The organism is Limnobaculum zhutongyuii (assembly GCF_004295645.1).
Lineage (GTDB): Bacteria > Pseudomonadota > Gammaproteobacteria > Enterobacterales > Enterobacteriaceae > Limnobaculum > Limnobaculum zhutongyuii.
Genome location: NZ_CP034752.1, coordinates 749728 through 865070, shown reverse-complemented (window position 1 = coordinate 865070; position 115343 = coordinate 749728). Strand labels below are relative to the sequence as shown.

At 46.8% G+C, this 115343-nt stretch carries 120 protein-coding genes, 1 tRNA gene and 3 pseudogenes (2 of these 124 only partly in view); 81 read left to right on the top strand and 43 right to left on the bottom strand.

Features of this window, described 5'->3' with window-relative positions; translation table 11 throughout:
- Positions 1-1186, top strand: the 3' portion of a protein-coding gene (dcuC, locus tag EKN56_RS03480; RefSeq protein ID WP_130590535.1) for a C4-dicarboxylate transporter DcuC. It extends 185 nt beyond the left edge of the window; the window shows 1186 of its 1371 coding nt (coding positions 186-1371); its start codon lies beyond the left edge, outside the window; its stop codon occupies positions 1184-1186.
- Between the two features lie 205 nt (positions 1187-1391).
- A complete protein-coding gene (locus tag EKN56_RS03475) occupies positions 1392-1751 on the top strand; it encodes a hypothetical protein (RefSeq protein WP_130590534.1) in 360 nt (119 codons plus the stop codon).
- A gap of 45 nt (positions 1752-1796) precedes the next feature.
- Here the strand turns inward: EKN56_RS03475 and EKN56_RS03470 are convergent.
- Positions 1797-2021 (bottom strand): annotated as a pseudogene (locus tag EKN56_RS03470) (IS200/IS605 family transposase); the annotation flags it as partial.
- A gap of 236 nt (positions 2022-2257) precedes the next feature.
- On the opposite strand from EKN56_RS03470, the gene EKN56_RS03465 reads away from it, so the two are divergent.
- Positions 2258-2617 carry an MmcQ/YjbR family DNA-binding protein gene (locus tag EKN56_RS03465; RefSeq protein ID WP_130590533.1) on the top strand — a complete coding sequence of 120 codons (360 nt, stop codon included), beginning with the start codon at positions 2258-2260 and terminating at the stop codon, positions 2615-2617.
- 43 nt (positions 2618-2660) lie between these two features.
- Here EKN56_RS03465 and EKN56_RS03460 read toward each other — a convergent pair whose 3' ends face one another.
- On the bottom strand, positions 2661-3266 hold the full coding sequence (locus EKN56_RS03460) for a YdcF family protein (protein ID WP_246019956.1): 606 nt from the start codon (positions 3264-3266) through the stop codon (positions 2661-2663).
- A 93-nt stretch (positions 3267-3359) separates the two neighbouring features.
- Entirely contained in the window at positions 3360-3677 is a 318-nt protein-coding gene (locus EKN56_RS03455) for a DUF3024 domain-containing protein (protein WP_130590532.1), read from the bottom strand.
- Between the two features lie 101 nt (positions 3678-3778).
- Here EKN56_RS03455 and EKN56_RS03450 point away from each other — a divergent pair, with 101 nt between their 5' ends.
- The 4 genes from EKN56_RS03450 to mgtU all read left to right on the top strand — a co-directional run bounded on the left by EKN56_RS03450 (position 3779) and on the right by mgtU (position 8171).
- Positions 3779-4039 (top strand): hypothetical protein, encoded by a 261-nt coding sequence (locus EKN56_RS03450; RefSeq protein WP_210405328.1) that lies wholly within the window; start codon positions 3779-3781, stop codon positions 4037-4039.
- 342 nt (positions 4040-4381) lie between these two features.
- Positions 4382-5077, top strand: a complete 696-nt coding sequence (locus tag EKN56_RS03445; protein ID WP_130590530.1) for an MgtC family protein — start codon at positions 4382-4384, stop codon at positions 5075-5077.
- 160 nt (positions 5078-5237) lie between these two features.
- On the top strand, positions 5238-7970 hold the full coding sequence (mgtA, locus tag EKN56_RS03440) for a magnesium-translocating P-type ATPase (protein WP_130590529.1): 2733 nt from the start codon (positions 5238-5240) through the stop codon (positions 7968-7970).
- Between the two features lie 114 nt (positions 7971-8084).
- Complete coding sequence (mgtU, locus tag EKN56_RS21595) at positions 8085-8171, top strand: magnesium transporter protection protein MgtU (RefSeq protein ID WP_407656546.1); 87 nt, start codon at positions 8085-8087, stop codon at positions 8169-8171.
- A gap of 100 nt (positions 8172-8271) precedes the next feature.
- Here the strand turns inward: mgtU and EKN56_RS03435 are convergent, their stop codons facing one another.
- The 4 genes from EKN56_RS03435 to EKN56_RS03420 form a co-directional block, all read right to left on the bottom strand.
- Entirely contained in the window at positions 8272-8883 is a 612-nt protein-coding gene (locus EKN56_RS03435; protein WP_130590528.1) for a TetR/AcrR family transcriptional regulator, read from the bottom strand.
- On the bottom strand, positions 8884-12012 hold the full coding sequence (locus EKN56_RS03430) for an efflux RND transporter permease subunit (protein ID WP_130590527.1): 3129 nt from the start codon (positions 12010-12012) through the stop codon (positions 8884-8886). It abuts the gene before it with no gap.
- A gap of 380 nt (positions 12013-12392) precedes the next feature.
- A tRNA-Gly gene (locus EKN56_RS03425) sits at positions 12393-12466 on the bottom strand.
- Positions 12467-12627: 161 nt separating this feature from the next.
- A complete protein-coding gene (locus EKN56_RS03420; protein WP_130590526.1) occupies positions 12628-13362 on the bottom strand; it encodes a class I SAM-dependent methyltransferase in 735 nt (244 codons plus the stop codon).
- A 1140-nt stretch (positions 13363-14502) separates the two neighbouring features.
- On the opposite strand from EKN56_RS03420, the gene EKN56_RS03415 reads away from it, so the two are divergent.
- From EKN56_RS03415 to EKN56_RS03395, 6 genes are all read left to right on the top strand, one after another.
- Positions 14503-15894 carry a GntP family permease gene (locus EKN56_RS03415; RefSeq protein WP_130590525.1) on the top strand — a complete coding sequence of 464 codons (1392 nt, stop codon included), beginning with the start codon at positions 14503-14505 and terminating at the stop codon, positions 15892-15894.
- Positions 15895-15924: 30 nt separating this feature from the next.
- Complete coding sequence (locus EKN56_RS03410; RefSeq protein ID WP_130590524.1) at positions 15925-17481, top strand: acyl CoA:acetate/3-ketoacid CoA transferase; 1557 nt, start codon at positions 15925-15927, stop codon at positions 17479-17481.
- Positions 17482-17562: 81 nt separating this feature from the next.
- Entirely contained in the window at positions 17563-18294 is a 732-nt protein-coding gene (gene fabG / locus EKN56_RS03405) for a 3-oxoacyl-ACP reductase FabG (RefSeq protein ID WP_210405327.1), read from the top strand.
- 19 nt (positions 18295-18313) lie between these two features.
- The gene (locus EKN56_RS03400) at positions 18314-19363 is read left to right on the top strand and encodes an acetyl-CoA C-acyltransferase (protein ID WP_322091100.1); all 1050 of its coding nucleotides are present in this window, start codon (positions 18314-18316) and stop codon (positions 19361-19363) included.
- The gene (locus EKN56_RS21695; protein ID WP_322091099.1) at positions 19333-19524 is read left to right on the top strand and encodes a hypothetical protein; all 192 of its coding nucleotides are present in this window, start codon (positions 19333-19335) and stop codon (positions 19522-19524) included. Before EKN56_RS03400 ends, EKN56_RS21695 begins: the two co-directional genes overlap by 31 nt.
- A 417-nt stretch (positions 19525-19941) precedes the next feature.
- Entirely contained in the window at positions 19942-20856 is a 915-nt protein-coding gene (locus EKN56_RS03395) for a LysR family transcriptional regulator (RefSeq protein ID WP_130590522.1), read from the top strand.
- Between the two features lie 237 nt (positions 20857-21093).
- Here the strand turns inward: EKN56_RS03395 and dps are convergent, their stop codons facing one another.
- Positions 21094-21597: a DNA starvation/stationary phase protection protein Dps gene (gene dps / locus EKN56_RS03390; protein WP_130590521.1), complete on the bottom strand. Its 504-nt coding sequence runs from the start codon at positions 21595-21597 to the stop codon at positions 21094-21096.
- Positions 21598-22163: 566 nt separating this feature from the next.
- Between dps and focA the strand changes: the two are divergent.
- Positions 22164-23006, top strand: a pseudogene (focA, locus tag EKN56_RS03385) (formate transporter FocA); the annotation flags it as partial.
- A 166-nt stretch (positions 23007-23172) separates the two neighbouring features.
- Here the strand turns inward: focA and EKN56_RS03380 are convergent.
- The 5 genes from EKN56_RS03380 to prfB form a co-directional block, all read right to left on the bottom strand.
- Positions 23173-23829, bottom strand: coding sequence for a DUF799 domain-containing protein (locus EKN56_RS03380; protein WP_130590519.1), 657 nt, complete (start codon positions 23827-23829; stop codon positions 23173-23175).
- Complete coding sequence (locus tag EKN56_RS03375) at positions 23826-24182, bottom strand: DUF4810 domain-containing protein (protein WP_130590518.1); 357 nt, start codon at positions 24180-24182, stop codon at positions 23826-23828. The genes EKN56_RS03380 and EKN56_RS03375 overlap by 4 nt, the downstream gene beginning before the upstream one ends.
- Positions 24183-24200: 18 nt before the next feature.
- Positions 24201-24872, bottom strand: a complete 672-nt coding sequence (locus EKN56_RS03370) for a CsgG/HfaB family protein (protein ID WP_130590517.1) — start codon at positions 24870-24872, stop codon at positions 24201-24203.
- Positions 24873-25138: 266 nt separating this feature from the next.
- Positions 25139-26662, bottom strand: a complete 1524-nt coding sequence (lysS, locus tag EKN56_RS03365; RefSeq protein WP_130590516.1) for a lysine--tRNA ligase — start codon at positions 26660-26662, stop codon at positions 25139-25141.
- Between the two features lie 17 nt (positions 26663-26679).
- Positions 26680-27784 (bottom strand): peptide chain release factor 2 gene (gene prfB, locus EKN56_RS03360; protein ID WP_130590515.1). Its coding sequence is split into 2 segments (ribosomal slippage): positions 26680-27708 and positions 27710-27784, totalling 1104 coding nucleotides; the frame shifts between segments, so codons are not numbered across the junction.
- A 295-nt stretch (positions 27785-28079) separates the two neighbouring features.
- Between prfB and EKN56_RS03355 the strand changes: the two genes are divergently transcribed.
- The 3 genes from EKN56_RS03355 to EKN56_RS03345 all read left to right on the top strand — a co-directional run bounded on the left by EKN56_RS03355 (position 28080) and on the right by EKN56_RS03345 (position 31995).
- Entirely contained in the window at positions 28080-30095 is a 2016-nt protein-coding gene (locus tag EKN56_RS03355; RefSeq protein WP_130590514.1) for an LTA synthase family protein, read from the top strand.
- 166 nt (positions 30096-30261) lie between these two features.
- Entirely contained in the window at positions 30262-30681 is a 420-nt protein-coding gene (locus EKN56_RS03350; RefSeq protein WP_130590513.1) for a MarR family winged helix-turn-helix transcriptional regulator, read from the top strand.
- Positions 30682-31017: 336 nt separating this feature from the next.
- Positions 31018-31995: an MFS transporter gene (locus EKN56_RS03345; RefSeq protein WP_210405326.1), complete on the top strand. Its 978-nt coding sequence runs from the start codon at positions 31018-31020 to the stop codon at positions 31993-31995.
- A gap of 237 nt (positions 31996-32232) precedes the next feature.
- On the opposite strand, the gene hpaR is transcribed toward EKN56_RS03345, so the two are convergent.
- Entirely contained in the window at positions 32233-32685 is a 453-nt protein-coding gene (hpaR, locus tag EKN56_RS03340; RefSeq protein WP_130590512.1) for a homoprotocatechuate degradation operon regulator HpaR, read from the bottom strand.
- Between the two features lie 405 nt (positions 32686-33090).
- On the opposite strand from hpaR, the pseudogene EKN56_RS03335 reads away from it, so the two are divergent.
- The 12 genes and pseudogenes from EKN56_RS03335 to EKN56_RS03280 all read left to right on the top strand — a co-directional run.
- A pseudogene (locus EKN56_RS03335) lies at positions 33091-33703 on the top strand (fumarylacetoacetate hydrolase family protein); the annotation flags it as partial.
- A 19-nt stretch (positions 33704-33722) separates the two neighbouring features.
- Entirely contained in the window at positions 33723-34493 is a 771-nt protein-coding gene (locus tag EKN56_RS03330) for a fumarylacetoacetate hydrolase family protein (RefSeq protein WP_130590510.1), read from the top strand.
- Positions 34484-35950 (top strand): 5-carboxymethyl-2-hydroxymuconate semialdehyde dehydrogenase, encoded by a 1467-nt coding sequence (gene hpaE / locus EKN56_RS03325; protein WP_130590509.1) that lies wholly within the window; start codon positions 34484-34486, stop codon positions 35948-35950. Before EKN56_RS03330 ends, hpaE begins: the two co-directional genes overlap by 10 nt.
- A gap of 114 nt (positions 35951-36064) precedes the next feature.
- Positions 36065-36940 carry a 3,4-dihydroxyphenylacetate 2,3-dioxygenase gene (hpaD, locus tag EKN56_RS03320; RefSeq protein ID WP_130593583.1) on the top strand — a complete coding sequence of 292 codons (876 nt, stop codon included), beginning with the start codon at positions 36065-36067 and terminating at the stop codon, positions 36938-36940.
- A gap of 30 nt (positions 36941-36970) precedes the next feature.
- Complete coding sequence (locus tag EKN56_RS03315; protein WP_130590508.1) at positions 36971-37363, top strand: 5-carboxymethyl-2-hydroxymuconate Delta-isomerase; 393 nt, start codon at positions 36971-36973, stop codon at positions 37361-37363.
- Positions 37360-38811 carry an NAD-dependent succinate-semialdehyde dehydrogenase gene (locus EKN56_RS03310; protein ID WP_130590507.1) on the top strand — a complete coding sequence of 484 codons (1452 nt, stop codon included), beginning with the start codon at positions 37360-37362 and terminating at the stop codon, positions 38809-38811. The genes EKN56_RS03315 and EKN56_RS03310 overlap by 4 nt, the downstream gene beginning before the upstream one ends.
- A 14-nt stretch (positions 38812-38825) precedes the next feature.
- A complete protein-coding gene (gene hpaH, locus EKN56_RS03305; protein WP_130590506.1) occupies positions 38826-39629 on the top strand; it encodes a 2-oxo-hept-4-ene-1,7-dioate hydratase in 804 nt (267 codons plus the stop codon).
- Between the two features lie 16 nt (positions 39630-39645).
- Positions 39646-40458 carry a 4-hydroxy-2-oxoheptanedioate aldolase gene (gene hpaI, locus EKN56_RS03300; RefSeq protein ID WP_130593582.1) on the top strand — a complete coding sequence of 271 codons (813 nt, stop codon included), beginning with the start codon at positions 39646-39648 and terminating at the stop codon, positions 40456-40458.
- Positions 40459-40752: 294 nt separating this feature from the next.
- Complete coding sequence (gene hpaX / locus EKN56_RS03295) at positions 40753-42141, top strand: 4-hydroxyphenylacetate permease (RefSeq protein WP_407656520.1); 1389 nt, start codon at positions 40753-40755, stop codon at positions 42139-42141.
- A 502-nt stretch (positions 42142-42643) separates the two neighbouring features.
- Positions 42644-43576, top strand: coding sequence for a 4-hydroxyphenylacetate catabolism regulatory protein HpaA (gene hpaA, locus EKN56_RS03290; RefSeq protein WP_130593580.1), 933 nt, complete (start codon positions 42644-42646; stop codon positions 43574-43576).
- A 206-nt stretch (positions 43577-43782) separates the two neighbouring features.
- On the top strand, positions 43783-44952 hold the full coding sequence (locus tag EKN56_RS03285; RefSeq protein WP_130590505.1) for a p-hydroxyphenylacetate 3-hydroxylase oxygenase component: 1170 nt from the start codon (positions 43783-43785) through the stop codon (positions 44950-44952).
- 23 nt (positions 44953-44975) lie between these two features.
- The gene (locus EKN56_RS03280; RefSeq protein WP_130590504.1) at positions 44976-45917 is read left to right on the top strand and encodes a p-hydroxyphenylacetate 3-hydroxylase reductase component; all 942 of its coding nucleotides are present in this window, start codon (positions 44976-44978) and stop codon (positions 45915-45917) included.
- 55 nt (positions 45918-45972) lie between these two features.
- Here EKN56_RS03280 and EKN56_RS03275 read toward each other — a convergent pair whose 3' ends face one another.
- The 4 genes from EKN56_RS03275 to xerD form a co-directional block, all read right to left on the bottom strand.
- Entirely contained in the window at positions 45973-47196 is a 1224-nt protein-coding gene (locus EKN56_RS03275) for an OmpA family protein (protein WP_130590503.1), read from the bottom strand.
- 474 nt (positions 47197-47670) lie between these two features.
- Positions 47671-49401: a single-stranded-DNA-specific exonuclease RecJ gene (gene recJ, locus EKN56_RS03270; protein WP_130590502.1), complete on the bottom strand. Its 1731-nt coding sequence runs from the start codon at positions 49399-49401 to the stop codon at positions 47671-47673.
- 95 nt (positions 49402-49496) lie between these two features.
- A complete protein-coding gene (gene dsbC, locus EKN56_RS03265; protein WP_130593579.1) occupies positions 49497-50234 on the bottom strand; it encodes a bifunctional protein-disulfide isomerase/oxidoreductase DsbC in 738 nt (245 codons plus the stop codon).
- 38 nt (positions 50235-50272) lie between these two features.
- Entirely contained in the window at positions 50273-51172 is a 900-nt protein-coding gene (gene xerD / locus EKN56_RS03260) for a site-specific tyrosine recombinase XerD (protein WP_130590501.1), read from the bottom strand.
- A 104-nt stretch (positions 51173-51276) separates the two neighbouring features.
- Between xerD and fldB the strand changes: the two genes are divergently transcribed.
- Positions 51277-51795, top strand: coding sequence for a flavodoxin FldB (gene fldB / locus EKN56_RS03255; RefSeq protein WP_130590500.1), 519 nt, complete (start codon positions 51277-51279; stop codon positions 51793-51795).
- A 6-nt stretch (positions 51796-51801) separates the two neighbouring features.
- Here fldB and EKN56_RS03250 read toward each other — a convergent pair whose 3' ends face one another.
- A complete protein-coding gene (locus tag EKN56_RS03250; protein WP_130590499.1) occupies positions 51802-52053 on the bottom strand; it encodes a hypothetical protein in 252 nt (83 codons plus the stop codon).
- 125 nt (positions 52054-52178) lie between these two features.
- Between EKN56_RS03250 and EKN56_RS03245 the strand changes: the two genes are divergently transcribed.
- A complete protein-coding gene (locus EKN56_RS03245) occupies positions 52179-52436 on the top strand; it encodes a helix-turn-helix domain-containing protein (RefSeq protein WP_130590498.1) in 258 nt (85 codons plus the stop codon).
- A gap of 26 nt (positions 52437-52462) precedes the next feature.
- Entirely contained in the window at positions 52463-53002 is a 540-nt protein-coding gene (gene kptA / locus EKN56_RS03240; protein WP_130590497.1) for an RNA 2'-phosphotransferase, read from the top strand.
- A gap of 138 nt (positions 53003-53140) precedes the next feature.
- Here the strand turns inward: kptA and EKN56_RS03235 are convergent, their stop codons facing one another.
- From EKN56_RS03235 to EKN56_RS03175, 14 genes are all read right to left on the bottom strand, one after another.
- Positions 53141-53719 carry a YcxB family protein gene (locus tag EKN56_RS03235; RefSeq protein ID WP_130590496.1) on the bottom strand — a complete coding sequence of 193 codons (579 nt, stop codon included), beginning with the start codon at positions 53717-53719 and terminating at the stop codon, positions 53141-53143.
- A 142-nt stretch (positions 53720-53861) separates the two neighbouring features.
- A complete protein-coding gene (locus EKN56_RS03230; protein WP_210405325.1) occupies positions 53862-54242 on the bottom strand; it encodes an SCO4402 family protein in 381 nt (126 codons plus the stop codon).
- A gap of 73 nt (positions 54243-54315) precedes the next feature.
- Complete coding sequence (locus EKN56_RS03225) at positions 54316-54735, bottom strand: hypothetical protein (protein WP_130590495.1); 420 nt, start codon at positions 54733-54735, stop codon at positions 54316-54318.
- An 84-nt stretch (positions 54736-54819) separates the two neighbouring features.
- A complete protein-coding gene (locus EKN56_RS03220; RefSeq protein ID WP_130590494.1) occupies positions 54820-55125 on the bottom strand; it encodes a hypothetical protein in 306 nt (101 codons plus the stop codon).
- 128 nt (positions 55126-55253) lie between these two features.
- Positions 55254-55475 (bottom strand): hypothetical protein, encoded by a 222-nt coding sequence (locus EKN56_RS03215; protein ID WP_130590493.1) that lies wholly within the window; start codon positions 55473-55475, stop codon positions 55254-55256.
- Between the two features lie 159 nt (positions 55476-55634).
- Positions 55635-55775, bottom strand: coding sequence for a hypothetical protein (locus EKN56_RS20850; RefSeq protein ID WP_168189595.1), 141 nt, complete (start codon positions 55773-55775; stop codon positions 55635-55637).
- A 64-nt stretch (positions 55776-55839) separates the two neighbouring features.
- On the bottom strand, positions 55840-56031 hold the full coding sequence (locus EKN56_RS03210) for a CPCC family cysteine-rich protein (RefSeq protein WP_246019954.1): 192 nt from the start codon (positions 56029-56031) through the stop codon (positions 55840-55842).
- Positions 56032-56144: 113 nt separating this feature from the next.
- Positions 56145-56495, bottom strand: a complete 351-nt coding sequence (locus EKN56_RS03205; RefSeq protein WP_130590492.1) for a hypothetical protein — start codon at positions 56493-56495, stop codon at positions 56145-56147.
- 18 nt (positions 56496-56513) lie between these two features.
- Complete coding sequence (gene cdiI / locus EKN56_RS03200; RefSeq protein WP_130590491.1) at positions 56514-56861, bottom strand: ribonuclease toxin immunity protein CdiI; 348 nt, start codon at positions 56859-56861, stop codon at positions 56514-56516.
- Positions 56858-57175 carry a CdiA family toxin C-terminal domain-containing protein gene (locus EKN56_RS03195; protein ID WP_130590490.1) on the bottom strand — a complete coding sequence of 106 codons (318 nt, stop codon included), beginning with the start codon at positions 57173-57175 and terminating at the stop codon, positions 56858-56860. Before EKN56_RS03195 ends, cdiI (EKN56_RS03200) begins: the two co-directional genes overlap by 4 nt.
- Before the next feature lie 236 nt (positions 57176-57411).
- Entirely contained in the window at positions 57412-57771 is a 360-nt protein-coding gene (gene cdiI / locus EKN56_RS03190; protein ID WP_130590489.1) for a ribonuclease toxin immunity protein CdiI, read from the bottom strand.
- A gap of 13 nt (positions 57772-57784) precedes the next feature.
- Positions 57785-59167, bottom strand: a complete 1383-nt coding sequence (locus EKN56_RS03185; RefSeq protein ID WP_130590488.1) for a VENN motif pre-toxin domain-containing protein — start codon at positions 59165-59167, stop codon at positions 57785-57787.
- Positions 59076-66350: a hemagglutinin repeat-containing protein gene (locus tag EKN56_RS03180; protein WP_260676955.1), complete on the bottom strand. Its 7275-nt coding sequence runs from the start codon at positions 66348-66350 to the stop codon at positions 59076-59078. The genes EKN56_RS03185 and EKN56_RS03180 overlap by 92 nt, the downstream gene beginning before the upstream one ends.
- A 213-nt stretch (positions 66351-66563) precedes the next feature.
- The gene (locus EKN56_RS03175; RefSeq protein WP_130590486.1) at positions 66564-67280 is read right to left on the bottom strand and encodes a LexA family transcriptional regulator; all 717 of its coding nucleotides are present in this window, start codon (positions 67278-67280) and stop codon (positions 66564-66566) included.
- Between the two features lie 133 nt (positions 67281-67413).
- On the opposite strand from EKN56_RS03175, the gene EKN56_RS03170 reads away from it, so the two are divergent.
- The 46 genes from EKN56_RS03170 (at position 67414) to EKN56_RS02955 (ending at position 98374) form a co-directional block, all read left to right on the top strand.
- On the top strand, positions 67414-67662 hold the full coding sequence (locus EKN56_RS03170) for a helix-turn-helix domain-containing protein (RefSeq protein WP_130590485.1): 249 nt from the start codon (positions 67414-67416) through the stop codon (positions 67660-67662).
- Between the two features lie 11 nt (positions 67663-67673).
- Positions 67674-69713 carry a Mu transposase C-terminal domain-containing protein gene (locus EKN56_RS03165; RefSeq protein WP_130590484.1) on the top strand — a complete coding sequence of 680 codons (2040 nt, stop codon included), beginning with the start codon at positions 67674-67676 and terminating at the stop codon, positions 69711-69713.
- 4 nt (positions 69714-69717) lie between these two features.
- A complete protein-coding gene (locus EKN56_RS03160; RefSeq protein ID WP_130590483.1) occupies positions 69718-70614 on the top strand; it encodes an AAA family ATPase in 897 nt (298 codons plus the stop codon).
- Positions 70615-70623: 9 nt separating this feature from the next.
- Positions 70624-70905, top strand: coding sequence for a hypothetical protein (locus EKN56_RS03155; protein WP_130590482.1), 282 nt, complete (start codon positions 70624-70626; stop codon positions 70903-70905).
- 8 nt (positions 70906-70913) lie between these two features.
- Complete coding sequence (locus tag EKN56_RS03150) at positions 70914-71108, top strand: hypothetical protein (RefSeq protein ID WP_130590481.1); 195 nt, start codon at positions 70914-70916, stop codon at positions 71106-71108.
- Positions 71109-71123: 15 nt separating this feature from the next.
- A complete protein-coding gene (locus EKN56_RS03145; RefSeq protein WP_130590480.1) occupies positions 71124-71753 on the top strand; it encodes a DUF3164 family protein in 630 nt (209 codons plus the stop codon).
- Position 71754: 1 nt separating this feature from the next.
- Positions 71755-71955: an ANR family transcriptional regulator gene (locus EKN56_RS03140; RefSeq protein ID WP_130590479.1), complete on the top strand. Its 201-nt coding sequence runs from the start codon at positions 71755-71757 to the stop codon at positions 71953-71955.
- Complete coding sequence (locus EKN56_RS03135) at positions 71945-72151, top strand: hypothetical protein (RefSeq protein ID WP_130590478.1); 207 nt, start codon at positions 71945-71947, stop codon at positions 72149-72151. The genes EKN56_RS03140 and EKN56_RS03135 overlap by 11 nt, the downstream gene beginning before the upstream one ends.
- Before the next feature lie 88 nt (positions 72152-72239).
- Positions 72240-72665 (top strand): hypothetical protein, encoded by a 426-nt coding sequence (locus EKN56_RS03130; protein ID WP_130590477.1) that lies wholly within the window; start codon positions 72240-72242, stop codon positions 72663-72665.
- On the top strand, positions 72658-73047 hold the full coding sequence (locus EKN56_RS03125; protein WP_130590476.1) for a hypothetical protein: 390 nt from the start codon (positions 72658-72660) through the stop codon (positions 73045-73047). Before EKN56_RS03130 ends, EKN56_RS03125 begins: the two co-directional genes overlap by 8 nt.
- Positions 73044-73712: an HD family hydrolase gene (locus tag EKN56_RS21535; protein WP_313770512.1), complete on the top strand. Its 669-nt coding sequence runs from the start codon at positions 73044-73046 to the stop codon at positions 73710-73712. Before EKN56_RS03125 ends, EKN56_RS21535 begins: the two co-directional genes overlap by 4 nt.
- Entirely contained in the window at positions 73712-74113 is a 402-nt protein-coding gene (locus tag EKN56_RS03115; RefSeq protein ID WP_130590475.1) for a gp16 family protein, read from the top strand. The genes EKN56_RS21535 and EKN56_RS03115 overlap by 1 nt, the downstream gene beginning before the upstream one ends.
- A complete protein-coding gene (locus EKN56_RS03110) occupies positions 74110-74544 on the top strand; it encodes a Mor transcription activator family protein (protein ID WP_130590474.1) in 435 nt (144 codons plus the stop codon). Before EKN56_RS03115 ends, EKN56_RS03110 begins: the two co-directional genes overlap by 4 nt.
- Before the next feature lie 14 nt (positions 74545-74558).
- A complete protein-coding gene (locus EKN56_RS03105) occupies positions 74559-75056 on the top strand; it encodes a hypothetical protein (RefSeq protein ID WP_130590473.1) in 498 nt (165 codons plus the stop codon).
- Positions 75057-75135: 79 nt separating this feature from the next.
- Positions 75136-75660: an N-acetylmuramoyl-L-alanine amidase gene (locus EKN56_RS03100; RefSeq protein ID WP_130590472.1), complete on the top strand. Its 525-nt coding sequence runs from the start codon at positions 75136-75138 to the stop codon at positions 75658-75660.
- On the top strand, positions 75657-75902 hold the full coding sequence (locus tag EKN56_RS03095) for a hypothetical protein (protein WP_130590471.1): 246 nt from the start codon (positions 75657-75659) through the stop codon (positions 75900-75902). Before EKN56_RS03100 ends, EKN56_RS03095 begins: the two co-directional genes overlap by 4 nt.
- Entirely contained in the window at positions 75893-76132 is a 240-nt protein-coding gene (locus EKN56_RS03090) for a hypothetical protein (protein WP_130590470.1), read from the top strand. Before EKN56_RS03095 ends, EKN56_RS03090 begins: the two co-directional genes overlap by 10 nt.
- Positions 76125-76730, top strand: a complete 606-nt coding sequence (locus EKN56_RS03085) for a hypothetical protein (protein WP_130590469.1) — start codon at positions 76125-76127, stop codon at positions 76728-76730. Before EKN56_RS03090 ends, EKN56_RS03085 begins: the two co-directional genes overlap by 8 nt.
- Entirely contained in the window at positions 76727-76981 is a 255-nt protein-coding gene (locus EKN56_RS03080) for a hypothetical protein (RefSeq protein ID WP_130590468.1), read from the top strand. Before EKN56_RS03085 ends, EKN56_RS03080 begins: the two co-directional genes overlap by 4 nt.
- Positions 76978-77205 (top strand): hypothetical protein, encoded by a 228-nt coding sequence (locus EKN56_RS03075; RefSeq protein ID WP_130590467.1) that lies wholly within the window; start codon positions 76978-76980, stop codon positions 77203-77205. The genes EKN56_RS03080 and EKN56_RS03075 overlap by 4 nt, the downstream gene beginning before the upstream one ends.
- A 4-nt stretch (positions 77206-77209) precedes the next feature.
- Positions 77210-77737, top strand: coding sequence for a DUF1804 family protein (locus tag EKN56_RS03070; protein WP_130590466.1), 528 nt, complete (start codon positions 77210-77212; stop codon positions 77735-77737).
- Entirely contained in the window at positions 77730-77906 is a 177-nt protein-coding gene (locus EKN56_RS20845; RefSeq protein WP_168189594.1) for a hypothetical protein, read from the top strand. The genes EKN56_RS03070 and EKN56_RS20845 overlap by 8 nt, the downstream gene beginning before the upstream one ends.
- Entirely contained in the window at positions 77899-79533 is a 1635-nt protein-coding gene (terL, locus tag EKN56_RS03065; protein ID WP_246019952.1) for a phage terminase large subunit, read from the top strand. The genes EKN56_RS20845 and terL overlap by 8 nt, the downstream gene beginning before the upstream one ends.
- Positions 79534-79536: 3 nt before the next feature.
- Entirely contained in the window at positions 79537-81105 is a 1569-nt protein-coding gene (locus EKN56_RS03060) for a DUF935 domain-containing protein (protein WP_130590464.1), read from the top strand.
- Positions 81092-82414 (top strand): phage head morphogenesis protein, encoded by a 1323-nt coding sequence (locus EKN56_RS03055; protein ID WP_168189593.1) that lies wholly within the window; start codon positions 81092-81094, stop codon positions 82412-82414. Before EKN56_RS03060 ends, EKN56_RS03055 begins: the two co-directional genes overlap by 14 nt.
- Entirely contained in the window at positions 82415-82891 is a 477-nt protein-coding gene (locus EKN56_RS03050; protein ID WP_130590462.1) for a phage virion morphogenesis protein, read from the top strand.
- Between the two features lie 225 nt (positions 82892-83116).
- Positions 83117-84247, top strand: coding sequence for a phage protease (locus EKN56_RS03045; RefSeq protein WP_130590461.1), 1131 nt, complete (start codon positions 83117-83119; stop codon positions 84245-84247).
- Positions 84247-84627, top strand: coding sequence for a hypothetical protein (locus EKN56_RS03040; protein ID WP_130590460.1), 381 nt, complete (start codon positions 84247-84249; stop codon positions 84625-84627). Before EKN56_RS03045 ends, EKN56_RS03040 begins: the two co-directional genes overlap by 1 nt.
- Before the next feature lie 17 nt (positions 84628-84644).
- On the top strand, positions 84645-85202 hold the full coding sequence (locus EKN56_RS21100; RefSeq protein WP_246019951.1) for a Mu-like prophage major head subunit gpT family protein: 558 nt from the start codon (positions 84645-84647) through the stop codon (positions 85200-85202).
- Positions 85166-85555 carry a Mu-like prophage major head subunit gpT family protein gene (locus EKN56_RS21095; RefSeq protein WP_246019949.1) on the top strand — a complete coding sequence of 130 codons (390 nt, stop codon included), beginning with the start codon at positions 85166-85168 and terminating at the stop codon, positions 85553-85555. The genes EKN56_RS21100 and EKN56_RS21095 overlap by 37 nt, the downstream gene beginning before the upstream one ends.
- On the top strand, positions 85555-85953 hold the full coding sequence (locus tag EKN56_RS03030; RefSeq protein WP_130590459.1) for an HI1506-related protein: 399 nt from the start codon (positions 85555-85557) through the stop codon (positions 85951-85953). The genes EKN56_RS21095 and EKN56_RS03030 overlap by 1 nt, the downstream gene beginning before the upstream one ends.
- A gap of 2 nt (positions 85954-85955) precedes the next feature.
- Entirely contained in the window at positions 85956-86390 is a 435-nt protein-coding gene (locus EKN56_RS03025) for a gp436 family protein (RefSeq protein ID WP_130590458.1), read from the top strand.
- Positions 86387-87049 (top strand): DUF1834 family protein, encoded by a 663-nt coding sequence (locus tag EKN56_RS03020; RefSeq protein WP_130590457.1) that lies wholly within the window; start codon positions 86387-86389, stop codon positions 87047-87049. The genes EKN56_RS03025 and EKN56_RS03020 overlap by 4 nt, the downstream gene beginning before the upstream one ends.
- Entirely contained in the window at positions 87042-87275 is a 234-nt protein-coding gene (locus tag EKN56_RS03015; protein WP_130590456.1) for a DUF2635 domain-containing protein, read from the top strand. Before EKN56_RS03020 ends, EKN56_RS03015 begins: the two co-directional genes overlap by 8 nt.
- Positions 87265-88695, top strand: coding sequence for a phage tail sheath subtilisin-like domain-containing protein (locus EKN56_RS03010; protein WP_130590455.1), 1431 nt, complete (start codon positions 87265-87267; stop codon positions 88693-88695). Before EKN56_RS03015 ends, EKN56_RS03010 begins: the two co-directional genes overlap by 11 nt.
- 9 nt (positions 88696-88704) lie before the next feature.
- On the top strand, positions 88705-89079 hold the full coding sequence (locus tag EKN56_RS03005; protein ID WP_130590454.1) for a phage tail protein: 375 nt from the start codon (positions 88705-88707) through the stop codon (positions 89077-89079).
- Positions 89079-89477 (top strand): hypothetical protein, encoded by a 399-nt coding sequence (locus EKN56_RS03000; RefSeq protein ID WP_130590453.1) that lies wholly within the window; start codon positions 89079-89081, stop codon positions 89475-89477. The genes EKN56_RS03005 and EKN56_RS03000 overlap by 1 nt, the downstream gene beginning before the upstream one ends.
- A gap of 140 nt (positions 89478-89617) precedes the next feature.
- Positions 89618-91966: a phage tail tape measure protein gene (locus tag EKN56_RS02995; protein WP_130590452.1), complete on the top strand. Its 2349-nt coding sequence runs from the start codon at positions 89618-89620 to the stop codon at positions 91964-91966.
- A complete protein-coding gene (locus tag EKN56_RS02990; RefSeq protein ID WP_130590451.1) occupies positions 91966-93270 on the top strand; it encodes a DNA circularization protein in 1305 nt (434 codons plus the stop codon). Before EKN56_RS02995 ends, EKN56_RS02990 begins: the two co-directional genes overlap by 1 nt.
- The gene (locus EKN56_RS02985; RefSeq protein ID WP_130590450.1) at positions 93254-94477 is read left to right on the top strand and encodes a phage baseplate assembly protein; all 1224 of its coding nucleotides are present in this window, start codon (positions 93254-93256) and stop codon (positions 94475-94477) included. Before EKN56_RS02990 ends, EKN56_RS02985 begins: the two co-directional genes overlap by 17 nt.
- Positions 94461-95105, top strand: a complete 645-nt coding sequence (locus tag EKN56_RS02980) for a phage baseplate assembly protein V (RefSeq protein WP_130590449.1) — start codon at positions 94461-94463, stop codon at positions 95103-95105. The genes EKN56_RS02985 and EKN56_RS02980 overlap by 17 nt, the downstream gene beginning before the upstream one ends.
- Positions 95106-95163: 58 nt before the next feature.
- A complete protein-coding gene (locus tag EKN56_RS02975; RefSeq protein ID WP_130590448.1) occupies positions 95164-95481 on the top strand; it encodes a phage GP46 family protein in 318 nt (105 codons plus the stop codon).
- Positions 95482-95513: 32 nt separating this feature from the next.
- Positions 95514-96584, top strand: a complete 1071-nt coding sequence (locus EKN56_RS02970) for a baseplate J/gp47 family protein (RefSeq protein ID WP_130590447.1) — start codon at positions 95514-95516, stop codon at positions 96582-96584.
- On the top strand, positions 96574-97149 hold the full coding sequence (locus tag EKN56_RS02965) for a YmfQ family protein (RefSeq protein WP_313770513.1): 576 nt from the start codon (positions 96574-96576) through the stop codon (positions 97147-97149). Before EKN56_RS02970 ends, EKN56_RS02965 begins: the two co-directional genes overlap by 11 nt.
- Entirely contained in the window at positions 97146-97934 is a 789-nt protein-coding gene (locus tag EKN56_RS02960; protein WP_130590446.1) for a gp53-like domain-containing protein, read from the top strand. Before EKN56_RS02965 ends, EKN56_RS02960 begins: the two co-directional genes overlap by 4 nt.
- Positions 97934-98374, top strand: a complete 441-nt coding sequence (locus EKN56_RS02955) for a tail fiber assembly protein (protein ID WP_168189592.1) — start codon at positions 97934-97936, stop codon at positions 98372-98374. The genes EKN56_RS02960 and EKN56_RS02955 overlap by 1 nt, the downstream gene beginning before the upstream one ends.
- 174 nt (positions 98375-98548) lie before the next feature.
- Here the strand turns inward: EKN56_RS02955 and EKN56_RS02950 are convergent, their stop codons facing one another.
- The 7 genes from EKN56_RS02950 to sdhE form a co-directional block, all read right to left on the bottom strand.
- Positions 98549-99097 carry a toxin-activating lysine-acyltransferase gene (locus EKN56_RS02950; RefSeq protein ID WP_130590444.1) on the bottom strand — a complete coding sequence of 183 codons (549 nt, stop codon included), beginning with the start codon at positions 99095-99097 and terminating at the stop codon, positions 98549-98551.
- An 11-nt stretch (positions 99098-99108) separates the two neighbouring features.
- Complete coding sequence (locus EKN56_RS02945) at positions 99109-100833, bottom strand: ShlB/FhaC/HecB family hemolysin secretion/activation protein (protein ID WP_130590443.1); 1725 nt, start codon at positions 100831-100833, stop codon at positions 99109-99111.
- Positions 100834-101311: 478 nt separating this feature from the next.
- Positions 101312-102949 (bottom strand): cell envelope integrity protein CreD, encoded by a 1638-nt coding sequence (gene creD / locus EKN56_RS02940; protein ID WP_130593575.1) that lies wholly within the window; start codon positions 102947-102949, stop codon positions 101312-101314.
- Between the two features lie 112 nt (positions 102950-103061).
- Positions 103062-104492, bottom strand: a complete 1431-nt coding sequence (creC, locus tag EKN56_RS02935) for a two-component system sensor histidine kinase CreC (RefSeq protein WP_130590442.1) — start codon at positions 104490-104492, stop codon at positions 103062-103064.
- Entirely contained in the window at positions 104489-105169 is a 681-nt protein-coding gene (gene creB, locus EKN56_RS02930; protein WP_130590441.1) for a two-component system response regulator CreB, read from the bottom strand. Before creB ends, creC begins: the two co-directional genes overlap by 4 nt.
- Before the next feature lie 53 nt (positions 105170-105222).
- The gene (locus EKN56_RS02925; protein WP_130590440.1) at positions 105223-105654 is read right to left on the bottom strand and encodes a protein YgfX; all 432 of its coding nucleotides are present in this window, start codon (positions 105652-105654) and stop codon (positions 105223-105225) included.
- The gene (sdhE, locus tag EKN56_RS02920) at positions 105629-105892 is read right to left on the bottom strand and encodes an FAD assembly factor SdhE (RefSeq protein WP_130590439.1); all 264 of its coding nucleotides are present in this window, start codon (positions 105890-105892) and stop codon (positions 105629-105631) included. The genes EKN56_RS02925 and sdhE overlap by 26 nt, the downstream gene beginning before the upstream one ends.
- A 335-nt stretch (positions 105893-106227) precedes the next feature.
- Between sdhE and ygfZ the strand changes: the two genes are divergently transcribed.
- Positions 106228-107226, top strand: a complete 999-nt coding sequence (gene ygfZ / locus EKN56_RS02915; RefSeq protein WP_130590438.1) for a tRNA-modifying protein YgfZ — start codon at positions 106228-106230, stop codon at positions 107224-107226.
- Positions 107227-107270: 44 nt separating this feature from the next.
- On the opposite strand, the gene trhA is transcribed toward ygfZ, so the two are convergent.
- Complete coding sequence (trhA, locus tag EKN56_RS02910) at positions 107271-107918, bottom strand: PAQR family membrane homeostasis protein TrhA (protein WP_130590437.1); 648 nt, start codon at positions 107916-107918, stop codon at positions 107271-107273.
- Between the two features lie 265 nt (positions 107919-108183).
- On the opposite strand from trhA, the gene EKN56_RS02905 reads away from it, so the two are divergent.
- Entirely contained in the window at positions 108184-109464 is a 1281-nt protein-coding gene (locus EKN56_RS02905; RefSeq protein WP_130590436.1) for a hypothetical protein, read from the top strand.
- A 176-nt stretch (positions 109465-109640) separates the two neighbouring features.
- On the opposite strand, the gene EKN56_RS02900 is transcribed toward EKN56_RS02905, so the two are convergent.
- Complete coding sequence (locus EKN56_RS02900) at positions 109641-111053, bottom strand: alanine/glycine:cation symporter family protein (protein ID WP_130590435.1); 1413 nt, start codon at positions 111051-111053, stop codon at positions 109641-109643.
- Between the two features lie 549 nt (positions 111054-111602).
- Here EKN56_RS02900 and EKN56_RS02895 point away from each other — a divergent pair.
- Positions 111603-113162, top strand: coding sequence for a toxin-antitoxin system YwqK family antitoxin (locus EKN56_RS02895; protein WP_168189591.1), 1560 nt, complete (start codon positions 111603-111605; stop codon positions 113160-113162).
- A gap of 157 nt (positions 113163-113319) precedes the next feature.
- On the opposite strand, the gene gcvP is transcribed toward EKN56_RS02895, so the two are convergent.
- Positions 113320-115343, bottom strand: the 3' portion of a protein-coding gene (gene gcvP, locus EKN56_RS02890) for an aminomethyl-transferring glycine dehydrogenase (RefSeq protein WP_130590433.1). The gene runs 856 nt beyond the window's last position; 2024 of the gene's 2880 nt are visible here — the last part of the coding sequence; its start codon lies off the right edge, out of view; it ends in the stop codon at positions 113320-113322.

Genomic DNA, 115343 nt, shown 5'->3' with positions numbered 1-115343 from the left:
TATTTTTGCCTTTGCTAAAGGTTCGCTGTCTACTCAGGTCGCCGGCATTGGTTTGATCATTATGGCGGCAGGCGGTTTCGCCAGCTATATGGACCATATCAAAGCGTCAAACGCCATGGTCAATATTTGTATCCGTCCTTTGCAGGTCATCAAAGCCCCTTACCTGATTCTGGCTCTGGGCTATATTTGTGCTCAGATGTTGCACGTGGCAATTTCAAGCGCCGCCGGGTTAGCCATGCTGTTATTGGTTACCTTCTTCCCGGTGTTGGTGCGTTTAGGCGTGAGTAAAGCGGCAGCAGCAGCCATGATTGGTCTGTGTGCCTTTATGGACCTCGGTCCGGCCGTTGGAACGGCAAACCTGGCGGCAAAACATGCCGGTATGGAAACCGCTGTCTATTTTGCCCACTACCAAATGCCGGTGGCTATTGCGGTTATGCTGGTGGTATCCATCCTGATTTATTTCACGGCAAAATACTACGATAAAAAAGATGGCCACACCGTAGTGATTCAGGACGTCAGTAAAACAAACGTTCAGGAAGAGGATGCAGCACCAACATTTTATGCCCTTCTGCCTATTTTCCCGGTTGCACTGGTACTGATATTCAGCCCGTTAGTGATTGATACCATCAAGATTGATGTGGTTACCGCGATGATCGTCGGTACCATGCTGGCCTTTGTCTGTGAGCTGATCGTTAAACGTGACTTCCGCGCTTGCTGTAAAGGGGTACAGGTCTTCTTCAAAGGCATGGGCGGTATGTTCACCAGTATCGTATCCCTGCTGGTTTGTGCCGATATCTATGCCCAAGGGATGCAGCAAATCGGGGCTATCGATTATCTGCTTGAATCAGTGCAAAACGCAGGCTTTGGTTTCACCAGCATGACGATTGTCATGACGTTATTAGTGGGTGTTACCGCTGTGCTGACCGGTTCTGGCGTTGCCGCGTTCTTCTCCTTCTCCGGTCTGGCACCGTCAATCGCCAGCAAGTTTGGTGCTGATGCGGTGTATATGATTCTACCAATGCAGTTAATGGCCGGTATGGGACGTTCTATTTCCCCGGTTGCAGGTATCATTATTGCCGTCAGTAAGGCGGGGGAATGCTCTCCGTTTATGATTGTAAGACGAACATTGATTCCGGCACTGGGCGGTATCGTGGCAATGCTGGTGACTAACTATCTGCTGTTCTAAATCGATAACATGATCGGAACAAAGCCCCGCACGGTCAATGCGGGGCTTTGTTCATGGAGATGATTGAGGAAAGCATTGACTATCCATATCTGTTGTTGGTACAAGGACTAGCTAGGAAAACCAAAAGATGCCGGGTATACAGCCATAATGGCCTGAAGGTTTAGATCTTTAAACTTAAACTATGCCGCCTCAAGGACAAGACAGCATGAAAGCTATCCGTTTAGCGTTAGGGATAATATTACCGGTACTGGTTGCCAACTGCTATTTTATTCTGGAAGCTGTATTGTTTTCACCATCAGAGTATTTTCCCAGCCTCCCTGATATTCTCGGTCTGCTTGGATTAGGCTATATACTTTTTGGTATCCAGTCGATTATCTATAGTCTACTGATGGAATTTATTATTAATCCCAAAATAAAGGCCAGTTGGCTGGCTGTGGTTTTATCCGGTGCGTTAGGTGCTCTTTCCGCTATCCCCCTCACTATCTACTTCATACCGATGGGAATTTTAAGCGGTATCATTGTGGGAACGCTGTTACGCATCATCTATGTTAAACATCCACATTAGATGGCTTTGGCTTCCCAATTATCGTTCTGGCTTAAAATAGATAATATTTTCATATAAAAAACCTGGCTGCTCATAATGCATCAGGCTACTTCTTTCCTTTCAGATATCCTATAAAGCCTGACACCGTCATCTTTAGCGGGATTTCTACAAGCCTATTTATAGGCTCTACGTTTTTCCCCCGTAGAAAGCCTGTCCCCGATATTCAAGTGCAAATACTATGTGATATTTACAGTTCCATTGGGTATTGATCAGGCTCTTTTCATCCCCCATTGGGCGCCATTTTGATTTCTGGTTTAACTTTTTGCCGTTGCCAGACCGCAAGGTGTTTTAACAAATCAAAAGGGGTTTATAGCTGAGAATTTTATGGAACCCCAGTCTGGCTCGGATTCTTCTGGATACAACAAAGCCCCACACCGTCAATGCGGGGCTTTTGCATTTAATATTTCTTATTGTGTTGGATTAGGTAAGATGGAACAGACGTTATCCGCTTAAATGGGAAAAATAGAATGAATAGCAAAGACTTAATCCCTTACTGTCTGACAAAACTTGGTGCGGTACATGACTATAAAGCCGAATGGGAAGCCGACCGCGTTTGTGTCTGCGATAAGATGTTTGCTTTATTAGGTGAGCTTAACGGTCGACCCATCATCTCGTTAAAAAGCGATCCGGATCGTTCTGATATTTTGCGCCAAACCTTTCCCGATATTATTCCCGGCTATTACTTAAATAAACGGCTGTGGAACACCCTGTTTCTGGATGGCGCTTTGTCCATGGAAATGATTGAAGAAAGCATCGATCACTCCTATCTTCTGGTTGTGCAAGGGTTACCAAAGAAAACCCAGAAGATGTTGGGCATACAGCCGTAACTGATGGAAGGCTTGATGAGGTAGCGGCAAAATAAAAGCGCCGCTACCCATGAATTTTGTACAGCGAATAGAAAAAGGTCTCTCTGGCTAAAAACGCCAGCTTGTTTTTAACGCTGACATACATGCTGGTGGGCGTTGGTGAACTATAGGTGTTAATACCTGCATCTTCGGCAATCAGCATGGCCCTTTTCATATGCAGAGGATCGCTGACAATAATGGCGCTTTGATACTGCTGATTATCCATAATCACTTTAGCGTAACGTATATTTCCCTGAGTGATGGTCGAGGTTTCTTCGTATAAGATATCCTGCGGCGGTACTCCATGCTGTTCGGCATATTGCTTCGCCACCCAGGCATCAGAATGTTGATTCCCTTCGCCATATCCACCGGTAAAAATCAGTTTCTTCACATATCCATGTTGATACAAGAATATGCCGTGATTAATCCGCTGCTGAAATACCGGCGTCACTTTTCCATCCGATAAACCGGCACCAAGCACAATGGCGACATCAGCGGTGGTTCGTTCATCTTTATCGCTGTAGTTCCAGATAGTCATGGCGTTTATCAGGGCATACAGAAAGGCTGTCATAAACAGAAAAAGGATAAGGTATTTGGGGAGTCGATGCTGTTTAGTTTTTATATTTGCCATCTTTTTCATCCATTAAAAAGCTGCTTTTGATTACCGGCTACCGCTGTAAATATCCCAAAAACATGTTTTATTTAATGTCATTACGGTGAATACCTAACCAAAAAAATAGCTTTGATCATCTTCATCAACAGCCCTGAGTGCTTCATCAAGCGTGTTCAGGGGAGCACAATGGTACAATACCCAATGATCTAAGTTAAACCAATAGAGATACCAACAGCATGCCAATTGATTAAACTCTGCTTTTATTATTGGAATGGATGATTTTTCCAGACAGCAAGTGCCGGTTTGATAAATAATGATTACTTCATCTTCAATCTCATACTTTAAATTGAAAATTGAGTGAAACTCTTTATCAGGAACCCACGCTTTAACATACCGTTCAATAATACTTTTCTTTTCCCTGAAATCCATTATCACCTCATCCCGGTAAACGCCTGTATATCATTCAGGAAATTTCATTCTACTACTGATATTATTCATTTATCGATAGAAAATTAAAAAGGATAAAGATTATGGAAGAAAGTTTAGAGCTGGTATTTATGCCGCCATTGATCGTGTTATTGATTAATGCCCAAAATAACAAGGGTGAACCGCTGACACAAAGCGAAGTAGAGGCCATTCGGGATAAAGCAGTATGCATCGCTCTCCCTGCCGGAAGCAACGCCATGATGGCTGAAAAACGAGGCTATGATGACATCGACCCTGAATTCGTCTGGCAGGAATACCTTCATTACCTGAGCACCTTTTCGGATACAGAAGATAATGAAAAATAAAAACACACATTACTTTTAACTTTACTCAACTTATTTTCTGATTATAATAAGCGCAAATTTACACAGGAGTAATAATACGTTGGACAGTCACCCTTACTTAAATATAACGGCAAGCTAACGCATTTATTCCTGCGCTGCTTGCCAAAACGGCGGGCAGCAATCTCCTCATACTGACGATTGCATCCCAAAATGTTACAAACGCGTATTATCGCGAGGTCAGTCGTCATGTTCATGTTTAAAAATTCATTATTCCCTCCACCGTCAACACGACGTTAATCGCTCTTTCGGGCGACAATATTGTCGTGTGCTAAATAAAGCACGTACTTAATTCTTCCGGCAAAAATGGAGGAACGTATGTTGATGTTTCCTTATATCTCAAATTTGCTTGCAGCAATGCTGCTGGGTGCGCTGATTGGCGCAGAAAGACAGTGGCGCCAGCGTATGGCTGGCCTTCGCACCAATGCACTGGTAGCCACCGGTGCAGCGGTTTTTATTCTGAGTTCAATATCCACATCGCCCGACAGTCCGGGTCGTATCGCGGCACAAATCGTCTCCGGAATTGGCTTTCTTGGCGCGGGTGTCATCATGCGTGAAGGCATGAATGTCCGCGGTCTGAATACCGCTGCGACATTGTGGTGCTCTGCGGGTATTGGCGTGTTATGTGGTCTGGGACAGTTCTGGAATGCAGCGGCGGCAACGCTGATTATCCTTTGCGCCAATATATTGCTGCGCGAGGCGGCACAGCGGATTAATCAGATCCCTGGCGCCACAGAAGAAGAAAAACGTTATGTTCTGAAAATAACCTGTAATAACCACCATGAGAATGCCGTTCGCCAGTTGGTGCTGAATATAGCGAAAGAACTGGCGCTCAGCCTGCAAGGACTCGGTTCTGTTTCTGCACAGGAGCAGGGCCAAAAAGAAATTCGCGCCGAGCTGATTAGCGGAGCGGATTATCGAAAAACACTGGATATCATCATGTCCAGAATCGGCGGACACGAGAATATTACTGCGGTTCGCTGGAGTGCCGAAGGGGGTTAACTCCCCCTTACTATTCAATACGATGCGAAAGCTCATCTAAGGAGGGAATGATGGATATTCCCATACATATAAAGTAATACCCGCTCTATAGCGTGAGAAATGAATGATGCATAGATATTTCTGTGCAGGGATAACTACGTCTTAAATTTGAGGATAGATCATGACTGACATGAAAATTGAAAACCGGAAATTAAACCGGTCTGCGTCAGAAAATGATAAGCAGCATAAGAAGAGCTTTCCAATTGAAATCGAGGCTTTCCACAGCCCGGAGCACACACTGGACAGGCTCAACAGCAGTCGTCAGGGGTTAACGACAGAAGAAGCCCTTAACCGGCTGGAAGAGTACGGCCGTAATGAGGTGGCCCATGAAAAGGCGCCTCCGGCGTTGATTCAGCTCCTGCAGGCATTCAATAACCCGTTTATCTATGTACTGATGGCGCTGGCCGCCGTCAGTACCATCACTGATTACTGGCTACCGTTACGTCATGGTGAAGAGACCGATCTGACCGGAATTATCATTATATTAACGATGGTCAGCCTGAGCGGGTTATTGCGTTTCTGGCAGGAATTTCGCACTAACAAAGCAGCGCATGCGTTGAAATCAATGGTACGCACGACTGCGACCGTGCTGCGCCGTGAACCGGACAATATGCATCCGGCACAGAAAGAGATTCCCATTGAACAACTGGTGCCGGGTGATGTGATTTTTCTCACCGCAGGCGATCTGGTTCCGGCAGATGTTCGGCTACTGGAATCACGCGATCTGTTCGTCAGCCAATCGATTCTGAGTAGAGAATCTTTGCCGGTTGAGAAGTATGACGTAATAGCCAACGTATCCGGAAAAAACTGTGAACAGCTGCCAACACCGAATAAGGATAAAAGCCTGCTGGAGATGGGTAATATTTGCCTGATGGGGACTAACGTAACCAGTGGCAGAGCACAGGCGGTCGTGGTCGCAACCGGCAACCGCACCTGGTTCGGCTCGTTGGCGAAATCCATCGTTGGCACTCGTACCCAGACAGCGTTCGATCGTGGCGTGAATAGCGTCAGTTGGCTGTTGATTCGCTTTATGCTGGTCATGGTGCCCATTGTTTTGCTGATCAATGGATTCAGCAAAGGTGACTGGGTTGAAGCTTCACTGTTCGCGCTGGCGGTGGCGGTAGGGCTGACGCCAGAAATGCTGCCGATGATTGTCAGTTCCAATCTGGCAAAAGGGGCTATCGCCATGTCGCGGCGCAAAGTGATCGTCAAGCGTCTGAACGCAATTCAAAACTTTGGTGCCATGGACGTCCTCTGTACCGATAAAACGGGTACCTTAACTCAGGACAACATCATTCTTGAACATCATCTCGACGTGAACGGTGTGGAAAGCGATCGGGTACTTACGCTGGCCTGGCTGAACAGCAGTAGTCAGAGCGGTGCACGTAACCTGATGGACAGAGCCGTACTCCGCTTCGGAGAGGGACGCGTTACGCCATCGGTGAAAGAACGCTTCGTGAAACTTGATGAACTGCCGTTCGACTTTGTACGCCGTCGTGTGTCAGTTTCTGTGGAAGATGTTCACCACGGCGATCAGATCCTGATCAGTAAAGGGGCGGTAGAAGAGATGTTGATGGTGGCGACTCATCTGCGCGAAGGCGACAACGTCGTTGAGCTGGATGAAACCCGTCGCCAGCAGCTGTTGGCAAAAACAGAGGAATACAACGCCAATGGTTTCCGCGTGCTGCTGGTAGCAACCCGCAAGCTGGATGATGCAGCCCTGAATCTGCCACTGAGCACTACCGATGAACAGGATCTAACGATTGAAGGGATGCTGACGTTTCTCGATCCACCCAAAGAGAGTGCCGGGAAAGCCATTACCGCATTACGTGATAACGGGGTCGCGGTGAAAGTGCTGACCGGAGATAACCCAATAGTGACGGCGCGTATTTGTCTGGAAGTGGGCATTGATGCACATGACATTCTTACCGGTACTCAGATTGAGTCAATGTCAGACAGTCAACTGGAACAAGAGGTAGAAAAACGCGCAGTGTTTGCCAAACTGACGCCGCTGCAAAAGTCTCGCATCCTGAAGACATTACAGAAAAACGGTCATACCGTCGGCTTCCTCGGCGATGGTATTAACGACGCTCCCGGACTGCGAGATGCGGACGTGGGAATTTCTGTCGATAGCGCCGCTGATATCGCTAAAGAGTCCTCCGATATTATCCTGCTGGAAAAAGATCTGATGGTGCTTGAAGAAGGCGTTATTAAGGGGCGTGAGACTTTCGGCAATATCATTAAGTACCTGAACATGACCGCCAGCTCTAATTTCGGCAATGTCTTTTCGGTATTGGTAGCCAGTGCATTCATCCCGTTCCTGCCGATGCTGGCGATCCATCTGTTGATCCAAAACCTGATGTATGACATCTCCCAACTCTCTCTGCCATGGGACAAGATGGACAAAGAGTTTCTGCGTAAACCCCGGAAGTGGGACGCCAAAAATATTGGCCGCTTTATGTTATGGATTGGCCCAACCTCTTCCATCTTCGATATCAGCACTTTTGCATTGATGTGGTACGTCTTTGCGGCCAACAGCGTCGAAGCTCAGGCACTGTTTCAGTCTGGCTGGTTTATTGAAGGATTACTATCACAAACGCTGGTAGTCCATATGCTAAGAACTCAGAAGATACCCTTTATTCAAAGCCGTGCCACCTTGCCGGTACTGCTGACCACCGCACTGATCATGGCAATGGGTATCTACATTCCTTTCTCACCACTCGGTGCGATGGTTGGGCTGGAACCGCTGCCGATGAGCTACTTCCCATGGCTGGTGGCAACCCTGCTGAGCTACTGCCTGGTCGCTCAGGGTATGAAACGTATCTACATCAAACGCTTTGGTCAGTGGTTCTGATGACGAACAGGAGAAGCAAAAATGAAACGATCCCCGAAGCAGTCATCTCGCCGACCTTTTTACTGTTCGCCTGCTGTTGGTCATCCGGCAAATCGTTATCTGACGAGGTGAAACATGCGAAAAAAATGGTTTGAAAAGGTCTTTCTACACATGGTGATCATCGCAGTGATCATCATTCTACTGACCATCTGGATAAGGTAGTTTACTGAGGCTTCGCTAACAGGCGAAGCCTTATCAATGATCTGTACCGGGAAATAGTGTTAGCCGTTCTTCCTGCCATCCCCTGCCCCATCAAGTGGAATTAATATTGCCACGCTCTGAGAAAAGTCTCTACCGCAGATAGGGCCAGCTTATCCAGCCAGACCTGATCTACCGGAACCTCACCAATAAGCGCGGCAGGAAAAGCATAGCCCATGATGGCGCCAAGAAACGCGGTTGATTGCAAATTGGGGTCGTCCAACTGAATTTTACCTTCAGCGTTGAACTGAGCCAAAACCTGTGCAAGCGTATCGCGGATCCGGCCAGTGGGCCGCTGTGCAAGGTTGGAAAAGATTTCCGGACGTTGAACCAAAACCTGAATAAGCAGCCGTTGAAAGTGAATATTTGCCGGTGAGAAAAAATAAGCCTGTATCATCCTGGCGATCCCAAGTAGTAATGCCGGTAAATCCTGTTGTTTATCATTAAGCAACTGCTGCAGAGGTGGCTGAAGCCGATCGTTCAGAAAACTAAAGGTTTCAACCAATAACTGATCCTTTCCCCCCGGGAAATGACTGTAAAGTGTTGGTCTGGTTGTCCTGGCCTTTTCCGCAATAAGATGAAGAGAAACATCCACACCGTGTTCAAGGAAAACGTCGCGCGCCGCCTCAAGAATACGCGGGCGGGCTTTCATCGGGCGACCTTGTGGTTTATTCATTTATTTTTCCTTTTCACTCTCTATCAATACCGGGGCATTAGCCATTCTCTCTATTCCTCTGCGAATAACAATAAAGAACAGCGGAACAAACAGCAGAGTTAATAATGTTCCTGAAAGCATACCGCCGATAACGGCAACGCCAATTTCCTGGCGGCTTGATGCCCCTGCTCCTGTGGAGAGTACCAGAGGAATCACCCCGGCAACAAATGCCAATGATGTCATCATAATAGGCCGTAAGCGTAAACTGGCGCCTTCCAGCGTCGCTGCGATAACCTCTTTACCACTCTGGTATTGTGCTTGCGCGAATTCAACGATCAGAATGGCATTCTTGGCGGATAATCCCATTGTTGTCAGCATGCCAACCTGAAAATAGATGTCATTGGTCAATCCGGTGATCCCGGTAGCGAAGACAGCACCAGAAATGGCAAGTGGAATGATGAACAATACCGCCAGTGGAATGGCCCAACTTTCATACAGCGCAGCCAGACACAGGAAAATAAAGGCGCTGGTCGCAAGGTAGATCCACAGGGTTTGTCCTGACGATGATTGTTCCTGATACGACAAACCACTCCACTGGAGCCCAAAACCATCAAACTTCGTTATAACCTCCTCTATTGCATCCATCGCAGAACCTGAACTTATCCCCTCAGCCGCATTACTCTGAAACTGGACGGAAGAGAGTCCATTAAATCGTTGCAGCATCTGGGGGCCGGTTGTCCAGTGCAGGGTACTAAAACTGTCAAAGGAGGACATCAAATCGTTACTTCCCCGTACGTGCCAGGCAGAAATATCCTCTGGCGAGGTACGCCAGTCGACATCGCTTTGCATATAAACCCGTTTTACCCGCCCCCGATCGATAAAATCGTTAATATAGATGCCTCCCCAGGCGGCGGACAATGTACTATTGATATCTATCTGTTCAAGCCCCTGAGCCTGTGCTTTTTGTCTGTTAATCTCGACCCTGAGTTGAGCTTTTTCATCAAGGCTGTTGATTCGGACAGCGGCAAGACTGGCATTGTTTGCCGCAAGATTAAGAACCTGGCGTTGTGTGTATAGCAGCGCGTCATAACCGTTAGCGTCCTGATCCTGTAACCATACTTCAAAACCACTCGACTGGCCGAGCCCGCGTACCGTTGGTGGTGCTGTTATATTGATGGATGCCAACAGATGGCTTTTAAAATGCTGGTTAGCGCGCGAGATAATGGACTGTGCACTATTGTGTTTACCACTACGTTTATCCCAGTGTTTTAGCTCAGCGAAAGCCATGCCAACATTTTGTCCGCTTCCGGCGTTGTTGCGTCCGGTGACCATAAAGATGACATTCAGGTTCTCTTTTTCTTCTTTAAGAAAATATTGCGTTATTTCATCGCCTACCGCCTGAGTCTGCGTGATTGGCGAACCAACAGGCAGAGCAAACTGAACCATTACCGACCCCTGATCCTCTTCCGGTAAAAAGCTGGTCGGTAGTTTCAAATAAACCCCTACCGTGAATAAAACCAGAATGAATGCGAGGATGTACAGGCGGATTGGTCGGGTTATGCTGCGTTGCAACAGGTTGAGGTAGGCAATCTGGTTTTTCTCAATCCCCTGATTCAACCACGTAAAAAAGCGACCTTGTTGATGCGGAACGGCTTTAAGCAGATATGCGCAAAGTGGCGGGGTCAGCGTTAACGCAACCAGAGCAGATAACATCATTGAAGACACGATCGTCACAGTGAATTGCCGGTAAATAATACCGACAGAGCCACCAAAAAAAACCATCGGTATGAACACAGCGGAAAGCACCAGTGCAATACCAACCAGTGCGCTGGTAATTTCTCCCATCGAACGTAATGTCGCCTCTACCGGGCTGCATTTTTCCGTAGCCATTATGCGCTCAACGTTTTCGACCACAACAATGGTATCGTCTACCAGCAGCCCGATGGCCAATACCATGGCAAAAAGTGTCAACGTATTGATGTTGTAACCCAGCAGACTCGATATGCCAAAAGCCCCCAGCATCACAACGGGAACTGTGATGGCCGGGATCAGCGTTGCCCGCCAGTTTTGTAAGAACAGGAACATAACAGCAACCACCAGCAGAATGGCTTCAATCAGGGTATGAATAACACCTTCAATCGATACGAGTACGAATGGCGTACTATCCTTGGGATAAGCGGCAATCACCCCCGGTGGAAACTGTGGTGTCAGGCGTTCTATTTCAGTACGTACATTTTCAGCCGTCGCTAATGCATTCGCTCCCGATGCCAGTTGAATGGAGATCCCTGCGGCCGGATAACCATTCAGTGTGGTCAGGTTCTGATAGTTTTCAGCGCCAATCTCAACCCTTGCTACATCCCGTAGATAGACGGTCGAACCGTCGCTATTTGTACGAAGCAGGATATTCTCAAATTGTTCTGGCGTTTCAAGGCGTGACTGTACCGTGACAATGGCATTCAGATACTGATCCGGTGGCGCGGGCTGGGAACCAATTTCACCACTGGTAACCTGTGCATTTTGCGCTTCAATCGCACTTTGTATATCCGAGGGCATCAATCCGAAGCTGTTTAACTTATAAGGATCTAACCATATGCGCATCGCATATTGCGCACCAAACACGGTGGTTTCCCCCACACCATCGACCCGGCTAAGGGGATCCTGCAAATTACTAATCAAAAAGTCATTGATATCAATATTGCTTAGCTGTCGGGAAGGGTCATAGAGTGCCACGATCATCAGACTGTCACCCTGAGACTTGGTTACGGTGATACCTTGTTGTTGAACTTCCTGCGGTAGACGCGTAATCGCCTGATTAACCGCATTCTGCACTTGGACTTGAGCAATATCGGGATTGGTGTCCTGCGCAAAACTCAAACTTATACGCGCCTGACCGGCTGAGCTGCTACTGGAAGAGAAGTAGAGAAGACCATCGATGCCTTTAATTTGCTGTTCAATCACCTGAGTAACGCTGTCTTCAACGGTTTTGGCTGAAGCACCTGGGTAGTTTGCAGTGATATTTACCCCTGGAGGAGCAATATCCGGATATTGCTCTACTGATTGTGTAAACAGCGTCAGCAACCCCGCCGCCATAATGCAAATGGCTATTACCGCAGCGAAGACCGGTCTATCAACAAAAAATCTAGCCAGCATAGGATGCTCCAGAAATATATTATTTACTTAACAGTAAAGTAAATAATCTATTTAAACAAATGTTAAATACCGAAAACACCGGTCAGATAAGTGTGATAAGCAAGGTGTGGTTTAATGAAATATGATTAAAATCAGCAAATAATATAGAAAGATTCATAACCAAAAATATTCCATTATTGTTGGCTGATTGCCAGAGCGCAGCCGGGTTAATCTCTCAATGTTCAACAATTTTATGTTATTTATCGTGCAGGAAAATATCACCAATCACTCGGGTTACTGCTTGCTGGCAATTGGTGACTGCCACATGCAGAATCACATAATCCCCATCAACGAAGAGATGTTAGGTTTTAATTGACGGATAGAATGAGGAAAGCTGAGTTTGGAGCGGGTGAAGAGAATCGAACTCTCGTATAGAGCTTGGGAAGCTCTCGTTCTACCATTGAACTACACCCGCAGGGAGAAATCACTGCCGGGCGATTATAAACCGCAAATCACCACGGACAAAAGCAATATTTACCAATAAAACGAGTCTGTTGGCACCCACTATCAAAATGACTTCGCATCAGAAAAAACGAAGGCTCAGCGAGGTTTAAACTTCACCCTATTTTATGGCTACTACAATGGTTTTTTCGCCGACAGCAAAAAGATCATTGGTCGTTCTTTTTCTTCATCTAACGCGGGGATATCGGCTATCTGTTGAGCTGTTGGACCCCATTCATTTAAGTGAGTAATCACAAACCCTTGCTTAATCAGCATATTCAGATAGGTACCCAACATGCGGTGTTGTTTCACGATCCCTTCCGCTATCCAGTTAGTTATCCGCTGCCCTTCTGCCTGATAACTATTTACCGGCCATGATTTTTGCCCGTCACCATCAACCAGCCAACCGGGATGTTTCGGTGCGGTATAGATTGGATGCTCAGCAGAAAACACCAGATAGCCACCGGGCACTAACGATTGATAGATGGTATTGAATAGCGCCGGCAAGTTTTCAATATAGTGCAGTGCCAGTGAGCTATACACCAAATCATAACCATTCTCTGCCAACTGTAGCGTCTCTAAATCACCAGATTGATAGCTAATCGCCGGATCGTCTGTCATCTCTCTGGCTTTATTCAACATCTTCTCAGACAGATCCACCCCTAATACCTGGCTTGCACCTCGCTCACGCGCATTCCGACAAAACCAGCCATAACCGCAGCCAAGATCCGCCACGCGAAACCCTTGCATATCCGGCAACATACTAACGATAGCTGGCCATTCCGGCGCACCATCCAAACCATCAACAGAACGACTAAGCTGAGCATAACCATCAAAGAAAGTCTGATCGTCATAAATATTCTGTGCCATAAAATTCTCCGCATTGGCATAGCTAAGCAATAATGAGGACCAAGTCTACGCCGTAGCCCCCAAAAAGTGAATGTTAGCACCTATCCCCAGCCCTTCGCCCTTCGCCCTTTGCCCTTTGCCCTTTGCCCTTTGCCCTTTGCCCTTTGCCCTTCAGGTTAAAGCATCCGAATGTTGCCGAAGGAAGCAAAAAAATAGCACGACCCGCAAGGATGCGGGTCGAGGCGCAGCGACGTCGGGAGCGGCTCTGCGCCGGTGCGTCATTTTTTTTTGCTGACTGAGGTTGCCGCCGCAACGCGGCGGTCAACAGTCGGCTGCGCAGGCGCGGGGAGTGCAGAGGGGCGTTCGCCCCAACGCCCCTTTGCTCGACGCAAACACCGCTGCCGAAATAAACACCGAGCTAAAAGCGGCGAAACTTATGTCAGGCGACCTGAATTCATGTGCGAAGGCGCGGTAGAGCAATCAGGTAAAACACCGCACTATTTGCGGACGAAACTGACTCAAAACTTAATCATTTCCCAAACCTAACGCCCCTTATATCCCCCCTAATAAATACAAAAAATAAATACAAAAAAACCACATTAACCACCTTAAATTTATTTAAAAAACATTTAAACTTTCATTCATCATTTAAAACAACAAAATAATGTGAACCCTATCAAATAATAAAATAACCCTTATTGTTAATTGGTAATACCAATTCTATTAATAAATAAATCCACCACGTTACCATTATAAAAGTAGGGATATAAATTGGTTAGATTCTAATTTCATTTCTGCAAATATGATTTTCTAAAAATGCAAATAAAAACGATTCAGCATAAAATCGAATTAACATAATTCATTATTTTTCATTGATATATGATTAAATTGTTAAATTTAACAATTAGCCAAAATAGCATGACTAAGATTCTTTTATATTTACGCCATCCACTTTGATGACTATTATCCGCAGCCACAGACTATTTAAAACCGTTCGTTTTTATAGTCATAAAAAACCCATAAATAAAATATTTTCCTGCTAATTATTCGTTGGAAAAAGTCAATTCAAACATCAGGAAAATAGGATCCTGAGCATATAAATAAAAAACTAAAAAATAGAAACATCTTCTAACCGCACTAAACCTTAGGAGTAACTTAACGATGGATTTCATCATTGTTCTCGGTGCCCTGTGTTTTCTAATGTTCGCAGCCTATCGCGGATATAGCGTTATTCTGATGGCACCCATCGCTGCTCTCGGGGCCGTTCTTCTCACCCAACCTGCCGCCGTTGCCCCAGTCTTCTCCGGATTGTTTATGGATAAGATGGTCGGCTTTATTAAACTCTACTTCCCGGTATTCCTGCTGGGTGCCGTTTTCGGTAAGGTGATTGAACTCTCCGGATTTTCTAAATCAATTGTTGCCGCCGTCATCAAATGGATCGGACGTGAACGTGCCATTATGGTTATCGTGATCGTTTGTGCTCTGCTGACCTACGGTGGTGTATCACTGTTTGTGGTGGTATTTGCCGTTTATCCGTTTGCCGCGGAAATGTTCCGACAAGGGAATCTACCCAAACGATTAATCCCCGGTGCCGTTGCTCTGGGGGCATTCTCATTTACGATGGATGCCCTACCCGGTACCCCACAAATTCAGAATATTATTCCTACCACCTTCTTTGGTACCACTACCTTAGCAGCACCAATCCTGGGCTGTATTGGTGCGGTATTCGTCTTCTGTGTGGGTATGGCTTATCTGAACTGGCGTTTACGCAGTGCCATTCGCAAAGGCGAAGGTTATGGAACCAACCTGGTCAATGAACCTGCACCGGTGGATACCAGCGATTTACCTTCACCATGGTTGGCTATTACACCGCTGATCCTGATTGGCGTAGCCAATATGGCCTTCACCAAGCTGATACCAAAATGGTATGGCGCGGAACATATCGTCTCACTGCCCGGTTTGAAAGACCCCCTGGTCACTAAAGTTCCTTCCATTGTTGGTATTTGGGCGGTAGAAGCAGCACTGCTGTTAGGTATCCTTTTCGTTCTTTGCACTGCGTTTAATGTGGTACGTAAGAACTTCGCCGAAGGAACTAAAGTCGCCATCGGTGGCGCCATGCTGGCATCGGTTAACACCGCCTCTGAATATGGCTTCGGTGCCGTTATTGCCGCACTGCCTGGCTTTATGATTATTCGTGATGCGTTAACCAGTATTCCTAACCCATTAGTCAATGCCGCAGTCACCGTAACTTCACTGGCAGGCGTTACCGGCTCAGCCTCCGGTGGTATGAGTATTGCTCTGGCCGCCATGGGTGACCAACTATTAGCCGCTACTCAGGCCGCTGGAATCAGCCCTGAAGTACTACACCGCGTAGTCGCAATGGCCAGTGGTGGTATGGATACCCTACCTCACAACGGCGCGGTTATTACCCTGTTAGCCGTTACCGGTTTAACCCATAAAGACTCCTATAAAGATATTTTTGCCGTGACCTGCATTAAGACCCTCGCAGTGTTTGTGATCATCGGCGTTTACTACATGACCGGATTGGTTTGATTTTTAGCTGATAGCTAAGGAAGTATAAAAATGGCTGCTCAATTTGTATCTCTGGATGAGTTTGCCCAATCCATTCAGGATGGGGACAGGCTGGTACTTGGTGGTTTTATCGGCGCGGTAGTACCCGAAGCGCTGGAAAAAGCCGTTGGTTCTCGCTTTAAGCAGGAGGGGCATCCTCGTAATTTGTCCCTCTATTTCGCCGCAGGTCAGGGTGATTCAGCGGAAAGAGCGGTAAACAATCTGTCGGAAGAGGGTTTGGTCTCTTTCGTTATCGGTGGCCACTGGGGCTTAATTCCTAAGCTACAAAAGCTGGCTAATGAAGAAAAAATCACCGGCTATAACCTGCCGCAGGGCATCATCGCCCATCTGATGCGTGATACCGCGGCGGGTAAACCGGGCACACTCAGCCATGTCGGACTGGGGACGTTTGTTGACCCGCGCATTGAAGGTGGAAAGATCAACCAATCGACTAAAGAGGATTGGGTTGAAGTTATCACCATTCATAATAAAGAGTACCTGTTCTACAAACGTTTAGATGCCAACGTCGCTCTGCTGCGCGGTACCACTGCGGATGAAAATGGCAATATCACCATGGAAGACGAATGCCTGTTTGTTGAAAACCTAGCGGCGGCTCAAATGGTGAAAAACAACGGTGGCAAAGTCGTTGTACAGGTAAAACGTAAGGTCAAAGCGGGAACCCTTGAGCCACAACAGGTACGCATTCCCGGCATTCTGGTGGATATGGTGGTGGTGGTTGATAACCCGGCCGAACACATGCAGACCTTTGCAGAACAGCAAAATGATGCTTACTGCCGCCTGACGCCAAAAGTAGAAAAAGACGTTAAGCCGATAAAACTGGATGCCAAAAAAGTGGTTGCCCGTCGTGCCGCTCAGGAACTGAAGCGCGGAGCCATCATGAATCTGGGTATTGGCTTACCGGAATACATTTCTGCCGTAGCCGATGAAGAAGGACAGACCGGAGCAATGAACCTGACGGTTGAACCGGGCGCCATTGGCGGCACTCCGGCCGGTGGTTTGAGCTTTGGCGCTTCCGCTAACCCGGAAGCTATCATTACTCAGGATCAGCAGTTTGACTTCTATGACGGTGGCGGTATCGATCAGGCATTCCTTGGACTGGCGGAATGTGACAAAACCGGCGACCTTAACGTGTCCCGTTTTGGTACCAAGATCCCTGGCTGTGGCGGGTTTATCAATATTACCCAAAATGCCAAAGAGGTGTTCTTTTGTGGCACCTTCACCGCCGGAAAATTCGATATTCAGGTCGGTGACGGCAAGTTAACCATCAATAAAGATGGTGATATCAGCAAATTCATCGACAAAGTTCAGCAAATTACCTTCTCGGCAAAAACTGCCAACGAAAACCACAAGCCGGTGCTGTATATCACCGAGCGTGCGGTATTCCGTTTAACCCCACAAGGGCTTGAATTAACGGAAATCGCACCGGGTATCGATCTGGAAAAAGACATTCTCGGCAAGATGGAATTCGTTCCACTGATTAGCCCGAATCTGAAAACCATGGATGAAGCCATTTTCCACGACCGCCCTATTGGTTTAACGCTGAAATAACACCCGTATTGCCGCGCCATTCATCATCCGGCGCGGCAATCAACCCCATTATTTACGTCTATGCTCAACTGGAGAAAAGTTATGTTAAACAAAATTTGTGTCGTTACTGGTGCAGGTCGGGGAATTGGTCTGGAAATCGTGAAGAAGTTTTCACAAGCCGGAGCCAAAATGATTTTTGCCGTTGATATGAATGAGCAAGAGCTAAAATCACTGGAAAACCAATACCCAAATGTACGCCCAGCCAAACTGAATGTGTGCGATCGCCCTGCTATTACCGCTTTTGTTGATGCAGTCAAAGCCGAGTTCGGTCAAATCGATGTTCTGGTTAACAACGCCGGTATCACCCGCGATGCCATGATCGGTAAAATGACTGAAGATGATTGGGATGCAGTACTTAACGTCAACCTGAAAGGCGTTTTCAATATGACTCAGGCCATCGTGGCGCTGATGACCGAAAACGGCAAAGGCTCCATCATTACCATGTCTTCTATCGTGGGTACCGATGGCAACATTGGTCAAAGCAACTATGCAGCCACTAAAGGCGGCGTTATCGCTATGACTAAGGGCTGGGCCAAAGAGTTCGCCCGTAAAGGGGCACAAATTCGTGCCAACTGCGTAGCACCTGGCTTCACCGAAACCCCAATGACCAAAGACCTGCCAGAAAAAGTGCTGGAAGGCATCAATAATAAAACCCCACTTGGCCGTATGGCTACAGCAGAAGATATTGCTGAAGGGGTACTGTTCCTGGCGTCTGAAAAAGCCAAATTCATTACCGGTCAGGTTCTGAAAATTGACGGTGGATTAACACTGTAAGCGCATTGGAAGGTGATATATGACGAATAAAGTATACATTATTGCCGCCCAGCGTGCGGCAATCGGTAGCTTCTGCGGAACCTTATCCTCATTACCTGCCAGCGATATTGCAGCACAAGTGATGCAACAGACACTGGAAAAATCAGGTGTTAAACCAGAATGGCTGGATGAAGTGATTGTCGGTAACGTGTTGAGTGCCGGTCAGGGCCAGGGCCCGGGTCGTCAGGCGGCATTAAAAGCTGGCGTACCCGATTCCGTTCCTGCCTACACCCTGAATATGCTGTGCGGCAGCGGTATGAAAACCATTATGGATGCAGCCTCACATATTAAAGCCGGTGATGCGGATCTGGTCATGGCTGCCGGTATGGAGAATATGTCCTCTGCACCGTTCCTGATGCCGGGCAAAATACGTAACGGCGTGAAGATGGGCAATATGACGCTGGAAGATTCCATGCTGATTGATGGCTTAATGGATGCCATGAACCAGATTCATATGGGCGTTACGGCTGAAAACATCGCTGAAAAACATCATATCAGCCGTCAGGAGCAGGATGACTTTGCGCTGGCCAGCCAACAAAAAGCCGGTGCAGCTCAGGAACAAGGAAAATTTCGCGATGAAATCGTTCCGGTGATGGTTCCGGGACGTAAAGGGCCGGTTACTTTTGATACCGACGAGTATATCAAGCCTTTCACTACTCTCGCCGATATGGAAAAACTGCGCACTGCCTTTAAAAAAGAGGGTGGTACCGTCACCGCAGCCAATGCTTCCGGCCTGAATGACAGTGCCTGTGCGCTGATCGTTGCCAGTGGAAAAGCGGTAGAGAAATATGGCCTGAAGCCCATTGCTGAGATCGTCTCCTATGCGCAAGCCGGTGTTGATCCTAAAGTAATGGGTCTTGGCCCGGTACCGGCGATTAGCAAAGCGTTAAAAAATGCCGGTATGCGCCTGCAGGATATGGAGCTTATTGAGCTAAACGAAGCCTTTGCTGCTCAGTCTCTGGGGTTTTACGTGAACTGTCACAAGAGCATGGCTGTAGCGTGGAATCGATATTACCTCATACCAACGTGAACGGTGGCGCTATTGCCCTTGGTCATCCTCTGGGTGCCAGCGGTGGTCGCATTACCGTTTCGCTGATTCACGAAATGAAGCGTCGTCATAATCAATATGGCCTGGCTTCATTGTGTATTGGTGGCGGTATGGGCGTGGCTATCGTGATTAAGAACCTCTGATTTTATCGCCTGAATGCCTCACCGCTGAATTTTTTAGGGGGTGAGGTTGTTGTTTGTCTGATCCGATTTCAGTGGATATTCCGGCCGTAATGACAATGTAGGCATATCGCCCGAGTGCCCGGTCGGAAGAGCGATTTAATTAGCTTTAACCTGTAATCTGACCTCTTGTACATTCGTTCAGGAGGTTTTTTTATTTCCTCTGAATAGACAGAACCTATCCATCCTCCCATTTTGTGAGCAATCAGAGCGACCTGCACAATGAGAGATCGTAAAATATACTATTGGGACGAGTGTCCCGTTTAAGGGATAGATTATTTTTACTGCCAGCCAGCGTAGATTGTTCCAAACCTGTCGTTTTGCTTCAAATAACGTGGCGAATATAACAACAATGAAAAACAATAAAGTAGGAGTATCGTCATGCTGGATAAAATTATCTTCTTCTGCGCAGTGGTTAAATCAGGCTCATTAAGCAAAGCAGCAGAAGAGTTTAATATTTCAGTTTCCGCTGCCAGCCGCTGGGTGGCCGAGCTGGAAAAAGAGATGGGCGTTAGCCTGCTAAAACGCTCCACTCGCCGGGTATCCCCTTCTCAAACCGGTATGCATCTTTATGAGAAGTTTGAACCACTGGCTCGAGATGCCCGTGAGATGATTGAGGAGGTAATGAGTACCGGCAATGACTACATTGGCCTGATCCGCATTGCCTCCACCCCGCTGTTTGCCACCGAGCATTTGGTGGACATTATCTCCAGCTTCTTAATTGAGTATCCCAAGATTAAGGTGAAGCTATTTATTAATCCATTCCCGGTGAATCTGGTGGATGAAGTCGATTTCTCTATTCGGGCACAGGCCAGCTATAAGGGCAAAATCGACCATGATTCTTCCGATGTGCGTAAACGTTTAGTCAGTGAACCGCTGGTTACCGTCGCCTCATCACGCTATTTGAGCCAGCACCCTGCACCACAAAGCCCGGAAGATTTAGCTGACCATTGCTGCCTGTATTCCAAGAGCCTGGTCGGCGGTAACAAATGGCAATTCTTCCTGAATGGCAAAGTCAGCATCTATAACATTCCGAATTTTTTTGAATGCGATAACTCAGAGATTCTCAAACGGCTGGCCCTTAATCATGCAGGCATCGCCTATCTACCCAAATCTTTAGTGGAAGAGGATATACGTCAGGGTCATCTGGTCAGTATTCTGGAGAACTACATGGCCAGCACCTTTGATATCAATCTGTATTACAAGCGACGTGAACACTACCCGGCCAGACTATCGCTATTTAAGGATTATCTAATTAATAGCCTGGAAAAACGTTTGCTGGAAAAGAAAAAATAATAATAAGCACAGTCTCAAAATAAATGGGGCTGTGCTTTATTGGTTAACGCTAAAAAATCATGCTAATAAATAACGGTTCTTATACAGCAATAAATATTATTCTTAAGCAATTAAAATAAATGTTGTTAATGTTTTAATTAATAAAAAACAGCGCTGATATATTATAAATTCATATATAAGAAAACCCCTTCTGATATTGCTATCAGAAAGGGTTATTTATCTTATTACAATAAATTATTATGCCAGATGGGCTTCAATAAACCACACGAACTTATCCAGATCGCGGGAAGCGGCCGTCAGCATATCCGCTACATCTTCATCTTCTGCTTCAGTAATTGCTTTGCGCATTTCATTAGCCACAACCGCATAACGGTCAGCCAGTGCAGTCAGATGATCTTTAACGGTGTAGATATCCGTTGGATAAGCCTTCAGGGTTGTCGCTACAGCGACAGCCTGTAATGTACCCATAGCGGTACCGCCAAACTGAACCACACGCTCTGCAAAAGTATCCTGATGGGCTAACAGCACATCACGGAAACCATCAATCATTTCATGAGCGCTGATAAAGTTAGCACCTTTCATATTCCAGTGGGCTTGTTTAGTAATTAACGCTAAATCGGCCAATTGAGCGACCATATGATTTAAGGTCTTAATTGAGGATAATTTTACACTTTCTTCGATATCAAGGCGTGTGAAAGCTAATTTTGACTCTTTTGCTTTTAATGATTTAACTGTACTCATTGTCCGTGTCCTCATCGTTTTTTAACATTGGAGTATCTAATTAATATACGATAAGTATAGCACTCTGAGGGGATATTGCAGATAGAATGTGCCTATTATAGACATAGGCTATTGTCATAAAAGAAAATAAATATCATTGATTGAATAAGTTTGATAATCATTATTATATACGACAAATTCTCATTTAATAAAGTAATAATAAAAATATTGCTGATATATAAATAAAACCAATGTAATAAAATACAACGCCTAACCTAACCGCACTCATAACGTCATATTATCGTCGACACTTATGTTGAAACACGCCAAATCCTCCTTCCGTTCAAGATTTATGCTTTATCTTTCAGTTGATTAAAAAACAATCAATCATGGCATAAAAAATGCTTGCTTATCATTGTTATGGTTTCACTTTCGACATCAGAAACCAACACTCTAATCGATTTCGACACTAATAATTTAACATCCAACATGTGCGGATAGTCAGGTAACCAAAAGATATCGCCAATGGCCGAATACCCGACTATCTACGGTTAATGTAAATATCGATAACTAAGAGAGTAGACATTATGGATAATCCCCATGCAAACGGCGTTAGTTGCTTTTCCGCCCCGGAGATGGCCAAAATTGCAGAAAATGCCGGTATCTATAAAACCAGTAAACCGCTGAGCCAGGTTTATATCTCCGCTATTCTTGCCGGCTTATTTATCTCTATCGCTTTTGTCTTCTATATTACCGCCACTACCGGAACTGCCAGCGCCCCCTATGGGTGGGCTAAATTTTTGGGCGGAGCCTGCTTTTCATTGGGGTTAATGTTAGTGGTTGCCTGCGGGGTTGATTTATTCACCTCAACAATTTTAACCAGCGTCGCCAAAGCCAGTGGCAAAATTAGCTTAGGCCAAATGCTCGCCAACTGGACTCATGTTTATATCGGTAATTTTTTTGGTGCCCTGTTTCTGGTGGCTATTATCTGGTTTGCCGGCCAGCACACTGCGGCTAATGGGCAATGGGGGTTGAACGTATTGAATACCGCACAATATAAACTGCACCATAGTTTTACTCAGGCCGTTTTTCTTGGCCTGATGGCTAATCTGATGGTCTGTCTGGCGGTATGGATGAGTTATGCAGGTAAAAGTTTGATGGATAAAATGTTTATTCTTATCCTGCCCATCGCAATGTTTGTCGCCAGCGGCTTCGAACACAGTATCGCTAATATGTTTATGATCCCGATGGGAATTGCGATTAAAAACTTTGCCGCACCTGAATTCTGGCTTTCAGTTGGCGTTTCCGTCGAACAATTTTCCGATCTGACGCTGGCTAATTTCTTACTGAAGAATCTGTTGCCGGTCACCATCGGCAATATTCTGGGAGGTTTGCTTGTTGGCTTACCTTTCTGGTTTATGTATCTGCGAAAAACCATTGATAAAGCACCAACCAATGCCAATGTCATGCCTTTAGAACCCAAAAGTAGTGCTTCTCCTCCATCGCCCCCCGAATCTAAAGCCGCCTGAATGCATAGAAAACGGGCCACGCGGTATAACATCACGTGGCCCGGGAAACTAACGATAACCGCTAAGATTACTCGGCTTCTTTACCGTATTTTGGCGAACGAGGGCCATAAAGAATACCGCTTGGTCTGCCGGCAGAGAGCAGGCGCGCGGTGGTAATACCGGCAATGTCATAACTTTTATCGGATAACGTATGGCTAATTTGATTAATCGCTGCCTGAAGCAACATACCTAAAAGACCATTATTACCCGAATCTCCTTCCGCTGAAGAGGCCGTAGCCGAGCCACTCCATAACTGTTGGCCTGTTTTCAAATCCACCAGCTTACCGCTTACCGTTACCCGGGACTCACTGGTAATCACTTTATAAGAGGTACCATAATCAGTGACTTCCAGATAAAGCACCGCATCGGCTGCAAAAATCTCTCTCAGCTTAGTGGCACTCACGCCCTGAATATCATGGGCGTTAGTCATACCGTTTTGTTTAAAAACTTCCTCAACTACCGCTACCGGGAAAACATAGTATCCCGACTCTGCTAATGGCAGAGTAACCTGAGATAAAACACCATGGCTGGCATTCACTTCCGGCGATGAGTTTTGCGGTAGTAACACTAAAATGCTTTTCGGCTGGCTTTGTCGGAAGGCCGAATAATCATAATCAACTGGCTTAGCACAACCAGCCAGTAGCAAAGTAGCCACTAACCCCACCAGTGCAATTAAATGTCTCATTTCTTGCCTCCCTTCAACTTCTTCTGCAGAAATTCCATAAAGGGTGCGGATTCAGGAAACAGCACTTTCTCTGCTTCAAACTCACTTCCGGCAAGTTCAGGATGTCCGGTATTGCTATACAGCAGGCCTAAATGGGCATGTAACCCCGGAGGAACAGGAAGATCTTTGGCTTTCGCCTTTTCGATCCCCTCTTTAAGCGCTGCTATCTGCTCTTCAGGCCCGGTTTCAAGTTTGTAATACTCATAAACCGTATCCTGATAATTATCCCAACTGTAGATGGGCTTAGGTGCATTCATACAGCCACCCAGCACACCCGCTACCAGCAGCAACCCTGCTTTGTATCCTAATTTCATTATGGCTATTCCATCTGATTATTGTGCTGGTTTCCAGGAGCCATTTTCGATACCAGTGACCAAATTATTCACCGCCTCACGAATAGCTAAATCCAGAACTTTACCATTCAGGGTCGAGTCATAGCTGGCAGTACCACCAAAGCCAATCACTTCACGGTTAGACAGTTCGTATTCACCTGCGCCCTGTACCGAGTAAACCACTTCAGAAGTGCGTACATTGACGATATTCAGATTCACTTTAGCGTAAGCAATCTGGGTTTTGCCTCTACCTAAAATGCCAAATAGCTGGCGGTCACCCACCTCTTTACGACCAAATTCCGTTACGTCACCGGTCACTACATAATCAGCACCTTTTAGCTGCTGACTCTTGCCGGCCATTTTTGCTTCGCTCTTAATCTCTTCCATATTGGCGCGATCTAACACATTAAAACGCCCGGTTTGTTGCAGGTGAGTCATAAGAATCGTTTTAGACTGATTTCCCAGACGGTCAACGCCATCGGAGAACACGCCATTCATATAGTTGGAGCGGTTATCAAACTTACCTACAGAGATCGGGCTACGTGCGCCCTGATAATTGGTGTTATAAGAAGCTACTTTTGGCACTTCCACACTACGAGAGGACTCTGTTGCGCATCCGCCCAGTAACACCATGGCGCTAACGCCCATCCCTAACGCTATTTTCTTCATCATGGTCTAAATGATCCTTTATTTATTAAAAACAGGTGACGCACTTTCCTGCAATGTACGGGTATACACATTACGGTTACATTTCGACAATGAAAAAGGGAAGGTGTTCACTTAACAACTCTGGAACCTAGTCATCATAATTGATTTACATTGAAAATAAATTAAATTTTTATAATAAATACATGAAATTAATATCGTATTCTGATAAAAAATGCCAAAAAAAAAGAGGGAGCCAATGCTCCCCCTTAACGCTTTACGTATCGCTTGAGTTATTTCACCGGACGCATCGCCGGGAACAGGATAACGTCACGGATAGTGTGGCTGTTGGTTAACAGCATCACCATACGGTCAATACCAATACCTAAACCAGCCGTTGGCGGTAGGCCGTGTTCCAGTGCGGTGACATAGTCTTCATCATAGAACATCGCTTCGTCATCACCGGCATCTTTCTGATTAACCTGATCGGCAAAACGCTGCGCCTGATCTTCTGCATCATTCAGCTCGGAGAAGCCATTACCGATTTCACGACCGCCGATAAAGAACTCAAAGCGATCGGTAATGAACGGATTATCATCATTACGGCGGGCCAGAGGAGATACTTCAGCCGGGTACTCGATGATGAAAGTTGGTTGAATCAGATGGCTTTCAGCGGTTTCTTCAAAGATTTCACACTGAACGCGACCTAAGCCCCAGCTCTTCTCAACTTTAATACCTAAAGATTCAGCAATGGCTTTCGCCTTATCCATATCATCTAAATCGGCAACGTTGGTTTCCGGACGATAGTGGCAAATTGCCTCTTTCATGGTCATTTTGGTAAATGGCTTACCAAAATCAAAAGTCTGATCGCCATATTCCACCGTCGTGGTACCCAGCACTTCCTGAGTCAGGGTGCGAAACAGATCTTCGGTCAGCACGATTAAGTCTTTGTAATCGGCATAGGCCATATACAGCTCAATCATGGTGAATTCTGGGTTATGACGTGGAGAAACCCCTTCGTTACGGAAGTTACGGTTAATTTCGAACACCCGCTCAAAGCCACCCACCACCAGACGCTTCAGGTACAGTTCTGGCGCAATACGCAGATACATATCGATATCCAGCGCATTGTGATGGGTAATAAATGGACGCGCAGTAGCACCACCAGGAATGACCTGCATCATTGGGGTTTCGACTTCCATAAAGTCACGTTTCACCATGAAATTACGGATAGCCGCCATAATTTTAGAGCGAATCACAAAGGTACGACGAGAGTCATCGTTGGTGATCAAATCTAAATAACGCTGGCGATAGCGAGTTTCCTGATCCGCCAGACCGTGGAATTTATCCGGCAGTGGGCGTAAAGCTTTAGTCAGCAGGCGAACTTCATGACAGTGAACCGACAGCTCGCCGGTTTTGGTTTTAAACAGTTTACCGCGGGCAGAGATAATATCGCCCAGATCCCACTTCTTAAACTGCTCGTTATAGATGCCTTCAGGCAGATCGTCACGAGAAACATAAATCTGAATGCGACCGCCCACATCCTGCAGGGTTGCGAACGACGCTTTACCCATAATGCGGCGGGTCATCATACGACCGGCAATGGCAACTTCCAGGCCTAACGCTTCCAGCTCTTCGTTCTCTTTGCCATCATATTCTGCATGCAGTTTGTCGGATGTCACATCACGACGGAAATCATTCGGGAACGGATTTCCCTGCTCGCGCAGCGCCACTAACTTTTCACGGCGAGCCTGTAGCTCGTTATTTAATTCCGCAATAGATTGCGCTGCATCATGCTCTTGAGGTTGCTCAGACATTTCTGTTCTATCCTTTTTTATAGCCCAGCTTTTAAGCTTGCTTCAATAAATCTGTCCAGGTCGCCATCTAATACGGCCTGAGTATTACGGGTTTCAACACCGGTACGTAAATCTTTGATGCGTGAATCATCCAGTACATAAGAACGAATCTGGCTACCCCATCCGATATCCGATTTGTTCTCTTCCATTACCTGCTTATCCGCATTTTTCTTTTGCAGCTCATACTCATACAACTTCGCTTTCAGCTGTCGCATGGCCTGATCTTTATTCTTATGCTGGGAGCGGTCATTCTGGCACTGCACCACAATGTTGGTAGGCATATGGGTTATACGAACTGCAGATTCGGTTTTGTTAACGTGCTGACCACCGGCACCGGATGCACGGTATACGTCAATGCGTAAATCTGCCGGGTTGATATCAATATCAATATCAATATCATCATCCACTTCCGGATAAACGAAAGCAGAACTGAATGAGGTATGACGACGGCCGCCGGAGTCAAACGGACTCTTACGCACTAAACGGTGAACGCCAGTTTCAGTACGCAACCAGCCATAGGCATAATCACCAATAACTTTAATCGTGGCTGATTTGGTACCGGCCACATCACCATCAGATTCTTCAATCATTTCGGTTTTGAAGCCTTTGGCTTCAGCCCAGCGCAGGTACATGCGTACCAGCATGCTGGCCCAGTCCTGGGCTTCTGTACCGCCAGAACCAGCCTGAATATCAATATAGCAATCAGCACTGTCATATTCGCCAGAAAACATACGGCGGAACTCTAACTGGGCTAATTTCTCTTCCAGCAGGTTTACTTCTTCAACCGTCTCATTAAAAGTGTCTTCGTCATCCGCTTCCACTGCCAGTTCCAGCAGCCCGGTGACATCTTCAACACCCTGCTCAATTTGATCGATTGTTTCTACGATAGCTTCAAGGGAAGAACGTTCTTTACCTAATGCCTGCGCGCGCTCTGGCTCATTCCAGACATCGGGTTGTTCTAGTTCTGCATTGACCTCTTCCAGACGTTCCTTCTTGGCATCATAGTCAAAGATACCCCCGAAGAACCGCTGTCCGTTCGGACAGATCCTGGATCTGGTTTTTTACCGGATTAATTTCAAACATGATTTGTACTTACCATTACGTCGTATACGTTGACAGGATTTTTTATCATAAACGAGTAATTCTATCGGATCTGCGCTACGGAATATAGCTGAAACAGGGGCTTTTTATGCATCTTGCTATTGAATAATGACCTGAATGTAACAAGAACGGAAAATACGCAGGAAAAGTTACCCAACAATTTCATCTTCAGTAACCAATTATTATCATTCTCTATTCAAATTCGTCTGATAAATCTCGTACACTACCCGGCTAACGAATGTGTCTATTCCAATTTGCTTACCAGAAAGAAGGCATTATGTGGTTTTTCAGATTTCGACAAGCTTTTGTCGCGCTTTTATTGCCCTGGCTATTGGCGGTATTAACTCAAACCGCTGGCAGAACTTATCTGCTATCAGCCTATGGCTCGAACGAAATTCTGGCGGGTTTCGATTCTGATGTAACACGGATGTTTTGGACCGGCGGCCTGTTTGATATTCGCATCGCCAGTCTGTTGTTTGTTCCCTGCCTGCTGATTGCCGCGTTGCTGGCCGTAACTCAGCGCAGTTTTCATTTCTGGCAGCGCTTTTGGCCGTGGCTGGCAACGTTATTAAGCACACTGGTACTGACGATCACCGTCGGTAATATCTTTTATTACGCTACCTACGATCGGGCGATTGATATCTTTGTCTTCGGGCTGATTGAAGACGACACCGTAGCGGTATTAACCACCATGTGGCAGGACTATCCGGTTATCCGCGGCCTGTTGGGTTTAGGGCTGTTCGCTTTACTGGTTTTCTGGCTTTATCGCCGCTGGCAGCGCCGTTTAAGTGCTAAACCGGAACGTCGCCTCAGTCTGCCAATTGGCGCATTATCTACCCTGCTGATACTGGCTATTGGTTTTGTCGGCATGCGCGGTTCTATTGGCACTTTCCCGTTACGCCAGTCGGATGCGCAGGTTTCTGAACTCAAAATGTTAAATATGCTGACACCTAACGGGCTGATGGCGCTTAACTGGGCGTTTAAGGCCCACAGCGAAAATAACCATTTTGCCGAGGCCACTGACCAACAGGGTCAGGAGTTGCTGAGCCGTTTTCTGGATAAACCAACCCCAGCCGGGCTGGCACCATTTATAGCAAAAACCGACGTTAATCCGGTGGCAAAGCAAACTCCACCTAACGTAGTTTTTGCCGTAATGGAGAGCATGGGTTATTACCTTGAAAGTTACGATCGTCCGGATCGCGATCTGTTTGGTGCCTTAAAACAGCACTGGATCAGCGACTGGCGTTTTGAACGCTTTATTTCAGAGGGTGATGGCACTATTGATAGCTTAAGCCGCTTCTTCGTACGTAGTCCGATGAGCGGTATTACCCAGTCCAGCGCTCAATCCCTCGACTTTGCCAGTAATATGTTTAAGCCCTGGCTGGCTAACGGCTATAAGGTGATTTTCGTGACCTCCGGCAATGGCTCATGGCGTAACCTTAACCAGTTCCTTTCCCATCTGGGGGTTAGCGAATTCATGGAGCAAAACGGCCTGAAAAAACGCTATCCTGAAGCACAGTTAGGAACCTGGGGCGTGCCGGATGAGTTTATGTTTCGCTATATTGAAGAGCGGCTGGCAGAAGCGGACAAAAATGGTGAGCATGTACTGATTATGTCGATGTCCACGACTCATCATCCACCTTATAAAACGCCGGATGGTTACCAGAAAACCAAAATTGTACTCAGCGATGAAGAAAAACAACGCCTGAGCAATCTGGCAACGGGTGCAACCCTTGACGAAGTAATGCAGACCCTGCGTTACACTAACGATCAACTGGGGCAATTTATCAGTTGGGTAAAATCTCAGCCGTTGGGTGCCCGCACCATTATTGCTGCCACCGGCGACCACAATATTCGCGGAATTGGTTATCCCGATACCCGTGAACGGGTGCTGGGGCATGGGGTACCTTTCTACCTGTATGTTCCACAAGCCTATCGTCAACAGAGCCATTTTGATGCTGCCCGCGTTGGTAGTCACAAGGATATCTGGCCAACCCTGTATCAACTGAGTCTGTCCGATACTCCTTACTATAAAACGGGCTGTAACCTGCTGGCTGAGCATCTGGACGATATCTGGTGCCAGGGCTATAACCCGGAAGCGATTATTACACCACAGGGTGCCTATCTTCTGACGGATAAAGGCGAATATCGCCCATGGGTTTCTGATAAAGGTTTGCTGTTGGGGGAACCTCAAGCCATGACACCGGAACAACAGAAGCAGTTTAATCGCTGGAGTGGGTTTACCGATTTGCTGTTATGGCAGTTGAATCGGCAGGTTCATAAACAGCAATAGCCGCAAAGCTTTAATCGTTCGACTACAGCACGGCGCATTTCGCGCCGTGCCTCAGATTATGAATAACACCAATAAATCAGCACTATTTCTCACAAAAACTCATTGACCCTCCGTTCCACATTGATTATGGTGTATATACACCATAATCAATCATGGGACTTATATTATGCAAACCGTACTTCCTCAGGATCCTTGTTTATGTATCCGCATGCGCCGGGCGGCACAAAGGATCACTGACTATTATGACAAGACGCTATTATCCAGCGGCATTAGTGTTAATCAGTACTCACTGCTGATTAACATCGCTCGTCTTGGCGAATGTGGTACCGGAGAGCTGGCTGAAAAAGTCGGGCTGGAGAAAAGTACGCTGGTTCGCACGTTAAAACCTTTGCTTATGGCAGAGCTAATTGCTGATGCTTCCCCTACGGAAAGCCGTAAACGTCGTCTTAGCCTTACCCCAAAAGGTGAGCACACACTACAGCAAGCAATTCCTTTGTGGCAGCAGGCTCAGAATAAATTTAAACAGCAGCTTGGCGAAGAGTATCAAAGCCTGATGGGCTTTTTTAACACCGCCAATACGCTATAGCGTTACTTATCATCTGACGATAAAAGGAATATCTCTTGAGCAAGCGCGATAATACCGGACCTTCTACAGTGGGCGAGGCCCCTTCCCATTCGCCTAACCTGTGGTTACCTATTATTCTGGCCAGTATTATCCTGATGGTTACCATGGGTATTCGCCAGACGGTTGGGTTGTTTGTCCATCCGATTATTGAAACAACCGCCATGAGCATTGCTGAAGTCAGCATGGCGCTGGCCATAGGCCAACTGATGTGGGGAGCTTTTCAGCCACTGTTTGGTGCCTGGGCTGATAAGAAAGGGGGCTTTTCCCGTTCTGGTCGTCGGCGCGGTGCTGATAGCCATGGGGCAAATTGGTACCTTGTGGGCCTCCTCTTTTGTTCCACTGACGTTGGCTCAGGGGCTTTTCAGCCCTGCCGGTGCCGCAGCCGGGAGTTTCTCTGTGCTGATTGGTATTGTTGCCAGCCGTTTACCAACGGATAAAGGCTCTGTCGCCAGCGGCCTTATCAATGCCGGTGGTTCTATGGGGCAATTTATTTTTGCTCCGCTGGTTCAGGCATTGGTCAGCCTGCGCGGTATGTCATCTGGTTTGTTCTTTCTGGCCTGTTCGGCACTGGTGACGATAATTCCTTCATGGCTGCTTTGCCGAAACGGAAAAATAGCCAAGCCTCATCATTCTGCCGTACCGGTACAAAACCCTCAGATTGAAATTGGACTAAAACAGCAGATCAAAGCAGCATTTCGCAATCCCAGCTATCTGTTATTGCACGCTGGCTTTTTCACCTGTGGTTTTCATGTGGCTTTTCTCACCACCCACTTACCGGGGGAAGTCAGTCTGTGTGGACACGATGCTTCGGTCTCCGCCGTGAGTTTGTCTCTTATTGGCCTGTGTAATATTGCGGGCAGCATCTTTGCCGGAATTCTGGGTAAGCGCTTCCCGATGAAATATATTCTGGCAGTGCTGTACGCCTCACGTGCGCTGATGATTGCCATCTATCTGATTTCACCTAAAACAGAACTGACGTTCTATATTTTCGCTGCGGCTACCGGCCTTACCTGGCTGGCGACGGTCCCGCCTACCGCAGGTATTGTTGGCAAACTGTTTGGTACCCGCTATCTGGCAACCCTGTTTGGCTTTACGCTATTCACCCACCAGATTGGGGCTTTCTTTGGCGCCTGGTTAGGCGGACTGGCAATGCAGTATGAAGGCAATCTGCTGTGGGTATGGTATGCCGATATTGCGTTGGCGCTGCTGGCAGCGGTGGTGAATTTGCCGATTAAGGAGAAGAGTGTGGTGGTGTCGCTGCGAACTTCGTCATAATATAAAGTTCTGTGGATATTCCGGCCGTAACAGCTATGAGCGAATATTATCGTGGTGCTCGGCCGGAAGGACATCTGTATTTGGCTCGGAGTGCGTCGGGCCTAGTCCGCCTAGGGGCGCTCCGGCAGCTAAAGCTGCTACGACCCCAACGGCGGCCTCTCCCTCCGATTGGCTACTCTCCCCAGTAAATATTTAGCCCCTCATCCAGAAAGTTATCTAAACGCTATCTATCAGCATTTAATTCACTGATTTTTCAGCAACCTGCTCACTATTCCCATTATCCACGACGGCGATAAACCGTTCCAGGAGCACCATGAGTTCTCCCAGTTTTTCTTCGGAGAAGCTGCTTTCTATTTGGCGGTAGCCTTTTTCGATGTGTTGTTTTGCCTGTTGGTAGACCTGATGACCTTTATCAGTCAGTGAAACATAGAGTTTGCGCTGATCGTTAAGGGGTTTAAGGCGGATGATTAAGCCATCGCGTTCCATACGCGACAGGATCCCTGTCAGGCTTGGCCGTAAAATGCAGGTTTGTTTTGCCAGAAGGTGAAAATCACAGGAGTGCATTTCTGCCAGTACCCGAATGATACGCCACTGCTGCTCCGTCAAATTATATTCATTAAGGATCGGACGAAAGAAGCCCATTGCAGCTTCGCGCGCTTGTAACAGGGCAATGGTCAGGGACTCATGCATAAGGTATTTCACTCTCAATTAAACTTCAGATAGCTCACATCAGTATGGCATGTAAAACCAGATATTCCCTTCGATCTGACACAGCCAACTCCGTCTCACCCTTATCCTGTCAGGTGCTTTTCCTGCCATATTAACCATTTAACCCAATCTCTGCAGTAAAAATTCAATTAAATGTTAATGATAAAAATAAGAGCTGAATCGCGCAAACAACCATTAACAAATCATATTATTGATAAATATAGATAATATTAATTATTTGTAAATACATTGTTACTTTGATCACAATGTTTAAACGTTTATTTGATCGCCACGAGACATGCGTATAAATAGATATCATTAATATATTAACGATTAACTCATATGAGGTAATCGGATGATAATAATTTGCAACCGAGGATAACGTTCATGAAGAACAATGTGTTTGCAGTAGCCCTGAATCATAAAAGTCAGCTTGCTGTCTGGAGCAGTGCATTTCAGCAGCCGCCTTATCAGGCGCTGCCTAAAACGCCGGTATGGTTTATTAAACCTCACAACACTCAAATTGGACCTCTGGCTCCTATCCCTTATCCATCCGGTGAGCCAGAAGTACTGAGCGGTGCCACGCTGGCGGTAGTGATTGGCAAGACTGCACGCAAAGTCCCGGTTGGTGAAGCCTTAGCCTATATTGCTGGTTATGCACTGGCTAACGACATTAGCCTGCCGGAAACCAGCTTTTACCGCCCGGCGATTAAAGCCAAATGCTGCGATGGCTTCTGCCCGATTGGCGACGTCGTTGCGGGTATTAACCCTGAACAGTTAACCATTTTCACCGAGGTGAACGGTAACGAAGTAGACCGTTGGAATACCGCGGACCTTCAACGTTCGGCCTATGAACTGGTGTCTGCGCTGAGCGAGTTCGCCACGCTGCAACCGGGAGACAAAATTCTGATAGGTACTCCTCATCAGCGCGCCAGAATCCATCCGGGAGACCGAATCACCGTTCGTGCCGAAGGAATGCCTGAATTAACCAATATCGTGATGCAACAAGGAGCTGCTGTATGAGACACGCCCGTATTCAATATCAGAACCAGCCTCATCAGGTCACGATCGACGATCGGGAGCGAGCGGTACTGGCAGATGGAACTCAGCTTGCAGCAGGCAGCTTTAAATGGTTACCGCCGGCGGATGGCACTCTGTTTGCTTTAGGTCTGAACTACGCCGACCACGCTGCCGAGTTGGATTTTAAAGCGCCGGAAGAGCCGCTGATCTTTATTAAGGCTTCTAATACCCTGACCGGCCACCAGCAGGTGAGCGTCCGCCCTGACAATGTCGATTATATGCACTACGAATCGGAGCTGGTGGTGGTGATTGGCAAAACCGCCCGCAACGTCAGCCGTGAGCAGGCCATGGAGTATGTGGGTGGCTACACGGTATGTAACGACTATGCCATTCGCGACTATCTGGAGAATTACTACCGCCCCAACCTGCGGGTAAAAAGCCGCGATACCCTGACGCCTCTTGGCCCATGGATTGTGGACAAAGAAGAGGTTGCCGACCCACATAACCTGACGCTCACCACCCATGTCAACGGCGAGCTGCGCCAAAAAGGTTCCACCAAAGATTTGATTTTCGATATCCCCTTTCTGATCTCATACCTGAGCCAGTTTATGACGCTGCAGCCGGGGGACATGATCGCAACCGGTACGCCAAAAGGTCTCTCTGACGTGGTGCCCGGTGATGAAGTGATTGTTGAAGTAGAGGGCGTAGGACGTCTGATCAACCGGATTGTAAGTGAAACTGAATATGAGGAAACCCTGTCATGCAAATGATTAACCACTGGATTAATGGCAAAAGTGTTTCAAGTAAAGAGACTTTTCAAACCCTAAACCCGGCCACCGGAGAAGTATTAGCCGATGTCGCTTCCGGCGGAGAAGCAGAAATTCATCAGGCGGTTGAAGCCGCCAAAATTGCTTTCCCTAAATGGGCTAACCTGCCAATGAAAGAACGCGCTCGCCTGATGCGTCGCCTCGGTGATTTGATTGCTGAAAACGTGCCGGAAATTGCACAAATGGAAACGGCAGATACCGGTCTGCCACTGCATCAAACACAAAATGTGCTGATCCCTCGGGCATCCCACAACTTTGAATTCTTTGCCGAAGTTTGCCAGCGCATGGACGGTCGAACCTATCCGGTAGATGACAAGATGCTCAACTACACCCTGGTTCAGCCGGTTGGGGTTTGTGCTCTGGTTTCCCCGTGGAACGTCCCTTTTATGACTGCTACCTGGAAAGTCGCGCCTTGTCTGGCGCTGGGCAATACCGCGGTGCTGAAAATGTCCGAGCTGTCTCCCCTTACCGCCAACTTCCTCGGTGAACTGGCGCTGGAAGCCGGCATTCCTGCCGGGGTACTGAACGTGGTTCAGGGCTATGGTGCTACCGCGGGTGATGCGCTGGTACGCCACCACGACGTTCGTTCTGTCTCCTTTACCGGCGGCACCCTGACCGGACGCAAAATTATGGAAAGCGCGGGTCTGAAAAAATACTCCATGGAACTGGGCGGTAAATCACCGGTGCTGGTTTTTGAAGATGCGGATATCGAGCGGGCACTGGATGCTTCGCTGTTCACCATCTTCTCCATCAATGGAGAGCGCTGTACCGCGGGCTCACGCATCTTTGTTCAGCGCAGTATCTATCCAGAGTTTGTGAAACGTTTTGCCGAGCGGGCCAACCGCCTGAAAGTAGGCGATCCGCAGGATCTGACCACTCAGCTTGGTTCACTGATCAGCCAACAGCATTGGGACAAAGTCTCTGGCTATATCCGTCTGGGCATAGAAGAAGGGGCAACGCTGCTGGCCGGTGGACCAGACAAACCGACCGATCTTCCGGAGCATCTGCGCGGTGGTCACTTCCTGCGTCCTACCGTACTGGCGGATGTGGATAACAGAATGCGCGTGGCACAAGAAGAGATCTTTGGTCCGGTTGCCTGTCTGATTCCATTCGACAGCGAAGAAGACGGCCTGCGCATGGCGAATGACGTGGAGTACGGACTGGCCTCCTACATCTGGACACAAGACATCAGCAAAATATTGCGCCTGTCACGCAGCATCGAAGCGGGCATGGTGTTTGTTAACACCCAGAACGTACGGGATCTGCGCCAGCCATTCGGCGGCATCAAAGCCTCCGGTACCGGACGTGAAGGTGGTGAGTACAGTTTTGAAGTGTTTGCGGAAATGAAAAACGTCTGTATTTCATTCGGCGACCATCACATCCCGCGTTGGGGTGTTTAAGGGGATTATCCCTGGCAGTTGTTATTACTAAGCGTAACTCGTACCGGAGCCTGAGTGCTCCTAATCATCGACCATTATTGTGATGCCCAGTCACGGGCATCAAGTGAGGAACATATGGGTAAGTTAGCGTTAGCAGCCAAAACAACACACGTCCCCTCGATGTATTTATCAGAATTACCGGGGAAAAATTATGGATGCCGTCAGGCAGCCATCGACGGTCATAAAGAGATCGGCAAACGCTGCCGTGAGCTGGGAGTCGACACCATTATCGTGTTTGATACCCACTGGCTGGTCAACAGCGCCTATCACATCAACTGTACTAAAAGCTTCAAGGGCGTTTATACCAGTAACGAGCTGCCGCACTTTATTCGCGACATCACCTTCGATTACGACGGCAACCCGGAGCTGGGCCAAATGATTGCCGATGAAGCCCGTAAGCTGGGGGTTCGCGCTCAGGCTCACGATATTCCAAGCCTGAATCTGGAGTACGGCACGCTGGTTCCTATGCGTTATATGAATGAAGACAAACATTTCAAAGTGATCTCTATTTCTGCGTTCTGTACCGTTCATGACTTTGAAGACAGTCGCCGTATGGGAGAAGCCATTCTCAACGCGATCAAGAAATATGACGGTACCGTCGCCGTGCTGGCCAGCGGTTCCCTCTCTCACCGTTTCATTGATGACCGTCGTGCCGAAGAAGGCATGCACAGCTATACCCGTGAATTCGATCGTCAGATGGATGAGCGCGTAGTCAAGCTGTGGAAGGAAGGTCGTTTCAAAGAGTTCTGCGCCATGCTGCCGGAATATGCCCAATACTGCTTTGGCGAAGGCAACATGCACGACACCGTCATGCTGTTGGGTCTGCTGGGCTGGGATAAATACGACGGCAAAGTGGAATTTGTCACCGATCTGTTCCCAAGCTCCGGCACCGGACAGGTTAATGCCATCTTCCCACTGCCAGACGATATCAATTCCCGGGCTGCTGCCTGATTACGTCATTTTTCTGAAACCGGAGGCGATATGCCACATTTTTATGCTGAATGTACGGACAACATACGTGATTCTGCTCAGTTACCTGCGCTGTTCGCCAAGGTTAACCAGCATTTGGCCGCAACGGGAATATTCCCTCTGGCGGGGATCCGCAGCCGTGCCATCTGGTTAGACACCTGGCAGATGGCTGATGGTGCCCATGACTACGCCTTTGTACATATGACATTAAAAATCGGGCACGGGCGTAGTGCAGAAAGTCGCAAACAGGTGGCGGAGTCCCTGTTTGCGTTAATCAAACAGCATTTTTCCTCTTTAATGGCGGAACGTTATCTCGCCATCTCATTTGAGATGGTCGAGCTCGACGCTGAACTTAACTTTAAGCAGAATAACGTTCACGCCCTTTTTAATGGGGGTGCCGCATGATGATGCCAGAAGTGATTTATCGTCAGGCATTTATTAACGGACAGTGGTGCGATGCGCAGGATAAATCCACCTATCCGGTGAATAACCCGGCTAACGGCGAAGTGATTGCTCACGTCAGTAATCTGGGTGAAACCGAAACGCTGGAAGCCATTGATGCGGCTCGTCAGGCCCTGCCTGCATGGCAAAAACTCACGGCTAAACAGCGTAGTCAGTACCTGCAAACCTGGTATCAACTGATTATTGAGCAACAGGAACCTCTGGCAAGATTGCTCAGTCTTGAACAGGGAAAGCCGCTGACAGAATCCCGGGGCGAGATTCTGTATGGCGCCAGCTTTATCGAATGGTTTGCCGAAGAAGGTAAACGTACCTATGGGGAGACCATTCCTTCGCCTCTGCCCGGTCGCCGTATTACCACCATAAAACAGCCCATCGGCGTCGTGGCGGCCATTACCCCATGGAACTTCCCTAATGCCATGATTACCCGCAAAGTCGCACCAGCATTGGCGGCAGGCTGTACCGTGGTATTAAAACCGGCACCGGAAACCCCGCTGTCCGCCTTAATTCTGGCGGCGCTGGCCAAAAAAGCCGGTATTCCTGATGGCGTCTTTAATGTGGTAACCGGCACCGATGCAGTAGCCATCGGCAGAGCACTGACTCAAAGCCCGGTGGTTCGCAAACTCTCATTCACCGGCTCCACTCACGTTGGCAAATTATTAATGGCCCAGTGCGCCAGCACGGTGAAAAAAATGTCGCTGGAGCTGGGGGGCAACGCACCGTTTATCGTATTCGACGATGCCGATCTCGACGCTGCCGTCACCGGAGCGCTAACCGCCAAATTCCGCAACAGCGGTCAAACCTGCGTTTGTGCCAACCGGTTGTTGGTTCAGGACTCGGTGTATGACGCCTTTAGCCAAAAACTGGCTAGCGCTGTTGCCACATTACAAGCCGGTCCGGCGCTGGAAGGCGATTTCCAGCAGGGTCCGCTTATCAACGCCGCTGCCGTGGCCAAAGTTCAATCTCATATTGACGATGCCAGACAGCATGGCGCCCAGGTTCTTACCGGCGGTCAACCGTACCTTCAAGACGGGTTCTTCTTCCAACCGACGGTATTAACCGGGGTGACTGAGAACATGCTGATCGCCAATGAAGAGACCTTTGGCCCGGTAGCGCCGTTAATTCGTTTCCAGACCGAAGAGCAGGCTATTCAGTTAGCAAACCAGACGGAGTCCGGTTTAGCGGCCTACTTCTACTCACGTGATATTGGTCGAATCGTCCGCGTGGCTGAAGCACTTGAGTGCGGCATGGTAGGAATTAACGAAGGTGCAATTTCCAATGAATCAGCCCCTTTTGGCGGCATTAAACAGTCGGGTCTGGGACGCGAAGGCTCCCGGCACGGTATTGAAGATTATATGGAGATTAAATATCTCTGTTTTGGCAGCCTGGATTGAAGCGAGAAATCAATATGTTAAATCAAGACACCATTATGCGCATGGCTCAGCAACTCAATCAGGCTGAGAAAGACCGACAGCAGATCCAACAGATTTCGCTGCAAAACCCGGATATCACGCTGGAAGATGCCTACGCCATCCAGCGCACCTGGGTAAAACTCAAAATCGAAGAGGGTCGCCAGATGAAAGGCCACAAGATTGGCCTGACATCAAAAGCCATGCAGTACAGCTCACAAATCAGTGAGCCGGACTACGGCACTTTACTGGACGACATGTTCTTCGACGATGGCAGCGATATCCCATCCGATCGTTTTATCGTGCCGCGTATTGAAGTGGAGCTGGCTTTTATTCTGGCGAAACCGCTGACGGGTCCGAACTGCACCATTTTCGATGTGTATAACGCGACCGACTACATCATACCCGCGTTGGAAATTATCGATGCCCGCTGCCACAACATCGACCCGGATACCCAGCGCCCACGTAAGGTGTTTGACACCATCTCTGACAACGCCGCTAACGCAGGTGTGGTGATGGGCGGCCGCCCAATCAAACCTGATGCACTGGATTTACGCTGGATCAGCGCTCTGTTGTATCGCAACGGCGTAATTGAAGAGTCAGGCGTAGCGGCAGCAGTACTAAACCACCCGGCTAACGGCGTGGCCTGGCTGGCAAATAAACTCCACCCTTATGGCGTTCAGTTGGAAGCCGGACAGGTGATTCTTGGCGGCTCCTTCACCCGCCCGGTGCCTGCCCGCCCCGGTGACACCTTCCATGTGGATTACGGTTCAATGGGCGCTATCAGCTGCCGGTTTGTTTAAGGAGAACATCATGGAAATGCCAATTAACCATTTTAAACGTGCACTGGCAGAAAAAAGACCGCAAATCGGTTTATGGCTCGGCCTGTGCAGCCCCTACAGCGCAGAACTGCTGGCGGGTTCCGGATTCGACTGGCTGTTGATTGATGGTGAACACGCGCCTAACGATCTGCAAACCATTTTAAGTCAGCTACAGGCGGTTGCGCCTTACGCCTCCCAGCCGGTAGTTCGCCCGCCGTGGAACGATCCGGTCAGAGTGAAACAACTGCTGGATATTGGTGCGCAAACCCTGCTGCTACCGATGGTACAAAGCGCAGAAGAGGCACAATTAGCCGTTCAGTCTACCCACTATCCACCCAATGGAATCCGGGGTGTCGGCAGCGCACTGGCCAGAGCCTCTCGCTGGAACCGCATCCCTGACTATCTGCAAAAAGCCGATAGTGAAATGTGCGTACTGGTACAAATTGAAACCCGCCGTGGATTAGTCAATTTACCAGACATACTTCAGGTTGAAGGCATCGACGGCGTCTTTATCGGCCCAGCGGACCTCTCCGCCGACATGGGACTCCCCGGCCAGCCAAACCACCCGGAAGTCCAACAGGCCATTGAACATGCCATCGGCAAAATCATCGCCGCCGGAAAAGCCCCCGGCATCCTGATGGCCGACCAAAAAATGGCCCGACATTACCTGTCACTGGGAGCCCTGTTCGTCGCCGTCGGCGTCGACACCACCCTACTCAGCAAAGCCGCCGAATCACTGGCAAAACAGTTCCAACAAACCGCTGAACAGACAGCAACACCGGAAACAAACAGTACAAGTAGTGTTTATTAGAGAGTAGGTGAACAACAAGGTAAAGCCGTCCTTCGATATTGCTAATAAAACTAATCAAAAAGGGAAATTTATCCCCTTGGTTTTATTAACAAAGCTAATCGGAGGGAGAGGGTGCCGTGGGGGTCGACTTGGCGTAAGCCAACGAAGTGCCCGTAGGCAGCCTAGGCCCGACGCTCTCCGAAATCGAGTACAGACGGTCTTCCGGCCAGGCACTAAGCCGATACAGGCACTACGTAATTACGGCCGGAATATCCACCAAGGCTAATAACCACCACCACACAAACTGAGAAGCCTATGAACAATACAGAATCTCTACATCAAAATACCGGTGGCAGCTCAACCTCACCAGATATGCAGCACACCACCCATACACCACAACAACAGGCGGTCATCAAAAAGCTATTCCGTCGCGTGATCATCTTCCTGTTTGTGCTGTTCGTGTTCTCATTTCTCGACCGGATTAATATCGGCTTCGCCGGATTAACCATGGGTAAAGATCTGGGGCTTTCCTCCACCATGTTTGGCCTTGCAGCCACACTGTTCTATGCCACCTATGTTATTTTCGGCATACCCAGCAACATCATGCTCGGCATCGTCGGAGCCCGACGCTGGATAGCCACCATCATGGTGCTATGGGGACTGGCCTCCACCGCCACCATGTTCGCCACCGGCCCAACCAGCCTGTACATCCTGCGCATGTTAGTGGGAATTACCGAAGCGGGCTTCCTGCCGGGGATCCTGGTGTATCTGACTTACTGGTTTCCGGCATTCTTCCGTGCCAGAGCCAACGCACTATTTATGATTGCCATGCCAGTCACTATGGCCTTCGGCTCACTGGCCTCCGGCTATATCCTGTCATTGGACGGTATTCTCAACCTTAAAGGCTGGCAGTGGTTATTCCTGCTGGAAGGCTTTCCATCGGTACTGTTAGGTATAGTGGTGTGGTTCTATCTGGACGACACGCCACAGAAAGCCAAATGGTTAACCGATGAAGACAAAAAATGCCTGCACGACATGATGGAATCAGACTGCCTGACCTTAGTTCAGCCGGAAGGACCTACCAGCTACGGTGCAATGCAACAAAAAAGCCTGTGGCGTGAAGTGCTGTCTCCAGTGGTTCTGATGTACACCCTGGCCTACTTCTGCCTGACCAATACCCTGAGCGCCATCAATATCTGGACGCCTCAGATTATGCAAAGCTTCAATCAGGGCAGCAGCAACATCATGATTGGCTTCCTGACGGCCATCCCTCAATTTTGTACCGTCGCGGGGATGATTTGGTGGAGCAGACGTTCCGACCGCATGCAGGAACGAAAAGTCCATACCGTACTGCCATACATATTTGCCGCCTGTGGTTGGATTCTGGCGTCATTAACTAACCACTCAATGGTACAACTGCTGGGAATCATTATGGCCTCGGTTGGCTCATTTACCGCCATGGCGATCTTCTGGACCACCCCGGACCAGTCCATCAGCCTGCGAGCCAGAGCCGTTGGTATTGCCGTTATCAACGCCACCGGCAACGTTGGCTCCGCGGTAAGCCCACTGCTAATCGGCATCCTGAAAGACCAGACCGGCAGCTTCTCCTCCGGACTCTACTTCGTCGCCGGATTACTGATTGTAGGTGCCATCATCATTTGGTTTATCCCGATGCAACACTCAAGACCAAGGGCTACACCATAAATTTATTTATAACACCGCAGAAGACTCAGAATTTAGTTTATTCAAAAGAGACTCTGCGGCTAAGTTGAAACAACTGTACTGGCCCGAAGGGCAAAACACCAAAGGTGTTTTCAGACTGCTGACAAAGTCGGCTAGTTCAGTTTAGTCCCTTGAGATAGTCAACCATCGGGAGGGACGGGTGTTGGGGTCAACTTGGCGTAAGCCAACGAAGCGCCCCTAACCCGGCCAGGCCCGATGCGCACTACAACTGAGTACAGATGGTCTTCCGGCCGAGCACAAAGGTGATATAAGCAACATCGTTTTTACGGCCGGAATATGCACAGTGGCTGATTGATTAAGTTTGTCAGCAGGCGATCTGAATTCGGGTGCGAAGGTGCAGGGGGGCGTTCGCCCTAACGCCACTCGCACCAATATTCATTCAGACACAACACGATTAGTGGACGAAATTGACTCAGCACTAAAACTAAAAACCGCTCAAACTCAATATACCCGGGAGGCGTCCATGAACGACAAAAACCACCACCCACAGCCTTTTACCGCTAATATCGATATCAGCAAAGTGTATGACGCTCGCTATGAGTCACGAGATGTTCACTATGAGTCCTTTGCCCGGCTGGCTGAGTTTTTTGGTCGGGATATGCAGGTACACTGGCATGACTGCTATTTTCAGGTACATTTCTTAGACAGCGGACAAATTGAGCTACAGCTTGATGACCAACACTATTCAGTTCAGGCACCGCTGTTTATTATTACTCCCCCTTCTATTCCCCATGCGTTTAATACTAAATCAGACAGCGATGGCCATGTTCTGACGCTACGTCAGGAATTGGTTTGGCCACTATTAGAAAAACTCTATCCCGGCAATCAGGGGGCGCTAAATCTGCCGGCCATTTGCCAGTCATTATCCGGACAGGATAAAGAACTCAGCACCATCAGAACTTACTGGCAGCTTATCGCCACAGAGTTTCAACAGCAGGACGGGCCGGGAGAACAAACGCTGGCTCTGCTTTCTCAGGCGCTGTTTATTCAACTGTTGCGTAATATTGAAGAGCTGGAGTCCTCGGTGTGCAGTGTGAAAGGCAATATTAAACTGTTCCAGCGCTTTAACTTTTTGATTGCTCAGCATTATAGAGAACACTATAACGTCCCCCATTACGCCGGATTAATCGGTATTACTGAATCACGACTTAACGACCTCTGCCGTCGCTTCTCTAACATGCCGCCAAAACGTCTTATTTTTGAACGCATTATCAGCGAAGCCAAACGTTCTCTGCTGTTTTCCACCGATTCGGTTCATACCATTGCCTACCAGCTGGGATTCAAAGATCCCGCCTATTTTGCCCGCTTCTTTAACCGCATGACCGGCAGTTCCCCAACGGGTTACCGTATGAGCCGGGTTTCTATTTCCGATAAACAGACTGAACCAACAACTTAATCCTGTCAGCCCATGAAAAGTACCCGTCATTGCCTTAAAAGTCTCTTCTTTGTCGGTGGTTATCTTGTTTCAATACATAAACAAAATTTAAACAAATAAGTAACATTATTTTTAACCACGGTATCAAAACCCCTTCGTAACTGGCGGAGGGAGAACAATAAAAAGCGCACTACAGCGTACTGAAACACCATGGAGGCAATCAGATTATGAAAAACACCAACCCAATGCTTGAGAAATTAAAACCAATCCTTCCGGCTATTGCCGCCAACGCCGCTCGTGCAGAACTGGAACGAAAAGTACCTGACGAAAATATCGCCCTGTTAAAAGGCATCGGCATGCACCGCGTATTTCAGCCAAAACACTATGGCGGTATGGAAATCTCCCTGCCTGAATTTACCGACTGCGTTGCGGCTCTGGCCGGAGCCTGCGGTGGTACTGCCTGGGCATTCAGCCTGCTGTGTACCCATAGCCATCAGCTGGCGATGTTTTCAAAACAGTTACAGGATGAGATCTGGGGAGATAACCCTGACGCCACCGCCAGCAGCAGTATCGCGCCATTCAGTACCATTCGCGAAGGAGATGGCGGAGTCTATCTCAGCGGTGAAATGGGCTGGAGCAGCGGCTGTGACCATGCTGACTGGGCAATTGTCGGCATGCGCCGCGAAAACGACAAAGGCGAACTGATTTATAGCTTCGGGGTGATCCCACGTAGCGATTATGAAATTCGTGATGACTGGTATGCGGTTGGTATGCGCAGCAGCGGTTCCAAAACCCTGGTGATTAAAGATGCCTTTATTCCTAACCACCGTATTGAAGCCGCACAGGACATGATGGAAGGCCGCTCCAGCGGGTTCGATCTCTATCCTGATAGCGATATTTTCTATACCCCTTATCGCCCCTATTTTGCCTGTGGCTTCGCCTCCATCAGCCTTGGGGTTGCCGAGCGTATGCTGGTCGCATTCAAAGAGAAAACACAAAACCGGGTGCGTGCTTACACCGGCGCTAAAGTTGGTACCGCTACGCCAGCATTAATGCGCCTGGCAGAATCAACCCATCAGGTTGGTGCGGCACGTGCATTTCTGGAAAAAACCTGGGAAGAGCATGCCGAGCATGGGCGCAACCATCAATATCCAACCAGAGCAACGCTCACTAACTGGCGTACCAACCAGGCCTACGCGGTAAAAATGTGCGTGGAAGCGGTAGATCGCCTGTTCAGTGCCGCCGGAGCAACCAGCTGGATGGAACACAATGAAATACAGCGTCTGTTCCGCGATTCACACATGACCGCGGCACACGCCTACACCGACTATGATATCTGTTCACAGATCCTCGGCCGTGAGCTGATGGGGCTGGAACCCGATCCAACCATGGTTTGAGATGAGATAAGGAGTCCTGCTTCATGACAACCCATGCTGATAATACTCTGGACCCGCGCGCTTTCCGGCGCGCTCTGGGTAACTTTGCAACCGGCGTAACCATTGTAACGGCGGCCTTATCTGACGGCACCAAAGTCGGAGTAACCGCCAATAGTTTTAACTCTGTGTCTCTCGATCCACCGCTGGTGCTATGGAGTATCGATAAGCGTTCCGGTAGCTATCCGGTATTCGAGCAGGCCACTCACTTTGCTATCAATGTGCTGGCGGCGGATCAGGTTAATCTGTCTAACCAGTTCGCCCGCCCACAGGATGATAAATTTGCCGGTGTAAATATCGAAACCGGTGCCGGCGGCGCTCCTCTGTTTATCGACTGTTCCGCCCGTTTTCAGTGCGAAAAATATCAGTTGGTGGACGGGGGGGATCACTGGATTATGATTGGAAAAGTGGTCGCTTTTGATGACTGTGGCCGCGCACCGCTGGTTTATCATCAGGGTTCTTACTCGATGGTTCTGCCCTATCCACGCGAACAAAAGAAAGAAGAGTGCGGTACTACACCAAGCACGTTTCAGGGCCGATTACGTAACAATATCTTCTATCTGCTGACCCAGGCCTTGCGCAGCTATCAGGCCGATTACCAGCCGAAACAGCTCTCTACCGGTTTGCGCGCCAACGAAGCCCGTATGCTGATGGTGCTGGAAAATGATGCAGAACTGGAACGTTCTCGCCTTCTGGTGGAAGCCGCCATGCCGGACCGTGAAATTGAAGAAGCGGAAGAAAACCTGTGCCGGAAAGGGTTAGTCTCCCATACTCAAAGCGGTTACAGACTGACTGATGCAGGGACAACTCAGGCTGAAATGCTATGGGATATAGCAGCCAGACAGCAGGAGCAGGTGTTATCGGAGTTCAGTGAAGAAGAGATTAAAACCCTGCGGAAGGTATTAAAAGGAATTATTGCTCTGCGCTAATCGCGTATATTGAAACTCTCTCAACCTGTAACACAGGTTGAGAGAGAGTAATGCATTACTTCTCGATAACTAAAATATCGATACGACGGTTTTTAGCACGATTTTCGTCAGTATCGTTTGGTGCTACCGGATGTTCTGAACCATAACCTTTCGCTTCCAGACGGCTGGCATCAGCGCCCAGTTGAATCATCTGAGCACGTACAGAATCTGCACGATCCTGAGATAACTTCAGGTTAATCTCTTCAGTACCGGTGTTATCGGTATATCCACCCAGCTTTAATTTCACATTTGGATACGCTTTCAGAATAGCTACGATGTTATTCAGCTGTTCATCAGACTGTGGCTCCAGTTGAGCGCTGTTGGTTTTAAACAGTAAACGGTCGAAAGAGAACCAGGTGGTGCTGTCGACTGGCAGGTTGCTTTCAATAAACTCAATCAGTTTATTTTCAACGCCATACTGTGGAATGTTCAGCTCTTTACCATCTGGTAACAGTTTACGGAAGAAGTCACCCAGGTTACCCCACAGGCTTCCGGTGCTTACCTGAGCAGTAGCCGCTGGCGGTGCAATTTCTACCGGAGTGCTTTCTTTAGTGGTACCACAGCCACGCAGGAAATAAATTGCAGCCAGAATTAACAGTAACAGCAGAAGTAACCACCACTTGCCGCCACCTTTTTTCTTTTCAGCTAATTTAGGTGTTGGTCTGATTGGTGCATCCGGATTCAGTAATGGTTTGGCTGGAGCCACAACCTTAACGGTATTTGGCTTAGTCGCTTCATTAACAGAGAATGACTGGAACTGAACCGGCAGTTCGGCAGAAATCAGGTGTGCCTGTGAAGATAACCATCCCTTCAGAGAAATAGATTGAGTTGCACGATTATTAACATAATCTCTCAGCGCATTGATAACCATTCCGCCAGCAACGGTTAACAGCATTTTGGCTGAACTCCCGTTCAGATTAAATACTGAAGCCACTTTGTCGGTGATTTCTGGCATTTTTCCGGTGATCATCGTCATCAGGGAGGATAATTTATCGCTCTGGTGATGATTACCATCAATAAGACTATTAATATTAAACTCAGGAATTTCCTCTAATTCAGCAATAAACTCGTGAGAGCTATCGGAATGTTTCAGGTAATTTCTCACCTGCTCTAATACAACAGGAAAAACGCTGGGTAATGCCAGTCCCAGTCCGCTCTCTTTCTCTCCCAAAGAGTGAGATAGTTTTTCAATCAGCTGCGGTGTTACATTAGCAGTCAGTAGCTTAATTATATTGTCCATTGTTATTCATCTATCCTTGGATAAATCGTATCTATAACAAACCATTACAGTTCACTATAAATATAGAAGTTAGTTAATTTAATAATGAAATTAATCATCTTATTGCCGGTTTAATTATTGAAGGACATAATTAACGGAAGGGAGTTTAAGAGAAAGAAACGGGAAACGTCAATCTATTTAGGTTCAGCTATGGTATTTGTCCTACAATAGAATATTTACAGAAATCGCACCAAATAATTAAAAACAGTATCAAAACCAAATAAGTCAAATCTAACATAATGATTTTAATTGAAATTAAAATTAAGCTTTATCATCATCAGCGTATATTAGTTTCATAAAAAAAGATAACAAGATGTTATCTTTTTTATTCTGAGAAATGCGCTTCCCAATAAAACCTGTGTCTGATGTATATCAATTATCACAAGTGTGGTTATTGCCATCCTCTAAGTAAAATAAATAGGCTATTTATTTTACTTAATTAGCCCATAAGTGCTGAATCATTAATTGAACATTACGATTACCACGATATTCATTAATATCCAGTTTATAGGCAATGGTCGCTTGTTTAATACTGGCATCCGGCCACTGAGTCGTATCAATATTGAATGCAATGCCATCTAATAGTACACCGCCGCCTACCGGTTCAACAGTAACTTTTAAATGGCGTTCACCAACCAGACGCTGCTGTAATATTTTAAACTGACCATCAAATACCGGTTCCGGAAATGATTGCCCCCAGGGGCCGCCGTCGCGTAATAGTTCCGCCGTATCCAGCGTCAATAACGCATTCTCCAGTTCGCCATCGGTCCAGATAACCCCTTCCAGAGCCGATGGATCCAACCATTCGCCAATCAAATCGGCAAAACGCTGCTGAAACTCGCTGAAGCGGGACTCTTCAAGTGATAATCCCGCTGCCATGGCATGACCACCAAATCGCAGCATTAAGCCGGGATAGAGGGTGTCTAATCGTTCAAGAGCATCCCGCAGATGTAGCCCGGCAATTGAACGCCCGGAGCCTTTGAGAATGCCATCACCCGCCGGAGCAAACGCAATCACCGGGCGATAGAACCGCTCTTTTATTCTTGATGCCAGAATACCTACCACCCCCTGATGCCATTCAGGATGGTACATTGCCACACCATAAGGAAGTTCTGCTTCATTTTGTTCAAGCTGCTGGCACAGGGTTAACGCCTCAACCTGCATTCCCTGTTCAATCTCGCGACGCGTTTGGTTTAACGTATCCAGATCGCTCGCCATCCCGCGCGCTTCGGCCATATCGTTGCTCAGCAGTAACTCAACGCCAATGGACATATTATCCAGACGCCCTGCCGCATTCAGCCGTGGCCCCAATGAGAAGCCCATATCGTTAGCGGTCAGTTGGCGCGCATCTCGCTTGGAAACTTCCAGCAATGCCTTAATTCCCGGTCGACACTGCCCGGCGCGAATACGGTTAAGCCCCTGATGCACCAGAATTCGGTTATTGGCATCCAGCGGAACCACATCCGCCACGGTGCCCAGCGCGACTAAATCCAGCAGTTCTGCCAGATTAGGCTCGGCGATGCCCTGTTGTTCAAACCATTTTTCTTCACGCAGACGCGCCCGTAGAGCCAGCATCAAATAAAAAGCGACACCCACACCCGCCAGTGATTTGGAAGGAAACTCACAGTTATCCAAATTTGGATTAATAATGGCTTCTGCGGCGGGTAGCGTTTCTCCCGGCAGATGGTGATCGGTGACCAACACCTGAATGCCTTTGGCATGGGCACTGTCAACTCCGGCATGGGAAGAGATACCGTTATCCACGGTGACGATCAGTTCCGCCCCCAGCTCCACGGCCTGTTCAACCACTTCCGGGCTCAGGCCGTAGCCATCTTCAAACCGGTTAGGCACCAGATAATTGACTCGGGGAAAACCCATACTGCGCAGCGCCAGAATGCTTAACGCCGTGCTGGTTGCTCCATCCGCATCAAAATCACCCACGATGACAATCTGACGTTTATCCTTCAGCGCCGCCAACAGCAAATCTACCCCTTGCTGTATTCCGTCCAGCTGCTGATAGCTCAGTAAACTTCTGGCACCTTTATCCAGCTGGCTGGCATCCGTTACCCCACGAGAGGCATATAAATGACGCAATAGCGCTGGAATTGTCGATGGCAGAGTGCTGCTGTCAACCTGAGGACGACGACGTAATTGTGTTTTATTCATAGTGGAAGTGTATTTAAACCTGGTGTTTACAGCGAAGTGCAAAGCGTAATACCCGCAGCAGTAAAACCACCTGCTGCGGGTGACTAACGAAAGAATTAGTTAACTTTTATACCACTTTTATGCGCAGTATAGGCATCCAGCGTGGCTTTCAGATCGCTTGGCGCGCTATAGCCAGAAAGTACAGTGGTACCATCAACAACGATCGCTGGCGTTCCCTGAATACCAAACAGTGAACCCAGTTCATAATGACGTTTAATATCAATATCACACTTGGCTGGTTTTACCGCTTTACCGGCCATCGCATCATCAAAGGCCGTCATACGATCAGACGCACACCAGATAGAAGCCATTTTTTTCTCTGCGTCTGATTCAACACCCTGACGCGGATAAGCCAGATAGCGAACAGTGATACCTAGTTCATTATAACCGGCGATTTCTTTGTGCAACTTGGTGCAGTAACCACAGGTGATATCGGTAAAGACCGTAACCACATATTTTTCCTGTGGTGCTTTATAAATGATCATCTCATCTTTCAGGGCTTCCATACGCTTGGACAGAATAGGCCCTAACTGATCGGAAGTGGCATTAACCGGCACAGGCCCGCTGATGTCATATAAAGGTCCTTGCAGAATATGTTTACCATCGCTGGAGACGTAAAGTACCCCTCCCTCAGTCAGTACGGTCTGCAACCCGGCAATCGGCGATGGCAGAATTTCGATCTGAGTGGCGCCAAGCTTCTGTTGCAGAGCTTGCTTAATCGCCGCATCATCCGCTTTAGCTACGGAAGTGAATGCTGTCAGCGCCAGCGTTAATAGCAATAAACCTTTCTTCATCATTTTTCCTTTGGATTATCAGTCCGGAGCCCATCCGGTTAGGCCCGGGGATGGTGCTGTTGGTGTAACTGTTTCAACCGTTCGGTTGCTACATGAGTATAAATCTGGGTGGTCGACAAATCACTGTGACCTAATAGCATCTGTACGACACGCAAATCTGCACCATGGTTCAATAAATGTGTCGCAAATGCATGACGCAATACGTGAGGTGAAAGTGCCTCACTGTCGATACCTGCCAGCACCGCATAATGTTTAATCCGGTACCAGAATGTCTGGCGGGTCATTTTCTGCCCGCGTTTGCTGGGGAACAGAATATCCAGTGTGCCGCCATTGATCAACCATGGTCGACTGTACTGAAGATATTGTTCAAGCCAGTAAACCGCCTCTTCCCCCAGAGGAACCAGCCGTTCTTTATCACCTTTACCAATGGCCCGAACGACGCCCTGACGCAGACTGACATCGCTGATAGTGAGTCCTACCAGTTCAGACACCCGCAGCCCGGTCGCGTACAGCACTTCCAGCATGGCTTTATCGCGCAGCTCGATGGGCTCTTCAGTGCGAGGGGTTTGCAGCAGAGATTCTACCTGAGATTCGGTTAAATCTTTAGGCAATCTCTGTGGTAGTTTTGGCGAAGACAGCAACGCTGAAGGGTCGTCGCTGCGGATCTTTTCACGATACAGATACTGAAACAGTCGCCGCATGGCGCTTAACATCCGCGCAGAACTGGTTGCCTTATATCCGCCATCAACCCTGTCAGCCAGAAACGATTGCAAATCCAGTGCCTGCGCGTTCTCCAGCGTCAGGTCGTGGGCGTGTAACCACTCGCTTAACGCCCGTAAATCCAGACGGTAAGATGCCAGCGTGTTCTCTGCCAGATTGCGTTCCAGCCAGAGCGCATCCAGAAATTGTTCAATCAGAATTGTGTTATCCTGCGCCACCTTTCCTCCTTCGCTGACACTACCTTTTGCTTAATTATGTCTGATAATACCCTATCTGGTATACTTCCCCCTAAACTTCTACCCGTAATAAAGCGATATACACCATGAAGATCGGCCTGTTTTATGGTTCAAGTACCTGTTATACCGAAATGGCGGCAGAAAAAATCCGCGATTTTCTCGGTGAAGATTTAGTGGTTCTGCACAACGTTAAAGACGATCCCGTTACCCTGATGGAGCAGTATCCCATTCTGATCATGGGTATTCCTACCTGGGATTTCGGCGAACTGCAGGAAGACTGGGATAAGGTTTGGGGAGCGCTGGAGCGTGTTGACCTGCACGGTAAGATCGTGGCGCTTTACGGTATGGGCGACCAGGATGGCTACAGTGAATGGTTTCTGGACGCGCTGGGTATGCTGCACGACCATCTTAAACCGATGGGCGTTAAGTTTATCGGCTACTGGCCAACCGAAGGCTATAACTTTACCAGCCAGCGAGCCGTTACGCCGGATGGCAGCCAGTTTGTTGGTTTAGCGCTGGATGATGTGGTGCAGTATGACGCCAGCGATGAACGCATTGAAAACTGGTGTGAGCAAATTTTAGCTGAGATGCAGGCGCTGCTATAGTTGGTGTTAAATGCCGCTTTCTGCGGCATCAGCCATTCCCAATCGTTGCTCAAGCAAGGCGTTATCTACGGTTAAATAGAGAAAACTGATCAGGTTATGTTCGTTTTGTTGATAGGACTGCCTGAGCTGTTGCACCAGTTGTTCCGCCCTTTCTGATGAATCAGTCACTGCCAGCAGTTTCAGGCCAAAGTCAGGTCTATGTCGATAAGTTACCCGTTCAATTACAACAAATTGTTGCAGCATGTGTTGTTTAACCATTTGATTAACCTTGTATGTCCTTTTTATCTGAAACAATTCGCCTGATTTGTTCAGTTATTCTAAACAACTTAAATGTTAAGGGATGCTAAACATATCGTCAATGTGTTTAATTGATGGTTGATGTCATGCTGCCAAAACGCCTTAAGGCCGCCAGAAAAAAAGCCCGCCTGACTCAAGAGAAATTGGGCGTTATGGCTGGAATTGATGAATCCACCGCTCGTTCACGCGTTTCTCAGTATGAGAGTGGGACTTATCGCCCTACATTTGAAATGATGTGTTCAATTGCCAAAGTACTTAATGTGCCGGAATGTTATTTCTATACCGTTGACGACGAGTTTGCCGAGGCGGTTTTGGGGTTATATGCAGCAAAAAACGTGGCTTAAAACGGACATTTTTCAGGATAAAAGAGATGGATAAACAACACGCCGATATCAGTAAATTTTTAAGTTACGTTTTGCGTCATCAGCCGGAAGCTATTGGGTTAACGCTGGATAGTGAAGGATGGGCAGATATTAAGACCTTGATCGCCTGTGCCGCTAAAGACGGTAAACACCTTGAGCCGGCCTTAATTCAGTCAGTGGTCGAAACCAGCGATAAAAAGCGGTTTGCTATTTCGCAAGATGGTCTGCGGATCCGGGCCGTTCAGGGGCATTCCTCTGCTCAGGTGGATATCCGCTATGAAGAGCAAGTTCCGCCAGAATTTTTATACCATGGCACAGCGACCCGTTTTCTTGATTCTATTCGCGAGCAGGGGTTGATTGCCGGGTCGCGTCAGTATGTACATTTGTCTGCGGATGAAGCTACGGCGGTGGCCGTCGGGCAACGGCATGGTAAACCTGTGGTGTTAAAGATTAAGGCGCTGGAGATGTATCGGCAGGGGTTGGTGTTTTATCGGGCGGAGAATGGGGTTTGGTTGAGTGGGTCTGTGCCGGTTGGGTTTATTGATTAACCAGAACAATGATGGGTAAAAACTCATTGTTTCTACAATGAATATCATGCTGAGATGCCATTTTCTCTACTCATCCACTGCTGAGTTTTAATCTTTCTGGGGTGCAGCAGACCATTACGTGCGGTTTTCACTAAGAGATTATAAAGGTGTAGAATTCCCTTTTTCACTGAGATAACGCTTTGCCAACGCAATAAAATTCTGTCCATCCTCTGGACTTAAAAATGCCCTTAGAGGAATAACGGTAAAATAATTTTCTTTATTACAAATAAAGATGAATTCGTCTTTTAGGTAGATCTTCGAAATAAAATGCCAAAAAGTTCGCGCTTCATATTTATCATTACCTTGGCAAATGAAGTCTGGATGCACTGTTACTGTGGTTGCGTATTTAGCATATGCCTTTTCTTTCGATTCATTTTTATTCATAGAAGACTTGAATAATTCATCACGTATACAATAAAAAAATAATGAAAGAATAAAAGCACCAACTGCTACATATAGAGCAGTTCTATTTTCCATAAAATCATATATCTTCCAAAATGTTATAAGTGTTGCAACTACAGCTATACCTGTAGAAGCAATCAATAGCATGTCTAATGAATGTACCCAAAAATAACCAGTTACCTTTTCATGTATAAGAGAACCTTTTATCTTTTCCTGAGCGTTGACTCTTTCTTTAACACTCATTGTGTAAGTTACAGATATTTCATCGGTGCTCATTTTTATCTATTTCCTTATAAACTGGAAAAATGGGGGTTTAAGATCGAGCAACTGCTAAACGTTACTTCTAAGCGAAGGAGGATGGTGATTAATCTCTAACAGTTAAAACGCAAGCCCTCTATATTTTTTTCGGGATCGCATTTTATTCTGAACTCAATAATATCTTTTCAGCTTCCTTTGCTGCTTTAATAACGCCTATCCATTCCTCTTTTACAATGTATTCTTTATCAGATAGTTCTATTCCATATTTATCAAATACTACATTTAAAGAACTAACAACTTTAGCTATTACATTGGACTCATTTTTCCCAACTAAAACCCAGCCGTTCATAGACTCATGATCATCAGCTAAATCAGTGTCGTCATATAAAAAATGAACCGCATAATCTAATGCATCATAACCACCACAAGGATGAATACCTTCCACCCATGCTTGATACTGGTACTTTTCATCACTTAATCCGTGAATATAATCAATTAATTCTTCACGCATTTCAGGGTATTTTAATTGGGAAATTTTCATTTTTCATTTATTAATGATAAATTAAAGGAATATATTTTTAGTATTCGTAGCTATTATACAAAAAGAATCAGATTTAATAAGTCAATTCACATTGAATACTTGATACTTTTATCATTTTAGTAAAAGGTCTTAACTTTTCCAAATAAAAACTAAAATCCACAATCTTCGTATCAGAAGAAAGATAAACCCTATTAATAGAGAGTGAAAAAGACATCCAGCCTGAGTATATCAAGAATTCACCACCTATATTGTTGCTACTAACTAACACTATACCTAAATTATTTTCATCACTATGAAAATTAATAAATTCTTCCAATTTGAAATCACTATACTTCAGCGTTTTCCAATCATAATCGTCTATATCAGTAGGCATGATAAAAGTGACACAGCCCTCGAAATCAATCTTCCAGCCGCTATTTATTAATTTTATAACAATATCCTTAGGTGATAAGTCTTGAGAAAACTGTATATCAATACTTGCTTGCAAGCCCATATCAACACTCCTTAAAGATATACCATTAAAATTCAATTACGATTTAACACTTTAAAAATCATCAAGATTAATTTAAAGAACAGATCAGTTTTCTTTCCTTAAATATATACACCACCCATTATTGATAATTTTGATTGACTCAGGAAAATCTAGTCGTTCCACATAGGTTTTAATAGTAAAATCATCATCAAAGTCAGCTATTATCTCCGTTTCAACATAAGATGCGATTTCTTTATCTAACTCTGTAAACTCACCATCAAAATAAAAAAACAACTGCATGTTTTTATTAGTGATAGTTACAAATACACTACGCATATTAGACGTTACATTTCCTAATAGTGCCCTTTGTGCTGATAATCTTAAATAGGCAGAAAAACCATCATTTTTCATAGTCTTTTTCTCATTAGTTTAATTATCTGCTAGTCGGGAACGATATAAGCCAAAATTTTCATAATAAATTAGTGTTTAATAAGTTAACTAGCTGACTATAAGTCATATTTTTTTCAAAAAAATTATTTTCAGTTAAAGTTATTTTTATAATAAGCAATACCTTCCTCAATAGCCTCTTTCAAGTTATCTGAATCTATCCTAAACGAAGTTTCATTAGTCAGGGGACCGCCAAATATTAATACTGTAAAAGGGCGTGATGGCTCATCACTCCAACGTTCACCATCAATTTTAACTATAACTGATGCCCCATCTTTAGATATAGCTTCAAGTTTGGAAAATAACTCATTCATAAAATTCCCCATTGTTCTTTTAAATAATATGCCTCATACCAATTTCATTTTTTAAACAGGCATATTCACTAAGTGCATTAAAATTTTAAGTTCGTGAAAACATCTGAGTACTATTGCTTCTTCAATTCAGATTATTACTATTCAGTACCTTTTGAATCATCACACTAGGTTCAAGGCTGATACGCCAACAGTTAACTGTTGTGTCGATAAGGATAACTCATCAAAACCATCAACAATAACATCCACTAGCCTTTCGAAAGAGGGACACTCTTTGATAGGAAACATAATTTTATTTGCCATTACTTGTCACCTCCTTTTGTTATTGAACCACTGGTTACATTCAGTCCCCAACAAGGACTGCTCACTATTTTAATTTGTTGTATATCTTTTTGGCAGAATTTAAACTCATTTCATTAGCTCCTCCAGCATATTCAGGATCAGATGACTGCACGGGATCATTTTCCCAATCACATACTGGGCATATTTCATAACATCCTAGCTCATCTATAACTTTAGCCCCGCAACAAGGACAGCTATACAATTCATCACTTATCATTGTCTATCGTCACATGGCTGACGCCATATTCTTCCTTTGATACTAGAAACTGAACATGGATATCCGCCCCTAAAGTTCTAAAGGGGCATTTGTTTTGACTAAGAACTTAATTATTAACTCTGTTGATAACGTTCATCCTGCTGAATAAGTGGTTCTATTTGAGCCTCCCAGACATTTTTTTGAAAAATTTGTAATTCTGATGGCTCTTTTCTGGATGAAATACAATTTCTGATAGCTTGAACAGCTATATTGAAATCAGTAATGCTTAATTCAATAAAACTAATTTGGTCAAGAGCTTCATATTGCATAATTTGGTCATATATACCTACAAACTTTTCTTGTAAAGATTCCTTAAATAGCACTTCTAATGCATTAGAAGCACTTCTATTGAGCCCTGCATGCAAGCTACCCTCAAGGTTGTCATTTTCTGGAGGCTTATATCCAATAAAAAAAGTTGCACTCATAAATCACCTCACTGAGAATTATGGCAATTGAACAAGTAAAGTATTAACTTTTTCAGTATCTTCCGGATACAACTGAAGATACTTTTCACAAGCTAAACGAGCATAGTTAAAACCCACAGATTCAGAAACAATAACTTCTCCACCCCAAACTCCAAACATCATCCCTTCGAAATAACATTCAGGATCAGGATCCTCAAAATCAGGAAATGAACAATACGCTTCATTAACACAACAACCAACCTTATTTAAAAGGTACGGCAACATAAAAATGAATTTCCCCTGTAAATGCATTGAATTAAAATAATATTTAACAACCCACTCAGGATCATTCTTATAATCTATACTCTCAAAGATATATTCGTTCATAAATTAGCCACCGGATGAAAATTTTCAATCACTCCTGTTCTCAGATCCAAATAAATCTGAAACTTTATCCCACCAGCTATTGCTGTGTATTCTCGTTGTCTTGATTTAATAGCTGCTTTATACCCATTGCTTGCAGCCTGTTTCCCCAAATCCAATATTTGTTGGTCAGTAAAAACTTTGGGGTCATAGATTGTCTTAACAAATATTTTGTCTTTGTAACCTGTAATATTTCCGACACGATCGTAAGATGGTATTTTATATTGAACCTCTCTTATACCCTTCACATCACTTTCAATTTCATCGATAATTTTCATATTTTCCTCATTTGCTATTGGGTTGAGGGTATTGACATCAATATTGTTTTAAATCTTATAATATCTATCGTTGCCAGACTTCAATTGATACATATTTCACCTAATCTCCAAATATTTCATATAGCTTATGATTACGCTGTAAAATAAAAAAGAGAAAGTTAATTGAAGTTATAGTTAATATTTAATGGTTAAACAAACTCCCGACTAAAATATATAGCCGGGAGTTTCTTGTTTTGTTATGGCAGTTGGGCAAGTAGCGCATTAACTTTTTCAGTATCTTCAGGATGTAGCTGAAGGTATTTTTCGCAAGCCAGCCGAGTATACCTAAAACAAGTATCTTCGCTTACGATGATCGTATCTTCTTCTTCAGGAGGATAACCGTAAGCAAACTCAACCCCTTCAAAATGTTCTTCTTCATAATAACTATTCATGTCAGGAAAAGTACAATAGGCGCCATCTACATGAAAACTAACCTTCTCAACTAAATAACCTACGGCTTTTAAGAAGTATCCATCCCCGAATATAATATCAAAATAAGCAGTAATTATTCTTTCTTCTCTAGATAAATTGCCAATTTGTTTAAATAATGATTTCATTAATTAAATTGTCCTATTGAGGATGGAAATTACGTACAACACTAGTGGCTTTGTCTACATAAATCCTAAAAGTCACACCTTCAACTATGACATTCGCTGTACCATTACTGCTAGCCATAGCATTTTTATAACCAATAGCAGATGCCCTTTTCCCTAAATCCAACATTTTCTGATCTGTAAAGACTTTAGGATCATAAATTGTTTTAGGCAATTCAGCGGCTTTATATCCTATAATATTACCTGCTCGATCATATGCTGGAATTTGATATGTAACTTGAGTAATACCTTTAACGTTTCCAGGTATTTCACTGATTATCTTAACATTATATTGACTTGCAGCAGCATAGAATGAATCAGCATTATGAGCCCCTTTAATTCCCGTTTTTTGCGTAAAACCATCAAAATTCGCCAGATGATTAGCTAAACTAGCCCGATAATCCAAGGTATTAGGAGTAATACGTAATTGGTTAACTGACCACACCGTTCCTGCTGCATTTGTTGCCGCATCCATCGCCCATAACAACCGCTCCCCATCCGTAGGAACTTTACCATCAATCGGATTGGCACCACCGGCAGCAGAATACGTCTTACATATTGCAGAAGCACCACCCGGCAATCCACACCCCGCATTAAAATAAGCCGCACCCAGCTCTTTAATAAAGTCTTCCGAACTGCCATTTTGATGTTTGGCTGCAATAGCCTGAACTTCATTAGCCTCAGCTAAAACCCATTCTTTACCGTTGTTGGTTGACTGCTCGGTAACAACACAAAAACCATTCCCGGAGTTTACACAACTAACAATATCCCCCGGCTTGTGCTCAATTTGCTCCGTACCTGCAAGTTGAAAATCAGGGCCAAACTCATTCTCTTCCACTTTATCAATACTACTGCCTTTGTCTCTCAGCTTATCAATATCTTGTTTCAGTTCCTGACAGGCACCACTTCCTGCATTACCACCCTGACAGGCTGAGGCGTATTCCTTCTCTTTACGATCAAGAACCTGTTTTTCACCTGTTGTCAGGTGGTTATTCACTGCCGCGTTATACCCCGCCCCGGCCGCCGTTGCCATAGATTCCGTACTATCCCCAGCCACCCCGCCAATTGCACCCGACGCTATCATTGCCAGTGCTGCCACCGTCTGGCGTTCCGCTTCCGTCAAGTCTTCCGGTTTTCTACCATCGTACAACTTCTCGGTAATTAACTGCGCCATCAGCTCACCGCTTGCAGCACCAATAGCCCCGGAAGCTGCGCTGTTACCGCTGGCCTGAGCCACTGCCGCACCAATAATCGCATGCGCTATCGCGTTAATGGCCTTGTCCTTCATCTCCGGCCCTTCGGTTAGCGCTTTCACGCCCTGAGCCAGATAAGGAGCCGAAGCCGCCGCCGCCCATTGCAACAGTCAGCGCTGCACCTGCCGCCTGAATAGCCCGTTGCACATCGCTACCCGTGCCGTACTCTTTCATCTGCTTTTCATTGGCAATAGTAAACTCGGCCTGATACACCACGTTATACGTGGCTTTATTGAGGTCTTCCTGCGTTGGATTGTCATTACCCGCTTTAGACAAATCGGCTCGCGCCTGCGCAATTATCGCCGGGTCATTCGCCGCTGACTCTTTTTGAGCATCCGCTTTAGCTCTCGCCTCATCCTGCGCTTTCATCGTTCCATAGTTAGTCGCAATGGTCGTCACCTGCGAAACAATCTGCCCCGCCAGATTAATCGCCTCCAGATTGCGCATCTCTTCTTCAGCATTGAAGATTTTATCCAGCGGATTCGCGGCATTTTCCGTATCGCGACTGATGGTGGCAATATCTTGCTGCTGACCATCCTTATCCCGAATAGTAATCGCCCCATCCGCTATCGCCGCATGCGTGGTGCTACTGGCGCTATCACCATAGGCCACCACAATCGGTGTTCCCGGCACGCCCGGAAAGCCCATCGGTGCACCACCGCCAGAGCCAACGCTGATCGACACATGGCTGACGTCATACTCTGCCTTATTCTTAATATCACTCCAGCCAAGCGTGCCGGTATCCAGACTGTTTTTATCCGGCGTAGCTTCAGAGGCAATCACCGCACCGTCTAACTGCGTATGCTTACCCACGGTAATGTCATAACCGCCTTTACCGGCATAAATCCCGCTCTGCTCATTGACGCTGGCCCAGGTACTGTCCATCTTGTCCATGGTGAAACCCAGACTGCCGTCAAAGCCGGTGCCGTAGCTACCCGCAATATTAAGCGAGTACTGCTCATAGCTGTAATCATCGGTGTCCTGCAACGAACGAACGGTCAGGTCACGACCTACGTCCATCATCACGGAATAACCCTTCGCCAGTGCACCAATCAGGTTGGTATCCCGGCCGCTGATGATGGTCAGGTTGTTACCCGCCTGTAACTGGCTCTCAGTCCAGTACAGACCGTCTGCATGCATATTCCCTTGCGAGAAGTTAGCATCAGCAAAGAAACGCAGGCCGTTTTTACCCCCGCCCCAGCCAAAGCTCACGCCAGCGTTACCGCCGTAGCTCTTGTTCTCGCTGTCGGTTTTCTGGGTATTCGCCGCCGCCAGCAGGTTAACGTCCCGATTGGCGTCCAGAATCATGTTATTACCGGCATTAATGGCTGAGCCTTTAATGGTGATATCGCCGTCAACGCCCTTCTCACCGTTACCGGTGGCAGTAATGGACAGATTATTGCCTGCCGCAATGGTAGAACCCTGAGCCGCCCGAATTTTGGTATCGGTGGTGGATTCGGTATGCTGAGTACCGCCAGAAATACTGATACCCACAAACCCTTCACTGCTGTCAGGCAAGTCCATCATACCGGCCTGCACTGCCTGTACCGCCGACAATGCCGCTTTGATTTCCTGTAGTGCTTTGATTTTACTGTCCTGAGTGTCCTGCGCCTGTTTGGCTTCGGTTACCGCCGCATTCAGGGCGCTACCGGCTGCGCCGGATAGTGCGACGGTCATACCCGACTGGGTACGCTCATATTTGTCGTGAATGCTGGTCTGGTTTTCCACTGACTCAATGGTCACGTTTTTACCCGTCAGGCTGATATCCTGTTGGGCAATCACATCAGAACCTTTTATGGATAAATCATTACCCGCAACTAGCGATACGCTACCCTCGGTACTGCCGACGGTGCTGCCGAGATGGCTGATACGATGAGTGGTCTGAGTGGATTTTTCATCAATCGTTCCTACCGTAACGCCGATCCCGCCAGAACCCATAACGCCCGACTTGGTTTTCTGGCTGAAATACCGGTCGTCTTCGGTTTCCTGAGCAGCCGTCACCGTCAGATTATTCCCTGCCGCCAGAGCCACATCATGGGTACCAACCACCTGGCTGCCGGATACCCGCAGATCATTTCCCGCTTTCAGACTGACGGAATCACCACTCAGGCTACTGGACTCTGCGTTGTGATGGTTGAGGGTAATCTCCCTCACCTCTGTCACTTTCGCCATACCGCTACCGCTGGTACCGCTGATCTTGGTTTTTTCATCCAGACTCACGGTAGACTCACCGGCTAAAATCTGAATGTCATGTCCGGCACTGACCTGAAGATGTCCTCCGGCCTCAACGTTAGCCGCTTTTGCCACAATATCGTTATCGGCCAAAAGGGTAACGTTTCCTGCTGCTGAAATCTGAGTACCAACATCCTGAGCATGGGTGAGGGTGTAGTAGTTATCACCATCAAACCGGGCACTGCGGCTGTCAGATACGTTAACCGTATTGAGATTCAAGTCATGTCCGGCACTGATAACGGTTTGCCCGTCCTGCCCGTTATTAATCACCTGAGCCGCGGTCAGATTAATATCATTACCCGCCTTCATGGTCAGAAGACCGCCATCATTGTGTACTACCGCACCGGCAACCTGATTAATTATCGTCCCGCTGCCGTTACTGCGGGTGGTGGTCAGCAGATTAATATCATTTCCCGCCTGAAGCCTCAGGCTGTCAAAGCCCTGCATCAAACCGCCAATATTATTAATATCGTTATTCGCCAGCATCGCTACGTTATTACCGCTGATGCTGCCGCCCATATTCTGAATATTCTGCGCCAGTACGTTTAGCTTATCGCCCGCCAGAATGCGCCCCTGATTCACCAGATCGCTGGTCAGTTGCAGATTTACCTGTTTTCCGGACAATAAAGCGCCGCTACCGTCAATATCCTGCGACCTGACCATCGCATACACTTGTGGCACCAGAACCGTCTGAACCGTGCCATCCGGCAGCGTCACATCACGGCTAACCAGCCAGACGATATCTGAGGTCAGGTTGGCCATCTGCTCTGGCGTCAGCGCAATACCTAATGACAGATGATATTTCTGAGCAAACTCCACGCCGCTGTTCATCAGCGCCATATATTGCTCTTCATCACTGGCGTAGCCGTTTAAAAAACGCATCCCGGTCAGATTGATGATCTGCTCACGAATCAGCGTCTGTTCATAGTAGCCATCACCCAGACGCTTATGCACATTATTTGGATCGGCCTGTAAGCGGCTGTACATATAGTCCGAACCCAGCCAGGTTTTATATTGGGTGAATTTCGGATCGGTTTCGATTAAATAACGGCTACCCACTGCCGGATTGATTTGATACAGACTGGTATTGGGCAGCGTCAGATTCAGGCTCGGTGGACGTGTCACTACGCTGACATCCTGCATACCATCCACACCAGCCACCTGAATACTCACTCGCTCAATATTGATCCCATTGATTGTGCCACCTGATGCGCTACCTTCCTGACGAGCATTAATCAGTGCCCCGCTACCTTCTGGTTGAACATAACTGAGCGTTTCAGACGGTTTGAGAGTAATAGACTGAATTTGCGTTGGCGGCTCATAATCCGACTCGCTCTTTCTTTGAGAATCTGTACCTTTGTTTTTCTTGCGGGAATACTTTATCTCTGTACCCACATCATTGATAAAGCGCTCACCGATAACCTCAACATTATTCAGCGTATTCGCCTCAATGTTCAGAACATTACCCGCCACTATCTGACTTTTATCATTAGTTACGGTATCTGCGGTGATCAACAGGTTCCCACCCGCTAAAATTTTAGCCGGGTCGGTTTCCGTAATCACCGTTTCATCGATGGTGCGGATATAGTCATAGGAGTAATAGGTATCCTTACCTTTGGCATTTTCCGGTGTAATGATGTGGGGGATTTCATCTTTATAAAAAGAAACCTCATCAGGACGGTAGTAATTTACGCCTCCCTCGACCCGGTATTGATAAATGCTCTCGGTAGAAATACGCTGAACTTCGGTTTTGAAGTTATCATTAACGTTATTCACCTGCCCCATCGACAACCGTAAATCCCCCAGCGCTTCAATCGTCGCACTGTGGTTATTCAACACGCCGCCCATACCGGTGGCGTTGCCGTTCTCATCCAGTAATCGACCGATGGACATATTGCCACCGCTGAATATCAGCGAATGGGTGTAGTTGTTTAAGGTACCCACCCCCATATCCAGCGTTTCACGCCCGGCGATGGTGGCGGCGGTGCCGTCCTCTTCCCGGTTATTAATCACATCGGCCTGTAAGCCCAGCCAGGTGCCGTAAATACGACCGGTGCCGTAGTTATCAATTTGACTGGCTTGCAGGTGCGTCAGCAGCCCGTCAATCAGCCCTCTGTTGCTTAAAAGCCCACTCAACGTGAGGTTGGTGGATTGGGCACTGATAACCCCTGCCGCATCGTTGGTCAGCGATCCGGCATTAAGATGCAGTTCACCGGCGTACAGCTGACCGCCAAGGTTGCTCCAGTGGCCGGTAGTCTGTGCATTGAAGGCATTGTTAATGTAGAGCTGAGCGCGATCGGTGTTTATCTCACCGCTATGCCCCTGCAAATTCGCCGCGCCGGCACTCACCAGACCATCAGCCAGATTAATGCCGCCAGCATCCACATTCAGGGTGCCGGAGGCCAGCGTTTGCCCCTGCAAATCCACAGACTGGGTGCTGAGGATGGTGATATCACCGGCATTTGCCAGTTGACCACTGCTTTGTACGCCGGCTGCCAGCAACGCATTGCTGGCGTTGTTGAAATAATGGGTGGAAAGGACAATATCGTTTAGCGCTGCCAGCGTTGAGGTATTACTGATATCTCCGATGGCATGCAGATTAAGTGCCCCACCGCTGTAGAGCTGGGCATGGTTATCAATGCGCTGTCCGGCACTGAAATCAAGCCCGGCAAAGGCGTAGATATCCGCCTCATTGAGGATATTCCCACTGGCATCCACTAATAAGGCATCTTCGCTGCGCAGCAGGTGATTATTGGTAAAGCTGCCATCGGTAAGGTATTTCCCCACGCCCTGACTGTACAGCGTACCGTTATTAAGAATATCGCCACCGGCGCTAAGCATCAGATTACGGTCGGCACCTAGTATGCCGTCATTGGTCATTGCCCCGGCAACATTAAGGGAGGCATGACCTTTGGCATAAATCGTATTGCCGTTATACAGGGCATTTTGGGTTGTCAGCGATAAGTCGCTGCTGCTATTGATGGTACCGCTATTGGTGACTTGGCCGTTGGCGGCTACCGCCATCGCTCCGCCGCTATACAGAGTGCCGGTATTGAGTAACCAGCCCGGTGTGGTCAGGGACAAACGGCTGTCAGAACCTATCACGCCATGGTTGGTGACATCACCACCGGTGTTAAGGGTCGTCTGACCTTTACCGTACAGCATCTGATTATTAAACAGTGTCCCGTAAGTATTCAGATTCAGTTCACCGTCGGCACCGATAGAGCCATAGCTGGTCACCGACTGGTCTGCGGTTAATGACAGGTTGCCTTTACTGTATAGCGTACCGTTGTTATACAGTGCACCCGGTGTAGTCAGGCTCAGCAACCCATCCGCGGCCAGCGTACCGTTATTACTCACTGTACTACCCGCCGTTAATCGGGCATTGCCTTTAGCATAAATCGTATTGTTACTGGAGAACTCACCCGCCGCATTCAGGGTGATATCCCGGTCAGAACCCAGCGTTCCGCTATTTAACAGGCTACTGCGACTTTGTGCCTGCACATCGCCACCGGCGTAAATCGCCCCGGTGTTATTGAGATGGCTGGCGGACAGGGTCAGCCCCAATCCGGTATCCAGGGTTCCACCGTTTAACAGCGCATTTTGAACGCTAAGAGAAGCCGCGTCCGCAGACCAGATGCTGCCGTAGCTGGTCATCCAGTCGCCGCTGTCAATGCTTAAAAAGCCGCCGCTGCTGATTTTTCCACTGGCAGTCTGATTAATATATCCCGGAGTACTGATGGCTGTGCGCCCTTTGCCCTGCAAAGTACCGCTGTTATCAATACTGCTGGCAGATACCCGAAGCGCCTGGCTGGAAGAGAGCGTACCGCTGTTATTCAATTTACGACGACTACTGACCCTGGTGTTACCGTCTGCCGCCATCACACCCTGGTTGGTCAGGTTGCCCTGAGTGGTAACATCAAGCTGCCCGTTGGCACCCATTTGCCCGGATCCGGTGTTAACCACATCACCCTGTGCAGCGATCTGAACTTCGTTTTTGCCAAACAGCGTACCGCTGTTGGTCAGCCCTTCCGTCGTCGTAACCGTCAGGTTTTGTGCACTGCTTATCGTTCCGCTATTTTCGATACGACCATCGGCGGTCAACACCACCGACCCGGCCTGCGTGCCAATATGCCCGGCATTGCGAACACCTACACCGTTTTCAGTACCCACCATACGGATAGTGTTGGCATACATACCACCCAATGCCGCCACATCCACCGAAAACTGCGGACTGGTGGCGTCATTACCACCCTGCTTTTCAATCTGGCTGGTATCGGCGCTAACCTTGTTCTTACCGGTGACGACGTTAAGTTCATTGGCCCAGACGCCGGCATTCACATTCACCGATTGGGCGATGATATCGGTATAACTCTGCTGGCTACTGACCATCCCTCTGCCCTGAATGGTCACATTGCCCTGTTGGACGTTGTAGCCTTCCAGTTGGCCATTCACCAGATTTGGTGTGCCGGTCGTCAGAGTGGCGCGGTTGGCGTTAATAAAACCACAGCCGTCACAGGTAATACCCGATGGGTTGGCGATGACCACCTGAGCTTTCTGCCCCGCCACTTCCACATAACTGTTAAGCTGACTTGGGTTGCGGGAATTGACTTCATTAAGAATAATTTTAGCCCCACCGCGTATAACCTGCGGGTTGCCGTCAACATAACCGCCCAATTGGGTTTGTACCGGTGCGGCTGAGTTATTAAGAATGGCACCACGGTTATCCACATCAAACTGGCTGTAGGTATTGCGCGATACGCCTGCGGCGCTCGGTGTCTGGATATTCACCTGCGGCGTGCCGTTAGCACTGCCGATGACCGTTGGCTGCTGGTTACCCGGCGCACTGTGGTCTGCCACGATATCAGCCTGTACCGGCAGGCTGATAGCCAATAACCCCAACGCCATACTGGTCAACAACGTCAGCGGTTTAAGACCAGCAATCAGTTGGCTTAAGGTATGTCCGGCTCCGGATGAAGCTCGGGTATTTCCGCCAGCAGAGTGTGCACCAGCAATCTCGGGGACTACCATTAACTGACCACGGGCCCGGTTAAAAATAACCCGGTTGTGGGGGAGTGATCAATATTACATAGGCTAAGGGAAAGCAGGATAAGTCCGACGCCTTTAATTGCAAGGCTTGAGGCTCAGATTGATAAAATCTTGCTATTGCATAGGAATGATTAAAACTGAGCTTTCTTGCGCTATTTATTGCATAACTATAAGCAGAAACTAAAAAGGTTTAAACAGGTTTTAAACCTTATTTAATTATCACTATAAATTCCGACCATACCAAACAACTTTCCCTATGATGCAAAAATCGTTCGGCGGGTTGTTCAAATCAACGGTAAATGACTCGTAAGCCGAGTTAGCACTGGAAAACTTTAATATCTCCCCCGGTAATCGCTGGACTAGTTTTACGAATAAGTGACCATCGATTCTAAGTACATAGATTCCCTCTTTTGCGTCAACATCAGCATGATTAATCAAGATAACATCTTTATCATTGAGAATGCCTTCCATCGAATAACCCTGAACAGATATGACGGATAGTTGTTTAGGGTCTGCGCGCAGATACTGCTCAATCCAATACTTGCGAAATGCCATTAAAAACGACGGTTCCTCTGTTTCATTCCAAGCCCCATCACCCGCCGCCGCACTGACGTTATAACGGGGGATAAAAGCAAACTCAGACGTGACGCCGCTATCATCTTTAAACTTCGGCCCTTCACCAGTAGCCAGCCATTCTATTGATACACCCGTGTATTTTACGAGTGATAACAGATTATCTAATGTTGGTAATGTAGCCCCTGTTAGATATTTGTGTAATCCACCATAAGAAATCCCCACATCTTTAGCAAATGCACGAATACTTTGTTTAGGGCCGATAAGTTCTTTTAACCTAGTTGAAAAACTGGTTCCTATTTCATCCGCTTTAATCGGAACATTGATTCCTTTTGGAGTCACTAGTTCCTTTGGTTCGTAACTCATTGATTCTTTTCCTCAATTAAAGCTAATAACTTAAGATTAAAAATATTCACAAAAAGAACCATTAAAAGCTTGATTGGTTCCTTTTGTTGATCAATACTATTATTGCTTTGTATAAGAACTACGGGTTATTACTATGCATAACTGTACAGAATCGCAGAAATTGACTCCGAATGGAATCAATAATCTTATTGACTGGCACCCAGCGGATATTATTTCAGCATTAAAAAAACGGGGAACTAACTTATCAAGGCTTTCTCGGGAGTCTGGTTTAGGCTCTCGAACACTACACAACACCTTGTATCGTAAATGGCCCAAAGGTGAAATTTTGATAGCAAATGCTCTCAACGTACAACCTGATGTTATTTGGCCTAGCCGGTACTAATGGGGGTTGTTATGTGGATTACTGTTGCTGATCTTGTTGGCTGTAAAGGACTTCCATCAACTGAAAGAGGTTGCCGGAAGTTATTGGATAAAGTCGCCCTCAATATGCCCGATATTCGCCGTAAAAAGGCAGGCTCAAAGGCGTTTGAATATGACGTAAGCTATCTACCTAGTAACATTCAGTCACTAATAGAACCACACTTATTAAAACACGTCATCACATCAAGAGCACCTCAACGCAATGTGGCAAAACTGGACACAAAAAAGACAAGTAATTCATCAACACTGGATTTAATGCGTCAGTGTCCTTCGCTGCTTGAAAATAAAATAAATGAACTCACAGATAACCAGCGTCAAATTGCAGACGCAAGAATGAGTTTAGCTATTGAAGTTCTAAGAATTGAAGAGCAAGCCAGTACAAGTCGAATTCGGGCTATTCGTTTCATCATTGAACAGGCTAAAGCGGCGGCGTTACCAGAAAGGTTAATGCTTGCTGTGAATAGAGCAAACGCCCGAAAAGGTTCTACAAGAGTTATTGGGGAGCGTTCTTTAAATCAATGGGTTGTTGACTATTTACGCGGTAAGGATGCTGCCGAACGACTCGCATTGTTAGCTCCCGGACATCATAAAGCTAAGAAGGCTGTTGAAATATCATGGCTTCCGATGTTTCTCGCCATCTACCGTCAACCGAACGGAATTTCAATTGCTGAAGCATATCGCCAATTTTGTGACGAATGGGCGACAGTTTATGAGGGGCAACCAGCAATGTTAAATGTGGTTCCCTCTCTTGATGCGGTACACCGCGCACTAGCTAAACTTCCTAAAATCACCCGAATGAAAGGCCGTGTCACTGGTGCTGCTCTTCGGGCAATTCAAACCTATGTTAAGCGTGATTGGTCACAACTGACTGTTAACGATGTTTGGATCGGCGATGGTCACGGATTAAAAATGAAAGTGGCACACCCGGAGCATGGACAGCCGTTCATTCCAGAAATTACGCTAATTATGGATGGTGTATCACGATTTGTTGTGGGCTGGAGTATCAGCTTGTCAGAAAACACCATCGCGGTTGCTGATGCTTTACGGCATGGAATGTCCCGCAATGGGCTTCCATTGTTCTACTATTCAGATAATGGTGGTGGCGAGAAAAACCATCTGTTCGATGCAGATATTACAGGTATTTTGCCACGTCTTGGCGTTGGTCATGAAACAGGTATACCGGGTAATCCGCAAGGCCGAGGCATTATAGAACGTGCTCACCAAACCATTTTGTTTCGCATTGCTCGCCAATTTGCAACCTTTCACGGTTCCAGTGCTGATCGTGATTCTGTCCGTATCACATCACGTCAAATCGTGTCCGCTGTTAATGCCAGAAACCAAGACAAAGAGTTATCGACAACCCAACGAAACGCACTTGCAAAGCTCCCTAGCTGGAATCAGTTAATAGACGCTATTGAAGACGGTGTCGAGTGGTACAACAGCCAGCATGAACACAGCGAGTTACCAAAACGCAACGGGCGTCATATGACCCCTGCATCATATCGCGCAGAACTGCTGGAAAAAAACGAGTTGCATTATTTGTCTGAACTCGAACTTCGGGACATGTTCATGCCGCAAGTTGTACGCGTGGCGCAACGTGGGTGGCTTTCCGTATTCAATAACGAGTATTTCGCCGAAGAGCTTATCAATGTTGATGGCGAGCGTGTTTCTGTTGCTTTCGATATTCACAGCGCAGACAGGGTCATCGTTAGAAAGTTGGACGGAACGTTCGTTTGTGAAGCTGTGTTCAATGGCAATAAACGCGCCGCATTCCCTGTCGCCTTCGTTGAAAAAGCCAGAGCAGAACGGACGAAACGCCGCCTTAATCTGGTTGAAAAGAAAGCAGAGGAAATCAAAGCAGAGTTACGCCCGGTTATTGGCATTGAAAATAAAGACTTTAGTTCCCTGCTGTCAGGTGAGTTCCAGCATGTATCCGAAAATCCAGAACCTATTTTTATGTTTGAGTCTGAGCGCGAAGAGTATCGCGCAAAACAACTGAAAACCGCGAGGTAATACCATGTCTTTAATTAAAAATGAGTTAACAGAACTAATGGCGAGCAAGGGCTTTAGCCAAGCCAAAGTAGCAAGAGCTATCAGTGTCAGTGGCTCAACGCTTAGTCAATATTTGAGCGGTAAATATCCGGGCAATATTAAAGCGTTAGAAACTGAAATCAGCGCTTTTATTGAACGTTGTAACGAGCGTGACCGGTCACACAATATCACTATTCCATTTGTGATGACGCCATCCGCAAAAAAAGGATTGGAACTGATTAAACTCGCTCATGAGTGTAAGGAAATCAACGTTCTTTATGGTGAAGCTGGACTCGGAAAAACCATGATTTTAAAGCGCTATGCTGAGGAAAATAAAAACACAGTCATCCTGATTGAAGCCGACCCCGGCTATACCGCAAAAGTGTTACTCGGTGAACTATGCCGCCAATTAAATCTATCTGTTGTTGGCAACTTGCATGACCTGATTGAAGCCTGTGTCGGAAAGCTCAACGGCTCAGATATTGTCCTTATTGTTGATGAAGCTGAACTCCTGCCATTTCGAGCGCTGGAAGTCCTGCGCCGGATTCATGATCGTTCCGGAGTCGGTGTCGTTCTTGCCGGAATGCCTCGTCTGATTTTGAACCTGAAAGGCAAGCGCGGGGAATTAGTCCAGCTCTATAGCCGCGTGGGGTTTGCCTTGAATCTTGGAAATAGCTTACCGCGTTCTGATGTGAAGGCTATCTCAAGCAGTGTTATTGACGAATTAGACGAAGAAACCGAAGACGCTTTCTTCACTGCATCGAAGGGAAATGCCCGACGTTTATCTAAGTTGCTGCGAGGTGCTGTTCGTGTGTGTCGTATTAACGATATGAATATCAATGCTGCGGCTGTTCAGCAATTCGCACAAATGCTGATTAATTGAGGGGGAAACATGTCACCAGTTAATAAAAATAATGCAGCGTTCACAGGCTCATTACCGAAAGTTGAATCAGCTTTGTTAGAGCTGACGGCTCAGGGAATTAACGTCACTGACGTTAACTTATGCCAACCGTCTACACCGACGATTCATGTTGAATATAGTCCGGCTTTGACTCGTTTTATCACTGAAAGAATCGCTGTTTATTACGCCTTTGGGTGTAAGAGTGGCGGTAAATACAAACAGGCTCAATACCCACTACACGGCTGTCGTGTGGTGTGGACTGAGTATCACTAGGGGGCTACGTGGCAAAAATTATCATTGAGTTAGAGGACTGCGAAGAGATGGTCGGTGTTAGTTGCCGGGTTGAAAACGGGAACTCCGAGTTTACGAACAAGGTTGCTGATATCTTCGCCGCTTCATTAGGGCCGGTTTGCCAAGAAAAAATGCAGGCGGCAGTCAGACAGGTTAATCACCAACAGAAGAAAACTGTTCATTAATTCAAGGGCTTTATCATGACAACAAAAATCACAGAAGAACTTATTCAGGCGGGATACTGGAAAGATGCTCGCGGTATTCTGACCCCGGAACATTTAATCAAGCCAATTGACCGCGAACGCGATCAGCTTGTTAAGGCTCTGGTTGAACGTGCGCGGGTAATTAGTAGTGACCTGACGACGTTTAAACAACAAGCGTTTGCTGATATTCAGGCATTAATTGACCTGTCAGCGGAACAGTACGGCGCACAAATCGGAGGTAAAAAAGGCAATCTCACCTTGCATAGTTATGACGGAAAATACCGAATCCAACGTGCAGCACAAGACCGCATCACGTTTGACGAACGTCTACAGGCAGCAAAAGCCCTGATTGATGAATGTGTTAAAGAATGGATAGAAGGAAGTCGCCCGGAGATACACGCGATTGTTTCTCAGGCGTTTGATACTGACAAGGAAGGCAATATCAATACCGGACGTGTATTGGCTTTGCGTCGCTACGATATTGATGACGAACGTTGGAAGCAAGCAATGACTGCTATTGGCGAAGCGGTTCAAGTCATCGGTAGCAAGTCATATATCCGGGTTTATGAACGCGTCGGTGATACTGACGAATATCGTCAAATTCCGTTAGATATTGCGGGGGCTTGATATGGCTAATCGTGCTTTCCGAATGGTTTCACAACGGGCCGTCAATGCTGAGAAGTCCGGCAACTATGCGGCGGCTTATACCTATTGGCATGATGCATCCTTGTTAGCCATTAAGCCTGTTAACGTTTGGCATGCAGAAACCCGTCGGGACTTTTGCGCGACCTGTAATCGTTACGGATGGGGGAAGAAATATGCGAGCTAAGGAGTTTAACCAGAAATATCCAGTTGGTGCTGGTTTTATTTATCAACCAAATAAAATTTTACGTGGTGGTCGTGCTGTTCGAACGCTCGACAGGGCCAGAGATTTAAGCAATTGCACCACTGTTGAAATTAATTGTGAACCGTATTGGGTGAATATTGATTCATTAACTCCAACGTCTGGAATAACTAAACAGTAATACTTTAATCAATATTTAAAGGCATTTTAAAAATTAATTGGCGTAAACCCGCCGGGGCTGGCTTACGCCAAAATTAGGAGTAATTAATATGATTACTAAAGAGAAATGGACAGAAATTGAAGCTGAACTCCGCTATGACTTTGCGCGGGTTACATTCAAGTTACATGACCATTTAATCGAGGTTTTTCGGCAATATGCGGGGGAAGGTCGAACCGACTTGAATGTTTATGTTGATGGCAAAATCAGCTTCGCGTGGATGCGCGCTGATAATGCCATGCACCCGTTAATCACCCAAATATGGGGCGCTGAATCAAAAGCAAAATATAGTACCAAGTTTATTAAGAGTGTTGAAAAAATATGGGGTAAGCGCGCAGCTAAAAAAGACTATCCAGATTTACGCGATCGGATTGTTTTTTATGTGCCACGTTTTAAAAAAGCATCGGTATTGGTACGTAAGTATAAAAAAATTGCCGGGCTGGAGCTGATTAGTATAGGTGGTGCCGTTTATGACTAATCCTAAATCCAAAGAGCAAGCCGCAGCTCGCAAACGTCGTCACCGTGAACGCCAGCGTCAGGCGTTCGGGCAAAACAGGGTTGAGTTAGTCTTATCAACGCGTGAAAAAGTTATGCTCCAAGAGGGATGCCGACTTCGTAATATCGGCGGAGAGCCTTATTCAATAACTGAATACATTTCCCTTTTAATCATCTGTGATTATGAACGCCTACATAAACAACTCGCAACCTTGGGGCGCTGCCCTAACTGTGACAGTACGTTACCTGAGGGTTGCGGGGGAGTCTTTAAAGGGGATTCTCAGTGCTTCCATACTCGAAATTTTAGAGCGCTAAATTTAACTAATGTGACCGGTCACGCTAATTTAGAGGGGGACGTGTTATGACATGGCTTTGCACAGTATCAGGCCGTCAAGTTGATTACCTGAACCCAACCGCAGACAGTATCGATATTTCTGATATTGCACAAGCACTGGCCCATACGTGCCGCTATTCCGGACACGTTCGGTCATTCTATAGCGTTGCTCAACATTCCGTCATTGTGAGTCACATTGTACCAGAGTCGTTCGCTCTTGAAGGTTTGTTGCATGATGCCGCCGAGGCTTATTGCTGCGATATTCCCTCACCACTAAAACGCCTGTTACCTGATTACAAACGCATAGAGAATCGCTTTGATTGGGTTATTCGTGAAAAGTTCGGATTACCTTTACTCCCAAGCCATAAAGTGAAACAAGCTGACTTAATCGCACTGGCAACAGAGAAACTCGATCTCCGAATTGACTCACATAGAGAGTGGCCCATTTTAAATAACGTTGCTGCTATGCCCTTCAATATTGTTCCGCAATCCTCACACGTCGCAGAGGTACTATTTATGGCTCGTTTTCGTGAGTTGTGCGGCGAACCATGCACAGGAACAGATTTACAAGCCCTGCAAGCGTTTGTCGCTTGCGATGGTGATGACGGCGAAGGTCAACGGCTTAACGAAAAGTTAACCCGTTTGATTAATTCCGCAGTGGAAGAAATCAAACATTATCGTTATGGGGGTGAATAATGGCTAACCTCATTCAGTTAATCCACATTGGAAAAAATGCGTTGCAATGGTCTGATGATGTTTACCGGGATGTTTTATACAGAATTACGGGCTGCACCAGTGCAAAGCAATGTAAGCCCGAGCAGCAACAGAAAATCCTTGATTACATGAAGGAGCAAGGCTTTACCCCAGAAAAGAAAAAAGACCACGGACGCCGCCCTAACGTTTCCGCCGGGCGTGAGCGGACGTTAAATAAAATAGAAGCTTTGCTCACTGACGCGTCCCGCCCTTGGGGGTATGCAGAAAGCATGGCGAGTCATATGTTTAAACAGCCTGTTATTGAGTGGTTGACCGACTCACAGCTAACAAAGCTTATGCAAGCTTTGATTGTTGATGCACGTCGCCGGGAGGATAAGCGATGAATCTTGAAGAGTTAAAAGATTTCTTGCCAGGCAATATTCAGGAAGTCGCCGAAATCATCGGATATCCGGCAACGTTGAAGCTGGTTGAAAAATTGGGTGGAATCACCTTTCCGTTTAGTAAGGGGGTGGGCGCATTCGGTAAAACCCGAATTGCACTGTTAGTTCAGGCCATCGGGAAAGACCACGCAGATAAGTTGATGTCACATTTCGGCGGAGAAGATTTTTATATCCCTCGTTGTGCGGAGGCACTACGTGAACACCGTAACCGCCAATTTTTATCCGCATTTGATGATATGAAAAACGCGGGGGAATCAGCATCAATGAGCCTGACAATTCTTTGCCCTCAGTTCGGTTTTTCTGATCGTTTTGCGTGGGAGTTATTAAGTAAGTACAATCGCACCGATGCCAACAAACAAGACACCTTATTTTAAACGGAGTTAGCGCCATGAAGTTAAAGCTATTCGCAGCCACAACATTGTTAATCAGCCCATTGTTATTCGCTGGTCAGGTTGATAACTCCGCGATGGTTAAGAAGTATCATGCACAGTTAGAGGATGTAAAAAGTCTTTTAAATGAAACAATAGTAACAACAGTCCTTAGTGTTCATATTGCTGATGCTTATCGACAGTTTGGCGGCGTTCTGCCAGAAGTTACCGCACACAGCAAGCACATTCAACGATTGAAAGAAGATGCCGAACATTTGTTCGGGAATGCATTAACTGAGACGCCATTTCCAAATTGTCGAGAACTGGTTTATGATGCCGACAAGATATGGGGATTGCGGTTGGATTTAGCGAAAACCAACAAAGCACCGGGCAAAGAGATATCTTCCGCCGAGGATAAGTTTGTTAAAGCTCAAAGCGCATGTGTTAATGAAATTAAAACACCGCCTCCAGCAAAAAAAGATGAGTCAAAAACGGCGATTATCGATATCACCTCTTAGCCCCCTGAACCCCATCACACCGCCTAAAACCACATAAAAAGTAACACTAACACCATCTTTAATCAGATGGTGTTTTTTTATGTCGTATATCAACCGAATAGTTATTCATTGCGCCGCCACTACCAATGGTCGCCGTCTCGCCAACGCTCGGGAAACTGCCGCCGCTGTTATTGACCGTTGGCATAAAGACCGGGGCTTCCGTCGTTCAACGCCGTTCGTTAATGAATTTAGTCCCGGCCTGCGTCATATCGGTTATCACTTTGTCATTGATACAAATGGAACCGTTGAAAAAGGCCGGGCAATTGGTGAAACCGGCGCTCACGCCAAAGGCTACAACACCGGCTCAATTGGTATTTGTCTTGTAGGTACGGATAAATTCACGCAAGCACAGTGGGAAGCATTGGCGCTGCTTTATGCTGATTTAGTCGAAAAGTATCCTCGCGCCGTTGTTTGTGGTCATCGTGACCTGTCCCCCGACCTGAACGGCGATGGGAAAATCACATCAAACGAATGGACAAAAATTTGCCCCGGCTTTGATGTTGATTCTTGGGAAACGCAATTGCTCTCCCCACGTGATGAGTGGATTTGCGAGGAACACCTATGAGTGGCGCAATTCTTGAACATTTCATCAAGGCAATTCCTGAACTGAAAAACCGGCGTTATTTACAGGTTTTTGAAGATGCTCGCGAAGCGCGAATCGCACTGGCCTTGAGTGGCAAGCCTAATGATAAAGCACCGTTATATAGCCGCAATGCAACTTATCAGTACATTTACCGCAAAGGTTGGTACAGCGTAACGGAATTTGATATCAGAGCCGCCAAGCTGGAGGCGTCACAATGTCAGTAAAAGAACGCGCATTACAGCTCATCACAAACCCAAACGGACGGATGTCAACATCAGATACGCTGGTTGTTTCTGCGTTTATCTCATCAACGTTAGTGCTGCTTTACAGCACGTTTAAAGGTGATTTAACCGAGTGGTTATTTCTCGGTTATATCAGTGCGTGGGTTGCTCAGTCTCAGGCATCAAAACAAGCCGCCATTAAACGTGACCGGGAGGTTAGCAACCATGAATAGCATTCTTGCATTTGTGATGAATCACAAAACTATCTTTATCAAACTTACTATCAGTGTATTGCTCTTTGGTGTTGGCTGGGCCGCCGGGACGAAGGTATCTGCCATTGCTCATAACATGACGCTTAATGACTTACAGGCCAAACACGCAAAAGCTGAATTGCAATGGGAGTCTGAGCGAAAAGCCGCCGCAGAACGCCAAATTCGGGCGTTAGATGCTGCCGTTCAAAAGCAACAGAACGCCACCACAGAAAGCCAGCGAATAACAACACAACTGCTGGAGACGCAACAGCAGCTATCAAAAACTGAACGTGAACTTAAAAAAAGGATTAATGATGCGACTAAAAATGATGGGCGCAATTTTAATGGTATTGGCCCTTACAGCTTGCAACTCTACCGCGCCGCACTCGGATATCCCATTGATAGTCGATGTTTGCCCGCAAATACCAGCGGCGCTGCTGGTTCTGCCAGTGAAACCACCTGCCCCGGAGCCGGGTTATCACCAGAAGATATCCTCGATCATATCACCGACTACGGCACCTACTGCCGCACAATCGAAAAGCAATTAATCAGCATTAAAAATTGGGAGCGCAATAAATGACTGTTGATATTGCATTTCAAATTGCGCTAGCACTTGCCGGAGTGTTCGGTGGGATATGGGTTAAACGTTTACAGGATGATATTAGCCGACTACAGAACGAACAGCAGGCATTAAGAAAGGAACTCTACGAACGCTACCAGCTAAAAGAAGAAGCCCACAAAGACGTAGGCTCCATCAAAGAGTTAATCGGAGAGCTGAAACAGCAGCTTAACCGCATTGACAGCAAACTCGACAGGAAAGCTGATAAATGAGTAAAGCAAAAAAGTCCAAGCGCTTAACCAGTCGGAGCACTGCCACAGAACTGGAAGAGTTACGAAGCATTAGCGCCCAATTAAACCGGATAGAAAATCGTATTGATGCCATCCATCCGGCATCAGTGAAAAGCGGTGCTATTGCCGGAGCGGTGGCGGGTGGTATGTCCGGCGGTCTGGTGTATGCCGCCATCGAAATTATTAAAACAATATTAAAGGTTTGACGTAATGGCGCACCCACGCGAAACAAGAGACAGGCTCCGCCGTTCCTATGTGTTTGATGGGTTATCAATGGAGATTGCCGCAGCACAACTGAGCGTTTCATTTGCAACGGCTCGCCGTTGGAAAAAAGATGCGCTCGACAAAGGGGACGATTGGGAGAAACAAAAGTCCGCGCACATGATGGCAGGAGGTGGGCTTGAGGATGTTTCGCGTTCCCTGCTATCCAATATGGTTATTCAGTTTAAAAGCACGATGGAAGCTATCAACGGCTTTGATATGTCTGTCATTGAGCCTGAAAAGCAAATGCCTTTGCTGGCAAAGCGCGTCGAAATGCTGGCAAGCCTTGCAGATGCTTATAACAAAAGCATATCAGCCAGTAAGCGTTTGTTACCAGAAACCAGCCAACTGGCCTTATCTCTGGAAGTTTTACAAAAGCTAGGTGTATTTATTTCAGAACACTACCCGCAGCATTTGCAAGCCTTCGCAGAAGTCCTAGAACCGTTCGGCGAGGTGATAGAGAAATCCTATGGATAAATTAATTAGTCTTGGCGATGGCGTTCATGTGATGGCATCTCAAATTATTTCAGTTGAGTTAAAAAGTGCTTACTTTCAGGAAACAATCATCACATTAACTGATGGTCGGATTTTTACGACCTACAAAAAAGACATTGCCTCTGAGATTAACGAGGCACTTCGTGGCTAAGAAATTCTCTATCCGCGAATTTAAAAAGAATCTGGCGGAGTATGCCGCCAGCGTTCGTCGAACCATTGAGGCTGATTGTGTCGGTTTTGACCCTGACCCGCTCGCAGTACAGGAGCGCCGGAAATTAGTCAATGAACTGGACAGCGGCTATGAGTATTTTGTTAATAACTACTTTCCACACTATGTCCGCCACACCGACAAAAGCGAACTACACAAGCACTTGTTTAAGCGTTTGCCTGAAATTGTATGTCAGCTATTAGGCCAAAATGATGCTATCGCCGCCCCACGTGGTGAGGCAAAGTCAACGCTAGTCAGTCAATTATTCGTGCTCTGGTGCATCATCCGGGGGATAAAAAAATACCCGGTTATCATAATGGACAGCATAGACCAAGCTTACCCCATGCTGGAAGCCATCAAGGCCGAGATTGAATTTAACCCGCGAATAGCAATGGATTTCCCCGAAATTGCCGGAGGGGGGCGAGTCTGGCAAGCCGGAACCATCGTGACCCGAAACGATATTAAGGTCACGGTTGCGGGCAGTGGTAAGAAATTGCGAGGGTTGCGTCATGGTGCTTATCGTCCTGACTTGGTGGTGCTGGATGATATCGAGAACGACGAACAGGTCAGAAACCCGGAGCAACGGGACAAGCTGGAAAACTGGTTGAAAAAAACCGTGATGCCGTTGGGGGCCGCTGGGGGCAAGCTTGATATCGTCTATATCGGAACTATCCTGCATTACGATTCCGTATTAGCCCGGACGCAGAAAAACCCACTTTGGAAAACAGCCAAGTTTCAGGCCGTCATTGACTGGCCCGATAATATGGATTTGTGGGATAAATGGGAAGAAATTCTCCGCAACGATAGCCCGGAAGCGGCAGAACTGTTTTATAAACAGAACGAAAATGACATGCTCAAAGGTTCCCGCGTTAGTTGGGCGGCTCGTCCGCTGTATGCCCTGATGTTGATCCGCGTTCGGGATGGTCATTCAACCTTTGACAGTGAGTATCAAAACGACCCGGTATCTGGCGAAGACGCCATCTTTAAAGGTTGTATTAACTTTTGGATTAACCGTTTAGCCGAGTGGGTTTTCTACGGTGCCGCAGATCCAAGTTTAGGTCTGAAAGGCGCAGGCCGTGACCCATCAGCGTTACTGGTTGGTGGAATGAACCGGACGACCGGCATTCTGGATGTTGTCGAAGCCTCGATTAAAAAGCGGCTCCCGGACAGAATTATTGAAGATATCATCACGTTTCAACTTGAATACGGTTGCGTCTTATGGGTTATTGAAACCGTACAGTTTCAGGAATTTTTAAGAACTGAACTGGTTAAACGCTCCGCAGAACGCGGCATCCCCGTACCGGCTCGGGCTGTAATACCACACACCGACAAAATATTGCGAATTGAATCCCTCCAACCGCATATAGTAAACAGCTTGATCCGTCTTCATCCATCACAAAAGACATTAATTAGCCAGCTTGAGCATTTCCCTAAGGCCGATCACGATGATGGGCCAGACGCCCTGCATATGCTTTGGGCGGCGGCGCAATCAGGCATCGGCGGTCAGTTCAAATATACTCGTGTACCCGGCAAACGTGGTTCGCGATTCGGCTCTAAGGGGGGCTGGTAACTCATGGCAGTATCTAAGATAGTGGATGCTAACGGGCGTCCGTTCACCAAAAAGGATTTAAAGAAAACACAGACAGCGGAAATTGCAGGGCTGCGTCATTCGTTCACCGAGCACCCCTCAAAAGGACTGTCGTTACAAAAGCTGGCCCGCATCATGGAAGCCGCAGAACAAGGCGACCTAGCAGCACAGGCAAGCTTATTTAACGATATGCTGGAGCGTGATGGTCATATCTTTTCAGAAATGCAAAAGCGCAAAAATGCATTGTTAAAACTGGATTGGAATATTAATCCCCCCGAAGATGCAACCCCAGCGGAGAAGACGTTTGCAGCAAAAGTCGCGAAATGGTTTAAATCAATTCCTGATTTTGAAGACGTTATCTTAAATGCGTTGGATGCTATCGGTCATGGTTTTTCCGCGCAAGAAATTGAATGGGAACAGTATCAGGGCGACTGGCTACCAAAGAAACTGCATTACAGAAAACAGGCATACTTTAAAACCACCACGGAGGATGGCAACACTTTACTATTAAATGACTCGATTGAAGGTTCCCTGCTATGGCCTTTTAAATGGTTTGTCCACAAGCACAACGCGAAATCGGGCGATATTGCAGAGTCAGGGCTTGTCCGGGCGTTGGTATGGCCTTATTTGTTCAAGAATTTTGCTATCCGTGATTTAGCCGAGTTTCTCGAAATTTACGGCCTCCCGGCCCGAATCGGAACTTATCTTCAAGGCGCTACCGAAGAAGAGAAAGACGCGCTACTCGAAGCGCTGGTCACACTGGGCCATGATGCCGCCGGGATTATTCCTTCCGGGACGGAAATAGAGTTTCAATCCGCCGCCGAGGGACAAGCGGCAAACTACGAAGTCATGATTAATTGGTGTGAGCGAACACAATCAAAAATCATTCTTGGCGCAACGCTCACCAGTCAGGCCGATTCACGCTCAAACACGAACGCCCTTGGCAATGTGCATAACGAAGTCAGGCATGACCTGACGGTCGCCGATGCCTGCCAGTTGGAAAGCACGTTCCGTGAACTAATCTTGATGTTATGTCAGCTTAATTGTGGTGAGGACTTCGACGAACGTCGGTTGCCCCGGTTTGTTTTCGACACACGAGAGATTGCCGACTTAGTAAAACTCGCGGACAGTGTGTCGAAACTGGTTGACGCCGGGGTCGATACCATCCCTGTATCATGGGTGCATGAAAAAACCGGTATTCCTTTACCTAAAGACGGTGAACCAACATTAAAACGACGGGATACTATCAATCCGGTTGCGTTATCCCAACGATATAAATCGTTTGCAGCACTCAGCCAGAAAGCCGACGACGATATCGATCAGGCACAATCCGTGCTTGATGATGCACCGGCGGCCCCTGATGCTGTTAATCAGGCTATGTTAAAGCTGATTGCACCAATGGTCACAGCATTGCAACAGGGACAAACGCCGGACGAAGCGCTCGACATTATCGCCGCCAGCTACCCGTTATTGGATGACAAAGAGCAACAGCAACTACTGATGCAAGCCATCTTTGTTGCTGATGTATGGGGGCGGCTCAATGCCAACAGCTAACGGCGTTGATTTAAGCTACGCAATCGGCGTACCGCCCGCAAAGGCTATCGAATATTTCGAATCAAAAGGCTATGCGGTTGGTTTCAACTGGCATGATGTCGAAGCCAGCGCCCACGCAAGCGCCTTCACTGTTGCCGGAATCCTCAAGCAAGATATTTTAGAGGATATCCGAAACTCATTAAACGAGCACCTAAAGAACGGCGGCACGTACAGTGATTTTCAAAAACAAATTATCCCCATTCTTGAGAAAAAAGGCTGGTTGGGTTCGGGGCTGGTTGCCGACAGCGACGGCGTGTTGCAAGGTAAGCGTGTACAGCCGCGCCGACTGGAAACTATTTATCGAACCAATATGCAGGCGGCCTATAATGCCGGGCGTTATCAGGAACAATTATCCAATAAGGACAGTCGCCCTTATCTGGAACGTGTCGCCATTGCAGATAGCAGAACGCGCCCGGCGCACCTGTCGCTAAATGGTTTTATTGCTCATATTGACGACCCTGTATGGGCCATTCTTTATCCTCCCGATGGTTATCGCTGTCGTTGCCGTGCTCGCTCGGGTCGTGACGTCGAGCGCTTGGGGCTAACGGTACAATCCAGTGAGGGACTATTGGTGGAGGTGTCGCAACCGTGGGAAAATGGTGAAACGCGCACCGTTACCGCGTTTAAAAATCCGCATGATGGCAAACTGTACACGCCGGACGCGGGATTTGGTCATAATCCCGGACAAGGCTATCTGTCATCATTGGGACAGCGTCTGCTTGATCGTGCCACCGTCGCAGATGTCCGACTTGCCTCAACGGCGGTCAATGAAATACTGAAAAACCCGGCGTTATTAAACGCTGTTTCAAAGGATGTTAAAACGTTTATTGATAACACGTTAATCAATAAGCAAGCCAAAGGAATGCAACGTCATGTCGGCGCGCTTCCGGCCTCAACACTCGACCGATTATCTGAAAAAGGATTACATCCTGAATCAGCCGTTATCACGCTGACAGATAATCATTTGCTGGAAGCGCAATCCGGGTCAGCCAGTTTGCCTGCGACATTCTGGCAACAATTACCCGCACATATGCATAAGCCGTCAGCAATATTGTTTGACACACAACAGGAAACTCCAGAGTTGCTGTATGTTTTTGATATCGATGATGCCCGCGGAAAACATATATTGTCAGTTGCAACCCGTTTTAAAGAACGCAGTACACCACAAGTGAAATCAAACAGCCGGGCAAACCCTATCACTCACGCAGAAACCCTACCCGATGCCGGGACGTTACGTGGCTATGAAATTTTATTCGGTGAGGTGAAATAGATGGTCAAGATTGTTATTGATATCACCCGCACTGAAAGTGCCTTAAACGATGTGCTTGACAGCCTCGAACACAGGGAACCGTTGATGCGGGAAATTAGCGGCATCATGGCGGATGCAGTGGAAGAAAATTTCGCACAGGAAGGCCGCCCCAAATGGCTACCAATAAAGCGGGACGGAAAAATCCTACAGGATAAGGGGCATCTTGCATCCAGTATCACGCCATTTTCCGATAATGATACAGCGGGTGCGGGGTCGAATTTGAAATATGCGGCGATACAGAATAACGGTGGCACGACTCGCCCACACGTTATCCGCCCCCGAAATAAAAAGGCGCTGGCCTTTAGCGGACGCTTTGCTAAAAAAGTTAATCATCCGGGGTCAAAGATTCCGGCCCGAACGTTCTTGAGTTTAATGGATGATGATTACGACGAAATAGAAAACACCGGGATAGATTATTTATCCCGGCCTTTTGATTAAATGAAAAACGCGCTGTAATTATCGTAGCGCGTTTTTTATGACAATTTGGTAGCGTTACATAGTCCACCCCACAATAAATCCTCCTGAGAGTTTTTAAACGACGTTTAAACGCGGTTGCAATGTCTCGTTTGAATGTGCAAGATAGATTTAATCATTTCCCTTCTTATAGCACCCCCTGAACCCCATCACGCCGCCGCCGTTTAATCGGGCTGTCATCATGCCCGAATGAAACTAAAAATCGCAGCATTAACATTCGAACTTCAAGACGCCGGTAACACCATTCAATTACTCCCGGCGGGTAAGTTTCGCGCCACTGATGGTCGCCCGTTTGAGTGCGACGATTGGTTTATCGACGCCGATATCGCCGCAAGCTTGATTGCAAAAGCACTGGCAAAAGCGAATCGCCTCCCCATTGATTACGAACACCAGACATTAAAATCCGCGCAGAACGGCAAACCGGCCCCGGCTGCGGGTTGGTTTAAGCAGATGGAATGGCGCGACGTTGTCGGCTTATTTGCTATTGACGTGGACTGGACAACCGATGCCGCAAAAATGATTGCGGCAAAAGAGTATCGCTATATATCGGCGGTATTTATCTATGACAAAACCACCGGGCGAGTAATTGAGGTGTTACATGCTGCCCTGACCAATACCCCCGCACTTGATGGCATGGAAGAAGTAACCCTCGCGGCGGCATCTTATGCTGCGGGCTACCTTGCCGACTTATCCCGAAACCCACAACTTAACATTGAGGATACAACCGCAATGGAAGACTTACTCGAACAGCTCCGCTGGATGCTGAACTTGCCCCTATCCGCGACACTGGAAGAGGTAAAAGCAGAGCTGCAAAAGCTGATTGATAAACTCACTGACGGCGCAGGCACCACGGCTGCAAGCGTTAATTTAATCACTTTGTTACAAGAGAAAGAGCAAAAAATCACAGCGCTTTCTCAACAAACAACCTCGTTAGCCTCACAGGTTGCCACGCTATCAACCAACGTCCCACAAGACGTCGTTATTAAGCTGCAACATGAAGTCGCCGACCTGAAAGCCGATCGCGAAAAGCGCGCAAAGGATGAAATGGAAAGCGCGATTGTAACGGCATTATCTGACGGGCGCTTAACTAAAGCGCTGGAACCGTGGGCGCGTGATACTGCAAAAACCAATCCGGATGCGGTGAAATCATTCCTCGCCTCTGCCAAGCCGATTGCATCACTTAATCAGATGCAAACTGACGGTAAAGATTTTAATCAGTCAGATAAAACCTACGGGCTGGACGCTGACGCACTGGCGATGTGTTCCACTCTCGGCGTTAGCCCGGAAGAGTTCGCAGCAACCATGAAGGGGGATGCGTAATGGATAGAAAAACCAGCTACCGGGATGGAGAAATCATTCCTGTTCAAATCGCCGCGAATACGGTCATTTATGCCGGAAACATGGTTTGCACAAACGCTGCCGGATTTGCCGTGCTGGCAAGTACAACAGCGGGTCTGACAACCGTTGGTATGGCGACAGAATTTATTGATAACCGTGACGGCGCAAACGGTGATGCATTTGTTCTTGTACGCAGGGGGAAAGCCTTCAACTTTGCGAATAGTTCATCCGCCCCGGTGTCGCAAGCCCTTATCGGCAAGTCATGCTATGTCGCGGATAGTCAGACTGTCGCGGCAACAGGCGATATTGTCGCCGGGAAAGTGCTTTTTATCGATGCTGACGGCATTTGGGTTGATATTTAACAACGGAGAGACAAACAGTGATTATTAACGCTGGAACAATTAAGAATATTTATGTTGGTTTAAAAACGCTTTTCCAAAAAGCGTTTAAGGAAACCGACTCCGATTGGGAAAAGTTGGCAATGAAAGTCACGTCAACAACCAGTGAAGAACATTACTGGTGGTTAGACCGCTTCCCAAAACTGAAAAAATGGATTGGTGAAAAAGTCGTTAAAGCGCTGGGTGCGTTTAAATACACGTTAGTGAATGAAGACTATGAAGCCACCGTCGCCATTAAGCGCAATCACATTAAAGACAATCAACTTGCCGGATATAACATCCAAGCCAGTGCGGCGGGCAAATCGGCGAAAGAATGGCCCGCTGATTTGGTTTTTGCATTATTGCCCGGTGGTTTCATTAATGAATGCTACGACGGTCAACCGTTCTTTGATACTGACCATCCCGTCGGCAAAAGCTTTGTTTCCAATAAAGGGGAAAAAAAGCCTTATCCGCTGCTACGGCTGCGGCAGCAAAAGCCAGTTACGGGGCAGCAAGAACGGCAATGCGAAAATTTAAGGATGATGAAGGCGCAGCATTAAAAATTAAACCCAATTTATTAGTGGTTCCGCCAGCATTAGAAGATGTCGCCCGTACTATTTGTGAGGCCGACAAGTTCGAGAACGGCGACCGCAACATCTACAAAGGCACCGCCGAAGTATTGGTCGTTGATGACTTGGACGACGATGCACAATGGTTCCTTTTTGATACTAATCAGATTATCAAACCTCTGATTTTCCAAGAGCGCGAAGCGCCAGAGTTTGTTAATCAAACCAACACAGACTCCGACGATGTATTCAACAAAGCAGAATACAAATTCAGCGTTGAGGCTCGCGGCGCGGCTGGATATGGATTCTGGCAAATGGCTTACGGTTCAACGGGAGAGGAGGCGTAATGAAAGTTCGTATTACTGCAAAACGTGATGGCTTTTGCCGTTGCGGAATGTCGCACTCAAGCGAAGCAACAACCCACCCCGAAGGCACGTTCACGAAAGCTCAAATCAAAGAGCTACAGGAAAGCCCACAACTGGTCGTTGAGTTATTGAAGGATGACAAGGAAACCACCCCGCCAGCGGATATCACAACGTTGTTAGCTGCCGAGCATCAGAAGATGGAAGCGGAATTCATCAAGCGATTGGAAGATGAGAAAGCCCGTCTGGCAACGGAAAATACCGCCGCACTGGAAGCGGAAAAAGCCAAATTAACGGCAAATATCGAAGCTGACAAGGACGATAAATCCAAACAAAACGAGGCTGATACTAAAGAAGACAAAGCCGCGAGCAAAGGTAAATAGCGATGTATGCACAGCGGCAGGACATGGAAGACGTTTTCGGACTGAAAGAAGTTATCACCCTGACTGACCGCAACCGACAGGGAGAGATTGACGACGTTGTTTTGCGAAAAGCTTTAGCGCGGGCCAGTTCTGAAATTGATAGTTACATCGGTAGCCGTTACACGCTCCCCTTGTCTGCTGACATCATCCCGGAGGCGTTAGTTGATCGTTGCTGTGATATCACTCGCTTCAAGCTCTGCGGAACAAGTGGTGTACAACTGACAGAGGAAATCCGGGCGCGTTATGAAGACGCCGTCCGGTACTTGGAGCAAATCGCGTCAGGCAAAATCAAACTAGGTACAGGCGAGATAGGCACGGCAAAGACCACTAACACGGTGAAATTTGCGTCCGGTGGTCGCCAGTTTGGCAGAGATAAAACCAATGGAGGTGCATTTTGAATCCAAGTGATATCGAACATGCTATTTGTGAGCGTCTTCAGGCTGGACTCGGCAGGATGGTTGACAGTGTACAAAGCTATGGCGGCGAGCTGGATGGCAATCCGCATGAAATTATCCGGGTATTGCCGGGCGCGTGGGTGACGTTTGGCGGCATTCACAAGACTGAGAAAACCAACACTACCGGACGCAAATTTCGTGACCATGCACGCTTTGCGGTGATAGTTGCTGACCGAAACATCCGCAGCGAGACAGCCTCGCGACACGGTGGCGTATTGGAAAGCGAAGTCGGAACAAACCTTCTTGTGACTGCCGTTCGTCGTTTACTGACTGGACAGTCATTGGGCTTAAAAATCTCTTGTTTGACGCCGGGTCGTGTTCGCTCGCTGTTTAATACACAGTTAGAACAACAGGCCGTATCGGCGTTCGCTTGCGAATTCGACACCAGTTGGATCTATTCCTCATTGGACGATAGCCGATTCCCTGAAACCCCATTAAACCCGGCTGGCGAAGTAGACATCACGCATCCGGATTACCCGTTCACCCGTTATCGGGGGGCGATTGATGAACCGTACCCAGACTTAAAAACCATCAAGCTGAAAATTGATGAAGTCAACACCCCGTTAAACCCTGACTTAGAAGGACAAGTCACCTATGACTAAGACATTAACGGTCATTGCTGCAACGGGCGTTGAAGTCCCGATGTATGCAGACCCTAAACACTATATTACTGATGCGGAAGCGGTCACGGTTGAGGATAACGCCTACTATCGCCGCTGCATTAAAAGTGGTGATTTAGTATATCCACCCGCACTGCCGGAACCCGAAGTCCTGACAGCCGCGACCGACAGCAAAGCCAAGAAAAAAGGGGCGACAGATGGCGAGTGATAACATTACGCTTGAGCAAATCCCGGCAAGCACCCGTAAACCCGGCAAGCATATTGAATTCAATTTAAAACTGGCAGTAACAACGTTACCCACTAACCGTCAGACAGTATTAATCATTGGTCAGATGTTATCACCGATTGCCGGAACAATGGTTGCACCACTGACAACACAATATGTGTTTTCAGATGATGAAGCAGCAAGCTATTTCGGGCGTGGGTCGCTGGCGCATTTGATGGCAAAAGAAGCCATGACCGCAAATCCGTATATCAATTTAAGCGTTATCGGGGTTGAAGATGCGGAAGGAAGTCAGGCCGCAAAAGGTTCATTAAAACTGACCGGTACGGCAACCAATGCAGGCGTAATCAGCTTGTATATCGCCACCACTCGAATTGATATAACCAGTCGTAACGGTGATGACGCAGCAACGTTGATGGCGTCACTTGTCACCGCTTTAAATAAAAACCCTGACTTACCCGTCACAGCGGCAATCACAACCGATGCGGTGACAATTACAGCTAAAAACAAAGGCGCATTTGGTAACGATATTATTTTGCGGGCAACCTCTACCGTTGCCGGAATTACCAGTGAATTAACGCCGATGGCAGGTGGGCTGCTGGAAGTTGATATCCGCGATGCATTAGCGGCTATCTTCGCTGCACGATTTAACATTCTGGTTTGCCCGTTCTCGTCTGAGGATGCGTTAACCGCATTACGTGACCACTTGGACAAGGTAAGTCATCCGATGGAGCAACGCCCCGCGATTGGCGTTGCGGGTTGGCGTAAATCGTTTGCAACCGGAACCACACTGACCAAGAAAATCAACAGCGGGCGTGTCATGGTCGGTTGGCACAATGATTCAGCTCTGATGCCGTGCATTATTGCAGCAGGATTTGCGGCAGTGACCGCCAGCGAAGAAGACCCCGCCCGCCCGTTAAATGGCCTGCCGATTTTGGGGCTGGACGTGACGCCGCTTGAATCTCAACCGGGACGAACAGAACAAGAAGCCGCGCTCTATAACGGCCTGACACCGTTAGAAGTTGGGCCGGGAGACAAAGTTCAAATTGTCCGGGCAATCTCAACATATACCGTTAATGATTCCGGAACGGATGATATCTCACTCTTGGATATCACCACGATCAGGACTCTGGACTATACCCGAAAAGCGATTGTTGAGCGTTGGAGCCTACGTTTTCCGCGTGAAAAACTGAGCGAAAGAACCCCGCCGAAGGTGCGTTCTGAAACGCTGGACGTTTTATTCCTGCTTGAACGATTAGAGATTCTAGAGAACGTCGAAGCAAACAAAGCTAAGTTGCTTTCAGAGCGCGATTTACAAAATCCGGGAACGCTTAACGTTAAGATTCCTGCGGATGTAGTTAACGGCCTGCATGTTATCGCTGGCGTTATCGACCTGTATTTATAAGGGGGTTAAATGGCTGATGAATACGTCGGCGCTATCTCGCTGGAACTGGATAGTCGCGAAATCGAAGTCACCGAAGTTTCGGTCAATATACAAACCGGGCGAAAACTGGTTAAAACAATGAATAAATCAGGTCGCGCGAAAGGCTTTGCGCGTGGTGTTGAAGAAATTGAAATCGATGTTACCGCCGTTGTACCTCTTGATGGTGAAGTCGATTGGAAAGGCATTGAAGGTGCGAAGATTACCACAACGCCAATCAGCGGCAGCGGTGGGAAACGAACGTCTTATCAAGACTGTTTTACAACCAGTGTTGGTCGTCAATACACCGTTGATAATGAGGCTCGCATCAATTTAAAAATGAATGCGTTACGTGAGGTTATCGAATAATGAACAGTATCCGCATAGCGTTAGATTATGGTGTTGAATTCGACGGTGTTATTCACTACGACTGCGAGGTCGGCTTACCGATGGTGGGTGCCTCCAGTGAGGCGGTGGTTGAAACCGTAAATCGTTTCGGTTCAATGGATACGCAGGAAGCGCAGACATTCTATTCTGTTGCACTCAAAGCCTATTCATTAATCAGTTTGGGAGATATCCCGAAAGAGAAAATCACTGGAACGCTACTTGATGCCGCCTTGTTAGACGATGATTACGACCTGATTGTCGGTGCAATTAATGACCTGAAAAAAAAGCGAAAGCGCGGGAAGCCGCGCTCGCCGGATACCGTCTTGCCGTCCTTGCCCTCGGACGATACGGAATTACCGAAGGCCAAATCGAGCGAATGAGCATGACAGAGCTTGAGGGATATCTTTCCGCGTTCGGCAAGTTAAACGGTAAGAAAACACCTCGCTCACCTTCTCAGGATAAAGACGGACATACAAAGCGCTTTATATCAAAACGTCAGAAAAAAGGAGCTTAACGCGCCATGAGTAATCGAAACCTTGAAGTTGCAATGACGCTGACGGCGAATGACCGGGCATCAAAGCCGGTATCCGCTGCTGTTAACCAGCTAGTCGAGGCGACAGGCAAAGCAACCAAGGCAAGCGAAAAGCAAGGCGCAGCACAGACGAAAGCCGCTGCCGAGGGTGAAAAAGGCACAAAACAAGCATCCAAAGCAGCGGCAGAACTGGCAAACAGTATAGGTAAGACTAACCGAGCCAGTGAGCAACAGGTTAATGCACAGCGAAAAGCTTCAGCCGAAGGAATTAAAACAGCACGAACGCTGATGAGTGAACAGCAAAAAGCCGCACGAGCAAGGGAAACTCTCGGCATTCGTTCTGAACATAGTATCCGCCGGGAAATTCAACAAACCGAGGCCGCTTATAATCGTCTAGCCCGTTCAGGCACCCTGTCTGCCCGTGAGCAATCCCGCGCTTACAATCAGATGCGCGGGCGTGTTGCTGAACTACGAAAAGAAATGCAAGGCGTTACCCGGTTACAGCAGATAAAAAACATCGGTTCTGGTATGGCGCAAATTGGCGCAGGAATCACCGCAGGCGCAATGGTGCTGGCTCAACCGGTTAAAAATCATATGAGTTTTGATCGCCGGGTTGCCATGATGGCAAACACTGCTTATGAAAATGAAGGCGTTGAAGGCCGCATCAAAGGGAAAACGACGTTAGCTAAAAGTATTCGCGAAGCGATTGAGTATGGCGGAGGGTCGAAAGAAAGTGCCGCAGAAGCACTCGATAAAATGTTAGCGTCTGGCGCAGTCAACGCGGCTTCTGCAAATAACCTGCTTCCTATTTTACAAAAATACTCAACCTCTACCGGGGCCAGCAGTTCTGACTTAGCCGGGATTGCAATTAGTTTAAAGCGCTCATTTGGTATTGAGGATAAAGACATCGAAAAAGCGTTAAACATGGCAATTGTTGCCGGGCAAGCGGGTTCATTTGAACTGGCAGACATGGCGCAATATTTACCCAACCATTTAGCCGCCGCCGGTAATGCTGGTATGAGGGGGTTAGATGATTTCGCAACGTTGCTGGCCTTTAACCAGACATCAGCAATTACCGCTGGGAGCAGCAGCGAGGCGGGAACTAATACCAGTAACTTTTTAGCCAAAATCACAGGCCGTGATACAGCGGTAGCCGCCTCTAAAATTCAATATAACGGCAAAGGCATTGACCTTCCCGGCTCGCTGGCAGCAGCCCGCGAGAAAGGCGTTAACGCAATTGATGGTTTTGTCGGCATCATTGATAAAGTGGTCGCCAATGACAGTCAATATCAGGCATTGCAGGAAAAATTAAAAACCGCTAAAGGGGCTGATCGTCTTGAAACATTGAACTCGATGTCCTCAATTTTGGAAGGTTCAGCCGTTGGTAAAATGGTTAACGACCAACAGGCACTAAAAGCCCTTATCGGTTATCGGGCCAACCGGGATTATGCAAAAGAAGTGACCGACGCGAGCAACGCTCAACGAAACCTATCCGGCGACCAACTGGCAGGTAATGTCAACTTTGAGGTGATTAAATCAACCAATGATTTTCAAACAGAACGCCTGAGCAATGCAAAAGATTTCGGCAGCATGGATGCCATGACGCCGCTATCAAATGCTATCGGAAAAGTATCTCAGGAGTTAAGCGATTTAAGCTTGAGATTTCCGGATTTTACCGCATGGGTTGCAGGTTCCACCGATGGATTAAAAGCGCTTGCCGCTGCTGCAATGGCTATCGGTGGCGCAAAAATGTTGTTAGGTAATGGTGGTTTGAGTGGTGCTGGTGGTGGCTTAGGTGGCCTTACTGGCTCCAGTGGTGGTGGCGTGATGCGGTTTCCAGAACGTTTATTAAACGCGACACAGGGAACCACAAACGCCGTTCCGGTGTTTGTAACCAACTGGCAGGATAACCAAGGCTCAGGTAATGACGACTTTGAAAAACCAGACCTTGATACAGGTCTATTAAATGGTGCGTTAGCGTTGGTTACAGAGCAATGGAACATTGCGGAAGAGGCAAAAAGACAAGGTATTTCACCGGCTGAACTTGCCGCCAGACGCGGCGAAGAACGCGGAGAAAAGGCCAATAAATGGTTAGAGGAAATTGGATTTAACCCGAATAAATTTCTTGAAGAAAACGTCTTTTCACCTGTCTCTGGTTGGTTCAACTCCCTTGTCTCTGGTGGCAATGAAAATCAGCCTCCGGTTGTTCAGGAAACCGCACCCATTAACCTTAGTAATATAACGAAATTAATTGTTGATGGACGCACTCTGGCGGAAGTGGTTAACCAGCATAACGATATACAAAATAAACGTGGTTATGTGGGAGCAGAATTATAATGGCATGGTCTGAATATATGCTTGATGCTTCATTTCGGGGCGTTCGCTTTGATGTCATTCAGACGCGGGACTCTGTATCACGTTCGGTGGCTGTTCATGAATACCCTTATCAGGACGGCGGCGACGTCGAAGATTTAGGCCGTCAGCCTCGCAATAGTCGCATGACTGCGCTGTTTTGGGGTGATACTTACGAACAACAATTACAAGCCTTTATCGTCGCGCTGGATACTTACGGAAGCGCTGAACTGATACACCCGATTTTTGGTTCAATGCCTAATATGCAATGTATCGAATACGGCATCGACCACACCGCCGACAATGTTGATCATTGCTATGTTGAGCTGGTGTTTCTCGAAGCTACCCCCGGCAACCCGTTTTTTATGCAAGAGTTTACGCTGTCAAAACTGGACGAAATACTCAATAAAATCCAGGGGTTACTTGATGGGTTGCAAGGTATTTTAGATGCAGTTATTGCGCCATTAAAGACAGCACAAAAATACATGGCAAAGATTAAAGCGCTTGGCTCTGTCATGGTTAATATGGTGACGGTATTTCGTGGTGATATTGTTGGTTTTATCAGTAGTGTGAAGAATTTTATTAACTATCCGGGCGCATTTCTTAGCGACCTGCGCTCCGCTTTAGACTTAACCTCGTTGAGTTCAAAATCATCAACAACAAACAGTATTACCGCATATAGTGATAATACGATTTCAGACTGGAAAGAAACCAAATCTCAATTAAACGCGATTGCGGCTATCCCTAACGCCATGATAACCGGTGAAACTGACGCGCCGGTCAGTATGCCTGCCGGTGCCACACTGGATGATATCAAAGAGCTAAACGCCATTGTGACTGCCGAAGTTGCTGCCGAGCTGACAAAAAATGCCGTAGAGATTTTGACCGATAAAGAACAGCTTGAAAAGCTTTCCCCTGATGACATCGAAATGATTGTGAATGATGTCCGGGAATCACTACTGAACGTTATTGACCAACATCGCGAACTGTACGAGCCTGAAATGCAAAGCGTCAGCAGTAGCCCGACTGATATTGCGTTGCGCTGGCAACCGGTCGTCTTGTCGTTAAAAGATATCGCGCTTGATGTACAAAATCTTGGCAATGCCGCCATTATGGCCCGCCCACCACTGGTACGCCGACGCATTGAGTCTGACTGCAATTTCCATTTGCTCGCGCATAAGTTATACGGGGATTATCAACGCGCCGCCGAACTGTATCGGTTAAATCCTACTATCCGGGATTCTAATAATATCAAACAAGGTGATTTCATTTATGCCTACGCCAGATAATCAAACTCAAGACAATATCGACATTAACACGGTGAGCGTGATTATTAATGGGAAAGCTCACAGCAGTTGGACGCAATATAGCATCGACTCAGATTTTCTGACCCCTGCGGATGCGTGGAGCGTGTCTCTTGGTATCCCGGACGGCATTTTCCCGGATGATATCGCCGCAGGGATGCCCGTTACTGTTCAGGTTGGAAATGATACGGTTTTAGACGGTCGCATAGACCGCCGCCGCCGTTCTGTTCGTCGTGGTCAGACTACGTTATCGCTTAACGGACGGGATAAAGCCGGGATGTTGTATGACTGTTCCGCCCCCATATTTACCGCAAAACAACTGACATTAGAAGAAATTGTCGCCAGTATTGTTCGCCCTTTTGGTATTACAAAAATCCGTATTGATGCCGAGGCAACCACTATTAGCGACAAAATCAGCGTCGAACCGGGGGAATCAGCTTGGGAGGCGCTGACCCGCTCAGCTAAAAATAGTGGCTTGTGGCCTTGGTTTGACCCTGACGGGACATTAGTTATCGGCGGGGCTGACTGCACCACGCCGCCCGTAGCATCGTTGATAATGCGTTTTGAAGGGGGCGAAAATAACGTGATTTCAATTGATGAAACCACATCAATTGAAAGTTGCTTTTCAGAGTTAACATTATTGGGACAAGGTCACGCGCAACGGTCATCAGGCAGCAGCAAAAGTAAAGATGTAGGCATTGTTGATATCAGTTCCAACGAAAGCAGCAATAGTGAATATGTGACCAGCTCTGCCGAAATCGGCTCGCATAATATGAAAGTGGTTGTTGCTGACCCTGACGTCGCATTTTACCGCCCTAAAATCACCACGGCAGGCGATATCGATAATATCGAACAGTTACGTTATCAGGCACGAAAAATGCTTTCTGATGCGAAGCTGAACGCGTTTGATTTAGTTGTCGAGGTCAGAGGCCACAGAACGTCTGATGACATTTTATGGTCGCCCGGACAGCGCATTCATGTTATTAGCGAACCTCACAACATAGATGGCGTCTATTTTTTGATGTCCCGCACGTTTATTGGTGGGCGCAGCTCCGGCACCTATACCGTATTGGGGCTTAAACAAGATGGTGTCTGGATACCCGATGCATACAAGAAAAAGAAAGAAAAACGCAAAGCAAAAAAGGGCGGTAAAAAAGGCAAGAAGGAGGTAGGCATTGTCGACATTAGCTGAAATTAGTAAACAGGTTAACCGCCAATTAAACGGCATTAGACAGGCATTTAGAGGGGTATTAACTCGTGTTAACAGTACTGGAGCCGCACAGGCCGTGCAGGCCGAGGCGCTGAACGGTGAACCGCTGCAAGATGTCGAACTTTTCCAACAGTACGGACTGACCAGTAATCCCCCAGCCGGAACAGCGGCAATCATGCTGCCGCTGAACGGTAAAACGAGCCATAGTATTGTTATTGCGACAGAGCATGGACAATATCGATTACAGGGTTTGAAATCCGGAGAGGTGGCAATCTATACCGATGAAAAAGCGAAAATCGTTTTAAAACGTGGACGAATCATCGAGATCGATTGCGATATTTACCGGGTTAACTGTCTGTCATTCGAAGTCAACGCCAGTGATAAAGCCGATTTTAATACACCGATGCTGACGGCTAGTGAACAAATGACAGCAAAAGCCAAAATCACCGGGCAAGGTGGCATGGCGATATCCGGTGGAAATGGCGGTGTAAGCGCAACTATTGACGGAACGTTAAAAGCCACGCAAGATATTGTCGCGGGAACCGTTAGCGTACAAAAACATATTCACAACGGCGACTCCGGCGGCACAACCAGCCCACCAAAACAATAAATTACCCCCTGAACCCCATCAACCCGCAATTGTTTATCCATGCAGCCATAATCGCTGCATGGATATGTTAATTGACCCAAAAACCCGCGATTACAACGGTAGTACAACTGACACATTGGCGAACGCCGTTTATTTGCGACTGATGACTCCGCTTGGTAGTTGGTGGGCTGATCCGACATTAGGGTCACGACTTCACGAACTGGAGCGGGAGAAAGATTTATCCAGAGTTTATCGACTAGCGAAACAGTATACCGAGCAGGCATTACAACCGCTAATTGATGATAAACGCGCTCGCTCTGTTACTCTCACGACAACCCGCTACCGAACAGGCTTTTTGTTATTAAACGTTAGCGTTATTGATGCGACAGACAAATAACAGGTATTTAAACACCCTGTGAGGCTGACATAATGCCGTTCTTAACCAAGACTTTTGCCACTTTGCGCGATGAATTGTTGCGCGACCTGAAAAACGGCATCCCGGATGCCGACATCAGCGCGGATAGTGATTATTTTATCCGGGCATCCTCTATCGCCAGTCTTGTTGCCGGAATTCATCGCGATCAGGCGTGGATTGTTCGTCAAATCTTCCCCGATACAGCAGACACGGAATACTTAGAACTACACGCCCGGACGCGTGGTTTAAGACGTAAAAGTGCCACGTTTGCGACAGGTTCAATCATGGTCACTGGTGAACCGGGTTCCAACCTTCCTGCGGGTTCCGAAATTAAGCGCGAAACTCGGTCATTATTTACGACTGAAGATGCTGTCATTGATGACGATGGTGTCATTAATGTTCGCATTCAAGCGTCTAGTGCCGGGACTCAAGAGAATACCTCTGCGGCAATGAATGGGACGTTAGTTAGTGCGCCGTTCGGTGTCGATAGTACAGTCATTATTGAACCGCTATCCGGGGGAACTGATGACGAAACCGACGCCGATTTACTCGCCCGGCTCTTAGAGTTAATCCGCCGCCCGCCTGCGGGGGGAAATCGCCATGATTATAGACGTTGGGCTTTGGAGGTGGATGGCGTAACAGGTGCTTACGTTTACCCATTGCGGAGAGGTCTTGGAACGGTTGACGTAGTGATTATTAGTGGCTCAGGGATAGCGCCTGTAGAGCTTATCCAAACCGTGAAAGATTATATCGAAGGATTACGCCCCGTAACGGCAAAAGATACGCTTATTTTAACTGCAACACTGAAAGCTGTTGACTTCATCATTGAAATAACCCGAGACGGTATCACCCAAGACGACGCAATTAATCAGGTTACATCAATTATTGAAGTGGCAATCAATCGTCTTGAGCCGGGACAGCCGTTAATCATTGCTCAAATTAGCGCGCAAATACTGACAATTACCGGTATCACAGACGTAAACATCATTTTACCTGAACATAACGTCAAACCGACTGTTGATGAATTGGTCGTTGAATGGATCAAGGTGGGTGATATTCAGATTAGAGGCATGAATGATGAATAGCGCCACGTTGTTAGCACTGTTACTGCCTCCCGTCAGCTATGACCCTAAAGGGACACGAATTAGCGCAGAATTACGCGCCGAGGGTGCTTTGCTTGATGTAACAAAAGAGAAATCAAACGAGGTGCTAAACGCGGTTACGCCATTTTTTGCTAACAACTTAATTAATGATTGGGAGCGCGTTCTCGATGTTATACCTTCAACCGACGCCACGTATCAGCAGCGCTTAGAACGCGTTCTTGCGAAATTATCTGAGACAGGCGGATTAAGTATTCCCTATTTCAAACGGATTGCCGCATCCCTCGGATACCTCATTGAAATTCAAGAATTTGAACCTTTTCGAGCTGGCGTCAACCGTGCTGGTGACAGAATCTATGTCCCTGAAATTATCTATGTCTGGAACGTCATTATTTATGGCAATAAAACGCCAGTTTATCGGTTTAGAGCGGGGGTTAGCTGTGCTGGGGAGCGCTTAACCAGTTTTGGTGATGACGTCATCGAAACGTTATTTAACGAGCTGAAACCCGCTTTTACGTATGTATATTTTAGTTATAAGGAAGAGAAATGAAAGAGCTTATCCCGCCGATTGATGCCCCTAGCGGGGTTTTTGTTGATGGTAATGAATTAACCGGTATAAAAGGCACTATTGTTGATTCTAAGTGGCTCAACAACGTGCAAGATGCAACACGCTCTATGCAATCAGAAATACTAACATTATTGACCGCAGCCGGTATTGACGCTAACACTGAACAATCAAATCAATTGATGTCCGCATTAAATGTACGCTATTTACAATCAGACAATGCATTATCTGAATTAAAAAACCTTGATAAATCCGCCGCCGCAGTTAAAAACCTTGGGTTAGAGGAAGTTGCATTTTTAGATGAAATTTTGCATCGTCAGGGAAATTTATATGAAATTTTCATTGCGGGTGCCGGGGCGCAAGCCGACTCGCGAAAAAATCTTGGCCTAAAATCTGCGGCTGTTTGCGATGTAGGTACAGGCACATGGCAAATACCTGATATGAGCAGTCAAGGGGTAACCTATACTGCGGGCGGAGGCATTCAGTATTTCTCTAACGGCCTAATGCGGCAATGGGGTACATCCGGTGCGATTGGAGGTAGTTGTAATTCGATAGATATTACATTTCCGGTGCCATTTCCAAATGGCATTCATCATGCACGTACGTTTGATGCTGGAAATCCAGACGCATCAATCAACCTTTGCATGATTGGCGTTACATCAAAAGCTGGTATGAAAATTTGGGGTGTTGCATCAATAAGCGCAGCGGGGCCAAGCTTGGCACCGTTAAATTCTGGTAAAGGTACACTATGGGAAGCTTGGGGGAATTAATGGCAATGAAATATTATTATAGCCCTGCTGAAAACCTGATGTATTCAGATATTAATCAATCAGCATATGAAGCATCGAAAACGTGGCCTTTAGATTTAATAGAGATTTCGGCAGATACTTTTTCGGAGTATGCCGGGACGCCGCCTTCAGGGAAAAAGCGAGGCTCAACCGATGGTGGCTTACCTACATGGATAGATATTCCACCACCAACCAAAGAAGAATTAACAGCAGCAATGGAGATGAAAAAGAACATGGCAGTTGATAACGCTAACGCCATTATCAATCGTTATAATTGGCCGTCAAAATTGACACTAGGAAGGTTGTCTGATGTCGAAAAAATACGGTTTAATGCATGGCTTGATTATATTGACGCTGTAATCGCTGTTGATGCATCAAAAGCGCCTGACATTAAGTTACCTATACCTCCGGAGTTAATGTAGTCGCGATTTATTTTGCACTATGCAAAATAAATGATTTTTATACATCGTTGGCTATGTAAATTAGAGCGCGACGCTATGCAATATTTTTCGCCGCGCTACACGGTATAAATTCTTGTTCATGAGTGAAATCCTTTTACTATTTTTTTTAGTTATTCACATCTGCCAGAGACAAGGTTACTGATTTAACGTTTGAGCTAACAGAGCCAGTGCCATCTCGTCTTTAATAACCGGATGCTCCCTGTACCACTGTTCTCGTTCCTGTCGTCGGGTATTCTTGCCATACCAGGTTTTGGTCTGATAGTTTTTGGTTTTGTGATAAATCATGCGGCCAAAGTGTTCAGGGAAAATAATGTCGGTGACAATTCGCTTCATCGCTATCGAATGGCCAAATGGCGCGATCCAGTCGTGGATCCATAAACGCTCACCGCTGGTCCAGTCCTCTTCTCTGAACATTAAGGCATCTTCAGTAAAGTAACGGCATTCAGCCTGCTCATTCATCCACGCCCATGACAGAAAAAACACCGGCTTATTACCTTCACTGACTAAAACAAACTGCTGGTTTTTAATAATGGGCAGCAACAGGGTCGGTAGCGTATTCAACGATGCGGTATTGTGTTGTGGAGAGTGCATCCATAACCAGACCGATGCCCCCAGAACCTCCGCTTCGTTTATTTCACCACCCAGCATTAACGGGGCGGTGATATGAAAGTTTCCATATTTCATCTCGCGCCTCCTTAATACTGCCAGTTCAGGTTAAAGCCTAACGTTACCGGATCGGTTTTAAAGCCATCCGGTTTTGAGGTGGGAATACCGGCAAACAGGTCATAGCTGGTATTCAGGGCATAACCTCTTAATCCCAGCACGGCCCCCGCCAGATGTTTCCCCAGCAGGTACTCACTTCCCCCACCGCCCACTTCGCCGTAGTCCAACCCGACATAGAGCTCCTGAGACGGTAGCGGCGTTTGCCATGCCAGTTCATTGCGGGTGAACCAACCCCGATCCGCTGACAGGCTCAGTTCGCCGTCATAACCTCTCACCGTATAGCGGCCGCCAATGGAGAAGCGGTCCTGTGAAGTCAGGCTGGTGGATGAAGGAAGCTGACGCTGGTACTGGCTGCGAAAGCTGAATTTCTGTTCAAACAGGCTGAAAGGCACGTCCAGATTGGCGGAAATCTGAGCTATTTTACTCAGGGCCGTCGCCAGACCGGTATACTCTTCCGGAGCAGGCTGCGCGCCAAACCAGCGGGTACCCTGCTGATAGCTTATTCCGGCATCCAGGGTGGCGGCGTAAATATAGTGGCGATGTTGTAAACCCAGACGCCAGGCTGAAGTATTGCGGCGCTGAACCTCTACTTCCGTATCATTAATATAGTTACGGGTCGATTTCAGCAGCACATCGTAAGTCAGAGTAGTTTTTTGTGAGGCATCGCGATGCAGCAAACGACTCAGTCCAAAGGTCAGGTTGTTACTGTCACCGCTGTAGTCGTAATTCTCAATCAGGCCCGCTACTTTCTGGTTGTAGCTGTAAGCACTGGTAGTGACATTGAATCCCCAGTAGCCATAAGGCACGGAATAGTGAGCGGTATAGTTATGACTACCCCGATCATTTTTCCATTGCAGGTCATGACCGCCGGAAATATAGAAAGTATCGCTAAGGGAAAGTGGGTTATCCACATACAGTGTCAATCCCCCCTGATAGCGACCGGTACTGGTGGTGCCGGAATCGTCCAGTGATGCGCCCAGCCGCCAGTGGCGATCCTGTTTCCAACTGATGGCTAAATCGGTTTCTCCCGGCTCAGCGCCCGGCAGCATATTGACATCCGCCTGCGCAGTGGGAACCCGTCGCAGGTTCTCTATTCCCTGTTCAATATCCCGCAGGTTGAGTAAATCCCCTTCAGATATCGGTAGGGTATTAAACGACTGGATATAGCCGCCGCTTTCAGGGGTAAACATAATATGACTGACTTTACCTTCCAGAATTTGCAGTTTCAGCTCACCGCTGTTCACATCCTGCGGTGGCGCTAATACCCGACTGGTGATATAGCCACGATCCACTAACCGATTTTGTATGGCACTCATCAGCAAATTAATGCCGTTACCACCAATACATTGCCCTTTGGCCTGATCGGCTACCCGCTGTAGCAGCAACCAGTTGGTTAAATAGTCGCTGCCGCTTAACGTCACCTGATTGATGGTGATGCAGTTCGCTTCCTGTGGGAATTGGGCAATCGCTGAGCTACCGGCAGGCAGTTTTATACGCACATCAGGCTGCTCTGGCGCAAGCTGTTCTTCCAGTGCTTTTTGACGCTCTTGTTGATTGATGATTTGCTGGTTATTAATGCTGTTCAGCTCAGGCGCTGAATGGGCATAAAAGGCAAACGGCAATAGCGCCGCTGGCCCCCAGAAATACAGAAAAGCTCGCTTCCGATGTGCGAGATTGGGATTGGTTTTAAAAGGCATACCCTGTCCGTGGTCATTATCCGTTATGAATAACTAAATAAAGCTACCTTATAGTCACATTTAGTTATTATTTTATTTTTACCTATTTGAGCGAGAATTATACAAGATGGATACACCACTTTATACCTGTTAAAAATACTAGTTTTTTTATGATGGATAATAGATTAAAAAAAGGCAGGATATTTAGTTATTGAAACTATCATTACTGTAATTATTGATTTTATTTTATTGATATTTAAATAAATTTTAAATACGAAACGATCGTAGTACATCGTGACTAACCGCTGTATTTAACCGTTTAAAAACATGACTCAAATTAAATAATAAGAGCAGATGTTCTTTCTCTGGGTAGATGATTAAATGGTGTGGTGTCTTCACCGAAACGGTGTTTTGAAATGTAAAAAACCCCGCACTCCAACTCTCGTTGAAATACGGGGTGAGGCAAATTTACGGCTAACAACCCATCAGTTCAGAAATGTTATTTCCATAACCGATATTTTCTTCGTTCCAGACTATCAGCATCCTGTTCGGCCACTGACTCAATATTGGCATCACCGGAAGGTTGCATGCCGCCACCTGATGTAGACGCAGATGCAATTGGTGCAGCTGGCGATGCTGGCGATGCTGGCGATGCTGGCGATGCTGGCGATGCTGGCGATGCTGGCGATGCTGGCGATGCTGGCGATGCTGGCGATGCTGGCGATGCTGGCGATGCTGGCGATGCTGGCGATGCAACCTTGTACCAGTCTAATCGACGAGTCAATGTCATAATGACAGCCAATACCACAAACAGTAATCCGGCACCTAACAGCAAGGCGTTATCTTCAGACTGCAACAGGACATACAGTACCGCGTACAGAATCAATAACCCGCCGGCAAAACTGATACCACGCCATACCCCTTTCAATACCGCACTTAAATAGAAACCAATCAGGCTGCTACAGCTTACCGCCGCAATACAATAAGCCCAGGCAAAACCGATTCGCTCCGAAAGTGCCAACAGAATAACGTAGAACACCATTAGCGCAGCAGCCACCAACAGATATTGCATCGGGTGAATAGATAACGACTTCAACACTTCGAACAGGAAAAAGGCGACAAAAGTCATGCTGATAAACAGAATGGCGTACTTCACCGTGCGCGTATTCAACTGATAATGATCAACCGGCTCAATAAAGCTGGTACTGAAGGTCGGAAAGCCCGACATTCTGCTGCCTTCACTGTATTCCGATTCAGTATAGCTGTATGAACTTGATGAACGTGACTGAGCCTGGCTTCTGCGAATATCGCTCATATCATAACGACCAAAGTTGTTATTAATATTATTAGCCAGCCAGCTGCTCTCCCAGCTGGCGGTAAAGCCCTGTTCAGTAACTTCACGTTTCGTCGGTAAGAACTGCCCCAGGAAGTTTGGATGTGGCCAGTTACCGCTAAGATTAAACGTTGAGGTTGCCCCAACCGGCATCAGCGCCAGATGACCCGTTCCCTGTAGTGAAACGGTAAATTCAAAATCCAGCGGCTGTGGAGAAGTCAGCACTGCTTCAGGGAAGACAGCATGCATTCCCTGAGGGAATTCTGAATATTTTGTTCCGGATTGAAACACGCTCTGATGTTGATTCAGTTTAACCGTTGGTACGGCGGTAATGCCGCGGGAATCTGCCAGCGCTAATACCAGATACGGCTTCTCATAGGTGATTTTGTCATTATTAACTAAACTCACTTTACCGAAAGAGCCTTTAAACTGTAACTGGCTCTGATAAACCTGAGTCTGATAAATACCCACCTTACGTGGTTCTACATTTACGCTACCATCAACCGCTAAGTTATCCGGCAGGAAGTAACTCTGCCCCTGTATCCGGTTGACCTTTTTTATCGTTTTGCCTTTTTTGGTGTCGTCAGTGACAATTTCAGTTTCAAGACGCACATAGGGAACCACTAATATTGGTCCAATAACCGTCTGTTCACCGCTGGTTCCATCTTTAATTTGGCTAATGACACTTTCCCGATATTGATTACGGCCATCAATCATCTCCAGCACCATGCCAATAGGTACTAACATCAGTAACGTTAGTACGATAAGTACAAACACTTTCCAAAATAACGTTGATTTAAACATCACCAAACACTCCTGTTCCTATTATGAGGTCAGGATAAATGTGCTGCGTGAACAGATGATGATGTTGTGTGAAGGCAGTGTGAAGTCAGCGATTTATATCAAGTCAGATGACTTATTTTTCTTTCACCGGCAGAATGAAAATGGCCTTTGCTCCCCCCTGTTCACCATTCACTAAACGAATAGTTCCCTGATGAATAGAGGCGACTTCTCGCACAAAACTCAGGCCCAGTCCGGTACTTTTCTCTTTATCCGGACGAGGAAGGGAATAGAAGCGATCGAACACTTTGTCCAGCGCATACTCCGGCATGCCCGGGCCGCTGTCTGCCACAATAATGCGATAATGTTTATCAATAAACTCACCGCTAATCGAGATCTCGCCGCCTTCTGGCGTGAAATCCAAAGCATTATCGAGCAGATTACTGAACGCTTGCTCCAGCAACAGCTTGTCGCCACGAACGCTGACCGGTGCGTCAATTTGACTGGTTAGCTGAATTTTACGATGGGTAATCTGCGCCTCTTTAGCGGCAATCACACTGTGCAAGACTTCCGCCAGATCCACCGGTGCCAACTCCTGACGAATTCGGCTCTCAACCTGAGCCTGTTGCAACATGCGGTCCACCAGCAGTTGCAGCCGTTCATTTTGTTGTTGAATATTGCTGATAAAGCGCAGAGCTACCGGTTTTGGCGGCATCTCCTGTAGGATCTCTGCCGCACCACGAATGGCAGCCAGTGGACTTTTCAGTTCATGAGTCAGAGTGTGGACATATTTTTCGATATAGTCCTTACCTTCCAGCTTAATTCGCATACTTTCCAGCGCACGGGCCAGACTGGATAACTCCGGGCTATCCATTTTCGGCAAGGTTGGTGCATTGCCATCGGCCACTTCACTGGCGTAGCGCACCAGACGAGAAATAGAACGGTTAATCCACCATACAAAACCGGCCCCAATCACCAGCGCAATACCTAATAAAATGCCGCCAGCAATCTCCATTCGGCGTTCACTGCGGCGAATGACTGGTTGCATAGTCTGGTTAGGTTTGGATACGGTTAGTGACCCAATTATCTTACCGTCAGAGGATTTAATCGGTGCTGCTACATACATGACTGAAGTACTTTCATCTTCAGGATCAAGACGGGTACTACGCGCACCGTACTTTCCTCGTAGAGTCAGGTAGACATCGTTCCAGCGCGAGTAGTCCTGACCCAGTGCTTCGCCGCTGGAATCAAAAATGACTTTCCCTTTGCTGTCAGTAATATAGACCCGATACTCCATCCGGTTTTTAACAATATGGTCAATCTGAGCGCCAATCGGCGTACGATTAATATCAAAGAAAGCCTGAGCAATATGACCCTGACTCAGGTTGCGATTACGGATATCCTGTTCGGCAATTTGAGCCAGAAGGTTGGCGGTATCCACCATCATTCCTTCTGTTGCACGCCGCACGCCGGGTTTCACTTCCTGAACAAAAATATTCATAACGAAATAAGCCGCCACGGCTACAATCATAAAAAAGCCGAGCAGTAAGCGAAAACCGATTCTCATTTATCAGGACTCAGGCTATATCCCAAACCGCGATGGGTCTGAATCGGATTGGTTTCTTCTGATATTGCCCGCAGTTTGGCCCTTAAGGTTTTGATATGGGTATCCACGGTACGATCCAGACTCTCTTCTGCATCCTGCCATACCAAATCCATCAGTTGCTGGCGGGAGAATACCCGACGAGGTGATTTAATCAGCGTTCTTAACAGCAGAAACTCATAGCGGGTTAGTAATAATGTCTGACCGCAGAAGGTAATCGTGGCGCCCTCTTCATCCAGTCCAAATGCGCCGTAGCTGGGCAACATTCGCTGCTGTTTTTCCAGACGACGCAGAATAGTTCGAACTCTGGCGCTGACTTCGCGCGGGGAGAAAGGCTTGGCAATATAATCATCGGCACCGATTTCCAGACCGACAATCCGATCCAGCTCTTCACTACGGGCGGTGAGAAAAATCAGCGGTAAATCGGCAGATTGCGCCAGCATACGACGACACAGGTCAAAACCATTAATATCCGGTAACCCGACATCAAGAATGGCTAACGCCGGTCGGCTCTGGTTCAGGGCAGCCAGCACCGGTTCGCCACGCTCAAACCAGCGAACTTCAAAACCGTCGGTCTCTAACGTATAGATTAGGGTATCCGCGATGCTTGCTTCATCTTCAACCAGCCAAATTAGTGACATAACCTTATTCCATATCCTTTCATTCGGGCTACCTGTGCCCTTTCCATCATTTTTTAATGCTTATTCTGTTGTTTATCAAGCTGAAGAAGATGAAAACGTAAGCTACTCCATGCTTCTGCATCCATACTGTCGGTCGCCAGCCAAACGCGACGGCGGGAGTATTTTCCCGAGACAGACGTAAGCCTCAACATAACGCCCCATTTTAACATCATCGGCTTTCCTGATATGCGCCACTCTTCGCGATGCCACTGAATATCGTAATTACTCAGCAATATCATCTCACCCTGCATTCGCTGTATATGGCGCTGACTGCGTAAACAGTCAAAAATGACCAGAGTCACCAGCGTTAGCCACAGCGGCCAATAACCATCATTCCACGGGGAGAGTAACACGAGTAGTACCAGGGCACCGTGTATCAACAATGAAATGCATTGGGTTTTCCAGGAAACCCTAATGTCACTATGCCAGAGAACTACGTTCGGCATTTTTCTTCTGAATCATTTTGATCATACGAGCCATATCTGCCTCTTCCGGTACTGCCTGATTCATTAACCAGCGATACAGTTGAGGATCTTCACATTCCAGTAAGCGAATAAACACTTGCTTATCGGCATCCGGCAGACTGTCATAATCATTTTCAAAAAATGGCATGATGGCAATATCCAGCTCGCGCATTCCGCGGCGACACGCCCAGTGAATTCGGGTTTTATTATTAATATCCATTATGACTCTTACTCATATCAGGTTACGTGGTGGTGTAGAGTAACAATTTGGCTCGGATTTGGGAAAGGCTACAGATAAAGTTAGCTTAAATTTGCCATAAGGATCGAAATTGTTGTGCCAAATCTGACTTATACTCGATAGAGCATGGTGTTTTATCCGGATTCAATATCACACCTTCATTAACGAAAAACTTTCCAGCGAAAGAACCACGATTCTTATACTGCATTTCGTTATTGTTAAGTAAACTATGCAACAGCTTAATGCCGCAATATGGCGGCCCCTGAATTTGTTATCCGGGCTCATCTGTATATTGTTCTATTTATGTTGGAGTACCTATGACTTATAAATCCCCACTACCTTCTCAGTTAGCCTGTCCATCCTCTGACCTGTCGCTGACTCTGATATCACTAGAAGACTGGGCTCTGGTAACCCTGAGCGGTGAAGATAATCGTAAGTACTTACAAGGGCAGCTTAGTAATGATGTGTTTGCCTTACAGCCGGATCAACATCAGTTAGCCGCTCACTGTGACGCCAAAGGCAAAATGTGGAGCGCCATTCGCCTGTTCCAGTATGGTGATGCTCTGGCTTATCTACAGCGCAGTAGCCTGTGTGATAACCAACTCACCGAGCTTAAAAAGTATGCGGTGTTCTCTAAAGTCACCATTGAGCGAAAAAATGACGCGGTACTTTTGGGTGTTGCAGGTAGCAATGCCCGAACCATGCTGTCATCCCTTTATGCAACGCTGCCGGATGCCACCACGTCCGTAGTGCAACATGGCGATACCTGCATTCTGCACTTCTCTCTGCCAACCGAGCGCTTCCTGTTTGTAACCAATCAGGATGAAGCTAACAGTTTGTACGGTTATTTGCTGGGTAAAGCGGCGCTGAATGATAGCCGCCAGTGGCTGGCACTGGATATTGAAGCCGGTATTCCGGTGATTGACAGCGCCACCAGCGATGAATTTATTCCTCAGGCTACTAATATTCAGGCTCTGGATGGTATCAGCTTTACCAAAGGCTGCTATAGCGGACAGGAGATGATTGCCCGTGCTAAATACCGCGGTGCGAATAAACGCGCCATGTACTGGCTATCGGGTAAGGCACTGAGTCTGCCAAATACCGGGGACGATCTGGAATTGCAGTTGGGAGAGAACTGGCGCCGTACCGGTACCGTGCTGGCCTCAGTCAAACTGACAGACAACACTATTTGGGTACAGGCGGTATTAAATAACGATCTGGACAGTGATGCTGTTCTGCGGGTAAAAGATGATGTAACCAGTCAGTTAACTATTCAACCGTTACCTTATTCACTGGAAGAAACCGACAAAGCGTAATATTCAACTGGCTTCCTGCTGTGTTGCAGGAAGCCAGATTATCATCAGGCAATATACAGATAAATGGCCAGAAAATGGCAGACACTGCCACCCAGCACAAAACCGTGCCAGATAGCATGATTAAACGGGATTCGCTTATTCACATAGAAAATAACACCCAGACTATAAATAATTCCACCTACCGCTAATAGCCCAACCGCCCCTACTGATAGTTTCACCGCCATCTGATAAATCACCACCAGAGAAAGCCACCCCATTCCCAGATAGGTTACCAGTGAGACCACTTTAAAACGGTGAGTAAATGCTAACTTAAACAGCACACCAATCAGTGCCAGACTCCAGATAACCACCATTAGTCCCTGTGCCAGTGGAGAGCCTAATCCCACCAGCAAGAAAGGCGTATAGGTACCGGCAATCAGCAGATAAATTGCGCAGTGGTCAAACACTTTTAGCCGACGCTTGGCAGCCTGATTGGGAATGGCATGATAAAGCGTTGAGGCCAGAAACAGCAGAATAATGCTGCCGCCATACAGGCTATAGCTGGTAATTTCCAGGGAACCGGCATCTTTACCGATGGCCTGAGTTAAAAGCAGTACCAGCCCGACAATACCTAAAATAAATCCAATGCCGTGGCTAATACTATTGGCAATCTCTTCGGCTACGGAGTAACCCTGTTTAACAGACGCTGACATACGGTGACCTTTTATTCAGGATAAAAACAACGTCGATAGTTTTGATTTTCACAACCGATATCAGAGTATATGAGAATCATTTCAGTGTACACATGTAAGCTGAATATTTTATGTAAATCTGTGAAATATTTATCGAATAAGAATTCAGTTCAGCACTAGAAACAGGATCGAAATTATTTTAATTGGAAATTTATAACTATAAGACTTTATTAATGAATCTGTGATAATCTCATCGCTGTAAGAATTACTACTCAGGCTATCAGTGATGAATAAGGCCCATTTCTTTACTATAGAATTAGCCCGGCACGATCAAAATGCATCTGGCGAAGAACATCTACACCGCCTGATCGCAATGGATAAAGTTTTTTATACTGACAGTCGACAGTTTATCGATCCATCACTACTAAAAAACCTCACTGTAGGTGATAAGATTTATGTTGGCACACATAGACTTAAGGATGGAACTTATTGGATTCATTGGATTTATAATGAAGCAAAAGGAATACTGGAACCAAAATCAGCCTATATAAATCCATTAGTTACGTTGCTTAAGCTTCCCCTATCTCTGTCATTGATTGCTATCTCTATATACGCATTCTTACGTCTTTTCGAGTCTGATATAAATATTTGGATAATATTACTTCTGTTCATCTTACTCGCAATCCCTTTAGCTGTGGGCTGCTGGTTATTGTTTTCATCCATACACAAGTTGTTCGTTAAGATTAACAGAACCATGCGTAACATATTGTGGGGACTAGAAAATATTAAACAGGGAAAACGCTCATTTTGTTTGCCTGTTGACTCGACACTATTGGATAAATCATCACAGACCTTATGTTTACCTCAAGCAGAATCAGGTAGCGACCTGGATAATATTCATCCCGCAGATTTAGCCCAACTGGACGAAATCTCTTTATGTACTTTACGTGGTAATATCACTCACGTACGGGCACAGCGAGGTTTCACCGGCTCAGGAAACTCACGACGCGACTATGTCGATTATGCATTCTCTTTTCGACAAAACCCTCTTCTATTTAGGGCGGGATTTAGCACAATACTGGAAGACTTCAATCCAGTGTTCTATCGTCAGCATCCCTTTTTTCTAGCAGAAAATGACACAGTAAATCTGGTTATTGATAAAAACAACCATAGGATTCTTGGTATATATAATGAAGAAGATGGTTCTGCTTACTTAAAAATCAGCGGATTGGCGACCTCATATCAACAATTGAAAAACATCTACATAGCCATGGGGCTATCATGCCTGTGTGCATTCATTATGGTCTCAGGTATTGCGCTTTATGAGGTATGGCAACAGGATGGACTACTTAATAAACTGGTGTGGATGAAAGAAGCGGATACATTCATTTTCTTTGTTATAACAATGTTTCTAATTTTCAGCGGAATAATGCTAATCATTGAGCTGCTTAGTTTGCTGATTCGTAAATATTCTCTTAATGCCAGCCGCATTGTTTTTGCTCGTCAGATACTACAACTACTAAAACGCCATCGCAATAAATCGAATCACATTCAGGAAATTCTATAATGTTTGGTGAATCAAAAATACGTATCGCTTTATTGGCGGCCATTTTTATTATTTCCAGCTTGCTGTTATACAGTAAGGCATTTGCTGCAAGCTAAGTGAAGTCACGATACAAAAAGGCGGCACCATCTTTCGATGCTGCCGCCTGTTGTAGTCTATATAACTAAAATTACACGACGTTATTGACCCGGCTCAGGATCCGCAATACCGCTACCGTATCCCGCCATTTTACCCAGCTTAATCACAATCGGTGAAAGCAGCAGTAGTGCAGCAAGGTTCGGTAACACCATCAGGCCGTTGAACATATCTGCCATTTTCCACACCAGTTCCACATTAAACAGTGAGGCAATAAAGATAAAGCAGATCACCAGGAACTGGTAAATACGGACTGCGGACGTTGAACTAAACAGATAACGCACGTTATTTTCCGCATAATAGTACCAGCCAATAATGGTGGTAAACGCAAAGAAGAATAGCGACGCCGAAATAAACAGGCTACCAAAATGGCCAAACACATAGGTATAAGCCTGCTGTGTCACGGTAATTCCCTGACCGTGGAAAATACTCAGGAAGGATTCACCAACGCGACCCGCTGCCTCCCATTCCTTCATACCTGAAGTAATAATCACCAGAGCAGTCACGGTAACAATAACGCATACCACGAACACCCCCATCATAGCGATAAAGCCCTGCTGTTCTGGTCTCGCTACCCGGGCAACGGCGTGAGCATGAGGCGTAGAACCCATACCGGCTTCGTTAGCAAACAGACCCCGGGCAATACCAAAGCGCATCGCCTGCTGGATACCAATACCGACACCACCACCAACTACCGCCTGCGGATTAAATGCCGCGATAAAAATCGACTCAAATGCAGGTAAAACGTATTGGTAGTTAAATGCCAGAATAGTAAAAGCACCAATCAGATAGCAGATGGCCATAATTGGCACGACTTTCTCACTGAAAGAAGCAATGCTGCGAATACCACCGATAATGACCACACCGGCAACGATAGCCATGATTACGCCCATCAGCCAGTTTGGTACACCAAGAGAGCTGTTAAAGGCAGAAGCAATCGCGTTGGACTGCACCATATTACCGATGAAGCCTAAAGCAAAAATAATTAGCACGGCGAAAACGCAGGCCAGCCACTTACACTTTAAACCTTGCTCAATATAGTACGCAGGACCACCAACGGTCTGCCCGTTCCTGTCTTTGGTTTTGAATTTTTGCGCCAGAATAGCTTCAGCATAGATAGTCGACATCCCCAGAAAAGAGGAAACCCACATCCAGAAAATAGCACCCGGTCCACCCGCCAGAATTGCCGTTGCCGGCCCAGCCAGATTCCCTGTTCCTACCTGGCCAGCAATGGCCGTTGCCACCGCCTGGAATGAACTCATCCCGTGCTTGCCTGCTTTATCCCCTTTAAGCGACATTCCGCCAAACAGCGCTTTAACGCCGGAGCCAAAATGTCGAATCTGGATAAAACCTAAACGAATGGTGAAATAGATCCCTGTTCCGCATAGCAGGAATATCAATAGATGGTCCCAGAGCAGGCTATTAACCTGATCGACCAGTTGCTCAAGTATTTCCATACTTTAATTTCTCTTAGTTATGTTGTGTGTTTGCTTGCTTGCTATTTTTTACGCGTACGTTATCGCACGTCATTTTTGTATATGAGCAGTCTGTCACTTTTCTCATTCTGACAGCCTGACATACCCCATCAAAACACCAAGGGAACGAACCTTGATATATCAGTAAGATATGCAAGTAAGTGCCGCAAAATGGCAGAGAAAGAAAACATCTCCCCATATTGCGGGAAATATAACACTAATAATCAAGCGTTGGATAGGGTTATTCCATATAAGTGGTCGGCATGTATCAACATCAATAGCGATGCCTGATAACGGAAATCTCATACTTTCATCCTTACAAACTTAAGTAATTTCAGTATGATGATTAGTGATGTATCACCAAAAAGATCACTCTGCTGCCAATGCAAATCAATAAAATTAATTTTATAAACAATTAGTTATCAATAATTTTTTAAAGATAATTGATGAAACCCAAGGAAAAGCCTTCTCCTCTTCTACATACTCATTGATTATCATTAAATGAATGCTAAAACGAAAAGAGCAAATGGAATGAATAGACAAAAAACGATCTTACTATTACCTCTGATTGGAATAATATTCCTCTCCACATCATGCAGTCTTTCTGACAACCCCGATAACGTTCAAATTAATCAAATCAGAGATTTCTATCCTGTACGTAGTCATTCAAACCATAATAAATCTGATACTTATAATGTACTGGACCTCAATAAAAAAACGAAATGTGGACCAGCCAGGGCCATGTTATCACCTGCATCATTAGGTGTTGACGAAACTACATTTGATAAGATGTGGGTAGACCTGCGTAACAATACAGGGCAAGAAAGGTTTTATAAGTTTACCTATGGTCAATGTATTGATGATGGTGTTTTGATAACAAAAATAGTTGATTGTGCGGAAGGAAAGTGCGGCAAAGAATACACATCAGAGACAGATAAAATATGGTTAAACACATGGGCGTGGGCAGGCGAAGACATTCCTCTAACTGATAATGGACAATATAAATCAGCAGAAGAAAAAGATAATGCACAATATTTTATTCAATTACCATTGAAAGAGGCGCCAGAGAAAAGTGCCTGGGAATTTGAAATCAGATACACCAAACATCCAGACATTATAGCCATGAAGGGCTATATCGATAATAGCCAATTTCTTATGGGCCATTTTATCTTAGAGTATCAGGCATTTTATGGCAGTGGTTCTTTATACCATCAAGGCACATACGACAGACAAGGCCGTCAACAAGGAAAAAGTACTTATTTTTATGATAAATCAGGAAAAGTCAGGTCTGTTAGTTATTATCAGGATGGCAAACTTGAAGGTGAATCTATCAGTTACCATGAAGATGGTAAAATAGCAGGAAAACGGCTATTTAAGGGAAATAATGAAATCACTAAAAATGGGATTTCCTATGCCGACAATGGGCAAATTATAAGAAAATATAGCTATAACGATTCAGGATTAAAAAATGGTACAGAGACAAAGTATTATCCCGATGGAACAGTACAAGAGATAGAGCATTATGTTAATGGTATTCTTACTGGTAAAAACGAAACATACTGGCCTGACGCTAAAATAAAAACACGAAAAATATATAATAAAGGGAAATTAGTCAGTGAAGAAATATGGTTGCAAAATGGAAATAAAGAACAAGAATATCATTATGACTCAAAAAGAAACAAAGTAGGTTTTAGCAAAACCTGGCACAATAATGGTCAATTACGTTCTAATTATTATAATAAAGGTAATCAATACATTACTGAGTTTTTCTATGAAAATGGTAAACCCCACTCCAGAAATATTGATGCAAATAATAATCCGAACAGTCGGGAAGAATGGTATGAAAATGGTAAACCAAAGATCAAACAACTCTATAAGAAAGGAAAAATGGTAAGTTACCAGGAATGGTATGAGAATGGTAATTTAAGAATAAAAGACCTGTATAAAAACGAGCAATTTGTTAGCCGCGAAGAATGGCGCAATAACGGTAAAATATCTGAACGATCGTTGTACAAAAATGGCGAATTAAGCAGAATTGAAAAATATGATGAAAATGGAACGCTAAAAGAACAATACAACTATAAGAGATAAAGATACTAGTTAAGGCGTTTTATCAACAGATAAAACGCCTTAACTTATTGTAAATTAATCGTCGAATCTGACAGCTTTAATACAAAGTAAAAACACGCTTCCGGCCGTACACAGAAAGTAAAACAATCTGTAATCACGGCCGGAATACTCAACAAACTTACCGATATTCCCCCACCGGCACACAAGAACAGAATAAGTTTCTGTCCCCATATACATCATCCAGACGTTTTACCGTTGGCCAATATTTATTATGGAACACTGCCTGAGACGGGAACACCGCCAGATCCCGACTGTAAGGATGGTTCCACTCGTGTACCAACTCACCCTGTACATGCGGTGCATTTACCAGCGGGTTATCATCCAGCGGCCACTCACCGGAATGTACCCGACGAATTTCGCTACGAATAGCCAACATGGCATCAATAAAGCGATCCAATTCCACCTTACTTTCTGACTCGGTTGGCTCCACCATTAATGTACCCGCGACCGGGAATGACATGGTTGGTGCATGGAAGCCATAATCAATCAGGCGTTTGGCAATGTCCATTTCGGTAATGCCACACTCCTCTTTCAACGGGCGAATATCCAGAATGCACTCGTGAGCCACTAAACCGTCTACGCCGTAGTAGAGCACCGGATAGGCATCTTTTAGCCGACGGGCAATATAGTTAGCATTCAGAATCGCTACCTGACTGGCCATCTTCAGCCCTTCCGCCCCCATCATATGAATATACATCCAACTGATTGGCAGAATAGAAGCACTGCCAAACGGTGCGGCAGAGACTGCCCCCTGATGAGTGATCACGCCTTCCAGTTGAACTACACTGTGCCCGGGAACAAACGGCGCTAAATGTTTCTTCACGCCAATCGGCCCCATGCCTGGCCCGCCGCCGCCGTGAGGAATACTGAAGGTTTTATGCAGGTTAAGGTGCGAAACATCAGCGCCAATATAGCCTGGAGTGGTAATACCAACCTGTGCGTTCATATTGGCACCGTCCAGATATACCTGACCACCAAACTGATGCACAATATTACACACTTCACGAATGGTCTCTTCATACACCCCGTGGGTGGATGGATACGTCACCATAATGCAGGAGAGTTCATCACCTGACTGCTGCGCTTTGGCTCTTAAGTCCTGTAGATCTACGTTCCCCTGTTTATCACAATCCACTACTACCACGCTCATACCAGCCATTTGAGCAGATGCCGGGTTAGTACCATGAGCAGAGCTTGGGATCAGACAAATATGGCGATTACCCTGTCCGCGGCTTTCGTGATAACGGCGAATGGTCAGCAATCCGGCATATTCCCCCTGAGCGCCGGAGTTAGGTTGCATACATACCGCATCATAACCGGTGATTTGTGCCAGCCACTGGGAGAGTTGACCAAGTAAGATCTGATATCCGGTTGCCTGCTCTGGCGGACAGAACGGGTGCAGTTCGGCAAATTCTGGCCAGGTAATAGGGATCATCTCGGCGGCAGCATTCAACTTCATGGTGCAGGATCCTAATGGGATCATCGCCTGATTTAGCGCCAAATCTTTACGTTCCAGACGGTGCATATAGCGCATCATCTCGGTTTCGCTGTGATAGCTGTTAAATACCGGATGAGTCAGAATTGGGGTCTGACGTAATAACGCCGCAGGAATGCTCTGGCTTTGGGTTATACATTGGCGATCTAATACGTCGATATCGATATCTGCATGGTCACCACACAAAATATCAAACAGGGTATTCAAATCGTCTACTGTGGTTGTCTCATCAAGACTGATGCCAACTGCACCATCCAGATCGGCCCGCAGGTTAACGCCAAAGCTCAGTGCACGAGTTAACACTGCCGCTTTATCCGCAATCTCTACGCACAGGGTGTCAAACCAACTTTGGTGACGAAGCGTAAGCCCTTTTTGTTGTAATCCTGCCGCCAGAATATCGGTTAACCGATGGATACGTTGAGCGATGCGTTTAAGCCCTGTGGGGCCATGATACACCGCATAAAAACCGGCAATATTGGCCAGCAGCACCTGTGAAGTACAGATATTGGAGTTAGCCTTTTCACGACGAATATGCTGTTCCCGAGTCTGCATCGCCATACGCAGTGCGGTGTTACCGGCAGCATCTTTAGATACGCCGATAATCCGTCCCGGCATGGAACGTTTAAATTCATCACGACAGGCAAAAA

What these genes read in the sequence shown, in the direction of transcription:
- EKN56_RS03400 (WP_322091100.1), top strand. Translation starts at nt 18,314, where the DNA reads ATGACGAATAAAGTATACATTATTGCCGCCCAGCGTGCGGCAATCGGT.
- EKN56_RS02895 (WP_168189591.1), top strand. Translation starts at nt 111,603, where the DNA reads ATGAATAGACAAAAAACGATCTTACTATTACCTCTGATTGGAATAATA.
- sdhE (WP_130590439.1), bottom strand. Translation starts at nt 105,892, where the DNA reads ATGGATATTAATAATAAAACCCGAATTCACTGGGCGTGTCGCCGCGGA.
- EKN56_RS03095 (WP_130590471.1), top strand. Translation starts at nt 75,657, where the DNA reads ATGAGTGGCGCAATTCTTGAACATTTCATCAAGGCAATTCCTGAACTG.
- EKN56_RS03330 (WP_130590510.1), top strand. Translation starts at nt 33,723, where the DNA reads ATGAGACACGCCCGTATTCAATATCAGAACCAGCCTCATCAGGTCACG.
- EKN56_RS03100 (WP_130590472.1), top strand. Translation starts at nt 75,136, where the DNA reads ATGTCGTATATCAACCGAATAGTTATTCATTGCGCCGCCACTACCAAT.
- EKN56_RS03155 (WP_130590482.1), top strand. Translation starts at nt 70,624, where the DNA reads ATGTCACCAGTTAATAAAAATAATGCAGCGTTCACAGGCTCATTACCG.
- EKN56_RS03025 (WP_130590458.1), top strand. Translation starts at nt 85,956, where the DNA reads ATGTATGCACAGCGGCAGGACATGGAAGACGTTTTCGGACTGAAAGAA.
- EKN56_RS03370 (WP_130590517.1), bottom strand. Translation starts at nt 24,872, where the DNA reads ATGATGAAGAAAATAGCGTTAGGGATGGGCGTTAGCGCCATGGTGTTA.
- EKN56_RS03030 (WP_130590459.1), top strand. Translation starts at nt 85,555, where the DNA reads ATGAAAGTTCGTATTACTGCAAAACGTGATGGCTTTTGCCGTTGCGGA.
- trhA (WP_130590437.1), bottom strand. Translation starts at nt 107,918, where the DNA reads ATGTCAGCGTCTGTTAAACAGGGTTACTCCGTAGCCGAAGAGATTGCC.
- lysS (WP_130590516.1), bottom strand. Translation starts at nt 26,662, where the DNA reads ATGTCTGAGCAACCTCAAGAGCATGATGCAGCGCAATCTATTGCGGAA.
- EKN56_RS03450 (WP_210405328.1), top strand. Translation starts at nt 3,779, where the DNA reads ATGGAAGAAAGTTTAGAGCTGGTATTTATGCCGCCATTGATCGTGTTA.
- EKN56_RS03420 (WP_130590526.1), bottom strand. Translation starts at nt 13,362, where the DNA reads ATGGCACAGAATATTTATGACGATCAGACTTTCTTTGATGGTTATGCT.
- EKN56_RS03455 (WP_130590532.1), bottom strand. Translation starts at nt 3,677, where the DNA reads ATGGATTTCAGGGAAAAGAAAAGTATTATTGAACGGTATGTTAAAGCG.
- fldB (WP_130590500.1), top strand. Translation starts at nt 51,277, where the DNA reads ATGAAGATCGGCCTGTTTTATGGTTCAAGTACCTGTTATACCGAAATG.
- cdiI (WP_130590489.1), bottom strand. Translation starts at nt 57,771, where the DNA reads ATGAAATCATTATTTAAACAAATTGGCAATTTATCTAGAGAAGAAAGA.
- hpaH (WP_130590506.1), top strand. Translation starts at nt 38,826, where the DNA reads ATGTTAAATCAAGACACCATTATGCGCATGGCTCAGCAACTCAATCAG.
- creC (WP_130590442.1), bottom strand. Translation starts at nt 104,492, where the DNA reads ATGAGAATCGGTTTTCGCTTACTGCTCGGCTTTTTTATGATTGTAGCC.
- EKN56_RS03040 (WP_130590460.1), top strand. Translation starts at nt 84,247, where the DNA reads ATGGATAGAAAAACCAGCTACCGGGATGGAGAAATCATTCCTGTTCAA.
- EKN56_RS03465 (WP_130590533.1), top strand. Translation starts at nt 2,258, where the DNA reads ATGAATAGCAAAGACTTAATCCCTTACTGTCTGACAAAACTTGGTGCG.
- EKN56_RS03285 (WP_130590505.1), top strand. Translation starts at nt 43,783, where the DNA reads ATGAAAAACACCAACCCAATGCTTGAGAAATTAAAACCAATCCTTCCG.
- EKN56_RS03075 (WP_130590467.1), top strand. Translation starts at nt 76,978, where the DNA reads ATGAGTAAAGCAAAAAAGTCCAAGCGCTTAACCAGTCGGAGCACTGCC.
- EKN56_RS03345 (WP_210405326.1), top strand. Translation starts at nt 31,018, where the DNA reads ATGGGGCAAATTGGTACCTTGTGGGCCTCCTCTTTTGTTCCACTGACG.
- EKN56_RS03115 (WP_130590475.1), top strand. Translation starts at nt 73,712, where the DNA reads ATGGCTAACCTCATTCAGTTAATCCACATTGGAAAAAATGCGTTGCAA.
- EKN56_RS03350 (WP_130590513.1), top strand. Translation starts at nt 30,262, where the DNA reads ATGCAAACCGTACTTCCTCAGGATCCTTGTTTATGTATCCGCATGCGC.
- EKN56_RS03110 (WP_130590474.1), top strand. Translation starts at nt 74,110, where the DNA reads ATGAATCTTGAAGAGTTAAAAGATTTCTTGCCAGGCAATATTCAGGAA.
- dps (WP_130590521.1), bottom strand. Translation starts at nt 21,597, where the DNA reads ATGAGTACAGTTAAATCATTAAAAGCAAAAGAGTCAAAATTAGCTTTC.
- mgtU (WP_407656546.1), top strand. Translation starts at nt 8,085, where the DNA reads ATGCGAAAAAAATGGTTTGAAAAGGTCTTTCTACACATGGTGATCATC.
- EKN56_RS03460 (WP_246019956.1), bottom strand. Translation starts at nt 3,266, where the DNA reads ATGGCAAATATAAAAACTAAACAGCATCGACTCCCCAAATACCTTATC.
- EKN56_RS03010 (WP_130590455.1), top strand. Translation starts at nt 87,265, where the DNA reads ATGGCGAGTGATAACATTACGCTTGAGCAAATCCCGGCAAGCACCCGT.
- EKN56_RS02925 (WP_130590440.1), bottom strand. Translation starts at nt 105,654, where the DNA reads ATGCCGAACGTAGTTCTCTGGCATAGTGACATTAGGGTTTCCTGGAAA.
- EKN56_RS03355 (WP_130590514.1), top strand. Translation starts at nt 28,080, where the DNA reads ATGTGGTTTTTCAGATTTCGACAAGCTTTTGTCGCGCTTTTATTGCCC.
- EKN56_RS03205 (WP_130590492.1), bottom strand. Translation starts at nt 56,495, where the DNA reads ATGAGTGCAACTTTTTTTATTGGATATAAGCCTCCAGAAAATGACAAC.
- EKN56_RS03080 (WP_130590468.1), top strand. Translation starts at nt 76,727, where the DNA reads ATGACTGTTGATATTGCATTTCAAATTGCGCTAGCACTTGCCGGAGTG.
- EKN56_RS03230 (WP_210405325.1), bottom strand. Translation starts at nt 54,242, where the DNA reads ATGAAAATTTCCCAATTAAAATACCCTGAAATGCGTGAAGAATTAATT.
- EKN56_RS02995 (WP_130590452.1), top strand. Translation starts at nt 89,618, where the DNA reads ATGAGTAATCGAAACCTTGAAGTTGCAATGACGCTGACGGCGAATGAC.
- EKN56_RS03125 (WP_130590476.1), top strand. Translation starts at nt 72,658, where the DNA reads ATGACTAATCCTAAATCCAAAGAGCAAGCCGCAGCTCGCAAACGTCGT.
- EKN56_RS03175 (WP_130590486.1), bottom strand. Translation starts at nt 67,280, where the DNA reads ATGAGTTACGAACCAAAGGAACTAGTGACTCCAAAAGGAATCAATGTT.
- EKN56_RS03145 (WP_130590480.1), top strand. Translation starts at nt 71,124, where the DNA reads ATGACAACAAAAATCACAGAAGAACTTATTCAGGCGGGATACTGGAAA.
- EKN56_RS03435 (WP_130590528.1), bottom strand. Translation starts at nt 8,883, where the DNA reads ATGAATAAACCACAAGGTCGCCCGATGAAAGCCCGCCCGCGTATTCTT.
- EKN56_RS03170 (WP_130590485.1), top strand. Translation starts at nt 67,414, where the DNA reads ATGCATAACTGTACAGAATCGCAGAAATTGACTCCGAATGGAATCAAT.
- recJ (WP_130590502.1), bottom strand. Translation starts at nt 49,401, where the DNA reads ATGAATAAAACACAATTACGTCGTCGTCCTCAGGTTGACAGCAGCACT.
- EKN56_RS21535 (WP_313770512.1), top strand. Translation starts at nt 73,044, where the DNA reads ATGACATGGCTTTGCACAGTATCAGGCCGTCAAGTTGATTACCTGAAC.
- hpaX (WP_407656520.1), top strand. Translation starts at nt 40,753, where the DNA reads ATGAACAATACAGAATCTCTACATCAAAATACCGGTGGCAGCTCAACC.
- EKN56_RS03050 (WP_130590462.1), top strand. Translation starts at nt 82,415, where the DNA reads ATGGTCAAGATTGTTATTGATATCACCCGCACTGAAAGTGCCTTAAAC.
- hpaD (WP_130593583.1), top strand. Translation starts at nt 36,065, where the DNA reads ATGGGTAAGTTAGCGTTAGCAGCCAAAACAACACACGTCCCCTCGATG.
- EKN56_RS02900 (WP_130590435.1), bottom strand. Translation starts at nt 111,053, where the DNA reads ATGGAAATACTTGAGCAACTGGTCGATCAGGTTAATAGCCTGCTCTGG.
- fabG (WP_210405327.1), top strand. Translation starts at nt 17,563, where the DNA reads ATGTTAAACAAAATTTGTGTCGTTACTGGTGCAGGTCGGGGAATTGGT.
- EKN56_RS20850 (WP_168189595.1), bottom strand. Translation starts at nt 55,775, where the DNA reads ATGGCAAATAAAATTATGTTTCCTATCAAAGAGTGTCCCTCTTTCGAA.
- EKN56_RS03315 (WP_130590508.1), top strand. Translation starts at nt 36,971, where the DNA reads ATGCCACATTTTTATGCTGAATGTACGGACAACATACGTGATTCTGCT.
- EKN56_RS03045 (WP_130590461.1), top strand. Translation starts at nt 83,117, where the DNA reads ATGAAACTAAAAATCGCAGCATTAACATTCGAACTTCAAGACGCCGGT.
- EKN56_RS02975 (WP_130590448.1), top strand. Translation starts at nt 95,164, where the DNA reads ATGGATATGTTAATTGACCCAAAAACCCGCGATTACAACGGTAGTACA.
- creD (WP_130593575.1), bottom strand. Translation starts at nt 102,949, where the DNA reads ATGTTTAAATCAACGTTATTTTGGAAAGTGTTTGTACTTATCGTACTA.
- EKN56_RS03220 (WP_130590494.1), bottom strand. Translation starts at nt 55,125, where the DNA reads ATGAAAAATGATGGTTTTTCTGCCTATTTAAGATTATCAGCACAAAGG.
- EKN56_RS03380 (WP_130590519.1), bottom strand. Translation starts at nt 23,829, where the DNA reads ATGAGACATTTAATTGCACTGGTGGGGTTAGTGGCTACTTTGCTACTG.
- EKN56_RS03430 (WP_130590527.1), bottom strand. Translation starts at nt 12,012, where the DNA reads ATGCTGGCTAGATTTTTTGTTGATAGACCGGTCTTCGCTGCGGTAATA.
- EKN56_RS02970 (WP_130590447.1), top strand. Translation starts at nt 95,514, where the DNA reads ATGCCGTTCTTAACCAAGACTTTTGCCACTTTGCGCGATGAATTGTTG.
- EKN56_RS03085 (WP_130590469.1), top strand. Translation starts at nt 76,125, where the DNA reads ATGAATAGCATTCTTGCATTTGTGATGAATCACAAAACTATCTTTATC.
- EKN56_RS02945 (WP_130590443.1), bottom strand. Translation starts at nt 100,833, where the DNA reads ATGCCTTTTAAAACCAATCCCAATCTCGCACATCGGAAGCGAGCTTTT.
- kptA (WP_130590497.1), top strand. Translation starts at nt 52,463, where the DNA reads ATGGATAAACAACACGCCGATATCAGTAAATTTTTAAGTTACGTTTTG.
- EKN56_RS03210 (WP_246019954.1), bottom strand. Translation starts at nt 56,031, where the DNA reads ATGATAAGTGATGAATTGTATAGCTGTCCTTGTTGCGGGGCTAAAGTT.
- EKN56_RS02905 (WP_130590436.1), top strand. Translation starts at nt 108,184, where the DNA reads ATGAATAAGGCCCATTTCTTTACTATAGAATTAGCCCGGCACGATCAA.
- EKN56_RS02965 (WP_313770513.1), top strand. Translation starts at nt 96,574, where the DNA reads ATGATGAATAGCGCCACGTTGTTAGCACTGTTACTGCCTCCCGTCAGC.
- EKN56_RS03165 (WP_130590484.1), top strand. Translation starts at nt 67,674, where the DNA reads ATGTGGATTACTGTTGCTGATCTTGTTGGCTGTAAAGGACTTCCATCA.
- dsbC (WP_130593579.1), bottom strand. Translation starts at nt 50,234, where the DNA reads ATGAAGAAAGGTTTATTGCTATTAACGCTGGCGCTGACAGCATTCACT.
- EKN56_RS03215 (WP_130590493.1), bottom strand. Translation starts at nt 55,475, where the DNA reads ATGAATGAGTTATTTTCCAAACTTGAAGCTATATCTAAAGATGGGGCA.
- hpaR (WP_130590512.1), bottom strand. Translation starts at nt 32,685, where the DNA reads ATGCATGAGTCCCTGACCATTGCCCTGTTACAAGCGCGCGAAGCTGCA.
- EKN56_RS02950 (WP_130590444.1), bottom strand. Translation starts at nt 99,097, where the DNA reads ATGAAATATGGAAACTTTCATATCACCGCCCCGTTAATGCTGGGTGGT.
- EKN56_RS03280 (WP_130590504.1), top strand. Translation starts at nt 44,976, where the DNA reads ATGACAACCCATGCTGATAATACTCTGGACCCGCGCGCTTTCCGGCGC.
- EKN56_RS03070 (WP_130590466.1), top strand. Translation starts at nt 77,210, where the DNA reads ATGGCGCACCCACGCGAAACAAGAGACAGGCTCCGCCGTTCCTATGTG.
- EKN56_RS03005 (WP_130590454.1), top strand. Translation starts at nt 88,705, where the DNA reads ATGGCTGATGAATACGTCGGCGCTATCTCGCTGGAACTGGATAGTCGC.
- EKN56_RS03140 (WP_130590479.1), top strand. Translation starts at nt 71,755, where the DNA reads ATGGCTAATCGTGCTTTCCGAATGGTTTCACAACGGGCCGTCAATGCT.
- EKN56_RS03195 (WP_130590490.1), bottom strand. Translation starts at nt 57,175, where the DNA reads ATGAAAATTATCGATGAAATTGAAAGTGATGTGAAGGGTATAAGAGAG.
- EKN56_RS03415 (WP_130590525.1), top strand. Translation starts at nt 14,503, where the DNA reads ATGGATTTCATCATTGTTCTCGGTGCCCTGTGTTTTCTAATGTTCGCA.
- cdiI (WP_130590491.1), bottom strand. Translation starts at nt 56,861, where the DNA reads ATGAACGAATATATCTTTGAGAGTATAGATTATAAGAATGATCCTGAG.
- hpaE (WP_130590509.1), top strand. Translation starts at nt 34,484, where the DNA reads ATGCAAATGATTAACCACTGGATTAATGGCAAAAGTGTTTCAAGTAAA.
- EKN56_RS02985 (WP_130590450.1), top strand. Translation starts at nt 93,254, where the DNA reads ATGCCTACGCCAGATAATCAAACTCAAGACAATATCGACATTAACACG.
- EKN56_RS03275 (WP_130590503.1), bottom strand. Translation starts at nt 47,196, where the DNA reads ATGGACAATATAATTAAGCTACTGACTGCTAATGTAACACCGCAGCTG.
- EKN56_RS21095 (WP_246019949.1), top strand. Translation starts at nt 85,166, where the DNA reads ATGCGAAAATTTAAGGATGATGAAGGCGCAGCATTAAAAATTAAACCC.
- EKN56_RS03410 (WP_130590524.1), top strand. Translation starts at nt 15,925, where the DNA reads ATGGCTGCTCAATTTGTATCTCTGGATGAGTTTGCCCAATCCATTCAG.
- EKN56_RS03130 (WP_130590477.1), top strand. Translation starts at nt 72,240, where the DNA reads ATGATTACTAAAGAGAAATGGACAGAAATTGAAGCTGAACTCCGCTAT.
- EKN56_RS03250 (WP_130590499.1), bottom strand. Translation starts at nt 52,053, where the DNA reads ATGGTTAAACAACACATGCTGCAACAATTTGTTGTAATTGAACGGGTA.
- EKN56_RS03090 (WP_130590470.1), top strand. Translation starts at nt 75,893, where the DNA reads ATGTCAGTAAAAGAACGCGCATTACAGCTCATCACAAACCCAAACGGA.
- EKN56_RS03160 (WP_130590483.1), top strand. Translation starts at nt 69,718, where the DNA reads ATGTCTTTAATTAAAAATGAGTTAACAGAACTAATGGCGAGCAAGGGC.
- EKN56_RS03060 (WP_130590464.1), top strand. Translation starts at nt 79,537, where the DNA reads ATGGCAGTATCTAAGATAGTGGATGCTAACGGGCGTCCGTTCACCAAA.
- hpaA (WP_130593580.1), top strand. Translation starts at nt 42,644, where the DNA reads ATGAACGACAAAAACCACCACCCACAGCCTTTTACCGCTAATATCGAT.
- EKN56_RS03235 (WP_130590496.1), bottom strand. Translation starts at nt 53,719, where the DNA reads ATGAGCACCGATGAAATATCTGTAACTTACACAATGAGTGTTAAAGAA.
- creB (WP_130590441.1), bottom strand. Translation starts at nt 105,169, where the DNA reads ATGTCACTAATTTGGCTGGTTGAAGATGAAGCAAGCATCGCGGATACC.
- EKN56_RS03375 (WP_130590518.1), bottom strand. Translation starts at nt 24,182, where the DNA reads ATGAAATTAGGATACAAAGCAGGGTTGCTGCTGGTAGCGGGTGTGCTG.
- EKN56_RS03445 (WP_130590530.1), top strand. Translation starts at nt 4,382, where the DNA reads ATGGAGGAACGTATGTTGATGTTTCCTTATATCTCAAATTTGCTTGCA.
- EKN56_RS02960 (WP_130590446.1), top strand. Translation starts at nt 97,146, where the DNA reads ATGAAAGAGCTTATCCCGCCGATTGATGCCCCTAGCGGGGTTTTTGTT.
- hpaI (WP_130593582.1), top strand. Translation starts at nt 39,646, where the DNA reads ATGCCAATTAACCATTTTAAACGTGCACTGGCAGAAAAAAGACCGCAA.
- EKN56_RS03105 (WP_130590473.1), top strand. Translation starts at nt 74,559, where the DNA reads ATGAAGTTAAAGCTATTCGCAGCCACAACATTGTTAATCAGCCCATTG.
- mgtA (WP_130590529.1), top strand. Translation starts at nt 5,238, where the DNA reads ATGACTGACATGAAAATTGAAAACCGGAAATTAAACCGGTCTGCGTCA.
- EKN56_RS03015 (WP_130590456.1), top strand. Translation starts at nt 87,042, where the DNA reads ATGACTAAGACATTAACGGTCATTGCTGCAACGGGCGTTGAAGTCCCG.
- EKN56_RS03475 (WP_130590534.1), top strand. Translation starts at nt 1,392, where the DNA reads ATGAAAGCTATCCGTTTAGCGTTAGGGATAATATTACCGGTACTGGTT.
- ygfZ (WP_130590438.1), top strand. Translation starts at nt 106,228, where the DNA reads ATGACTTATAAATCCCCACTACCTTCTCAGTTAGCCTGTCCATCCTCT.
- EKN56_RS02955 (WP_168189592.1), top strand. Translation starts at nt 97,934, where the DNA reads ATGGCAATGAAATATTATTATAGCCCTGCTGAAAACCTGATGTATTCA.
- EKN56_RS03395 (WP_130590522.1), top strand. Translation starts at nt 19,942, where the DNA reads ATGCTGGATAAAATTATCTTCTTCTGCGCAGTGGTTAAATCAGGCTCA.
- EKN56_RS03310 (WP_130590507.1), top strand. Translation starts at nt 37,360, where the DNA reads ATGATGATGCCAGAAGTGATTTATCGTCAGGCATTTATTAACGGACAG.
- EKN56_RS03135 (WP_130590478.1), top strand. Translation starts at nt 71,945, where the DNA reads ATGCGAGCTAAGGAGTTTAACCAGAAATATCCAGTTGGTGCTGGTTTT.
- EKN56_RS02990 (WP_130590451.1), top strand. Translation starts at nt 91,966, where the DNA reads ATGGCATGGTCTGAATATATGCTTGATGCTTCATTTCGGGGCGTTCGC.
- EKN56_RS03225 (WP_130590495.1), bottom strand. Translation starts at nt 54,735, where the DNA reads ATGGGCTTGCAAGCAAGTATTGATATACAGTTTTCTCAAGACTTATCA.
- EKN56_RS20845 (WP_168189594.1), top strand. Translation starts at nt 77,730, where the DNA reads ATGGATAAATTAATTAGTCTTGGCGATGGCGTTCATGTGATGGCATCT.
- EKN56_RS03000 (WP_130590453.1), top strand. Translation starts at nt 89,079, where the DNA reads ATGAACAGTATCCGCATAGCGTTAGATTATGGTGTTGAATTCGACGGT.
- EKN56_RS03245 (WP_130590498.1), top strand. Translation starts at nt 52,179, where the DNA reads ATGCTGCCAAAACGCCTTAAGGCCGCCAGAAAAAAAGCCCGCCTGACT.
- EKN56_RS03055 (WP_168189593.1), top strand. Translation starts at nt 81,092, where the DNA reads ATGCCAACAGCTAACGGCGTTGATTTAAGCTACGCAATCGGCGTACCG.